The 115343-nt window shown below is 50.9% G+C and carries 91 protein-coding genes, 3 rRNA genes and 4 riboswitches (2 of these 98 running past the window's edge); of the genes, 82 read left to right on the top strand and 12 right to left on the bottom strand.

Annotation, left to right across the window (positions count from 1 at the left end):
- Together MKX63_RS01175 and guaA are read left to right on the top strand one after the other, a co-directional pair.
- On the top strand, positions 1-2240 hold the 3' portion of the coding sequence (locus MKX63_RS01175; RefSeq protein WP_341014713.1) for a transglutaminase-like domain-containing protein. It extends 247 nt beyond the left edge of the window; 2240 of the gene's 2487 nt are visible here — the last part of the coding sequence; the start codon falls outside the window, past its left edge; the stop codon is at positions 2238-2240.
- Between the two features lie 439 nt (positions 2241-2679).
- Positions 2680-4218 (top strand): glutamine-hydrolyzing GMP synthase, encoded by a 1539-nt coding sequence (gene guaA / locus MKX63_RS01170; protein WP_341014711.1) that lies wholly within the window; start codon positions 2680-2682, stop codon positions 4216-4218.
- 117 nt (positions 4219-4335) lie between these two features.
- Here guaA and MKX63_RS01165 read toward each other — a convergent pair whose 3' ends face one another.
- The 4 genes from MKX63_RS01165 to rsgA all read right to left on the bottom strand — a co-directional run bounded on the left by MKX63_RS01165 (position 4336) and on the right by rsgA (position 7267).
- A complete protein-coding gene (locus MKX63_RS01165; protein WP_341014710.1) occupies positions 4336-4845 on the bottom strand; it encodes a DUF3278 domain-containing protein in 510 nt (169 codons plus the stop codon).
- The gene (locus MKX63_RS01160; RefSeq protein ID WP_341014709.1) at positions 4835-5038 is read right to left on the bottom strand and encodes a helix-turn-helix transcriptional regulator; all 204 of its coding nucleotides are present in this window, start codon (positions 5036-5038) and stop codon (positions 4835-4837) included. The genes MKX63_RS01165 and MKX63_RS01160 overlap by 11 nt, the downstream gene beginning before the upstream one ends.
- Positions 5039-5189: 151 nt before the next feature.
- Positions 5190-6197 carry an aminoglycoside phosphotransferase family protein gene (locus MKX63_RS01155; RefSeq protein WP_341014708.1) on the bottom strand — a complete coding sequence of 336 codons (1008 nt, stop codon included), beginning with the start codon at positions 6195-6197 and terminating at the stop codon, positions 5190-5192.
- Entirely contained in the window at positions 6194-7267 is a 1074-nt protein-coding gene (rsgA, locus tag MKX63_RS01150) for a ribosome small subunit-dependent GTPase A (RefSeq protein WP_341014707.1), read from the bottom strand. The genes MKX63_RS01155 and rsgA overlap by 4 nt, the downstream gene beginning before the upstream one ends.
- A 539-nt stretch (positions 7268-7806) precedes the next feature.
- Positions 7807-7906, top strand: a riboswitch (purine riboswitch).
- 128 nt (positions 7907-8034) lie between these two features.
- Between rsgA and MKX63_RS01145 the strand changes: the two genes are divergently transcribed.
- The 14 genes from MKX63_RS01145 to MKX63_RS01080 all read left to right on the top strand — a co-directional run bounded on the left by MKX63_RS01145 (position 8035) and on the right by MKX63_RS01080 (position 29080).
- Positions 8035-9435, top strand: coding sequence for an NCS2 family permease (locus MKX63_RS01145; protein ID WP_341014706.1), 1401 nt, complete (start codon positions 8035-8037; stop codon positions 9433-9435).
- Between the two features lie 181 nt (positions 9436-9616).
- A complete protein-coding gene (locus tag MKX63_RS01140) occupies positions 9617-11593 on the top strand; it encodes a hypothetical protein (RefSeq protein ID WP_341014704.1) in 1977 nt (658 codons plus the stop codon).
- Entirely contained in the window at positions 11590-15426 is a 3837-nt protein-coding gene (locus tag MKX63_RS01135; protein WP_341014702.1) for a glycosyltransferase family 39 protein, read from the top strand. The genes MKX63_RS01140 and MKX63_RS01135 overlap by 4 nt, the downstream gene beginning before the upstream one ends.
- A gap of 97 nt (positions 15427-15523) precedes the next feature.
- Entirely contained in the window at positions 15524-16501 is a 978-nt protein-coding gene (locus MKX63_RS01130; protein ID WP_341014700.1) for a glycosyltransferase family 2 protein, read from the top strand.
- Complete coding sequence (locus MKX63_RS01125; protein WP_341014699.1) at positions 16491-16895, top strand: GtrA family protein; 405 nt, start codon at positions 16491-16493, stop codon at positions 16893-16895. The genes MKX63_RS01130 and MKX63_RS01125 overlap by 11 nt, the downstream gene beginning before the upstream one ends.
- Before the next feature lie 67 nt (positions 16896-16962).
- Complete coding sequence (locus MKX63_RS01120) at positions 16963-17616, top strand: class D sortase (RefSeq protein ID WP_341014697.1); 654 nt, start codon at positions 16963-16965, stop codon at positions 17614-17616.
- Between the two features lie 127 nt (positions 17617-17743).
- A riboswitch (cyclic di-GMP riboswitch) is annotated at positions 17744-17825 on the top strand.
- A 73-nt stretch (positions 17826-17898) separates the two neighbouring features.
- Positions 17899-17979: riboswitch (cyclic di-GMP riboswitch) on the top strand.
- Between the two features lie 13 nt (positions 17980-17992).
- Positions 17993-18802, top strand: a complete 810-nt coding sequence (locus MKX63_RS01115; RefSeq protein WP_341014694.1) for a transglutaminase-like domain-containing protein — start codon at positions 17993-17995, stop codon at positions 18800-18802.
- A 370-nt stretch (positions 18803-19172) separates the two neighbouring features.
- Positions 19173-20733 (top strand): 16S ribosomal RNA (locus MKX63_RS01110).
- A gap of 236 nt (positions 20734-20969) precedes the next feature.
- Positions 20970-23896 (top strand): 23S ribosomal RNA (locus MKX63_RS01105).
- Between the two features lie 77 nt (positions 23897-23973).
- A 5S ribosomal RNA gene (gene rrf, locus MKX63_RS01100) occupies positions 23974-24090 on the top strand.
- The 16S, 23S and 5S rRNA genes sit together here, the layout of an rRNA operon.
- 462 nt (positions 24091-24552) lie before the next feature.
- A complete protein-coding gene (locus MKX63_RS01095; protein WP_341014692.1) occupies positions 24553-25959 on the top strand; it encodes a transposase in 1407 nt (468 codons plus the stop codon).
- A 418-nt stretch (positions 25960-26377) separates the two neighbouring features.
- Positions 26378-27124, top strand: coding sequence for an acyl-[acyl-carrier-protein] thioesterase (locus tag MKX63_RS01090; RefSeq protein ID WP_341014691.1), 747 nt, complete (start codon positions 26378-26380; stop codon positions 27122-27124).
- 257 nt (positions 27125-27381) lie between these two features.
- Positions 27382-27969, top strand: a complete 588-nt coding sequence (locus tag MKX63_RS01085) for an RNA polymerase sigma factor (RefSeq protein ID WP_341014688.1) — start codon at positions 27382-27384, stop codon at positions 27967-27969.
- On the top strand, positions 27944-29080 hold the full coding sequence (locus MKX63_RS01080) for a DUF4179 domain-containing protein (RefSeq protein WP_341014686.1): 1137 nt from the start codon (positions 27944-27946) through the stop codon (positions 29078-29080). The genes MKX63_RS01085 and MKX63_RS01080 overlap by 26 nt, the downstream gene beginning before the upstream one ends.
- A gap of 75 nt (positions 29081-29155) precedes the next feature.
- Here MKX63_RS01080 and MKX63_RS01075 read toward each other — a convergent pair whose 3' ends face one another.
- Positions 29156-30061: a helix-turn-helix domain-containing protein gene (locus MKX63_RS01075; RefSeq protein ID WP_341014685.1), complete on the bottom strand. Its 906-nt coding sequence runs from the start codon at positions 30059-30061 to the stop codon at positions 29156-29158.
- 18 nt (positions 30062-30079) lie between these two features.
- Positions 30080-30523: a tRNA (N6-threonylcarbamoyladenosine(37)-N6)-methyltransferase TrmO gene (tsaA, locus tag MKX63_RS01070; RefSeq protein ID WP_341014683.1), complete on the bottom strand. Its 444-nt coding sequence runs from the start codon at positions 30521-30523 to the stop codon at positions 30080-30082.
- Between the two features lie 130 nt (positions 30524-30653).
- On the opposite strand from tsaA, the gene MKX63_RS01065 reads away from it, so the two are divergent.
- The 14 genes from MKX63_RS01065 to purN all read left to right on the top strand — a co-directional run bounded on the left by MKX63_RS01065 (position 30654) and on the right by purN (position 46998).
- The gene (locus MKX63_RS01065; RefSeq protein ID WP_341014681.1) at positions 30654-32792 is read left to right on the top strand and encodes a DNA topoisomerase III; all 2139 of its coding nucleotides are present in this window, start codon (positions 30654-30656) and stop codon (positions 32790-32792) included.
- 147 nt (positions 32793-32939) lie between these two features.
- Complete coding sequence (locus MKX63_RS01060; RefSeq protein ID WP_341014680.1) at positions 32940-34187, top strand: MFS transporter; 1248 nt, start codon at positions 32940-32942, stop codon at positions 34185-34187.
- Between the two features lie 79 nt (positions 34188-34266).
- A complete protein-coding gene (locus MKX63_RS01055) occupies positions 34267-34530 on the top strand; it encodes a DUF1294 domain-containing protein (protein WP_341014679.1) in 264 nt (87 codons plus the stop codon).
- A 50-nt stretch (positions 34531-34580) separates the two neighbouring features.
- Positions 34581-35015: a universal stress protein gene (locus MKX63_RS01050; RefSeq protein WP_341014678.1), complete on the top strand. Its 435-nt coding sequence runs from the start codon at positions 34581-34583 to the stop codon at positions 35013-35015.
- Between the two features lie 163 nt (positions 35016-35178).
- Positions 35179-35280, top strand: a riboswitch (purine riboswitch).
- A gap of 244 nt (positions 35281-35524) precedes the next feature.
- Entirely contained in the window at positions 35525-36010 is a 486-nt protein-coding gene (purE, locus tag MKX63_RS01045) for a 5-(carboxyamino)imidazole ribonucleotide mutase (protein ID WP_341014677.1), read from the top strand.
- A gap of 239 nt (positions 36011-36249) precedes the next feature.
- Positions 36250-37374 carry a 5-(carboxyamino)imidazole ribonucleotide synthase gene (gene purK, locus MKX63_RS01040; protein WP_445323512.1) on the top strand — a complete coding sequence of 375 codons (1125 nt, stop codon included), beginning with the start codon at positions 36250-36252 and terminating at the stop codon, positions 37372-37374.
- A gap of 6 nt (positions 37375-37380) precedes the next feature.
- Complete coding sequence (gene purB, locus MKX63_RS01035; protein WP_209992051.1) at positions 37381-38676, top strand: adenylosuccinate lyase; 1296 nt, start codon at positions 37381-37383, stop codon at positions 38674-38676.
- Positions 38677-39079: 403 nt separating this feature from the next.
- Positions 39080-39970 (top strand): phosphoribosylaminoimidazolesuccinocarboxamide synthase, encoded by an 891-nt coding sequence (locus MKX63_RS01030; protein WP_341014672.1) that lies wholly within the window; start codon positions 39080-39082, stop codon positions 39968-39970.
- Positions 39971-40041: 71 nt separating this feature from the next.
- Positions 40042-40287 (top strand): phosphoribosylformylglycinamidine synthase subunit PurS, encoded by a 246-nt coding sequence (gene purS / locus MKX63_RS01025; protein ID WP_019913657.1) that lies wholly within the window; start codon positions 40042-40044, stop codon positions 40285-40287.
- A gap of 5 nt (positions 40288-40292) precedes the next feature.
- Entirely contained in the window at positions 40293-40982 is a 690-nt protein-coding gene (gene purQ, locus MKX63_RS01020) for a phosphoribosylformylglycinamidine synthase subunit PurQ (RefSeq protein WP_341014670.1), read from the top strand.
- A complete protein-coding gene (gene purL, locus MKX63_RS01015; RefSeq protein ID WP_341014669.1) occupies positions 40960-43206 on the top strand; it encodes a phosphoribosylformylglycinamidine synthase subunit PurL in 2247 nt (748 codons plus the stop codon). Before purQ ends, purL begins: the two co-directional genes overlap by 23 nt.
- On the top strand, positions 43191-44687 hold the full coding sequence (gene purF, locus MKX63_RS01010; RefSeq protein WP_341014668.1) for an amidophosphoribosyltransferase: 1497 nt from the start codon (positions 43191-43193) through the stop codon (positions 44685-44687). Before purL ends, purF begins: the two co-directional genes overlap by 16 nt.
- Positions 44688-45343: 656 nt before the next feature.
- The gene (gene purM / locus MKX63_RS01005) at positions 45344-46384 is read left to right on the top strand and encodes a phosphoribosylformylglycinamidine cyclo-ligase (RefSeq protein ID WP_341014667.1); all 1041 of its coding nucleotides are present in this window, start codon (positions 45344-45346) and stop codon (positions 46382-46384) included.
- Positions 46384-46998 (top strand): phosphoribosylglycinamide formyltransferase, encoded by a 615-nt coding sequence (purN, locus tag MKX63_RS01000; RefSeq protein WP_341014666.1) that lies wholly within the window; start codon positions 46384-46386, stop codon positions 46996-46998. The genes purM and purN overlap by 1 nt, the downstream gene beginning before the upstream one ends.
- A gap of 109 nt (positions 46999-47107) precedes the next feature.
- On the opposite strand, the gene MKX63_RS00995 is transcribed toward purN, so the two are convergent.
- A complete protein-coding gene (locus MKX63_RS00995) occupies positions 47108-47257 on the bottom strand; it encodes a hypothetical protein (protein ID WP_341014665.1) in 150 nt (49 codons plus the stop codon).
- A gap of 388 nt (positions 47258-47645) precedes the next feature.
- Here MKX63_RS00995 and purH point away from each other — a divergent pair, with 388 nt between their 5' ends.
- The 3 genes from purH (at position 47646) to MKX63_RS00980 (ending at position 52033) form a co-directional block, all read left to right on the top strand.
- Positions 47646-49193: a bifunctional phosphoribosylaminoimidazolecarboxamide formyltransferase/IMP cyclohydrolase gene (purH, locus tag MKX63_RS00990; RefSeq protein WP_341014664.1), complete on the top strand. Its 1548-nt coding sequence runs from the start codon at positions 47646-47648 to the stop codon at positions 49191-49193.
- 23 nt (positions 49194-49216) lie between these two features.
- Entirely contained in the window at positions 49217-50482 is a 1266-nt protein-coding gene (gene purD, locus MKX63_RS00985; RefSeq protein ID WP_341014662.1) for a phosphoribosylamine--glycine ligase, read from the top strand.
- 228 nt (positions 50483-50710) lie between these two features.
- Complete coding sequence (locus MKX63_RS00980) at positions 50711-52033, top strand: SEC-C metal-binding domain-containing protein (protein ID WP_341014661.1); 1323 nt, start codon at positions 50711-50713, stop codon at positions 52031-52033.
- A 212-nt stretch (positions 52034-52245) separates the two neighbouring features.
- Here MKX63_RS00980 and MKX63_RS00975 read toward each other — a convergent pair whose 3' ends face one another.
- Positions 52246-53199, bottom strand: coding sequence for an IS3 family transposase (locus MKX63_RS00975; protein WP_445323511.1), 954 nt, complete (start codon positions 53197-53199; stop codon positions 52246-52248).
- Positions 53121-53423, bottom strand: a complete 303-nt coding sequence (locus tag MKX63_RS32520) for a transposase (RefSeq protein ID WP_445323470.1) — start codon at positions 53421-53423, stop codon at positions 53121-53123. Before MKX63_RS32520 ends, MKX63_RS00975 begins: the two co-directional genes overlap by 79 nt.
- A gap of 240 nt (positions 53424-53663) precedes the next feature.
- On the opposite strand from MKX63_RS32520, the gene MKX63_RS00970 reads away from it, so the two are divergent.
- From MKX63_RS00970 to ilvA, 4 genes are all read left to right on the top strand, one after another.
- Positions 53664-54506: an NmrA family NAD(P)-binding protein gene (locus MKX63_RS00970; protein WP_341014660.1), complete on the top strand. Its 843-nt coding sequence runs from the start codon at positions 53664-53666 to the stop codon at positions 54504-54506.
- A complete protein-coding gene (locus MKX63_RS00965; protein ID WP_341018468.1) occupies positions 54507-55043 on the top strand; it encodes a PadR family transcriptional regulator in 537 nt (178 codons plus the stop codon).
- 287 nt (positions 55044-55330) lie between these two features.
- On the top strand, positions 55331-57373 hold the full coding sequence (locus tag MKX63_RS00960; protein ID WP_341014659.1) for a methyl-accepting chemotaxis protein: 2043 nt from the start codon (positions 55331-55333) through the stop codon (positions 57371-57373).
- 202 nt (positions 57374-57575) lie between these two features.
- The gene (gene ilvA / locus MKX63_RS00955; RefSeq protein WP_341014658.1) at positions 57576-58838 is read left to right on the top strand and encodes a threonine ammonia-lyase IlvA; all 1263 of its coding nucleotides are present in this window, start codon (positions 57576-57578) and stop codon (positions 58836-58838) included.
- 461 nt (positions 58839-59299) lie between these two features.
- Here ilvA and MKX63_RS00950 read toward each other — a convergent pair whose 3' ends face one another.
- A complete protein-coding gene (locus tag MKX63_RS00950) occupies positions 59300-60238 on the bottom strand; it encodes a hypothetical protein (protein WP_341014657.1) in 939 nt (312 codons plus the stop codon).
- Positions 60239-60279: 41 nt separating this feature from the next.
- Positions 60280-60942 (bottom strand): DUF1129 family protein, encoded by a 663-nt coding sequence (locus MKX63_RS00945; protein WP_341014656.1) that lies wholly within the window; start codon positions 60940-60942, stop codon positions 60280-60282.
- 185 nt (positions 60943-61127) lie between these two features.
- Here MKX63_RS00945 and MKX63_RS00940 point away from each other — a divergent pair, with 185 nt between their 5' ends.
- The 13 genes from MKX63_RS00940 to corA all read left to right on the top strand — a co-directional run bounded on the left by MKX63_RS00940 (position 61128) and on the right by corA (position 73644).
- Positions 61128-61328, top strand: a complete 201-nt coding sequence (locus MKX63_RS00940) for a hypothetical protein (RefSeq protein WP_341014655.1) — start codon at positions 61128-61130, stop codon at positions 61326-61328.
- A 204-nt stretch (positions 61329-61532) separates the two neighbouring features.
- Positions 61533-62363 (top strand): alpha/beta hydrolase family protein, encoded by an 831-nt coding sequence (locus MKX63_RS00935; RefSeq protein ID WP_036693266.1) that lies wholly within the window; start codon positions 61533-61535, stop codon positions 62361-62363.
- Positions 62364-62446: 83 nt separating this feature from the next.
- A complete protein-coding gene (locus MKX63_RS00930; RefSeq protein ID WP_341014654.1) occupies positions 62447-63223 on the top strand; it encodes a DODA-type extradiol aromatic ring-opening family dioxygenase in 777 nt (258 codons plus the stop codon).
- Positions 63224-63798: 575 nt separating this feature from the next.
- Complete coding sequence (locus tag MKX63_RS00925; protein ID WP_341014653.1) at positions 63799-64908, top strand: DUF3048 domain-containing protein; 1110 nt, start codon at positions 63799-63801, stop codon at positions 64906-64908.
- 205 nt (positions 64909-65113) lie between these two features.
- A complete protein-coding gene (locus tag MKX63_RS00920; protein ID WP_341014651.1) occupies positions 65114-65731 on the top strand; it encodes a DUF47 domain-containing protein in 618 nt (205 codons plus the stop codon).
- A gap of 12 nt (positions 65732-65743) precedes the next feature.
- Positions 65744-66733, top strand: coding sequence for an inorganic phosphate transporter (locus tag MKX63_RS00915; protein WP_341014650.1), 990 nt, complete (start codon positions 65744-65746; stop codon positions 66731-66733).
- 332 nt (positions 66734-67065) lie between these two features.
- Complete coding sequence (locus MKX63_RS00910) at positions 67066-67794, top strand: amino acid ABC transporter ATP-binding protein (RefSeq protein WP_036693252.1); 729 nt, start codon at positions 67066-67068, stop codon at positions 67792-67794.
- A 33-nt stretch (positions 67795-67827) separates the two neighbouring features.
- A complete protein-coding gene (locus tag MKX63_RS00905; protein ID WP_341014649.1) occupies positions 67828-68682 on the top strand; it encodes a glutamate ABC transporter substrate-binding protein in 855 nt (284 codons plus the stop codon).
- A 185-nt stretch (positions 68683-68867) separates the two neighbouring features.
- Complete coding sequence (locus MKX63_RS00900; RefSeq protein WP_341014648.1) at positions 68868-69518, top strand: amino acid ABC transporter permease; 651 nt, start codon at positions 68868-68870, stop codon at positions 69516-69518.
- A gap of 29 nt (positions 69519-69547) precedes the next feature.
- Positions 69548-70198: an amino acid ABC transporter permease gene (locus tag MKX63_RS00895; RefSeq protein ID WP_341014647.1), complete on the top strand. Its 651-nt coding sequence runs from the start codon at positions 69548-69550 to the stop codon at positions 70196-70198.
- A gap of 87 nt (positions 70199-70285) precedes the next feature.
- A complete protein-coding gene (locus tag MKX63_RS00890) occupies positions 70286-71575 on the top strand; it encodes an ATP-binding protein (RefSeq protein WP_341014645.1) in 1290 nt (429 codons plus the stop codon).
- A 3-nt stretch (positions 71576-71578) separates the two neighbouring features.
- On the top strand, positions 71579-72481 hold the full coding sequence (locus MKX63_RS00885; RefSeq protein WP_341014644.1) for a response regulator: 903 nt from the start codon (positions 71579-71581) through the stop codon (positions 72479-72481).
- 203 nt (positions 72482-72684) lie between these two features.
- A complete protein-coding gene (gene corA, locus MKX63_RS00880) occupies positions 72685-73644 on the top strand; it encodes a magnesium/cobalt transporter CorA (RefSeq protein WP_341014643.1) in 960 nt (319 codons plus the stop codon).
- Positions 73645-73671: 27 nt separating this feature from the next.
- Here corA and MKX63_RS00875 read toward each other — a convergent pair whose 3' ends face one another.
- Positions 73672-74220: a tyrosine protein kinase gene (locus tag MKX63_RS00875; RefSeq protein ID WP_341014642.1), complete on the bottom strand. Its 549-nt coding sequence runs from the start codon at positions 74218-74220 to the stop codon at positions 73672-73674.
- 374 nt (positions 74221-74594) lie between these two features.
- Between MKX63_RS00875 and MKX63_RS00870 the strand changes: the two genes are divergently transcribed.
- From MKX63_RS00870 to MKX63_RS00715, 32 genes are all read left to right on the top strand, one after another.
- The gene (locus MKX63_RS00870; protein ID WP_019913624.1) at positions 74595-74885 is read left to right on the top strand and encodes a YerC/YecD family TrpR-related protein; all 291 of its coding nucleotides are present in this window, start codon (positions 74595-74597) and stop codon (positions 74883-74885) included.
- A gap of 3 nt (positions 74886-74888) precedes the next feature.
- A complete protein-coding gene (locus tag MKX63_RS00865) occupies positions 74889-75653 on the top strand; it encodes a sirohydrochlorin chelatase (protein ID WP_341014641.1) in 765 nt (254 codons plus the stop codon).
- 118 nt (positions 75654-75771) lie between these two features.
- Positions 75772-76665, top strand: coding sequence for a diacylglycerol kinase (locus MKX63_RS00860; RefSeq protein WP_341014640.1), 894 nt, complete (start codon positions 75772-75774; stop codon positions 76663-76665).
- A gap of 371 nt (positions 76666-77036) precedes the next feature.
- Complete coding sequence (rlmD, locus tag MKX63_RS00855; RefSeq protein ID WP_341014638.1) at positions 77037-78596, top strand: 23S rRNA (uracil(1939)-C(5))-methyltransferase RlmD; 1560 nt, start codon at positions 77037-77039, stop codon at positions 78594-78596.
- A 659-nt stretch (positions 78597-79255) separates the two neighbouring features.
- A complete protein-coding gene (locus MKX63_RS00850; RefSeq protein WP_341014637.1) occupies positions 79256-80773 on the top strand; it encodes a hypothetical protein in 1518 nt (505 codons plus the stop codon).
- A gap of 526 nt (positions 80774-81299) precedes the next feature.
- Entirely contained in the window at positions 81300-84101 is a 2802-nt protein-coding gene (locus tag MKX63_RS00845) for an AlbA family DNA-binding domain-containing protein (RefSeq protein ID WP_341014636.1), read from the top strand.
- A 132-nt stretch (positions 84102-84233) separates the two neighbouring features.
- Positions 84234-85061 (top strand): ParA family protein, encoded by an 828-nt coding sequence (locus tag MKX63_RS00840; protein ID WP_341014635.1) that lies wholly within the window; start codon positions 84234-84236, stop codon positions 85059-85061.
- Positions 85009-85947, top strand: coding sequence for a ParB/RepB/Spo0J family partition protein (locus MKX63_RS00835; protein WP_341014634.1), 939 nt, complete (start codon positions 85009-85011; stop codon positions 85945-85947). The genes MKX63_RS00840 and MKX63_RS00835 overlap by 53 nt, the downstream gene beginning before the upstream one ends.
- 97 nt (positions 85948-86044) lie before the next feature.
- Complete coding sequence (locus MKX63_RS00830) at positions 86045-86212, top strand: hypothetical protein (protein WP_158659092.1); 168 nt, start codon at positions 86045-86047, stop codon at positions 86210-86212.
- Complete coding sequence (locus tag MKX63_RS00825; protein ID WP_341014633.1) at positions 86212-86817, top strand: hypothetical protein; 606 nt, start codon at positions 86212-86214, stop codon at positions 86815-86817. Before MKX63_RS00830 ends, MKX63_RS00825 begins: the two co-directional genes overlap by 1 nt.
- A gap of 20 nt (positions 86818-86837) precedes the next feature.
- Positions 86838-87953: an SAF domain-containing protein gene (locus MKX63_RS00820; RefSeq protein ID WP_341014632.1), complete on the top strand. Its 1116-nt coding sequence runs from the start codon at positions 86838-86840 to the stop codon at positions 87951-87953.
- Positions 87954-87968: 15 nt separating this feature from the next.
- Positions 87969-88676: a hypothetical protein gene (locus tag MKX63_RS00815; protein WP_341014631.1), complete on the top strand. Its 708-nt coding sequence runs from the start codon at positions 87969-87971 to the stop codon at positions 88674-88676.
- Between the two features lie 43 nt (positions 88677-88719).
- Complete coding sequence (locus tag MKX63_RS00810; RefSeq protein ID WP_341014630.1) at positions 88720-89568, top strand: hypothetical protein; 849 nt, start codon at positions 88720-88722, stop codon at positions 89566-89568.
- Positions 89565-91427, top strand: coding sequence for a pilus assembly protein CpaF (locus tag MKX63_RS00805; RefSeq protein ID WP_341014628.1), 1863 nt, complete (start codon positions 89565-89567; stop codon positions 91425-91427). The genes MKX63_RS00810 and MKX63_RS00805 overlap by 4 nt, the downstream gene beginning before the upstream one ends.
- Complete coding sequence (locus MKX63_RS00800; protein ID WP_341014627.1) at positions 91417-93486, top strand: hypothetical protein; 2070 nt, start codon at positions 91417-91419, stop codon at positions 93484-93486. The genes MKX63_RS00805 and MKX63_RS00800 overlap by 11 nt, the downstream gene beginning before the upstream one ends.
- Positions 93487-93569: 83 nt before the next feature.
- Complete coding sequence (locus MKX63_RS00795; protein ID WP_071639604.1) at positions 93570-94049, top strand: ABC transporter permease; 480 nt, start codon at positions 93570-93572, stop codon at positions 94047-94049.
- Positions 94050-94113: 64 nt separating this feature from the next.
- Complete coding sequence (locus MKX63_RS00790) at positions 94114-94500, top strand: hypothetical protein (protein ID WP_341014625.1); 387 nt, start codon at positions 94114-94116, stop codon at positions 94498-94500.
- An 11-nt stretch (positions 94501-94511) separates the two neighbouring features.
- Positions 94512-95060 carry a hypothetical protein gene (locus MKX63_RS00785; protein ID WP_341014623.1) on the top strand — a complete coding sequence of 183 codons (549 nt, stop codon included), beginning with the start codon at positions 94512-94514 and terminating at the stop codon, positions 95058-95060.
- The gene (locus MKX63_RS00780; protein ID WP_341014622.1) at positions 95047-96009 is read left to right on the top strand and encodes a hypothetical protein; all 963 of its coding nucleotides are present in this window, start codon (positions 95047-95049) and stop codon (positions 96007-96009) included. The genes MKX63_RS00785 and MKX63_RS00780 overlap by 14 nt, the downstream gene beginning before the upstream one ends.
- Positions 96010-96114: 105 nt before the next feature.
- Positions 96115-97221, top strand: coding sequence for a copper amine oxidase N-terminal domain-containing protein (locus tag MKX63_RS00775; RefSeq protein ID WP_341014620.1), 1107 nt, complete (start codon positions 96115-96117; stop codon positions 97219-97221).
- A gap of 3 nt (positions 97222-97224) precedes the next feature.
- Complete coding sequence (locus MKX63_RS00770) at positions 97225-100734, top strand: DUF5704 domain-containing protein (protein WP_341014619.1); 3510 nt, start codon at positions 97225-97227, stop codon at positions 100732-100734.
- A 24-nt stretch (positions 100735-100758) separates the two neighbouring features.
- Positions 100759-101250, top strand: coding sequence for a hypothetical protein (locus tag MKX63_RS00765; protein WP_341014618.1), 492 nt, complete (start codon positions 100759-100761; stop codon positions 101248-101250).
- A gap of 17 nt (positions 101251-101267) precedes the next feature.
- Entirely contained in the window at positions 101268-108476 is a 7209-nt protein-coding gene (locus MKX63_RS00760; protein ID WP_341014617.1) for an N-6 DNA methylase, read from the top strand.
- A gap of 68 nt (positions 108477-108544) precedes the next feature.
- The gene (locus MKX63_RS00755; protein WP_341014616.1) at positions 108545-108856 is read left to right on the top strand and encodes a DUF6664 family protein; all 312 of its coding nucleotides are present in this window, start codon (positions 108545-108547) and stop codon (positions 108854-108856) included.
- Positions 108857-108938: 82 nt separating this feature from the next.
- Positions 108939-109760 (top strand): Rpn family recombination-promoting nuclease/putative transposase, encoded by an 822-nt coding sequence (locus MKX63_RS00750; protein ID WP_341014614.1) that lies wholly within the window; start codon positions 108939-108941, stop codon positions 109758-109760.
- A 32-nt stretch (positions 109761-109792) separates the two neighbouring features.
- A complete protein-coding gene (locus tag MKX63_RS00745) occupies positions 109793-110830 on the top strand; it encodes a DUF3991 and TOPRIM domain-containing protein (RefSeq protein WP_341014613.1) in 1038 nt (345 codons plus the stop codon).
- 181 nt (positions 110831-111011) lie between these two features.
- Positions 111012-111959, top strand: coding sequence for a hypothetical protein (locus tag MKX63_RS00740; RefSeq protein WP_341014612.1), 948 nt, complete (start codon positions 111012-111014; stop codon positions 111957-111959).
- Positions 111960-112067: 108 nt separating this feature from the next.
- A complete protein-coding gene (locus MKX63_RS00735; protein WP_341014610.1) occupies positions 112068-112631 on the top strand; it encodes a GNAT family N-acetyltransferase in 564 nt (187 codons plus the stop codon).
- Positions 112632-112662: 31 nt separating this feature from the next.
- Positions 112663-113358, top strand: a complete 696-nt coding sequence (locus MKX63_RS00730; RefSeq protein WP_341014609.1) for an RNA polymerase sigma factor — start codon at positions 112663-112665, stop codon at positions 113356-113358.
- The gene (locus MKX63_RS00725; RefSeq protein WP_341014608.1) at positions 113348-113968 is read left to right on the top strand and encodes a DUF4367 domain-containing protein; all 621 of its coding nucleotides are present in this window, start codon (positions 113348-113350) and stop codon (positions 113966-113968) included. Before MKX63_RS00730 ends, MKX63_RS00725 begins: the two co-directional genes overlap by 11 nt.
- A 295-nt stretch (positions 113969-114263) precedes the next feature.
- Positions 114264-114617: a plasmid mobilization protein gene (locus tag MKX63_RS00720; protein WP_341014606.1), complete on the top strand. Its 354-nt coding sequence runs from the start codon at positions 114264-114266 to the stop codon at positions 114615-114617.
- 16 nt (positions 114618-114633) lie between these two features.
- Positions 114634-115343: the 5' portion of a relaxase/mobilization nuclease domain-containing protein gene (locus MKX63_RS00715; protein WP_341014605.1), read on the top strand. Its footprint extends 706 nt past the window's final position; 710 of the gene's 1416 nt are visible here — the first part of the coding sequence; it begins with the start codon at positions 114634-114636; its stop codon lies off the right edge, out of view.

The following is a 115343-nucleotide window of genomic DNA, read 5'->3' as shown; positions in this document are numbered from 1 at the left end:
TGTCTGCGGCAGCGGACCATACACAGCTCCTGCGGCTCCTCATGCTCTCGGCAGCAGCGCTTCTCGCCTGGGGTTGTCTGCTGTTACCCCGTCTTGTACAGGTAAGCGGGCAGTTTCTTCTAATCTTCATGACCTGGATTGGCCTCTGTACTGCTGCGGGAGGCGGGGGCGGGTGGCTGAAGGTCTATGCCTTGGAGAAAAGCGGAGAGGATGCCCTGCTGCTGCTCTCCGGCCGGATCTCCGCCTTAAGCGAGGACAGCAGGCTCCTGATTCTGGTGCTGGGCTGGGGACTGCTGGTGTCCTCCGTCCAGCAGCTCGCGCTGTACAGGGGAAGTATTGCGCTGTTCACCGGTGTAACGCTGGTATATCTGCTGGTACTGGATATGGGCTATGCCGTTAATACTTCCGGGGATGTACTGGCCACGGCGGGGCTGATCCTGTGGCTGCGGTCCTTAAGCGGCCTGCTCCATCTGCAAGAACGGACAGGGAGGCAGGTGCTTCCTTACGCCCGCTGGGGAGCCAGGGCGTTATCGGCGGCTGTGCTGGTAACGCTGGCCGCCTGGTTAGCCGGGCAAGGGCTGGGTGCACGTCCGGCTGCCCCGGTTACACTGCAGCCGGTGCTGGACAAGCTGGAGCACTGGGCTGCAGCGCAAAAGCCCGATGAGACAGGAGTACCCAAAGCTGGCAGCACCGGCTACAGTATGGAGGACAGAGAGCTTGGGATGCCTCTGACTCCAAGCACAGAGGCGGCCTTCACGGTCACTGCCCCCCGTCCCTACTACTCGCGGGGGGAGAGCATGGCGTATTATGACGGCCGCCGCTGGATCAGGAGCGGAGCCGCGTATGCAGCGCTGAATCTGCCCCGCCTGTCCGGGGCGGTGCCTGCTCTGGCGGATGCTTCACCCTCCGGGGGGCAGACCCTCATCCAGCGGATTCAGCTCGCTTCGCCTTCCACTGGAGGTGTGCCGCTGTTCAGTGCAGGCGCTATAACAGACGTACAGAACATCCGGCTTGCGGATGGAAGCCAGCTGGGTTACGTGCTGGCCAGCCCGGACAGGCTCAGCTTCCGCCTGCCGGAAGTCTACGGCTCCGCAGGGGTTACGGAGTATACCGTCAAGTCTGTTCTGCCGCCAAGTGATCCGGCAGTGCTGCGGATGCTGAAGGGGAATGATCCCGACGGGGTCCGCAGCCAGTATTTGCAGCTCCCCGCTGCTCTGCCGCCCAGAGTACGTGCACTGGCCGGCGATCTTACCGGAGCTGCTGCGAGCCGTTACGATGCCGCCGTAGCCGTGGCCGGCTATCTTCAGGACGGCTACACCTATTCGCTGAAGACCCGTGTGCCGCCATCCGGTGCAGACTTCACCGATGATTTTCTGTTCGGGACCCGTCAGGGCTATTGTGTGCATTTTGCCACTGCGATGACGGTCCTGCTGCGCAGCAGCGGCATTCCTGCGCGGTACGTCCAGGGCTATGGCCCGGGAACCGCCGTGCCCGGCTCTGTGCCGCAGCGCTACAGTGTGACCGGCGGCGACGCCCACGCCTGGGTCGAGGTCTATTTTCCCGGCGCGGGTTGGGTCCCCTTCGACCCCACGCCCTCCGCCGCTGCCGACGCTGCCCCCGGCGCGGCGGCCACGGACCCGGCGGCTGCCGCCGCGCCGCCGGACACCCGCCGCTGCGCTGCGCTGCACGCGGACGCGCTCACTGCCGCCCTGCCGCAGGCGGGCGGCCCGGACCGTGCGCCGCTCGCGCTGGCGGCGCTGGTGCTGGCTGCGGCCCTCCGCTGGCGGCGCAGCCTGGCCCTGCTGCCGGCGGTGCGCCGCGCCGGCAGGCTTGGCCGTGAGCGGCAGCTGCGCGCCGCCGCTGCGGCCTGGCACGGGCTGGCGGCGCGGTATGGGCCGCCGCTGCCCGGGGTTACCGCCAGGGAGTACGCAGACTCCCTGGCTATCGAGGACGGGCGGCTGCGCGCCGCCGTCCGGGGGTTTGTACGCCAGTGGGAGACCCTGGCGTATGGCGGCGCCGGAGGCGGCGTGCCTTTAGCGGCGCCAGATACCGCTGGAGACGGCATGCCTTTTCCGTCCTCCGCACTCACGACGCCTTCCGCACCCACGACGTCCTTCGGACCCTCTGCACCCATGCCGCCTTCCGCGTCCCAACGCCGTGCCCCCGCCAGCGCTGCCGATGCCATGGACGCAGAGGCTTTCATAGCTCGGTGCCTGATGATCACATTCCATCTGACGTGATCCGGCAAAAGGCGTCCCTGCGTGTGCAGCGGACGTCTTTGTGACGGCTAAGCTAGCCGCTCCAAATGTAATCGAAAAACCGACTACATTTAGCGCTGCGTGGATACGAGGACCAAATGTATTCGAAAAACCGACTACATTCAAATTCACTTTCCCTAGTAACGCTGTACATACCGCCAGCCAGGGCAGTAATTCTTCACTGTATTTCCATAACATAGTTACCGGCTCCCGGCAGCAGTGAATCGTTAGACATTGCTCATCTGCTGGTATTACGTACTGTCATAGCCATGAGCTTGTTTCCGCTACCTTTGCACCATGCGGGTATTCCCTCCACCCCTACCACAGCCAGCCCAAAACCTTAAAACAGAGGGACCCCATTTCCTTGACGCTGAGAATTAACCATGAGTATAATGAATCCAATAATCAAGGGAGGCAAGTAATGAACAAGCCAAATGAAATAATTGTTGTTCTGGATTTCGGGGGACAGTATAACCAGCTTATCGCGCGCAGAATTCGTGACCTGGGGGTATACAGCGAGCTTCTGCCGTACAATACACCGATGGAGAAGATTAAGGCCTTATCGCCCAAAGGGATTGTATTCTCAGGCGGGCCAAGCAGTGTCTATGCGGAGAATGCACCACATGTAGACCCGGCGATTTACGAGCTCGGGCTGCCGATCTTCGGAATCTGCTATGGGATGCAACTGATGGCTCAGCAGCAGGGCGGCAAGGTGGAACGCTCCGCCAAGCGCGAGTACGGCAAAGCAGATGTGGAATTCGCACCCAGCTCTGTGCTGGCAGCGGGCCTTGAGAGCAAGCAGACCGTATGGATGAGCCACGGGGACCATGTAGTGGAGCTTCCGGAAGGCTTCAAGCTGGATGCCGGTACAGAGAGCGCGCCGATTGCAGCCATGAGTAATGATGCACGCAAATTCTTCGCCGTTCAGTTCCATCCTGAGGTGCGCCACTCCGTGAAGGGGAATGAGATGATCTCGAACTTCCTGTACGAGGTCTGCGGCTGCGAAGGCAAATGGACGATGGAGTCGTTCATCGAGGATGCTGTTAAGGACATCCGGGATAAAGTCGGCAACAAGAAAGTGCTCTGCGCACTCAGCGGCGGCGTAGATTCCTCTGTGGTGGCGATGCTGATTCACCGGGCGATCGGCGATCAGCTGACTTGTATGTTCATTGACCACGGCCTTCTGCGCAAAGGTGAAGCGGAGAGCGTCATGGAGACTTTTGTCGGCAAGTTCGATATCCATGTTGTCAAAATCGACGCCCGTGACCGCTTCCTCGGCAAGCTGGCCGGTGTCTCCGATCCTGAACAGAAACGTAAAATCATCGGCAATGAGTTCATCTACTGCTTCGACGAAGAATCGGCCAAGCTGGGTGACTTCGCGTTCCTGGCCCAAGGTACACTGTATACCGATATCGTAGAGAGCGGTACAGCAACGGCGCAGACGATCAAGTCGCACCACAATGTAGGCGGGCTGCCGGAAGATATGAAATTCAGTCTGATCGAGCCGCTGAACACCCTCTTCAAGGACGAAGTCCGTAAGCTGGGCGAAGAGCTGGGCATGCCGCATGCGATCGTATGGCGTCAGCCTTTCCCGGGTCCGGGTCTTGCGATTCGTGTGCTGGGTGAAGTGACCGAGGAGAAGCTGCAGATCGTCCGCGATTCCGACTATATCCTGCGTGAAGAGATTGCCAAGGCGGGTCTCGACCGTGAGATCTGGCAATATTTCACTGCTCTCCCTAATATGAAGAGTGTCGGCGTAATGGGGGACGAGCGTACTTATTCCTACACCGTAGGTATTCGTGCGGTAACCTCGATTGATGGCATGACCGCCGACTGGGCGCGTATCCCTTGGGATGTGCTGGAGCGTATCTCTGTGCGCATCGTCAACGAAGTGGACAACGTGAACCGCATCGTGTACGACATTACCTCCAAGCCGCCAGCGACAATTGAGTGGGAATAGACATAGGTTAAAATTAAAACTCTCTTCTACCGGCAGGCTTCTGCCAATAGAAGAGAGTTTTTTGTCGGATACGGTACCGTTCTTTAAAAGATCGTCAAAGCTGTTCCGCTTGTATTTCTAAACGATTTTTTTAATATTTCTCTTTTGAAGAAAATATGTAATGATGCCAAAGGCGGCGCCTGTGGTACACCAGAGCAGAATATTGAACAGGCCGATGTCAATCTTCTCGCCAGCTAACGCCGGGAACAGGAACTCCATCAGGATGAACATAGTGATGCCCCACTGGGCACCTGCCAAGAAATACTTTTTCTTCAACGCATTAATGATTTGTTCATAATCTGCATCTGATTCATATTCCGTATCGGCAACTCCGGTTTTTCGGAGCCGGATAAGGATGTAGTAGGCTAAGAACTGCTGCACAATGAACAGAGCCATCGTTCCGAAGGTGAATGTGTGGTGTATGGTATCCATAATTAAGCTGATAAGCATAAGACCGGACGTCAGATATAAGGCATGCATACAGGCACCGGCAAGAATTCTATGAATCTCTCCCTGCTGATACTCATCTCTTTCCTCGGAATATCCAATAAAGGGCTTCAGCATTCTCTTCTCTATTTTATTCAGCATGATTGTTTACCTCCCAGAAAAGTGTATTCAAATCAGAGTTCAGGGCCTTGGCCAGCTTAATGCACAAATCCAATGAAGGATTATACTTGTCATTCTCAATCAGATTGACCGTCTGCCGGGCAACTCCGACCTCCTTCGACAGGGCAAGCTGCGACAAGCCGGCGCGTTTTCTGTATTCGGCAACCCTGTTCATATCGATTCCTCCTTGATGAAAAGTCATATATATATGACTAACTCTATGTTCATGGTACTCTCCATAAGTTTATGTGTCAATTATATATGACAAAAAAAGAACTCCAAAACCCTATATTAAGGTTTGGAGTTCTTTCTGCTTAGGAGGACAGCTACAAGCTCTTCATCTCATAAATCTTCTCAAGCGTATCCAGACACTCTGTCTTCTTGTCATCACTATCCGTATGGAGATATCCCTCCACCATCCGGTATCCGAATACGAGCAGGATGAATTCGTAGACGCAGTGGCCGGCAAGAGGGGCAATCTCTCCCGCATATTCCGCGAAGCCCCGGTAATAAGCAGGGACGCAGCGCTGATAGTATTCAATCATGTGATCAAGATCCACCTCATCCGCAATCAGGCTGGCGATGTCCTCGCCGAGGTAACCCCAGCCCGAGGTATCCCAGTCGATCAGCGCGATGGTCCCGCCAGTATAGATGATGTTGGTTACCCAGAAGTCCCGGTGGCATAATACCAGAGGCAGGCGTTCAATCCGGGCAAAAATATCATCTGATTGCTCATCGATATCGATGAGCATTTGCCGGATATGCTGCGGGAATTCGCATTCCTCTAAGCGGATATAGTCGTAGACAACCGGCCATGACCGGTAGTGCAGATACGTATTTTTCATGAGGTCCGCATGGCTCAGGTTGGTCAGACTCTGCAGCACTTCAGGCTGCTCTGCGTACAATTTCCCTTGATAGCGTCCCAGCTCCAGCGCTGCCTGTTCATACATGTCACCGGTCAGCTCCAGGCCGGAGCTGCCATCCATATATTCCAGCCACAGCCTCATTTCATCCCCGGCTTCATTCATCTCGGCATGATAACACACCGGCCAGCGGAAAGATTCCGTGAAGGTTGCACCGAGCGGCGAAGCGTAGAGGTCATATTCCCGCCGCCAGGAATGCGGATCATCGTAACGCTCCCATTTCTTCTGGATTTTCAGCACGATCCGGTAAGGCAACTGCGCTCCTGCAGCCGTTCCGGCCGTTCCGGTAATCAGCTGCACATCTCCCAAGGTCCCGCCATGCAGCTGTAACGTCTGGTAATCAGCAGCTGTAATCGTTGTTTTAAAAAGCTGGGATAGAGCAATATATAAAGCTTCTTGGTTTATCTTCATTTGTATCGTCCTCCGTGTTTCTTCATTTGCTTGCGCTGCATTGCAGCTGACTGATTGCGGGCATCCTTGCCCCTGAGATAGTTAGTTCTGTCCTGGACGAACCGGTTCTCCTGCAGCTGTGAGTTGTAACGCTCCCAGCGTTCACGCGTCAGAGAGCCCTCCGCCAGGGCAGCGAGTACCGCACAGCCCGGCTCCGCCTCATGGCGGCAATCCTTGAACCGGCACGCAGAGAACCATTCCTCGACATCGCTGAAGCCGGCAGAGATGCCTTCCTCGGCGTCGAATAATCCAAGCTCCCGCATCCCGGGCGTATCAATCACCATGGCGCCTGAGGGGAGCTTGAACAACTGGCGGTGTGTGGTGGTATGGCGTCCCCGGCTGTCTTCCTCCCGGATGGCACTGACCTTCATAACATCCCGTTCCATCAGGGCGTTGAGCAGCGACGATTTGCCTACCCCGGACATGCCGAGGAAGACGACAGTCGAACCTGGATTAAGATAGGCATCAAGCTCATGCAGCCCGTGACCGGTACGACTGGATACTGCGTGCACCGGCACATCCGGCATGCTTTGCTGGACTTCTGCCAGAGGACGGCTCCAGTCTTCAGTAAGGTCTGCCTTGGTCAGAATGACCACCGGCCGGCCGCCGCTCTGTCTGGCCTGAGTCAGGTAGCGCATCATCCGGGTAACATTGAAATCCCAGTTCAGGGAGGACAGAATAAATACATAGTCAAAGTTGGTGGCCACGACCTGCTCCAGAATGGTTTTGGTATAGCCTGCGGCATGACCCGAATAATTCGCACGCGAGAACTTGGAGCGGCGGGGGAGAAGCGTAACGATAAGCGAATCACCGCTCCCATTCGGGCGCAGCAGGACGAAATCCCCCACGCAAGGGAAGTCTTCACGGGATTCCGCAATATGATAGAACGTGCCTTTGAGTACAGCGGTCAACTCGCCCCGCTCAGTGATTACCGTGAAGCGCTCCCGCCGGAGCTCTGTAATTCTGCCGGGTAGCAGCCCGGCGGGAACTTCCTCTATTTCGGTGTAGCCATAGGTTGTAAGATTAATCATGTTTTTGGGTGCAGCTCCTTTTAAAGTTGTTTTGTGGACGCAAAAATGCCGCGGAACAGCAGCCTCAAATAGAAGCTACTGTTCAACGGCATTAAGACGCAAAAAGATACGACCTTTATCGTATCCCCTAAACAGCAATATTCACGAAAGGTTACTTGGGATGGCATACCAAATAATACGGGCTTTTCCCCGTCTTTTTCAAAAGCATGCCTGCTATGCAGTTTTAAACTGAAACCACCATATAAGTAGTAGCCAATTAAAACATCCCCTTTCGGATAAGGAACTTGTTAGAAAAATGGATTGCTTATCGCTAAGCTAATTCAGGTTAACATATTTTGGCGCGCTAATCCATGTAGAGTTTAATTATAATTAATCTAGTGCGGAACGATCTGCATTTATGCTGCAGTGTTTGGCGGATTCTCCCTGAACCGAGCGGGATTTGTCATGAAAATGTTCAATTTACGAACATTTATGTAAACTTAACGGCCAATGTTCGTATTTGCCATTGACAAGGCATGTCATCTCCCCCTAAAATGATAAAGCGCTACAGCAAATATATTCGTATAATTCCGGGGATCGGCCCGGAAGTCTCTACGAGGTCACCGTAATGACCTGGCTACGATTAAGAAGAGCAGCTTGCTCAGGGATGACCGGCAATTGTCCGGGGTTCCGGGCAGTGATCTCTTTTTTCGGGCCGGTGTCTTCCCAGATGCCGGCTTCCTGTGTTGCTGTATTGGCACAACATACAACCTTAGGGGGAGAACCATTTGAACCGCTTTTTCAAACTGAAAGAGAACGGCACCACAGTACGTACAGAGATCATGGCCGGTATAACCACGTTTATGGCAATGGCTTATATTCTGTCGGTTAATCCAAGCACGCTGACTGCCTTCGGCCGCATTGATATGGGCTGGTATTCCGTATTCCTTGCGACAGCGCTGGCAGCCGGTATTTTCACCATTGCCATGGGGGTATTCATTAACTTCCCGGTCGCTCTGGCACCTGGTATGGGCCTTAACGCATATTTTGCATCCGTAGTCTTATCCTCTGCCACCACTGAACATGAGTTCACCTGGCAGATGGGTCTTACCGCCGTATTTATCTCCGGGATTATCTTCATCCTCCTGACCATTACCCGGGTCCGGCAAATTCTGCTTACTGCCATTCCTGACAGCCTGAAGCATGCAATCACTGTCGGTATCGGAATGTTCATTACCATTATTGGCCTGAAGAACAGCGGACTGATGACTATCGGCGTTGAAGCAGGAAGTGATATCGCCGCTAACAAATTTACAGATGTACTTTCTTTTGAAACTGTAATTCATATGGGCAGCCTGGAGAACACCAATGTTCAACTCGTCATTATCGGCCTGCTGCTGATCTCCATCTTAATGGTACTGCGTGTTCGCGGTGCTATCCTGTTCGGAATTCTCGGAACTACCGTCGCTGCAATCCTCATGGGTGCTGTAGATTTCAGCTCACTGAGCAACCCGCAGACGCCATGGATTCCTGATTTCACACAGCTTAACTTCTGGGAATTCGACTGGGAAGGCATTATGCACACCGGTATCGTATCGGCGATTGCCACCTTTACCTTCGTAGAACTGTTCGATACCTTCGGTACGCTGGTGGGTACTGCTGAACGTGCCGGAATCATGAAGAACCCTGAAGAGGGCAAAAAGCGTGTCGGCAATGCCATGTTCGTAGATGCGGTAGCTGTTGCGGGCGGTGCGATGCTGGGGACTTCCACTACTACCGCTTATGTTGAGAGTGCAGCCGGTGTTGCTGAAGGCGGACGTACGGGTCTGACTGCAGTAACTACAGGGATCTGCTTCCTGCTTGCTTTGTTCCTGGCTCCGGTAGTCGCATTGATCCCAGGTCCGGCCACAGCGGCAGCGCTGATTATTGTCGGTGTACTCATGGCTCAATCGATCCGTGACATTGACTTCCAGGACATGGTACTGGCAATTCCGGCCTTCCTGACCTTTGTAATCATGCCGTTTACGTATAACATTGCTAACGGGATCTCATTCGGGATTGTTACTTATGTTATTCTGGCTTGTGTTGCGAATATCGCCGGCAAGAAGAAATATGATATCCACTGGATGATGTGGGTGCTGGCGGTGCTGATCATTCTGCGTTATGTTCTGATCGGCAGCCAAGGCTAATAAGCTCCCCGGATTCTGGCTTCCATTCTGCGGTCTCTTCATTATATGAAGAGGCCGTTTTCTTTTTATTCTTGTAAGGGGGGAGCCGCCCGGGAGAAGCTGGGCTTTACCCTTTTCATTAACCAATATTTAGATTATATTGTTGAAGAGGTGATTAATGGTGTCCGGTGTATTCAATCGAGTGTACAAGTCCTTCCTTAGCCAGCCCTGGCCGGCGCTGCTGTTCCTGCTTGGGGCAATAGTCCGTATTCTATTCATAACTTCTATTCCACCGGGACTGAATCAAGACGAAGCCTCTATCGGCTATGATGCCTATGCCATTTTGCACTACGGAATGGACCGGAATGGTGTTCATCTGCCGATTCATTTAATCGCCTGGGGCAGCGGGCAGAATGCGTTATATGCCTACTTGTCTATGCCGTTCATTCTGTTGTTCGGACTAACACCGTTATCTGTAAGGGCGCTTAGCCTGATCATGGGACTACTGGGCATGCTTTTTTTCTATCTCATTATGAAAAGACTGTCGGCCTCGCCTGGAGCCGGGACCGCTGCTATGTTCTTTATCGCCATTAATCCGTGGCATATTATGATGTCCAGGTGGGCGCTGGAATCGAATCTGTTTCCTACGTTGATATTGATAGCCGTATACTTTCTGCTGCGCGCCTTTACGAATCCAAGGTGGTTGTATGCCTTTACCGGCATGCTGGCTCTCTCGCTGTATGCTTATGGAACAGCCTACTTTTTCGTCCCGTTATTTGCGCTTGGTACGGCAATTCTTCTATTATATAGCAAGGTCCTGCGGCCCCGTGCCTTGGCCTGGAATTTTGTATGGTTTGCGGCACTGGCGCTGCCTATATTGCTATTTATTATCATAAACCGTTACGCTATGCACGATATAGCTACTCCGCTGTTCACGATTCCGAAGCTTACGACGCCGCGCGTGGAGGAGATTTCATCCGTGTTTGGAGGCAGGCTGTGGCAGGCGGCTGCGGATAACTTTAGGGCCTTCAGCAGGCTGATGTGGAGCGGGAGCGACGGCTTGCCCTGGAACTCCATCTCTCCTTACGGGTATGCCTACCCGCTGGCGTTGCCTTTTGCGCTGCTCGGCCTGATCGTTCTCCTGCATTCCTGGTGGACAAGCCGTCGGGAGAGGGGGGGTGCCGGCAGGGGAGCCGTGCTGCTCTGGTTCCTGGTGGCGGTGCTTATGGCGCTGATTACAACTGTGAATATTAACCGGATTAATATTATTTTTTATCCGTTCATCATGCTGGTAAGCACCGGATTCGTCTGGCTGGCAGGCAAGACCAAAGGCATAGCCATCCTGGCCGCAGCCGGATTCGCCGTGATGTTTATTTCATTCTCCAATACGTATTTTCGCGATTTTCCTGAACAAATCGGTCCAGCCTTCTATGAATCCTTTGGGGAGGCTGCTCGGTATGCTTCGGAACATAGCACCGGTGAAGTCTATCTTACGAACCAGGTGAATATGCCTTATATTTATGTACTGTTCTATGAGCGGATCAATCCGCATGATTTCCTGAAGTCTGTTCAGTATGCCAATCCGGGAGAGGCCTTTCAGCGGGTTTCTTCCTTTGGAAGATACAAATTCGATGATTTGAACAGGGTGCCTGCGAATGCCGCATATATCTATGCGAATAGTGCTGCGCCGCCTGCGGCAAGCTCCGGTTCCAGAGTGAAGCGTTTCGCCAACTACAGCGTACTGCTCACCAGCGAACAGAATGGCGGGTCTCAAGACACATCCAAGACTGCTGCAGGTGAATTTGTGAATGGCGGATTTGAGGAAGGGACAACGGGCTGGTCCTTCTCTGCGGGAACGGGAGTGGCCGGCAACAACCCCTTTACCGGAAGTAAGCTGGCATATCTTGATGCCGGAGCGGAGAGAATTGTATCGCAGAGTTTTACCGCAACAGCCGGTGAGTACAGACTAACCGTTATGACCAGTAGCGGCGGCAGCGGCGGTAAGATCGGCATTCGGGCAGCCGGTAAAGTGCTTGCCGAGGCAGAACTGCCTGCGGGGGATGCTTATCAACAGGTCACACTTCCTGCGGTCACTCTGGAGCAGGGGATACAGGCAGAAGTATACATAACCGGCGGTAATGGCTGGATTAACATTGACGAGGTGAGGGTAGAACGATGACCAAGAATGTACGTGCAGCGGCAACCGTTATACTAATGCTCTTCTTATTTATTCTTCCTGTAACAAGCATTTATGCCGAAGGGAATCTATTGCAGAACCCGGGCTTTGAAGAAGGGGAAGAGGGGGCACCGGCAGGCTGGAGCAAGGACATGTGGATTGCCGGAGATGCGGCAGGCTCTATATCCGTTCAGTCCGAAGAGGTTCATTCCGGCAGCAAAGCGGCGGTTATCGAGAACCTGGAGCCCAATCACCTGAAGTGGGTGCAGACCGTTACCGTTGTGCCGGATAGCTACTATAGAATCTCTGGATATGTCAAAATAGCCAGCATCGCAGGCGGGGGGATCGGGGCCAACATCTTCCCGGTAGGCATCGGGGGCGGTTATCCCGCTACCAGTGATACCGGCGGTGAATGGCAGCGTCTGGAGTTCATCGGCCAGACCGGCAAGGAGCAGACCGAGATCGGAATCGGCGCTGCGCTCGGCGGCTACGCCAATCTGGTTCAGGGCAAGGCCTATTTCGATGATCTGTCCGTAGAAAAGCTGGATACAGTGCCGGAGGGATCGAATATCATCTCGCTGGACAGCGGAGCCCAGGCTCCCCCGGCAGATGCGGACGGAGGAAGCAAGCCGGAGGAAGTGCCGCATAAGGTATCGCCGGCCAAGCTGCTGCTGCTTTCCGGAGCATTCTGCCTGTTCTTTGCTTTTCTGTACACAAGAGCCTTCCGCAGTGAGCGTCTGCTGAGACAGGAGGATGTTATCTACACCCGCTGGCTGTACGTTTTGTTCGGCGCGGCATTCATCCTGCGGATCTGGATCGGCCTTACGGCACAGGGCTACAAGAATGATATGAATACCTTCATGGCCTGGGGCCAGCGCCTGACTGACCTTGGACCGGGGAAATTCTATGAGGAAGGTTATTTTGCTGATTACCCTCCGGGGTACTTATATGTGCTATATCTGCTGAGCCTGCTGCGCGGATTGTTTAATTTTGCGGGCGGATCAGGCGCCGAGACAGTTCTCTTCAAGCTGCCTGCAATTCTCTCTGATCTGGTGCTTGGCTGGATCATTTATAAGAGTGCGCGAATCAGGCTCGGCTCCGGGCTGGCTATGGGGCTGATGCTGCTGTTCCTGTTCAATCCGGCTGTGCTGATGGACTCGGCAGCCTGGGGGCAGGCGGATTCCTTTTTCCTCATCTTTCTACTGCTCAGTATAATGGGGGTTGTCGATAAGCGCTTTGTACGTGCAGCGATCTTCTTTGCCGTCGCTACATTGATTAAGCCGCAGGCACTGATTTTCACACCTGTGCTGCTGCTCGCCTTCTACCATCACCGGGCCTGGAAGCAGCTTGCGCTGGGAGCCCTGTACGGACTGGGGATTTTTCTTGTCCTCGCAGCTCCGTTTTTCTGGAACAATGGAGGGTTTGCAGGCTTAATTAACCTTTACAAAAGCACACTGTCCTCCTATCCGTATTCCACAGTGAATGCCTTCAATCTGTATGCCTTGACTGACCCGATGTGGTCGGCGCTGGATGTGACCTGGCTCGGCATCCCTTACCGTATATGGGGCTTTATTTTCATCCTGGTTGCAGTTGCACTTGCTGCGTATTATTCCTTCAATACCAAGGACCGCAAGGATCTCTCCAAGTCCTACTTCATCGCTATGGTGCTGATCACGGTTGTCTTCGTATTCGGTACCAAGATGCATGAGCGTTACTTGTATCCGGTACTGATCCTGTCCTTATTCGCCTTCATGGAGAGCCGGGACCGGCGGTTCCTGACCCTGTTCCTCGGTTTCTCCCTGACTCAGTACATCAATGTTGGTTACACACTGGCGTACCTGAATACCGGAGGAAATCCGCCGGCTGACGGCATTGTTCTGGTTACAGCTATTACCACTATCATTCTTGCGATATATCTGCTCTATATTGGATACGATGTATATATCCGCCGAACTGCGAAGCTTTTGCCTGAACCGGTTACTCCCAAGGAGGCGTACTCAGCAGATTTACTGCTTGCAGAAGGCATTAAGCCGCTTGCTCCTGCTGAGCGGCGTTCTCCGCTGAGGCTGAAGCGCAGAGACTGGATCTGGATGCTCGGTATCACCGCCTTGTACGGGGCGCTTGCCCTCTATCATCTGGGTGATAACAAGGCACCTGAGACTCTGTGGGAGCCGGCGGCCAGCGGCGAGAGCTTCTATGTGGATCTGGGGCAGGCCCGTCAGCTGGAGCGGGTTAATGTCTTCGGTGGTGTCGGAACCGGGAAGTTTCAGCTGGAATTCAGCCAGACCCCTGATAATTGGAGCAACCCGCTTGAGGTAAGCGAGGATGTCGGCAATGTCTTCATCTGGAAAAGCCAGCCGCTTAACGTATCCGCAAGATATGTCAAGCTCTCGGTTACATCTCCAGGCTTCACTCTTAATGAGATGGCCTTCTATGAGCAGGGGGCACCGAAGATTCCTCTGACCATAGCAAGCGTAACACCTGATTCGGGAGCAGCTAAAAGAGGAACGCCGGCCAATTTGTTCGACGAGCAGTCCGTCATTCCGGAGAACTCTAATTTCATGAACAGTACGTATTTTGATGAGATATATCATGCCCGTACAGCTTATGAGCATTATCATAATATTGTGCCTTATGAGAACACGCACCCGCCGCTTGGCAAGCTGCTGATCGGGGTAGGGATGGAGCTGTTCGGCGTCAATCCGTTCGGGTGGCGGATCATAGGTACCTTGTTCGGGATTGCAATGCTGCCGCTGATCTATATCATGGCTATACGGTTGTTCCGTAAGACTACCTATGCGGCGCTGGCAACAGGATTGTTCGCTCTGGACTTCATGCATTTCACCCAGACGCGGATATCAACCATCGATGTGTACGGTGTATTCTTCATTATGCTGATGTTCTATTTCATGCAGCGGTATTTCACGATGAACTTCTACCGGGTGCCGCTGCGGACAACGCTTGTTCCGCTGTTCTGGTCAGGACTGTTCTTCGGCATCGGGGTTGCTTCGAAGTGGATCGTGATTTACGGAGGCGCGGGACTTGCTATTATGCTTGCGCTGGTACTGTTTGAACGCTACAGGGAATACAAAGCTGCCGGACGTCTGCTGGCTGAAGGCAAGCTGGGAGGGCAGGAGCTCAAAGCCGCCTGCAGGACTGCAGATCAGTCCTTCTGGAAGAACACGATCATCACGCTGGCCAGTTGCATCGGATTCTTCGTCATCATTCCGGGAATCATATACAGCTTGTCCTTCATTCCTTCACTGTCTGCGTCGGCAGAGGGCTTCACCCTTAAGGGCCTGATTGATGCCCAGAAGAATATGTATAACTATCACAGCCAGCTTGTAGCAACACATCCGTTCGCCTCCTCCTGGTGGGAGTGGCCGTTCATGAAGCGTCCCGTGTGGTTCTTCAGCGGCGGCGAAGGCTTACCCGCAGGCAAGACGAGCAGCATAGTTACCATGGGCAATCCGCTGATCTGGTGGACAGGAATCTTCGCGATGCTGGCCGCCGTATGGTTCACTGTGAAGCGCCGGGACAAGAACCTGTACATGATCTGGATCGCCTTCTTCTCACAATATGTTCCCTGGATGCTTGTACCGCGTGAGACGTTCCTGTACCATTACTTTGCGATGGTGCCGTTTATGATTCTATCCATTGTGTACATTATGAAGCTGCTTGACAGCAGGTTCCAGGGTGCCCGATATCTGCGGTACGCCTATGTTGCGGCTGCTGCCATCCTGTTTGTGATGTTCTATCCGGTATTATCCGGCATGCAGGTGAACAGCAGTTATATCATTCAAGTACTTCGCTGGTTCCCTTCCTGGGTATTCTAGGAGGGGAGCTGTAACGAGCCGCATAGTTGTTGGAAGCTGATATTGATGAGGCACATCAAGGAAGCTGTGGCTTACAATAAATTTAGGAGGAACCCTTGTGAAGGCCAGATATAGTGTAATTGTCCCCATGTATAATGAGGAGGAAGTCATTCAGGTAACCTACGAGCGGCTCAAAAAAGTAATGGATGAGTGCGGAGATACCTATGAGCTCGTGTTCGTCAATGATGGCAGCCGGGACCGTACAGCTGAGATTATGCGCGGAATCAGTAATAGGGATGAGCATGTCAAGCTGATTGACTTCTCCCGTAACTTCGGCCACCAGGTGGCGATTACGGCGGGCATGGATTATGCTGAAGGTCAGGCTGTCGTGGTGATTGACGCAGATCTCCAGGACCCGCCGGAGGTTATCCTGCAGATGATCGCCAAGTGGAAGGAAGGCTATGAGGTAGTCTATGCCAAGCGGCTGAAGCGCCACGGAGAGACCTTTTTCAAGAAGGTGACGGCCAAAATCTTTTACCGTCTGCTCAGCAGCATGACCAGTGTGGAGATTCCCACAGATACAGGGGATTTCCGGCTGATCGACCGCAAGGTCTGCGATGTGCTGCGCGGTCTGAAGGAGAAGAACCGTTATGTACGGGGGCTGGTGAGCTGGGTCGGCTTCCGGCAGACCATGGTGGAATATGTGCGGGAAGAACGCTATGCCGGGGAGACGAAATATCCGCTCAAAAAAATGATCCGCTTTGCGCTCGACGGAATCACCTCCTTCTCGCATAAGCCGCTCAAAATCGCCTCCTATGTCGGCTTCTTCCTGTCCTTTTCCAGCTTCATCTACCTGTTCCTGGTCTTATTCCAGAAGGTCTTCACCTCCTGGACCGTGCCGGGCTGGGCGTCCATCGTCGGGGTGAACCTGTTGTTTAACGGCATTGTGCTGATGCTGCTGGGCGTCATTGGCGAATACATCGGACGGATCTATGACGAATCGAAGGATAGACCGCTCTATATCGTGCGCGAGACCAGAGGCTACCCGGATACAGAGGCTGAAGACACCCGGAAGGAAAGCGATTATGCAAGATAAGGCTTGGCGCGCAGGCATGATTCAGTTTCTGAAATTTAATGCGGTGGGCCTGCTTAACACATTCATAGATTTTGCGGTATTTACCCTGCTGCATTCCCTGGGGATGCTTAATACTCCTGCACAGATTATTTCCTACAGTGCCGGGACGGCCAACAGCTTTTTCTGGAATAAGAAGGTGACCTTTAAGGGAAGGGACAGAGGCGGGGATGGCGGCTTTGACCGGATGCAGCTGGTGAGATTTATTGTCCTGAATCTGCTGGTGCTGGGCATTTCGGTGCTGCTGATTCATCTTCTGACGGACCGGCTGGGGATACAGGTACTGCTGGCCAAGGTGCTGGTTACCTTCATTACAGTGATCATTAATTTCTTTGGAAGCCGGAAATGGGTATTCTAAAGAGACCGCATATCTTCCCGGTATTCTGAGGAGGTAGCACTTATTCTATATTGCGGAGGCGATTGTCATGCGGAAGTTATCCTATTTGATTATACTTGCCGGGGTCCTGATTATGCTCTACCCCAAAGGAAGCGAATGGTGCGAGGACGCTCAGCAGCAGAAGCTGCTGGAAGAGGCCGAACAGGCTTATAGTGAAATCGTTCCTTCGGCTACCGCTCCTGCCAGCCAGGATCTGAGCAAGCCTTATGCGGAAGTCACCCAGCTGCTGGCGGAAGAGTCTGGTGCAGAAGAGCCGGTACCCACTACAGCGCCCGAGATTGAAGTTGGAGGCAAGATCACCGCCATTATTGAAATCGACAAAATCGATCTGAAGCTTCCTGTACTGGAGGGCGCCACCAAGACCAATATGAAGCATGCTGCGGCGCATATGAAGGAGACGGCTCCGATTGGCGCGGTAGGCAATGCAGCGATTGCGGCACACCGGTCAAGAACGGCAGGGCGGCTGTTCAACAGACTGGATGAGGTCGGTAAAGGGGATACCATTACTGTTATTACAAGCGGCCAGGAATACAAGTATGTTGTATATAATGTATCTATTGTAGAGCCTACCGATATTTCGGTGCTGAAGGGAAAGGATGATGATAAGATTCTGACTCTTATTACCTGTGATCCGCTTGTCAACCCGACCCACAGACTTATCATTCATGCCAAGCTGACCTGAATCTATCAAGACAAGGCGATAAAGGTCGAAAAAAACATAAAATTTTAGTATATTTGTGGTGGAATCTAGCATTTTGGGTCTTGATAATAGATAGAGGTATGGTAAAATAGAACTATCAAAAGCTAATACACGATAACGGCAAACCTATCGAAAGGTAGGGACGCAAAGCTACAGGGCCTTCCCGTCATGGATGGCAGCCAGCTACCGAATGAAGAGGCTTTTTTTGTTTGTTTTAATTCAGAATCTGTCATTATGTGGTAGTAGATTGGACAGATAAAGCTTATACGATAACGGCAAACCTATCGAAAGGTAGGGACGCAAAGCTAAAGGGCCTTCCCGTAAGAATGGCAGCCAGCTACCGAAAGGAGTTTTATCCATGAAAAAGTTTTATTTAATGCTGATTACACTTTTTGTGATCGTCACTTCCGTGCAGACAGGCACTGCTCAAGCCGCTAATGCAGATTCAGGCTGGTTAAATGTTGGACAACTTGATCAAGGGGTCATCGGGGTTTCGTACGACGTTCCTAAGGACAAGAAGATGAAGCTCATGATTACCAAGGACAATAACAGCTATACTTACAACTTATACACCTCCAAGCCGAACGAGACGTTCCCGCTGCAACAAGGTAATGGCTCTTATAAGGTTTCCGTTCTCGAGAATACTACCGGCAACAAATATAAAGTGCTATCTTCCGAGACTGTATCTCTCTCCATGAGCAATGTGAATGCCGTATATTTGAGCTCCGTACAGAATGTAAAGTGGAGTTCTTCCGATAAATCCGTTCAAAAGGCAGCCCAGCTTACAAAGGGTCTGACTACAGATGCAGACAAAGTTAAGGCTATCTACAATTACATCGTAACTAATGTGAAATATGATTACTCTTTGGCTAACAGCGTAAGCACAGATTATATTCCGAACAACGATAACACGCTTGCTACCAACAAAGGGATCTGCTACGATTACGCATCCTTGTTCGCTACTATGCTCCGCAGTGAAGGGATTCCAACCAAATTGGTTATGGGGAATACAAGCTATGTAACTTCATACCATGCCTGGAACGAAGTGTTCCTGAACGGCAAATGGGTAACGATTGATACTACAGTTGATGCAGGTCTGGGCAAGAACACAGCATCAACAGAACTGGTCAAATCAGCAAGCAAATATACTGCAGCGAAATTCTACTAAAAATAGCTGTGAACTATAGCATTACCTGAGAATAACCCGCTTAATGATTAAGCGGGTTATTTTTATTTATATAAAGGTTGCTTTTTAATAGAAGGATAGGTTATTATAAATAAGCGTTGTTGGAGCGGCAAAGGAAATGAGAGATTACTTAAATAAGTGATTTCGAAAATAAAGCTTGCATTGCTCGGAAGAACGTGATATATTATAAGAGTTGCTGGTGACGCGGTAATCGCCGCTGACAACGAGCTTGATCTTTGAAAACTGAACAACGAGTGAGTATCTGGAGATCACTTCGGTGAGATCCAAAATTAGAGAATGTAACAATTCTCGTCAGATGTTTCAAAATGAGCAATCGCTCTTTCTAAATACCAATTTGGAGAGTTTGATCCTGGCTCAGGACGAACGCTGGCGGCGTGCCTAATACATGCAAGTCGAGCGGAGTCTGAGAGGAAGCTTGCTTCCTTTCAGACTTAGCGGCGGACGGGTGAGTAACACGTAGGCAACCTGCCCTCAAGGCTGGGATAACTACCGGAAACGGTAGCTAATACCGGATAATTTCTTTCTTCTCCTGAGGAGAGAATGAAAGGCGGAGCAATCTGCTGCTTGGGGATGGGCCTGCGGCGCATTAGCTAGTTGGTGGGGTAACGGCCCACCAAGGCGACGATGCGTAGCCGACCTGAGAGGGTGAACGGCCACACTGGGACTGAGACACGGCCCAGACTCCTACGGGAGGCAGCAGTAGGGAATCTTCCGCAATGGGCGCAAGCCTGACGGAGCAACGCCGCGTGAGTGATGAAGGTTTTCGGATCGTAAAGCTCTGTTGCCAGGGAAGAACGTCCGGTAGAGTAACTGCTGCCGGAGTGACGGTACCTGAGAAGAAAGCCCCGGCTAACTACGTGCCAGCAGCCGCGGTAATACGTAGGGGGCAAGCGTTGTCCGGAATTATTGGGCGTAAAGCGCGCGCAGGCGGTTATTTAAGTCTGGTGTTTAAACCTTGGGCTCAACCTGAGGTCGCACTGGAAACTGGGTGACTTGAGTACAGAAGAGGAAAGTGGAATTCCACGTGTAGCGGTGAAATGCGTAGATATGTGGAGGAACACCAGTGGCGAAGGCGACTTTCTGGGCTGTAACTGACGCTGAGGCGCGAAAGCGTGGGGAGCAAACAGGATTAGATACCCTGGTAGTCCACGCCGTAAACGATGAGTGCTAGGTGTTAGGGGTTTCGATACCCTTGGTGCCGAAGTTAACACAGTAAGCACTCCGCCTGGGGAGTACGGTCGCAAGACTGAAACTCAAAGGAATTGACGGGGACCCGCACAAGCAGTGGAGTATGTGGTTTAATTCGAAGCAACGCGAAGAACCTTACCAGGTCTTGACATCCAACTAACGAAGCAGAGATGCATCAGGTGCCCTTCGGGGAAAGTTGAGACAGGTGGTGCATGGTTGTCGTCAGCTCGTGTCGTGAGATGTTGGGTTAAGTCCCGCAACGAGCGCAACCCTTGACTTTAGTTGCCAGCAGGTTGAGCTGGGCACTCTAGAGTGACTGCCGGTGACAAACCGGAGGAAGGTGGGGATGACGTCAAATCATCATGCCCCTTATGACCTGGGCTACACACGTACTACAATGGCCGGTACAACGGGAAGCGAAGCCGCGAGGTGGAGCCAATCCCAGCAAAGCCGGTCTCAGTTCGGATTGCAGGCTGCAACTCGCCTGCATGAAGTCGGAATTGCTAGTAATCGCGGATCAGCATGCCGCGGTGAATACGTTCCCGGGTCTTGTACACACCGCCCGTCACACCACGAGAGTTTACAACACCCGAAGTCGGTGGGGTAACCCGCAAGGGAGCCAGCCGCCGAAGGTGGGGTAGATGATTGGGGTGAAGTCGTAACAAGGTAGCCGTATCGGAAGGTGCGGCTGGATCACCTCCTTTCTATGGAGAATCGTTTCCTGCAACGGAAACATTCAAATCTTAAATCTAGCCGGTCGGCTAGTTACTCACTCGTTGGTCAGTTTTGAGAGCTCAAACTCTCACGCAAGAAACTTGATCCTTGAAAACTGGATACCGAAACGAATTTGCGTTTTAGAACATTCCTTTAAGCTGAACTTGTGTAAACAAGTTTCAATATTTTAGTGATGCTAAGTGATTTTCCTAACGGAAAACACATTGGTTAAGCTACTAAGAGCACACGGAGGATGCCTAGGCGCCAGGAGCCGACGAAGGACGTGGCGAACAACGAAACTGCCTCGGGGAGCTGTAAGCAAGCTTTGATCCGGGGGTGTCCGAATGGGGAAACCCAGCTGTGGTAATTCGCAGTTACTCGTATCTGAATACATAGGATACGCAGAGGCAGACCAGGGGAACTGAAACATCTAAGTACCCTGAGGAAGAGAAAACAATAGTGATTCCGTCAGTAGCGGCGAGCGAACGCGGAACAGCCTAAACCAAGGGGCTTGCCTCTTGGGGTTGTGGGACGTCTCACATGGAGTTACAAAGGAATAGGGTAGGCGAAGAGGTCTGGAAAGGCCCGCGATAGAGGTAAAAGCCCTGTAGCCGAAATGGTATTCTCTCCGAGACGGATCCCGAGTAGTGCGGGGCACGTGAAACCCCGTATGAATCCAGCAGGACCATCTGCTAAGGCTAAATACTACCTGGCGACCGATAGTGAAACAGTACCGTGAGGGAAAGGTGAAAAGCACCCCGGAAGGGGAGTGAAATAGAACCTGAAACCGTGTGCTTACAAAAAGTCAGAGTCCTCTTTATGGATGATGGCGTGCCTTTTGTAGAATGAACCGGCGAGTTACGTTTAACATGCAAGGTTAAGGTGAGAAGCCGGAGCCGCAGCGAAAGCGAGTCTGAATAGGGCGACTAAGTATGTGGACGTAGACCCGAAACCGTGTGATCTACCCCTGTCCAGGGTGAAGGTGCGGTAACACGCACTGGAGGCCCGAACCCACGCATGTTGAAAAATGCGGGGATGAGGTGGGGGTAGCGGAGAAATTCCAATCGAACTCGGAGATAGCTGGTTCTCCCCGAAATAGCTTTAGGGCTAGCCTCGGTGAATGGAGTGGTGGAGGTAGAGCACTGATTGGGTGCGGGGCCCGCAAGGGTTACCAAGCTCAGTCAAACTCCGAATGCCATTTACTTCTTGCCGGGAGTCAGACAGTGAGTGCTAAGATCCATTGTCAAAAGGGAAACAGCCCAGACCATCAGCTAAGGTCCCCAAGTGTGTGTTAAGTGGGAAAGGATGTGGAGTTGCACAGACAACCAGGATGTTGGCTTAGAAGCAGCCACCATTGAAAGAGTGCGTAATAGCTCACTGGTCGAGTGACTCTGCGCCGAAAATGTAACGGGGCTAAACACACCACCGAAGCTATGGCTAGATGCTTTGTATCTGGGGTAGGGGAGCGTTGTGTAGGGGTTGAAGGTGTACCGTAAGGAGCGCTGGACACTACACAAGTGAGAATGCCGGTATGAGTAACGAAAAGATCAGTGAGAATCTGATCCGCCGAAAGCCCAAGGTTTCCTGAGGAAGGCTCGTCCGCTCAGGGTAAGTCGGGACCTAAGGCGAGGCCGACAGGCGTAGTCGAAGGACAACAGTTTGAAATTACTGTACCACCGTAATCCGCTATGAGCGATGGGGTGACGCAGGAGGGTAGTGACGCGGACTGATGGATGTCCGTCTAAGCAGTGAGGCTGGTGTGCAGGCAAATCCGCACACCGTGAAGGCTGGGCTGTGATGGGGAGCGAAAATTACAGTAGCGAAGGTCATGATCTCACACTGCCAAGAAAAGCCTCTAGTCAGGAGAAGGTGCCCGTACCGCAAACCGACACAGGTAGGCGAGAAGAGAATTCTAAGGCGCGCGGAAGAACTCTCGTTAAGGAACTCGGCAAAATGACCCCGTAACTTCGGGAGAAGGGGTGCCTCGGTAGGGTGAATAGCCCGAGGGGGCCGCAGTGAAAAGGCCCAAGCGACTGTTTAGCAAAAACACAGGTCTGTGCGAAGCCGTAAGGCGAAGTATACGGGCTGACGCCTGCCCGGTGCTGGAAGGTTAAGGGGAGCGGTTAGGAGCAATCCGAAGCTGTGAACCGAAGCCCCAGTAAACGGCGGCCGTAACTATAACGGTCCTAAGGTAGCGAAATTCCTTGTCAGGTAAATTCTGACCCGCACGAATGGCGTAACGACTTGGGCGCTGTCTCAACGAGAGATCCGGTGAAATTTTAATACCTGTGAAGATGCAGGTTACCCGCGACAAGACGGAAAGACCCCATGGAGCTTTACTGCAGCTTGATATTGAATTTGGGTACGATCTGTACAGGATAGGTGGGAGCCGTTGAAGCAGGAGCGCAAGCTTCTGTGGAGGCGCCGTTGGGATACCACCCTGATCGTATCTAGGTTCTAACCTAGTACCCTTAGCGGGTACGGGGACCGTGTCAGGCGGGCAGTTTGACTGGGGCGGTCGCCTCCTAAAGAGTAACGGAGGCGTTCAAAGGTTCCCTCAGAATGGTTGGAAATCATTCGCAGAGTGCAAAGGCATAAGGGAGCTTGACTGCGAGACCTACAAGTCGAGCAGGGACGAAAGTCGGACTTAGTGATCCGGTGGTACCGCATGGAAGGGCCATCGCTCAACGGATAAAAGCTACCCTGGGGATAACAGGCTTATCTCCCCCAAGAGTCCACATCGACGGGGAGGTTTGGCACCTCGATGTCGGCTCATCGCATCCTGGGGCTGAAGTAGGTCCCAAGGGTTGGGCTGTTCGCCCATTAAAGCGGTACGCGAGCTGGGTTCAGAACGTCGTGAGACAGTTCGGTCCCTATCTGTCGTGGGCGCAGGAAATTTGAGAGGAGCTGTCCTTAGTACGAGAGGACCGGGATGGACGTACCGCTGGTGCATCAGTTGTTCCGCCAGGAGCATGGCTGAGTAGCTACGTACGGACGGGATAAGCGCTGAAAGCATCTAAGCGTGAAGCCCCCCTCAAGATGAGATTTCCCAGTATGTAAGACCCCTTGAAGACGACGAGGTAGATAGGTTGGAGGTGGAAGTGCAGCAATGCATGGAGCTGACCAATACTAATCGGTCGAGGGCTTATCCAAATTTCGATCACGCATATTCGTTTCGGATTCAGTTTTCAGGAATCAAATTCCTGAAGCATTTACGTTGTAAATGCCCGTTTGGTGGCGATAGCGGAGGGGTTCCACACGTACCCATCCCGAACACGACCGTTAAGCCCTCCAGCGCCGATGGTACTTGGACCGAAGGGTCCTGGGAGAGTAGGACGTTGCCAAGCACTTAAGACCACTGTTGATTATTCAGCAGTGGTCTTTTTGTATGTATGGGGGATAGCTGAAGGCGGGCAGAACCAACCGGACGGGGATGAAGGATACGAAGAATGAAGGATACAGAGGGAGAAGCATACGCAGAAAGTAGGAGAAGGAATAGAAGACAGTTGGATTTTCTACACTTGCTGAGGAAGAAAAGGGTGATACTCGGACAGCAGTTGGATAAACCACACGTACTGAATACGAATTTAGCCCATGCCATCGTAATGCTCCTCAACAGATGCTATTTAGAGACAATTTCATAATTCAAAACCCTTGCTATACCTGGTTTTTTTGAGCATAGAAAAAGGAGTACCTCCCCAAATTCTCGAAGTTATAGGTGACGAAACCAACACCCGAGAAGAAAAGAGGTAATCCCTATCTATTCTATTCGACAAGAAGAACTGTTTTCCTTTGAGGAATTGCTCCAGATGGCTCCGGAAGATAAATATAGCCAAATCTTTGAACACTTACATTTAGCTCCAGTTCTGTTCGCACTGCGGAAAAAGAGCCACCGTGGACGGCCTGAAAAACTAAACGTACCTGCCATGATCTACTCGCTGCTGATTGCCAAAATGGAGAACATCGAGTTTGTCTCTGCCTTGGTCCGGCGATTGAATCATAGCCACGAATTTCGAGTCCAGTGCCGGTTTACGGGCTCGGACAATATTCCCAGTCAGGCCTCCTATTCTCGTTTGATTCATGCCCTAGCGCAAACGGGAATGCTGGAACAACTTCAGGATCGCCTAGTCACCTCTGCCCTAGAAGAAGGTTTTGTGAGCGGCACCCATCTGGCTGTGGATTCCTCGATGGTTGAGGCATGGGATTGCCAATTTAGCGAATCAGCCTCCAAGCGTCGTGCGGCTCGCCGGGAGCAAAAGAAAGGCGAAGCTCCGGGGGCCGAACAACTTCAGCTCGAACATCAAGAGCCTGAGCCGAAGGCGGTGAACGCGCCGCTGAAGAAACCCAGGTACAGCAAGCCAGGTCGTCCATCCCAGGCCGAAAAGGAACGTCGGCGCGAGGAAATGGAAGCCTATGAACAAAGTCTCGGACCGTTCCAGAAAACCATTGAAGCGATGTTGCCGTACACGTACGATGAACTGCTGACCGAGTTGCCCCGGCATGCTGCGCGTTGTGATAAGAAAAATACGAAGGGCCGAATGACCAGCTATTACGGGTTCAAGGCGAATCTGCTAGTCGACACGGACAGCCAGTATATCCTCAGTGGGCTCTTTAGTTCGGCCAATCCGAATGACCAGCGTATGGCGGTCGTCCTTCTCAAAGGCCTGCTCCTAAAGTTTCCGATGCTAAAGGTCAAGCATATCTTGGGCGACAAAGGCTACGACTGCGCGGCAATCTACCAGTTGATTCATACGCTCGGCGCCTATCCTGCGATTTCCCTGATTCACCATAAAGACCCGCCTGCAGGAATGAATCTGGATTACACGCCGGTGTGCGCTCAAGGACATACGTACCGTTACGACAGTTTTGATGCCAAGTATGAGACCCTGAAGTACACCCGGCCTAGCGAATGCAAAGGCTGTGAGCTTTCCGGTTCCGATTGCCAAAAAGTGTTTAAAATTCGCATGCAAACGGATTTGCGGTTGCACACTTATCCCGCCAGAGGTAGCGAAAGTTTTACCACCCTGTACAACAAGCGGACGGCCGTGGAGCGTGTGTTTGCCTATCTCAAAGAGTATTTCGGGATGAAACGCACACGTCACCGGGGTGTCCGGGCAAGTGTCGATTTCCAGCTCAGTACGCTCGCGTACAATTTGAGTAAGTTTGCATTAGACAAATTGAATCAGCAGTTGAGAGACTCCCAGCAAGTGGCCTGATTTTTTTAAAAATATGACCTTAGATTTTGGACCAATCTTGCTTTTCAGTAAACTGAATTATGAAATTGACTCATTTATCCAACTGTTTCAGCTGAACGCGCCGAAACCGGCGAAATAAGATGCGTTTATCCAATTGCTTCAGGCGAACCGATCGAAACTAATTAGAGCGGCAGGTCACTTCTACTGCTGCAGCCTTCCAACAGAAACCAGCAAAGCGAAAAATCCTTCTATGCTTGGTGAAATTGAAGACGAGCAAGTAAGCTCTAGATGTGGACAGCTTGTGTGCAGATCAAAGAAAAATTCAAGCGGAAGAATACTTATGCACATGTGGATAGATTTAGATTTTTTTATACTTCTCCCCAAATAATGTGGATAGATGCCGAAAATTGGGGATAGATATGCAAAGGAGTGTATGGTTATGGACAAGCATAGCAAGCTTTTGTGGACAGAGGCGTTCCAGGTTCATGCGAGTGATACTGACTTTCGCTCGAAGGGCAGATTGTCCTTCCTGCTTGATATCATGCAGCGTGCCGCAGATTTAGCGGTTAGCAATCTGGGGTTAAGTAACGATGAAATGCTAAAGTCGGGGATGGGCTGGATGGTCATTACGATGGAGCTGAATCTTCAGCGTGAACCGTTGCAGGGGGAGCTGCTTCGTGTACATACCTGGAGCAAAGGCAATAAAGGGGCGCTCTGGCAGCGGGATTACCGGATCTATGACAGCCAGGATATAGAGCTTGCCTCTGCACGCTCCATCTGGGCACTGGTGGATATTAAGAAGCGGAAGATCCTGCGTCCATCGGCTCTTCCGATAGCTGTGGAGCCTTATCTCGAGGATTCGGTAGGAGACCAGCCGGACAAAGTAGTTATTCCGCCGGAGCTTACTTTGCAGGAAGCCTACACTTATCAGGTTAGATACAGCGGGCTGGATAACAATAGACATCTCAACAATGCACGTTATGTTGACCTATGCTGTGATGCGCTGAACTTGGAGGAATGGGAAGCGCGGGAGCTTACCGGCCTGCATATTACTTATGCACAGGAAGCCCAGTATGGCGAGGAAATTACGATTCTGCGCACTCCGCTGACCGATGATGGAGTATATATCCGGGGGCAAGGCAGCGGCCGGATGTATTTTGAGGCTTGTCTTAAGCTTAAGAAATAGGTTACTATCCAATATATTTAATTCAATTGCATTCAATTAAGACAGTTGCCTGGATTCCAAGGGACTGTCTTTTTTTAAAATATAAAAATTTATTTCATCCACACTATAACTTATCCTTATATTTCTCGCTGAAACGATACAGCCCTTAAGAAGGACGGCAAAGCCGTTTCTACTTGTATTCGCTATTTCCTGATATGTCACAAATACACAGTTGGCAGACGTTATACAGGTGTACAAGGAAAATGGAGGTGATTCTTTTGGAGCAAGGCAACCCCGGGGGCCAAATGAATCCAAATGGGATGGAAGAAGCTATTCAGAGGGTACACGCAGGTGACAGACAAGCTTTCACTGTCATCATTACTGCTTATGAAAGGCAGATCTATACGTATTGCTATTATATCTTAAGGAGCCGTGAAGAAGCAGAGGATGCTGTGCAGGATATATTCGTTAAGGTGTATCAGCAGCTTAGGCGTTATGAGAAGCGGGTTTCTTTTTCGGCCTGGCTGTATAAGGTGGCTTATCATCATTGCCTGGACCAGCTCCGCAGACGTAAGCGCCGCAGCCGGTTGCTGTCCCTTTATAAACTGCAACTGATGACGAATCAACAAGCATTGCCGGAGGAGTCACCGGTAGACCGGATTTTTGAAAAGCTCACTTCAGAAGAGCGGGGATTACTAATCCTTCGTGTCATTGAACAATACAGCTTCGAAGAAATTGCGATGATTACCGGAAGCAGTTCGGCGGCGCTCCGCAAAAAGTATGAACGGCTCCGTAAAAAACTGATCCAGGAAAAAGCGGATGAAGGAGGAGGATGCGCTCATGGAGAAGTGGCAGAATCAAACTGAGCAGCAGATGCTGGAACACATCCGCAGCAACATGGGAAGAATCCAGCTTCCGGTAGATAGCTATAATGAGCAGATTATGAACCGCATTGAACTTTTGGAGACCAGAGGAGGAAATAAATTGTTTAAAAAGACGTTAGCAGCTGCAAGTATAGCCGCCCTGATAGGGGTCGGTACGGTAACTGCAGGATTCATCTCTCCGGCCTGGGCCGAAACCTTGAGTCAAATCCCTGTGTTCAGCAGTATATTCAAGCATACGGACAACCCGGGATTAAAATTGGCGGCGGAACAGGGCCTGACGACTTCACCTAACATGAGCGTAACCAAAGATGGAGTGACGTTAAGTGTTACGGAGGTATTTTATGACGGGATTCAACTGGCCCTTGGATTCAAAAGAGCTGGTGTAGCGGATGAGCGGATGCTGGCGGAGATTACTGATTATAAAACCAACGAATTCGATCAATCGACCAAAGGACTGTTGGGATTGCCTGAAGTTACCCTAGAATCTGGTGAGCGTATTGGCTTCGGCTCTTCTTCTACAGGAAACGTACAGGGTCAACCTAATACCCTTTTATTAGAAATGAGGGAATTGTGGAATACATCAGCTCTTGGAGATGAATTCAAGATAAATATCAGTGTGCCGGTTGCCCAGATCGGCGAGCCCTTTAAGTTCCAGGTAACGGTGAAAAAACTTGCGGAGGGCATCATCAATCTTACTCCGGGTCAGGGGGCAAGCATAGGCTCCTTCCATTATAAAGTGAAGAGTCTGGACATTACACCTGCTGCCATGAGATTAGTGATAACCAGTGACGGGGAAGTGCCTGCATCACCAGAGCAGACTGGGGAATATGGTCCAACAGAGGTATTCTATGAGCTTGTGGATGATGCCGGTAATGTTATGGGTCCAAAGGGTCTCGGGTATGCCATGATGAAGGCAGTTCAGCATCCTATCGTGGATAGCCTGTACAATAACTTCCCGCAAAAACCTAAGACGATTACGGTCAGACCGTATACAATGACTTTGGATAATGAGCCGAAACTCTTGTTGGATGCTGATGGGAAACCGGTGAAAACTTATATGAAGGAGCTTGAAACAACGATACAAATTCCTTGAATTTCAGAAAAGTTAGGTGTGAAATAAATTATAATCTAGTCCGCGTCTGCTGTGCAGATGCGGGCTTTTTGACGATTAAAGCAATGTTAACGGGATGTAGATTTCACTTACGGAGTCCGGATGGTGGGGGCCCAGATAATCTTGGCCGTAGTATTCAAATTCATAAGAGAGGTTCAGGCGGTAATCGGTTCTTGGCAGAAAAACGCCATAGATATATTTGTAGGTGGCAGAAACCTCTGCGGATGGCCCTGTATGCTTAAATCTGAGATAACGTGCTGGCGGCAGAGTATGAGTTGTTAATTTGGTGCCTGTGAGCTCGCAGCTGGACTGAACGGTAGTGCCGGTACGTACAGATGCTAGGCTGTTCAACTCACAGGCAATGTGGAAGGAGATTCCCTGATTCTCATAGTTATCCGGCCAATAGCCTACCTGGTAATATTGTTCTGGAAGCTTACGGTCCGGGATAGCAGAAAGGCTGTGGAACAGCTGCTCCCATGCTGATCCGATGACCGACTGATCTTGCGTAACGGTAATGAACGGCCCCTGAAGTCTGATTTTCCCAAGCTCAATCAGGTCAGGAGAGGCACCCTTCTGGTCTGACCAATGCGGTAAATCAGCCGGCTGCAAGGGATGGAGCAGCAGAGGGATGTCCGGGTTAGACTTGTGGCGGATCTGGGTGGGAGTAGTGTGCAGCAGTCTTTTGAAGGCCCGGGTGAAGGTCTCGTAATCATTATAAGCATAGTCCAGTGAGATCTCGTGACAAGTCCGCCCGGGACTGCTTAGAATATCCCTGGCCGCCTCGGAAATTCTCCGTCTTGCTATATAGTCCCCCGGTGTGAGTCCGGTAACCCCCTGAAACAGGCGGATGAAGTGGAACAGGGAATAACCGGTCTCTCTGGAGAGGTCCAGAACAGACAGCGGCTGCTTCAGCTTCGATTCAATATATTCTATCGCCTGTAGAATGAGCTGGCTGTTCTTCATGTAGTCCTCTCCTCTAGGTTACTCTACAGTCCACTCTCCCCATGAGGCAGCCCATGCAGGCACTCTAACCTGACAGACACGGTCGGTGGAAGGGAAATAAGCTTTGATATCAAGCACGGGCGTTCCCGGATAGGCATCCAGTCCGCTGACCTCCACAATTCCCTGATCTAGGTCAACGGATAGAATACGGGCAACCGTGAGTCCAAGCGGATTAGGGCGGACCGGAGACCGGGTCGCAAAAACACCGCTTACCGGAGCATCATAGGGAGGCTCGATCTGAGTAGTCCCCCGGAAGCTATCATCTGCAAACTCATGAATCCACCACAGGATCTGGCAGTGGCTGAAAGCATCTAACCCCTTTAAGGCAGGTCGGTATTCGGGTCTAATCTCAAGTTGCAGGTTCTGCTGTGTTCCGGTTACTACTCCTACTGGTATAATATTATACGATTCTAAGGCGGGCATTGGCTGTGACTCCTTTCGGCTGGGGGATGATTCTAGTCTACCGGAAGTGAAGGGAATTCGGCCTGATGATAATTGCGGACTTGTATGTCATGGTATAATAGGTTGTTGATGACAGGGAGGGGTTTGGACGATGAAGGTATTGGTATTGGCTGAAAAGCCGTCGGTGGCCCGTGAGATTGCGCGGGTGCTGGGCTGTGGAAATAAACAGAAGAGTTATATGGAAGGTCCGAAATATGTGGTGACCTGGGCGCTGGGGCATCTGGTTGGCCTGGCTGAGCCTGAGGACTATAACAATAAATATGCAACGTGGGCGCTGGAGGATCTGCCGATTCTGCCCGAGAAGGCCAAGCTTAAGGTGCTGCGTGAGACCAGCCAGCAATATAAGGCTGTGCAGCAGCTGATGAAGCGGCAGGATATTGAGGAGCTGATCGTAGCAACGGATGCGGCGCGTGAGGGTGAGCTGCTGGCCCGCTGGATTATGAATATGGCAGGCTGGAAAAAGCCGTTCCGGCGGCTGTGGATCTCTTCGCAGACGGATAAGGCCATTAAAGAAGGCTTCGCTTCGCTGCGGCCTGGACGGGATTTCGACCGGCTGTATGAGTCTGCACGCTGCCGTGCTGAGGCGGATTGGATGATCGGGCTGAATGTGACGCGGGCCTTAACCTGCAAGTTCGGCGCGCCGCTCTCTGCGGGGCGTGTGCAGACACCTACCCTGGGCATGATTATGGACCGGGAGAATGAGATTACCGGCTTCCGTTCCCAGGAATATGACCTGCTGACTGCGGATTTCGGGAGCTTCCAGGCGGGCTGGCGGGCGCAGGGCGGAGATGGGCGGATTTTTGACAGGGAAAAGACGGGGGTTCTCAAGGATAAGCTTACTGGCCGCAGCGGACGAATCACCAAGGTACAGAAGAGTGAGAAAAGCGAGCCGCATCCGCTGGCGTACGATCTGACAGAGCTGCAGCGTGATGCCAACCGCAAATTCGGCTTCTCGGCCAAGCAGACCTCAAGTGTGCTTCAGAAGCTGTATGAGCAGCATAAGCTGGTCACTTATCCGCGTACAGACAGCCGTTATCTGACCGCTGATATGACGGGTACATTAAAAGAAAGACTCGACAGCGTGGCTGTCGGGCCGTATGCAGCCCTTGCCAGACCGCTGCTGCGGAAGCCGCTGCCGATGACGAAGCGGATTGTCGATGACAGCAAGGTCAGCGATCACCATGCGATTATTCCGACAGAGCAGACAGTGCTGCTCAATCTGCTGAGTGCGGAAGAGCGGAAGCTCTACGATCTGATCGTCCGGCGGTTCATTAGCCTGTTCTATCCTCCGGCCCGTTATGACGCCGTAGCTGTGACGGTAACCGTGGACGGTGAAGGCTTCTATGTGAAGGGAACTACCATCAAGGATGCAGGCTGGCGTGAGGTATACGGCGGGGATATGAGCCTGGATGACGACGAGGAGAATGCGGGGGATGAGCCCGCAGCAGAAAGTGTGAAGCTGCCGGAGCTGCGGGAAGGCGATAGCGTGAAGCTTGCGCGCTGCATCATCAAGCCGGGACGGACACAGCCGCCGAAGCGTTATAACGAAGCCACGCTGCTGACGCAAATGGAGAAGCATGGGCTGGGGACACCAGCCACACGTGCGGATATCATTGAGAAGCTGGTAAGCTCGGATACGATTGAACGGCAGGGCAATCTGCTGCACCCAACCGGCAAGGGCAAGCAATTGATTGAGCTGGTCTCGGGGCAGCTGCGTACACCGGAGCTGACGGCACGCTGGGAAGCGGAGCTGGAGAGAATTGCGCGCGGGCAAGGGCGCCCGGAGCCTTTTTTGCAGGGTATCCGCAGTATGGCACAAGAGCTGGTGTCCGGGGTGAAGAACAGCGGGGCGGAATACAAGCCGCATAATGTCTCTAACAGTCATTGTCCGGAGTGTGGAACAAGGATGTTAGAAAAGAAGACCAAACGCGGCAAGCTGCTGGTCTGTCCGAAGGAGGACTGCGGCTATACCCGGGCGGGCGAGAAGCAGTTGTCGAACCGCCGCTGTCCGCAGTGCCATAAGAAGATGGAGATGAAGGAAGGCAAGGCCGGAAAGTATGTGCAGTGCCTCGGCTGCGGCATTACAGAGACGATGGATAAGGACCATAAGCATATCAATAAACGCGAGCAGCAGAAGCTGGTTCAGCAGTACAGCAAGACGGAAAGTGCCGGCAACAATCTTGGCGATCTGCTGAAGGCTGCGATGGAAGCGAAACAGAAGGGCGAATAGGCTTAAGGAATAAGACTGCCGGGATGTACCGGTGGTCTTGTTGCGGCTTCAGGGCTGTTCAAGGGACGGTAGATATGCTTTACTTACAAAGATTGAAAAGGGATCAGGCTTCAGGGTTTCGATAAATAGAGTGGGGCAGGTGGAGAAGTGGCAGCGGCTGAAGGTTTAGCGAATGTGGTGAAGGCGGCAGAGGCCCCGGGTAAGAAGGGGAGCAGCCGATTGTATTTTCTGATAATAGTCTTTATGTTCTGGTTCTCTTCGTATATCTATGTTCCGGTGCTCTCGCCGTATGTGGAGCATCTGGGGGCTTCTTATGTCATGGTGGGAGCGGTGCTGGGAATCTACGGCCTGATGCAGATTCTCTTCCGGCTGCCGATAGGAATGGGTTCAGATGTGCTTAACCGGCGGCGGCCGTTCATCTATCTGGGGCTGATCGCGAGCGGAGCGAGCTGTCTGCTGTTCCTGGCAGGGGCCCATCCGGGCTGGGCGCTGGCGGCGCGGGCGGTCTCGGGGATAGCGGCATCGGCGTGGGTGGTGTACTCGGTGATGTTCGCGGGGTATTTTCCGAAAGAGGAGGCGGGCAGGGCTATGGGGATGCTCCAGTTCACCACGGTGATTGCCCAATTGACCAGTATGATGATCAGCGGTTATATCGTTGATCACTTCGGCTGGAATACCCCGTTCATCATCGGAGGAATCGTGGCGGTGGCTGCGATGCTGCTGGTCGTCCGTCTGCCGGAGCAACAGCTGGAGAAGCGCACAGCGATTAAGCTCAAGGATCTGGCCGGTGTCGTGAAGGAACCGCTGCTGGTAAAAGTATCGCTGTTATCGGTGCTGGCCCATTGTGTGCTGTTCATTACGATGTTCGGCTACACGCCGAATCAGGCGCTCTATATTGGCGCGAGCAAGGGGAGCCTCGGCTGGCTGACGCTGGCTTTTATGCTGCCACATGCGATAGCGACCCTCTATGGTGCGCGGCTGTTCGGCCGGTGGCTGGGGGACCGGGGGACACTGATGCTGGGTTTTGCCGGAAGTGCGGTGTTCACGCTGCTCATTCCCTCGATGCCTACGCTCGCTGCGTTATGTGTAACACAGATTGGGAACGGGTTCATGCAAGGCCTGATCTTCCCGCTGCTGCTGGGGAAATCCGTCTCCGGGGTAGCTCCGTTTAAGCGGGCGACAGCGATGGGGTTCTATCAGGCGGTGTATGCGATCGGTATGTCGGGCGGTCCTTTTGTAGCGGGATGGATGAGTGCGGCGTACGGTCTGCGAGGAGGCTTCTGGCTGGGAGCCATTGCAGCGGTGCTGGCGGCAGTGCTGTCCTGGTTCTGGATCAGAGAGGCCGGAGCCGCAGGCGGGCGGAGCAAGAAAGAGCGGGAGCTGCAGGGCCGGTGATGTGAGGTTATTGGTTTTTTGCCGGAAAGGGTAATATAATAGAGAGCAAGGTAGGATGCCAGGAGGAGGGGCCGGAAGGATGGTCAAGGCGGTATTGCTGTGGTTCGCGCTGATCAACATTATCGGGTATGTAGTGATGTCGGAAGACAAGAACAAGGCCCGGAAAAGACGGGATCGGGTGCCGGAGAAAACATTGTTTCTGCTGGCGTTCATGGGCGGTGCGCTGGGTGTGCTGATTGCCATGTACCGCAAGCGCCACAAGACGAGGCATACTTCCTTCAGACTCGGAATTCCGCTACTGCTGCTGCTGAATATGCTGCTGTATGGGTATTTTTTGAGGTAAGCCGCTTGAGGGCTTGGTAATGATGTAAATAACAGAAAGAGGTGGCGTATATGTTATTCTCTAAAATTGTGCTTGCCTATGACGGTTCAAAGGCTTCGAATCAGGCTCTGGAACGGGCGATCGAGCTGGCTAAGGTAACTCCAGGGTCCTCCCTGTACGTCGTACACGCATTTGAATTCCCGCGGTTCTTCATCGGGGAAGCTCTCGCGCCTCTGCCGGCATCGGTGAACAAGGATTATTATGACCTCGCGGTCCAGACAACGGATGAAGTGAAAAGCCGCCTGGATGCCGAAGGTCTGAATGCTACGGTAGAATTGCTGCAGGGGTCGCCTGCAGAGGTGATTCTGAATTATGCCAAGGAGCAGGGTGCAGATGTGATCGTAATCGGCAGCCGGGGGCTGGGCGGTATCCGGGAATTCGTTCTGGGCAGCGTCAGCCATAATGTGGTGCAAAGCGCGCGCATTCCGGTGCTGGTTGTTAAATAATAGAAGCTCTAGTAGAGGAACGCTGTGGCGTTCCCCTTTTTTTAGTACGTAAATGGGCAGATTAGCGGAAATAAGATTTTCATTTATGCTCAAAAGCGAACAATTTGCAGGCATGATATGACAATGTTCGTGTTTAAGTTGACATGATGTGTAGGGCGTTGTTAAACTGAATCTATGAAGAGCTCGTATAAAACCGGGGATAGGGCCCGGAAGTTTCTACCCGGTAACCGTAAATTGCTGGACTACGAGGAAATAGGATAACTGGAACGACAGCAGGGTAGCCTCCCCGCAGCCCGGGGCGGTGTTCCTGTATTCTCCTGCCTGTTAGGACGGGGAGAGTGCGGCTGCCGGGCGGTTATCACCTGATTCCTTAGTAGTCCGGGTCCACCCGCAGCAGAATGCGTCTGGAGTCCGGGCTATTTTTCACGGTTCATGCGGGAATTGGCAGGAAACGGGACACACTGAAATCAGAGAAATCTCTATAACGGAAATGGAAGGCTGGGTGAACGATGTCTGTGCAAGTAGGTGTCATTATGGGCAGCAAATCGGACTATGAAACGATGCAGCATACCTGTGAAGTGCTGGAGGAGCTGGATATAGCTTATGAGAAAAAGGTTGTCTCTGCACACCGCACACCGGATCTGATGTTCCGTTATGCCGAGGAGGCGGCGGAGCGCGGCCTGCGGGTCATCATCGCTGGAGCGGGCGGTGCGGCGCATCTGCCGGGTATGGTGGCTGCGAAGACCACGCTGCCGGTCATCGGTGTACCTGTGCAGTCGAAGGCCTTGAACGGCATGGACTCGCTGCTGTCGATTGTGCAGATGCCTGCGGGCATTCCTGTAGCGACAGTAGCCATCGGCCGCGCCGGAGCTATCAATGCGGCGCTGCTGGCGGCGCAGATCATCGGCGCCTTCGAGCCGGAGGTGGCGCAGCGTGTGCAGCTGCGGCGCGAGGCGACTCAGCAAGAGGTGCTGGAAAGCAGCGAGAGTCTATGAGCCTGGAGGAGCTGAGGGCCGGACGGCTGGAGGGTGGCGCGGAGCAGGCTAAGGCGGAGCGGGGGATGAAGGCTCAAGGCGGAGCGGAAGGCTTCGGGGCAGAGCGTGCGGTAAAGGCTGAAGGCAGAGCAATAGCTGCCGGAGCCGAGCCGGAGCGGGAAGAGACCGGGGTGCAGCCGCCACTGACGCTGCTGCCCGGTGCTACGATCGGCGTGCTCGGCGGCGGGCAGCTGGGGCGCATGATGGCGCTGTCCGGGAGCGCCATGGGCTACCGCTTCGTGGCGCTGGACCCAGCGCCGGATGCGCCCTGCGGGCAGATTACGCCGCAGATCACAGCGGCGTATAACGACCGGGACGCCGCGCGCGAGCTGGCGCGGCGCTCCGACGTCATCACGTACGAATTCGAGAACGTGGACGCTGGCGTAGCCGCGCTGCTGACGGAGGAATCGTACGTGCCGCAGGGCAGCGCGCTGCTGTATACGACGCAGCACCGGCTGCGCGAGAAGGCGGCGGTCGAGGCGGCGGGCGTACCCGTTGCCCCGTACCGCAAGGTGGGCAGCCTGGCGGAGCTGGAAGCCGCGGCTAAAGACCTGGGCTTGCCCTGTGTGCTGAAGACCGCCACAGGGGGGTACGACGGCAAGGGACAAGCCGTCATCCGCAGACCGGAAGAGCTGGCGGCAGCGTTTCGGCAGGTCGCGCCGGGGGCATCGGCTCAGGCTGACGGGGCCGCACAGGTGGACGCGCCGGAGCTGGTGCTGGAGAAATTCATCACTTTCAAATGTGAGATTTCGGTCATCGCCGCCCGGAGCGCCTCGGGGGAGGTCAAGAGCTTCCCGCCTGCCGAGAACATTCATGTGGATAATATCCTGCATCTCTCGATTGTGCCTGCACGGGTGCCGGAGGAGATTCAACAGCGGGCCTGTGAGCTGGCCGAGCGGATTGTCTCCGGCATGGAGGCGGTCGGGCTGCTGGCGGTAGAGATGTTCGTGACAGAGGATGGAGAGCTGTTCGTCAACGAGCTGGCGCCGCGTCCGCATAACTCCGGTCATTACACGATGGATGCCTGCGTGACCTCGCAGTTCGAGCAGCATGTGCGGGCCATCTGCAATCTGCCGCTGGGCGCTACCTCGCTGCTTACTCCTGTGGTGATGGTGAATGTACTCGGCCAGCATCTGGAGGGAGCCGTTCAGGCAGCCTGCCGTGCGAATGAGGAAGCGGACAGGCTTGGAGTATCACCCAAGCTTCATATATATGGTAAGACCGAGAGCAAAACCGGCCGCAAAATGGGCCATATCAACCTGCTCTGCAAGGATACCGGCGACGGCTTGTCCTGGGTAGAGCAAACTAACCTTTGGAGGAACTGACAAGCTATGATTGAACGTTACAGCAGACCTGAGATGCGGGCCATTTGGACCGAAGAGAATAAATTCAACGCGTGGCTGGAAGTTGAGATTTGCGCCTGTGAGGCATGGGCCGAGCTGGGAGTCATCCCGCATGAAGATGCCGCGAAGCTGCGCAAGGATGCCAAATTCGATATCGCGCGGATCGATGAGATTGAGCTGGAAACACGCCATGATGTGATTGCTTTTACCCGTGCGGTATCTGAGAGCCTTGGCGCAGAGCGCAAATGGGTGCATTACGGACTAACCTCGACAGATGTGGTCGACACGGCGCTCGGTTACCTGCTGCGTCAGGCCAACGAGATTCTGGAGCAGGATATCATCCGGTTCATTGAGATTCTAAAAGACAAAGCTATCGCCTACAAGGATACCCCGATGATGGGCCGTACCCATGGCGTACATGCAGAGCCTACGACATTCGGGCTGAAGATGGCACTGTGGTATGAGGAAATGAAGCGGAACCTGGAGCGCTTCCGTCATGCCGCGAACGGCGTACAATTCGGCAAAATCTCCGGGGCCGTCGGCACCTATGCCAACATCGACCCGTTCGTGGAAGAATTCGTCTGCCGCAAGCTGGGCACCAGCCCCGCACCAATCTCCACGCAGACCCTGCAGCGTGACCGTCACGCAGAGTACATGGCGGCGCTGGCACTGGTTGCTACTTCCCTCGACAAGTTCGCTACCGAGATCCGCGCTTTGCAGAAGAGTGAGATCCGCGAGGTCGAGGAGGCTTTTGCCAAGGGTCAAAAGGGCTCGTCCGCTATGCCGCACAAGCGCAACCCGATCGGCTGCGAGAACATCTCCGGTCTGTCACGTGTAATCCGTGGCCATATGATGACAGCTTACGAGAACGTGCCGTTGTGGCATGAACGCGATATCTCGCATTCCTCCGTAGAGCGGATCATCCTGCCGGATGCGACCATGCTGCTGAACTATATGCTGAACCGCTTCGGCAACATCGTGAAGAACCTGACTGTATTCCCTGAGAATATGAAGCGCAACATGAACCGCACCTTCGGCGTTCCGTTCTCCGGCCGCATCCTGACCAAGCTGATCGACAAGGGCTTCAGCCGCGAGCAGGCGTACGACACCGTGCAGCCGCGCGCGATGCAGGCTTGGGAGGAGCAGACCCAGTTCCGTGACATCGTGGAAGCCACCCCGGAAATCACTGCCGTGCTTAGCGCGGAGGAGATCGAGGATGCGTTCAATCCTACCTGGCATCTCAAGCATGTGGACACCATCTTCCGCAAGCTGGAGCTGATTTAAAATTTTAAAAAACAGTAAGTCAGTGGTGAAGGGATGAGCTGGAGAAGAATTGGGCGGAGCGACGGGGTAGCTGTTCTGGAGCGTAAGCGACAGAATTGAATTGTATTGGCAAGTTAATAAGGAACGGAGAGGAATTTTGGAACTGGAAGAAGCGTTAGCGTTCGCCTGAAAGCTTTCTGAAGGAAAGCTCGCTACGGAAGCATATGCTATCCTCGGATTTCTACCGCTCAGCGGTTCAAATCAGGAAATTCAAACATAACAGCGATCGGAAGTCCAAAATTTTTTGGAGTGTTACCAGTTAACAGGCCGTTTTTTCAGTTCTCCAGCGAAGCGGAGTATGACGGCGCCCCAGGCGCTTTTAGCCAAATATACGTAAGATCATTTGTTCAAGGGAGGAAAGGTCATGACACACCTAGCCGTATCCACTGCCGTGGAACTAGTAAATGCGCCGCTGCTCTACAAAGGCAAGGTTCGTGAGCTGTACGATTTAGGGGATGAGATACTGATCGTGGTAACAGACCGGATCTCTGCCTTCGACTATGTGCTGGACCCGGCGGTGCCGGACAAGGGCAATGTGCTGAACCGGCTCAGCGCCTTCTGGTTCGGCCAGACCCGGGAGCTGATCGAGAACCATGTGGTGCATATCGAGGTGGACAAGCTCGGGGACATTGTGAAGGACCGGGAAGCGCTCAAGAACCGGATCATGGTTGTCCGCAAAGCCGAGCGGATTGATATCGAATGTGTCGTGCGCGGCTGCATTACCGGCGGCGGCTGGCGGCAGTATCAGGAGACCGGTCAAGTCAACGGTATTGAGCTGCCCAAGGGATTGCGGAAGAATGCGGTGCTGGCGGAGCCGATTTTCACACCTGCGGCTAAGAATGATGTCGGTCATGACGAAGACATTCCGTTCGGGCAGATGCAGGAGCAGATCGGCGCAGAGCTTGCGCTTACGCTTAAGGAGAAGAGCCTGAAGCTGTTCGCTTTTGCCAGAGCCTATTGTGAAGAACGCGGCATCATCCTCGCCGATTGCAAATTCGAGTTCGGTCTGTTGGACGGTAAGGTGATTCTGATCGATGAGATCTTCACACCGGATGCTTCCCGCTTCTGGGCCAAGGACAAGTACGCACTGGATATCGAGATTGACAGCATGGATAAGGAGCCGGTTCGCACGTACCTGTCAGCCTCCTCCTGGGACAAAAACAGTACGCCGGACCCGTTGCCGGCTGAGGTGGTCGAAGAAACGTCGCGCCGGTACCTGGATATCTATCACCGCCTTACTGGAAAGTCGTTGTAGATTCATTTTAGTTGTATTCTCTACATTAAGCCTAATTCAGTTCATTAAATTCTAGGAGGAACTACAAGCGTATGTTAAAAGCGACAGTCTACGTCACCATTAAGAAAAGCGTGCTCGACCCTCAGGGAGTTGCCGTGCAGGGTGCCCTGCATTCCGTTGGATTCCAGGAAGTTGAAAGTCTGCGGATCGGCAAGTATATGGAGCTGACCCTCGATACCGATAACCGCGCAGAAGCGGAAGGACGCCTGAAGGAAATGTGCGAGAAGCTGCTGGCCAACACGGTGATCGAGGATTACCGCTACGAATTGGAGGACTAAACGTCATGAAATTTGCAGTACTTGTCTTTCCAGGCTCCAATTGTGACATTGACTGCTACAAGGCAGTAGAAGACAGCCTCGGCGAACCAGTGGATTATGTATGGCATACAGCGACAGACCTGTCGGCGTATGACTGCATTCTCGTGCCGGGCGGCTTCTCTTATGGTGACTACCTGCGCTGCGGCGCAATCTCCCGGTTCGCTCCGGTAATGGCTGAAGTGGCTAAGGCGGCAGAGCAGGGCAAATTCGTGCTCGGCATCTGCAACGGGTTCCAGATTCTGACCGAAGCAGGTCTTCTGCCGGGCGCGCTGCGCCGCAACATGTCGATGAAGTTCCGTTGCCATGACTCGGTGCTTAAGGTCGTTAATAACACAACCCCGTTTACTATTGACTATGCGAAGAATGAAGAGATCGTTATTCCTATCGCGCATGGGGAAGGCAATTACTATTGTGATGAAGAGACGCTTGCAGAGCTTCAAGCGAATAATCAGATCGTATTCACCTATGGTTACAACCCGAACGGTTCGGTGGCCGATATTGCCGGAATCAGTAATGTGGCGGGCAATGTAGTCGGCATGATGCCTCACCCGGAGCGTGCAGCGAATAGCCTGCTGGGCTCGGAAGACGGCAAACGGATGTTCACATCCATTCTCAAGACATGGAGGGATCGTTATGACGCAGCAAGTATCCGCTAAGGAGCCGAACGCAGAGCAGATCGCGGAGCAGAAAATCTACAGTCAGTTCGGTGTATCAGACAGCGAATATGAGCTCATTACCTCCTTCATGGGACGTAAGCCCAATTATACTGAAATCGGTGTGTTCAGCGTCATGTGGTCTGAGCACTGTGCATATAAGAACTCTAAGCCGCTGCTGAGCCGCTTCCCTACAAGCGGACCGAAGGTACTGATGGGACCGGGTGAAGGCGCGGGCATCGTAGATATCGGGGATAACCAGGCCGTTGTCTTCAAAATCGAAAGCCACAACCATCCGTCGGCAGTAGAGCCTTATCAGGGCGCGGCAACCGGGGTGGGCGGGATTATCCGCGATATTTTCTCCATGGGAGCAAGACCGGTGGCCTTGCTGAATTCCCTGCGCTTCGGGAAGCTGGAAAGTGACCGGGTTAAATACCTGTTCGAGCATGTCGTGTCCGGGATTGCAGGCTACGGCAACTGTATCGGGATTCCGACGGTCGGCGGCGAGATTATGTTCGACAACAGCTATGACGGCAATCCGCTGGTGAATGCGATGTGTGTCGGGCTAATAGATCATGACAAAATCCAGCGCGGTGTCGCCAAAGGGGTAGGTAACCCCGTATTCTACGTAGGTCCGCCTACTGGCCGTGACGGCATTCATGGTGCGACCTTCGCATCGGTGGAGCTGAGTGAGGAATCGGAAGCTAAGAAGACCGCCGTACAGGTCGGCGATCCGTTCATGGAGAAGCTGGTGATGGAATCCTGTCTGGAGCTGATCGACAGCGGCATCGTCCTCGGCATTCAGGATATGGGCGCAGCCGGACTGACCTGCTCCAGCGCAGAAATGGCGAGTAAGGCAGGCAACGGTCTGGAGCTGTATCTGGATCAGGTGCCGCAGCGTGAAGACGGGATGACCCCATATGAGATGATGCTCTCGGAATCTCAGGAGCGGATGCTGTTCGTGGTGGAGCCTAAGGATGAGGCGCAGGCGCAGGAGATTTTTGACCGCTGGGGCGTGATTTGCCGCAAGGTAGGTAAGGTGACCGATGACGGCCGCCTGAAGCTGTTCCATCACGGCGAAGTGGTCGGCGATATGCCGGTGAAGGCGCTGGTGGATGAATGTCCGATCTATAACAAACCGTCTGCAATTCCTGCATACTACGAGGACAATGCAGCGATTGATACGCTGCGGTATGAGGAAGTGACTGATCTGGGCGGTGCGCTGCGCACTGTACTGGGATCGCCTACCGTAGCAAGCAAAGCATGGGTATACAATCAATACGATTATATGGTCCGCACCAGCACGGCGGTTCGCCCGGGTTCCGATGCGGCAGTGGTCACCATTCATGGTACGCGCAAAGGTCTGGCCATGACGACGGACTGTAACGGCCGTTATGTCTATCTGGACCCTGAAGTGGGCGGACGCATTGCTGTCAGCGAAGCGGCGCGAAATATCGTCTGCTCCGGTGCCCAGCCGCTGGCGATTACAGACAACCTGAACTTCGGCAGCCCGGAGAAGCCGGAGATCTTCTGGCAGATGGAACGCGCGGTAGACGGTATGGCAGAAGCTTGCCGGGTGCTGGATACGCCGGTTATTGGCGGGAATGTCAGCCTGTATAACGAGAATGCCTCCGGGGCCATCTACCCGACACCGGTTGTCGGCATGGTGGGACTGGTTGAAGATACGGATCACATTACAACCCAGGCCTTCAAGCAGGAAGGCGATGCTGTACTGCTGCTAGGCGTGACGAAGGCAGAGCTGGGCGGCAGTGAATTTCAGTATGCTGTGCATGGCTTGACGGAAGGCCGTCCGCCGGAGCTGGACCTGGCGACTGAGCGCAAGCTGTTGGATGCCGTCCTCGCTGCCATCCGCAGCGGTCTGGTGCGCTCGGCGCATGACCTGTCTGAAGGCGGCTTGGCCGGAGCGCTGGCAGAGAGCTGCATCAGCGGCAGTATCGGCGCGAATATTGAGCTGTCCGCAGGCGGGCTGCGCCCGGATGTGGCGCTGTTCAGCGAGAGCCAGTCCCGTATTATCCTGACTTCGGCGCCTGACCATGCAGAGGAGCTGAAGGCGGCAGTTGCCGCATACGGCGTGCCTGTAGAGATCATTGGAACCGTTGGCGGAGAGCGCCTGCGCGTTACACTGGACGGCTCGTCTGCACTGGATGAAGCTGTTACCGGACTGAAGACCATTTGGGAGGATGCTATTCCATGTCTTATGAAATAAAGACCGGGAACAAGCAGGAAGCCCCTATCCTGTGGACCGGCGACTTTTACAATGAAGGAACGGGCTCGGGAGATATTTTTGACACGTTAAAAGAGGAATGCGGCGTCTTCGGGGTCTTCGGACACCCGGAGGCTGCCTCCATGTCCTATTACGGACTGCATGCCCTGCAGCACCGGGGCGAAGAGAGCGCGGGCATCTGCGTGGCGGATGGACGCGACTTCAACTATCACCGCGGCATGGGCCTGGTGAAGGAAGTCTTCGACAAAGACAAGATTGCTTCGCTGGTCGGAGACATGTCAATTGGCCATGTGCGGTACTCCACCAGCGGAGACAGCCGGCTGACCAATGCGCAGCCGCTGGTCTTCAAATACCGTGACGGCGATCTGGCGATTGCCACGAACGGCAACATCGTCAACGAGCCGCTGATCCGCAAGCAGCTCGAACAGGGCGGCTCGATCTTCCAGACGACCAGTGATACCGAGGTGCTGGCGCATCTGATTGCGCGGTCACAGAAGGATTTTGTCGAAGCTACGAAGGATGCCTTGTCGCAGCTGGTCGGCGGCTTCGCCTTCCTCTTGATGACCAATGACAAGCTGATTGTCGCCTCAGATACCCACGGACTCCGTCCGCTCGTGATGGGCCGTCTGGGCGAAGCCTATGTCTTCGCTTCCGAGTCGTGTGCGCTTGAAGTCATCGGCGCTGAGCTGGTGCGTGATATTGAACCGGGTGAGCTGTTGGTGCTGGATCAGAACGGCTTCCGTGAAGAACGCTTCGCAGAGCCTAAGCGCAAAGCACTGTGTGCGATGGAGTACATCTACTTCGCCCGCCCGGACAGCGACCTGAACGGCTCCAACCTGCACTCCGCCCGCAAGCGGATGGGCAGCCGTATGGCGCTCGAAGCCTTCGTGGATGCGGATATTGTCACCGGCGTGCCGGATTCCAGTATCTCCGCCGCCATCGGCTATGCCGAGCAGACGGGCATCCCGTATGAGTTGGGGCTGATCAAGAACAAATATACCGGCCGTACGTTCATCCAGCCCAGTCAGGAGCTGCGTGAGCAGGGCGTCAAGATGAAGCTCAGCGCGGTACGCCGCGTCGTGGAGGGCCAGCGCGTAGTGATGATCGACGATTCGATCGTGCGGGGTACCACCTCGCGCCGGATCGTCAACCTGCTGCGCGAAGCCGGAGCCTTAGAGGTCCACGTGCGGATTACCTCGCCGCCGTTCAAGAATCCGTGCTTCTATGGCATCGATACTCCCGACCGCCGGGAGCTGATTGCCTCTTACAAGACCATCGCCGAGATGTGCGAGGAGATCAACGCCGATTCCCTGGCGTTCCTCTCTCCCGAAGGGCTGATCCAGTCCATCGGCGGCTATAATAGTGACGATTACAAAGGCGGCCTATGCCTGTCCTGCTTCGACAATGATTACCCGACGCAGGTGGATTTCGGCGGGGAAGAGAAGGACGGATGCAGCTGTTAACATCCCCCTAAGTCCCCCTTGCGAAGGGGGATTCCGGAGGGCGCTGCCCTCCGGCCACCCGAAAGTTTGGTGGAAGGAGCTTGCTCTAAACTTGCTAAGTAGGCTTGGGTGCGCGTCCCCGCTTTGTCCCTGTGTGCTGCGCACGGACGGGACACGCTTAGCGGCGCTGCCCCCCGGCGGCCTGCGGTCCGCCGGCCCCTCCGGCTCCAGAATCTGTCCTGTTTGCTGCGCAAATCCGGAGATTCTGTCGCCTTAAGGCCCGCACGGCTTCGCCCCGTGCGGAGAAGAGCTCCCGCCCCCGTCCCGTTTGCTGCCGCAAAGTCGGGGTGACGGTCGCCTAAGGAGGCGCTGTGCGAAGCCCAGCGCCGACCCCTTGCCGCTGTGCAAGGCGCGAAGCTTCGGCTTGCGGCAGGGATTTAAACCCGGTGGTTGGAGTCATGGAGAGGAAATTTGGAACTGTAGGAGCGGTAGCGTCCGCCTTTATGGCCCGATTTCTACCGCAAGTAGCGGTATCAATCAGGAAATCGGGCCATAACAGCGGCCGGAAGTCCAAATGTTCCTCGGAATGACGACTATAACCACCCCAGAAGTGAAGGGTTCAAATCCCTGCCGCCCCGAACCCGCGCTCTAAACTAATCTAAATGAGGTGTCCAAACGTGTCAGAAGCGTACAAGAAAGCCGGAGTGGATATTGCGGCTGGCAATGAAGCAGTAGAACGCATGAAGAAGCATGTGAAGCGCACATACCGCCCAGAGGTAATGACGGAGCTGGGCGGCTTCGGCGCCCTGTTCGGCCTGAATAAGGACAAGTACGAAGAGCCGGTTCTCGTATCGGGAACAGATGGTGTGGGCACGAAGCTGAAGATCGCGTTCGCGGCTGACCGCCACGACACGATTGGCATCGATGCGGTCGCCATGTGCGTGAATGACATCGTGGTACAGGGCGCTGAGCCGCTGTTCTTCCTCGATTATCTGGCCTGCGATAAGGTTGTGCCGGAAAAGATTGAAGCCATCGTATCCGGGATCGCGGAAGGCTGCCATCAGGCGGGCTGCGCGCTGATCGGCGGCGAGACTGCGGAGATGCCCGGCATGTATGCGGCGGGCGAATATGATATCGCCGGATTCACTGTCGGCGTGGCCGATAAGGCGAAGCTGGTCACCGGAGCAGACATTGCTCCAGGAGACACAGTTATTGGACTGGCTTCGAGCGGGATTCACAGCAATGGCTTCTCGCTGGTGCGCAAGCTGCTGCTGGAGGAAGACGGTTACGGCCTGGATGAGGTTGTACCGGAGCTGGGAGCGCCGTTGGCAGACGTTCTGCTGGCCCCGACCCGGATCTACGTGAAGCCGCTGCTTGCACTGCTGGAACAGCTTCCGGTCAAGGGCATGGCCCATATTACCGGCGGCGGATTCATCGAGAATATTCCGCGCGTATTGCCGGAGAATGTGAATGTAGAGATCAACTACGGCTCCTGGCCGATTCAGCCGGTCTTCACTCTGATGCAGAGCAAGGGGCAGGTCAGCAACCGTGACATGTTCACCACGTTCAATATGGGCGTAGGGCTGGTGCTGGTAGTGGCAGAAGCGGACGCAGAGCGTGCGCTTGCGCTGCTTAAGGCCAGCGGGGAAGAGGCTTACCGGATCGGCACAGTTACTGAAGGAGAGCGCGTCGTTACCTTCACGGGAGCTGAAGTCTGATGGAGTGGGGCCGAATCGCTGTCTTTGCCTCCGGAACAGGCAGCAATTTCGCTGCACTGGTCCAGGCACAGCGGGAGGGCAGGCTGGGCGGAGGCAGCATAGAGCTGCTGGTCTCGGATAAACCGGAAGCGCCTGTAGCACAGCGGGCAGAGGAGGCAGGAATTCCTGCTCTGCTGCTGCGGCCGAAGGACTTCGCGGGCCGGGAGCAGTACGAGGCCGCGATTGTTGCTGAATTGCAGCGGCGGAACATCGGACTGGTGGTGCTGGCCGGCTATATGCGTCTGGTCTCCCCGGTTCTGCTCGCACCGTATACCGGACGGATCATCAACATTCATCCTTCGCTGCTGCCGGCGTTTGCCGGGAAGGACGCCATCGGGCAGGCGCTGGAGTATGGCGTGAAGCTGACGGGCGTGACCGTGCATTTTGTAGATGGAGGCATGGATACGGGACCGGTGATTGCCCAGCGCAGCGTGGAGGTCCAATCTGGAGATACCGCCGAATCGCTGGCTGCACGCATCCATCAGGTTGAATACGCGCTGTATCCTGAGGTAGTGAGTGCTTTTGCCGCCGGAAAAGTAGAATTGAACGGAAGAATGACGACTATTGCCGATTAAGCGAAGCTGTTGTATAGCTACCTGTGTTGACTGTTGAACCGGACTGATTTCGACATTTCAGGCAAACCCCGGCCGATTCTGATATTTCTCGGGAAATACTGCTGGAGCGTCAGAAATTGACGTAAGCTCTGGCGGCTTGGCCTGAAATTGCGAAAATACAGGTTTGCTGGCGTAAAGACAGAAGCACAAATAGCAGGACAGAAACACCAGGAAATTCTAAAATAATAGTTTGTTCTGCAGGATTCATCGCTGCAATCATCCGGAGTTCATCCGACAATCATCCACAGGTACAAGGTAATACTAATTTAAAGGTTTAGTATTCCCAACTCAATAAGCTAAGCTGCTGGAACAGGTGGATTTTCTCCATCTAATCTGGCTGATATATGCGGTTAGCGGAGCACAAGTGGAAAAAGTACAACTAATCCGGCCTCAATCGAATGATTGACCTTATCTGGCGTCATTTAAGTGTACATTTTCCAACTACTGCCCCGCTACGTGCTTCCCCGCCGAAATTAGATGACAAAAATCCAACTAAATCAGCTGCACCAATGAGTGGGGGCAAGCCGTCTTCAAGAGCAGCTGATCCATCAAGTAACTCTTACAACACCCCAATAATCTAGCGTCAATCCAGAGGAGGACTATTCAAAGTGAGTATCAAGAGAGCGCTGGTCAGCGTATCGGACAAACAGGGCATCGTGGATTTTTGCCGCGAGTTGTCTGCATTAGGCGTAGAAATTATCTCCACAGGCGGCACCAGCACACTTCTCGCGAAGGAAGGCGTTCCGGTCATTGGCATCTCTGATGTTACCGGCTTCCCTGAGATCATGGATGGACGCGTCAAAACCTTACATCCAGCCGTACACAGCGGCCTCCTGGCCGTTCGTGACAACGAAGAGCATACCCGTCAGATGAATGAGCTCGGCCTTGATTACATCGACCTTGTCGTGGTGAATCTGTATCCGTTCGCGGAGACGATTGCCAAGCCGGATGTGTCTTATGAAGAGGCGATCGAGAACATTGATATCGGCGGACCGACGATGCTGCGTTCTGCGGCGAAGAACCATGCGTTTGTCAGTGTGGTGGTCGATGCGGCCGACTATGCGAATGTGCTTGAAGAAGTACGCGCCGGTGGGGATACAACCCTTGCAACCCGCAAACGTCTTGCGGCCAAAGTCTTCCGCCATACGGCGGCTTACGACGCCCTGATTGCCGATTATCTGGCGAATGTCACCGGTGAACCGCTGCCGGAGCGCTATACGGTCACTTATGAGAAAATCCAGGATCTGCGTTACGGGGAGAACCCGCATCAGAAGGCTGCGTTCTACCGCAAGCCGCTGGCGGCGCAGGATACCCTGACGGCTGCCGAGCAGCTGCACGGCAAAGAGCTGTCCTACAACAATATCAATGACGCGAACGCGGCGCTCCAGATTGTCAAAGAGTTCGAGGAGCCTGCCGTTGTAGCCGTGAAGCATATGAATCCTTGCGGAGTCGGCGTGGGCACTAGTGTCTATGAAGCGTATCAAAAAGCGTACAATGCGGACCCTACCTCCATCTTCGGCGGAATTGTGGCTGCCAACCGGATTATTGATGCGGACACGGCTAATCTGCTGAAGGATATTTTCCTCGAAATCGTGCTTGCACCGGGCTTCACCGAGGAAGCACTGGACATTTTGACCAAGAAAAAGAACATCCGCCTGCTTAAGCTTGGCCACCTCAGCACTGCCGCATCCCGAAAGAGCAGCTTTGTGGTCACCTCTGTTGAAGGAGGTATGGTAGTGCAGGAGAGTGATGTACATTCTGTGAATCCTGAGGAATTGCAAGTGGTAACCGACCGTAAGCCTACCGAAGAAGAGCTGAAGCAGCTGTTGTTCGGCTGGAAGGTCGTGAAGCATGTGAAGTCCAACGCCATCGTGCTGGCGGCTGACGATATGACGGTCGGTGTAGGTGCAGGACAGATGAACCGTGTCGGTGCGGCCAAGATTGCCATTGAGCAAGCAGGCGGGAAAGCGAAGGGGGCTGTGCTGGCATCAGACGCTTTCTTCCCGATGGGCGATACTCTGGAAATGGCTGCGAAGGCGGGCATTACGGCAGTGATTCAGCCGGGAGGCTCGATCAAGGACGAAGAGTCGGTTAAGGTTGCCAATGAATACGGCATTGCCATGGTCTTCACCGGCGTACGCCACTTCAAACACTAGCACGCTGGGAGGATCAGAGTCTTATGGATATTTTAGTAGTCGGCGGCGGCGGACGCGAGCATGCGATCATCTGGAGCTTGTCCCGCAGTCCCCGTGCCGGTAAAATCTACTGCGCTCCCGGCAATGCCGGGATTGCGCAGCTTGCGGAATGTGTGCCGATCGGCGTCTTCGAGTTCGATAAGCTGACCGCTTTTGCCAAGGAAAAAGAGGTAGGTCTGGTGGTGATCGGACCGGATGATCCGCTCGCTGCAGGCATTGTCGATGCCTTCGAAGCCCAGGATATCCGTGTATTCGGCCCGCGTAAGAATGCCGCAGAGATTGAGGGCAGCAAGACCTTCATGAAGGATCTGCTGCATAAATACAGCATTCCGACAGCCGCGTACGAGAAATTCAGCGATTATGAGACCGCCCTGTTTTATCTGCGGAGCCAAGCGCTGCCGATTGTCATCAAGGCGGACGGCCTGGCCGCAGGCAAAGGGGTAACCGTGGCGTATTCCCGGGAGGAAGCGGAGCAGGCCCTTCAGGAGATCATGGTCGACAAGGTTTTCGGGGAAGCAGGTGCGCAGGTAGTCATTGAAGAGTTCCTTGCCGGGCAGGAAATGTCGATTCTGGCGTTCGTGGATGGCGAAACGGTGCGGCCAATGGCTGCGGCCCAGGACCATAAGCCTGTATTCGACGGCGATAAAGGACCTAATACGGGGGGCATGGGTACCTATTCCCCGCTGCCTCATATCGATGAAGCGATCATCCGTGAAGCGGTAGAGACGATTATTGAACCGACAGCCAGAGCGATGGTAGCAGAGGGGCGGCCCTTCAGCGGAGTGCTGTTCGCCGGGCTGATGATCTCGCCGGACGGCAGACCGAAGACGATTGAGTTCAATGCCCGTTTCGGGGACCCGGAGACCCAGGTGGTTCTTCCCCGGCTGCGGAGCGATCTGCTGGAGATCTTCCTGGCTGTGACCGAAGGCAGACTCGCCGATATTCCGATCGAGTGGAGCGATGAGGCGGCAGTCTGCGTGGTCCTGGCCTCGGAGGGATATCCCGGGCCTTATCCGAAGGGAGTGCCGATCAGCGGGCTGGAAGACAGCGGCTCGGCACTGGTCTTCCATGCTGGAACTGCACGCAGCGAGGACGGCGGCTGGGTGACTACCGGCGGCCGCGTGCTTGGAGTGGTAGGCCTGGGGGCAACCATTGCCGAAGCACGTACATCAGCTTATGCCAGTGCGGAGACTATTACGTTTGCGGGTAAACAGAACCGCAGTGATATCGCAATGAAGGCACTGGTCTGAGGAGAAAGTCCCAAAAAAAGGACTGACAAGTTGTAGGAGAAGTGCTATAATACAACTCGTACGGGGGAAAATGTGCGGATATATACAGATAAAGGGTCTTTCCTTTCTAAGGAAAGGCCTTTTTTAAAATTGAAGCATTCATATGTTTCGCGCTACGAATGCTATTATAGTACAATAACAGCGATGCTTATGCGGATGTACAGTTACTGATTTAAGGGGGAATTAGTTTTGAGTAAGGTAGGAAGAAACGACTTATGCCCGTGTGGAAGCGGGAACAAATATAAGAAATGCTGCATGGAGAAAGACAGAGCCGCAGCCCAGTCGATGCTGCGGCTGGTTAACGCAGGAGATGCAGCTGCGCAAGCACCTGTAACCATTCCCGGCGTAATCGTGCAAGAGGAACAGCCGGCTACGGTAAGTGCTGCTCCTGCTGCGGGCAAGCTAACGCTGCCCAAGCTCAAGAAGATGGTGACGAAGGAGCTGAGCTGGGAGCATCCGGCCCATGAACAGCTGGCGATGGAGCTGATCGAGCGTATGAGAGACCAGTATGACCGGGAGCTGATTCTGGAGGCACTGCTGCTGTGGAACGGTTTCTCCCGCCAGACCAAGCCGGCCGTGAAGAAGACAGGCTCCTTCTGTGCGGCAATCGAATACCTGCTGTCCGAGGAATACGGCTTCATGCTGTCGCAGGCGGAGCTGGCAGACAAATACGCGATTACCACGGCCACGATCTCCCGCAAGGTTAAAGAGATCTATAACTATGTCGAGGAATACGGCATGACCGGGGAAGCAGACGATTTGATGGCGCTGAACGGAGACGAAACTCCGCAGGAGAAGGCGCAGACCCTTCTGGCCCAAGCTATGGAGGCAACCTCTGCGAAGCGGCGGGTCCAATTGGCGGAGAAGGCGCTGGAGCTCTATCCGGACTGCCCGGAAGCCTACCTTATTCTCGCCGAGGAGACGGAGAATGAGGAGGACGCCCGGGAGCTGCTGAAGGCGGGAATCGCCGCAGGCAGACGGGAGCTGGGCGAGTCTTATTTTACGAAGCATAAAGGGTTCTTCTGGGGGCTCTATGAGACCCGTCCTTATATCCGGATCTGCCAGAGCTACGCGGAATCCTGCTGGTTCGGCGGTAAGGCGGAGGAAGCAACAGAGATGCTGGAGCATATTCTGGAGCTTAATAAGGATGATAATACCGGTGCCCGCTATCTGCTGACTGCTGTATATCTGTATAGCAACCAGCTTGAAGCAGCAGAGCGGATCATTAAGAACTACGGTGAAGAGGATGCGGCTGCGGCTTTTGCCTATGACCGGATTGTGCTGGAGTTCAAGAAGAACGGGATTACCTCGCAGCTCAAAATGCTCTACCGCATAGCCCGCGGAGTGAACAAGCATGTGCCGGATTACCTGCTGGGCTTGAAGCGGCTGCCGAATAATCTTCCGGATTTTGTCGGTATGGGTGATCCCAATGAAGCGATTGAATATGTAATTATGCACTCGCGCTTGTGGGCGAGCCTGCCGGACCTGCTTAAGTGGATGCTGAAGCAATAGACGCTATAGGTGAATACCAGACACAGTCCTTCGGGGCTGTGTTTTTTTATGGAAATTAGGAGCGACCTCCGTGATTTCATCGCACACCGCCCATGTAATCGAACAACCGACTACAATGGCGATGGCGGGGGTAGATGAGCGCAATGTAATCGAAAAACCGACTACAATGGCGGTGGTGGTCATACCCCTGTCAAGTAGACAGATAAAAAAAGCTAAGCAGCCAGCGCGTGTCGATACTCAATCGGCGCGCGCTGTTTAAGTTTGGCCTGAAAACGTTGGTAATTGTAAAAGTAGATATACTCCTCAACGGCTTGATGAATCTCTGCTTCTGACTTACACTGGTGAAGGTACAACTTTTCTGTCTTCAGATGCGAAAAGAAGGATTCGATGCAGGCGTTATCCAGGCAGGTTGCTTTGCGAGAGTGGCTGCCCTTGACGCTGAATGCCTCTAATCGTGTGTTGTACGCCTGAGACGTGTACTGAAAGCCTTGGTCCGAATGGAGCACGGCCTCAGACACGTCTCTTTTCCGTGTCCACTGTTCAACGGTATCTAAGACGAGGTTTACGTCGTTTCGCTCCGAGATCTGCCAAGCTACAATTTCATTGTTGAAGAGGTCCTGAATCGCAGACAGATAATAAAAGCGGGTGCCGTCTGAGATATACGTGATATCCGTTACTAGCTTCTGCTGAGGTGCTGTTGCATGAAACTTACGCTTTAACCGGTTCGGGTAGACCACGGAAGGCGCAGAGCCCGCACGACTCCTTTTCTTGCGAATGACGGACTGGATCGATAGCTCTTTCATGAGCCGCCATACCTTCTTGTGGTTGACGAGGTAGCCTGCCTCCCGCAGGGCTGCCTGCATTCGGGGGTACCCGAAATAGGGATGAGCCAGGTGAATAGCCACCATATGCTCTTTCATGGCGTGCTCTTGCTCATGGGCATCCTTTCGTCGAGCTTGTGCACCTCGCCACTTGTAGTAATTTGCCCGCGGCACCTCTGCAATGGTTAATAGGCGGGTGACGCCATGCTGGTCACGTAGTTCTTCGATGACGGCGTATTTGTCGTGTAGTCCAAGCTTCCCTCCCTTTACAGATTTGGATACCGCTTTTTTAAGTAGTCCACCTGTGCCTTTAAGTAATCTCGTTCTTCTTCTATACTGGCAAATGTAGAACGTGGACGTCCTTTTAAAGGGCTTGTTGCCCCTTTTTGTGTATCGAGTGGCTCCCCATTGCGATATTTCTTTACCCATACTTTAAGCTGGGTACAGTTCACAATCCCCAACCTGTCGGAGACAACCTTATAGCTCTCACCTCCTGTAAGATAGGCTTGAATAGCCTCTTTCTTGAATTCCTCTGTGTACGATTGAAATACTTGTCCCTTTTTGGCCATACCAACATCCCCCTCCAGTTCCTCACTTCCTCATGTTAACACATGAGGTTTTTTACGAGTGTCTACTTGAAGGGGATAATACCAGTGGCGGGGGTAGATGAGCGCAATGTAATCGGAAAACCGACTACAATGGCGGTGGGATTGGGCAACATATAAAACCCCTTGCCAACTTAGTCTAATTAGACTATATTATGAATTATAGACTAATTAGACTAAACTATCTGAAAAGAGGTCCTCCTAATGTTATTTATTACTGGAGCAACTGGAACTGTCGGAAATCGGGTTGTACATCACCTCAATTCTAAGGCTGTCCATTTCAAGGCCCTCACCCGGACACCGGAGAAGCTGATAAGCGATCAGAGCGATCATATGAGTGTCGTCACCGGCGATATCAAGGAGTGCAGCGTCTGGTCAGACAGCCTAAGCGGTGTGGAGACCTTATTCCTGATTCTGCTGGATGATGCCGAAGAGATTCTCCAGGCTGCCCGGGACAAGGGTGTACGGAACATCGTGTTTTTATCCTCAGCCTCCATCAACCGCTCGGATGCCGGTTACAATGAGAACGCCATGAAGCATAAGAAGGTCGAGGAGCAGATACAGGCGTATGGCTTTCGGTATGTGTTCATCCGGGCGGAGGCCTTCATGCACAATACCGTTTACTGGAAGGACCTTTTTAGATACAATAAGGGGACGATCCGGTTACCGGCCCTGGAGGCTAAGCTGGCCAGTGTGCATGAAGCTGATATTGCCGAAGTGATCAGTGAGGTAGTAGCGGATTTTGACAGATTCTCCGGGCAGGTCTTGACGCTCACAGGAGCAAATATTCTTAGCCAGCGGAACATATTGACGGAAATCTCCAAGCAGCTTGGACAATCGATTCAACTGGAAGAGCAGACGATCGGGGACTTCCGTTCCTATATGAGTAAGTACATCGCTGAAGAGTATATCACCCTTAGAGTCCGGGACTGGGAGTATAGCCTGAAGCACAAGCTCGCCGTGACAGATACGGTGCTGACGATTCTTGGCCGGGAGCCTTATACGTTCAGAGAATGGATTGCGGAGCATCTCGGTGATTTTCAATAAATACAGAAAGAGGAATTCACTATTATACCCTTACTTATACTGGGTCTGCTGAAGGATTGCGGACAATCCAGCGCTTATGAATTGCTCAGTGTCTTCAAGGAACGGGATTACCGCTACCTTATCCATATGACAAAGGGATCGCTGTATTACAACCTCCAGAAGCTGGCGGGTGAAGGCTTGGTCCGGCTGGTGGAGGTCGTTAGCGTGAACAACTATCCCGAGCAATACATCTACGAGATTACCCCGCAGGGTGACGAGCATTTCAAAGGACTGATGGCCAAATACTCGGTGCAGACGGACGATATTACGTTAGCCTTTTATATGACTACGCTGTTCGCCCACCAATATGATCCTGAGCAATTCAAGGCGGCTGTAGCGGTGCAGATGGAACAGACACGGCGCAAAATTGCTGAAATTGACCATGCGCTGGATGCCAAGCAAGATAAGATCTACGATACGGCCAAATCGATGATGAATAATGTCAGAGCACACCATGAACTCAACCTGAAGTGGTTTCAGGAGCTGCTGGAACAGTAGGACGGTGTACTCCCCATACTCCCTTTTATTTGCTGAATACAGCAGAGACAAGGGAGTATTTTTTTTGTGCAAAAAACCTGACATGAATAAGCGTAAATGCGGAAGAAGCGGGTGTTTAACAGGGTAATCATGAGAAAATACCTGACATGGACACAGTTCTTTCACAGCTTGCGGAGAAACGGTAAAGGGATAAAGGGATTTTTTGCAGAAATAAGTCGAAAAGACAGAGAATAGCCGCAGGTAGAGCTTAAGGCCTGAGTCTATTGACATGGGGATGGGGGAGTTGTATGAAAGCATTAAGGAATATGGGGATTCGTAGCAAGCTGTTTTTGTCGGTGATTCTGTCTGTGGTGGTTATTTTCATAGCGGTGTCTATAGTGATCTACAGCAATGCCAAGCAGCTTATCGTGGACGGGCTGAAGAGCTCACTGACGTACGAGAAAGGGGAGATCGGGGTGCAGGTCAGTGACCTGCTGCAGCCTGCTATTGACAGTGTGGCGCTGCTCAATGCCAATGCCTATCTCCGCGATTTCATCCCGAGGGTGAAGGATGCGCAGACGCTGAAGACTACGGACGGGTACGCGCAGCTGATCCAGACGCTGAACCTGATCAAGAACAACAATAAGAATCTGCTCAATGTATACATAGGTCTGGATGCGGTGAACAAGGTGATTACCCAGGATGAATTCGAGCCTCCGGCAGACTATGTGCTGAAGGAGCGAAGCTGGTATTCCGCTACGGCTGCGAACAAGCGTGTTACCATTACCAATCCTTATATTGATGCCGGGTCAGGCAAACTGGTCGTCAGTGTCAGCACACCGCTGCTTGATGATTCAGGCAAGCTGCTCGGTGTGGCGAGTGCAGATATTTCAATTGAGCAGATTACAGCGGCGCTGGGCGCTTTTAATTATAAGGGCAGCGGCTATGCCGTGCTGATTGATGAGACAGGGACGTTCATCTACCATCCCAATCCGGATCATATCCTGCTGAAGAAGATGGCTGACCTGGGCGGATCGTGGAAGGCTGTTGGCGATAAAATGCTGCAGTGGGGCTCGAATGTCTTCCAGACAGAAATAGATGGCGAGCCCAGCTATGTATCCTATTCACCGGCTGTGGCTAACCAGTGGTCAGTCGCACTGATCGTACCGCAGAAGCATGCGGAGCTTGCGCTGAAGCGCTTTGAGCTGATTTTCTTCCTCTCGATCATTGCTTCAATTGCGGTGCTGTCTGTCCTGCTGTATCTGGTCTCGGGCAGTATCCTGAAGCAGATTCCGCTGCTCACAGCTGCGTTCGGGCAGGCGAAGGACGGAGACCTGTCGGTAAGGGCAAGAGTGACCGCGGGAGGCGAGATCGGGGTGCTGGCCGAGAGCTTCAACGATATGATTGAGTCGCAGCAGCCGCTGATTCAGGAGATTATGCACAGCTCGCAGAGTATCTCGGGAGCGGTAGGGAATACAGAGCAGAACGTATTCGTGCTGGACGGCAGCATCACCGATATCTCAGGAGTTACGGAGGAGCTGTCGGCAGGTCTGCAGCAGACCGCCGCCTCGATGGAGGAGATGAATGCCAGCACAATCCAGGTCGAGGCTGCGATCCATGGGATTGCCCGCAAAGCCCAGGAGGGGGCGGAAGCCGCCGGAGAAATTAACGTACGGGCGGGGCGGCTGAAGGAGAGAGCCTGGGAATCCCGCACACAGGCGGATAGCGTGTATGGGCTTAGTGAAGAGAAGCTGCGCACGGCCATCGAACAGTCGGGGTCGATCTCGCAGATCAGCGCGCTTACGGGCGCCATTCTGGAGATTGCCGCCCAGACCAACCTGTTATCGTTGAATGCTTCAATTGAAGCGGCACGGGCCGGAGAAGCGGGCCGGGGGTTCGCTGTAGTGGCGGAGGAGATCCGTAAGCTAGCCGATAATTCGCGTGAGACGGTGACTGAGATCCAGGGAGTGACTGGAGCGGTAGTGCAGGCGGTGTCCAATCTGGTGGAGGCTGCGGAGAGTATGCTTGGCTTCATGGACAGCCAGGTGAAGAAGGACTACGATGCCATGCAGGAGACCGGAGAGCGGTACAGTGAGGATGCCAGGTATATTGAGGAGCTGGTGACGGATTTCAGCGCCACCTCGGAAGAGCTGCTCGCTTCCATTCAGAGCATGCTTACAGCGATCAGCGAGACAAGCAGTGCGACGAATGAGGGGGCGGAAGGAGCGGGGGCCATTGCTGCCGGAGCGGAGCAGATCATCGGGCGTTCCGGCAGCATCGTAGCGGAGATGGAGGAGATTAAGCTCAGCTCGGCGCAGCTGCTGAGTGCAGTGTCGAGGTTTAAGGTATAGGGGGCTGCGTTGAGCGGGCGGTCCGGCTGGTAGAAGCCGGACCGCCCGCTTGACTTGCTTATCGGCAGGGTGCTCCTGCGCTCCATTCCACTCTCAGTGGATGTTATAGTGTATGGAGAGGACAAGGGTTGAAAAAAAGTCCTTGGAAGAGTATGTTACAAGAAGCGAAACGATAAGAAAGAGACAGTGAGGCGGGGAAAACATGAGAGAAGGCGAAAACCGGATCGTAGGAATGGAAGATATTGTACGCGCACACCATGTGCTGCGGGAGGTTATCGTCCGTACGCCGCTCCAGCTGGATGCGGTATTGTCGGCCAAATACGGCTGTAATGTATATTTGAAACGTGAGGATCTGCAGATTGTACGCTCCTTCAAAATCCGGGGAGCCTATAATATGATCCGCAGTCTGTCTGACGAAGACAGAGCCAAGGGCATCGTCTGCGCCAGCGCGGGCAATCATGCCCAGGGGGTGGCTTATTCCTGCAAGGCACTAGGCATCAAAGGCAAGATATTCATGCCTAGCACTACTCCTAATCAGAAGATTAAGCAGGTCCGGCGCTTCGGCGGCGAATTCGTCGAGGTAATTCTGAAGGGTGATACCTTCGATGATGCTTACGATGAAGCGCTGCAGGCTTGCATTGACCATAGCATGACCCTGATTCATCCGTTCGATGAGCCGCGTATTATTGCCGGCAACGGTACCATTGCCATGGAGGTGATGGAGAATCTGGACAAGCCTGCGGACTTCGTGTTCGTCACCATCGGCGGCGGTGGGCTGGCAGCCGGTGTAGCTACCTATATCAAGACGGTGAGCCCGGCAACTAAGGTTATTGGTGTGGAGCCTAGCGGCGCAGCCTCGATGATTGAGGCTATGGAGAGCGGCGAGGTGGTCACCCTGAAGGAGATTAACAAGTTCGTAGACGGCGCGGCGGTGAAGCGTGTGGGCGGCCTGACCTTCGATATCTGCTCGAAGCTGCTGGATGATGTGGTGAAGGTGCCGGAGGGCAAGGCGTGTACCACTATTCTGGAGCTGTATAACGAGAACGCCATTGTGGTGGAGCCTGCCGGTTCCCTCCCGATTGCTGCGCTGGACATGTACCGTGATCAGATCCGCGGCAAAAGCGTGGTCTGCATCGTCAGCGGCGGCAACAACGATATTGACCGGATGCAGGAGATCAAGGAGCGTTCCCTGATCTATGAAGGGCTCAAGCATTACTTCATGGTCAACTTCCCGCAGCGTGCGGGTGCCCTGCGCGAGTTCCTGACCGAGGTAGTCGGACCTGACGATGATATCACCCGGTTCGAGTACACGAAGAAGAATGAGAAGGAGAACGGCCCGGCCCTGGTCGGCATTGAGCTGATGTCCACCGATGCCTACGCCCCGCTGATTGAGCGGATGAAGCAGAAGGGCGTCGATTACGTGGAGATCAACAAGGATGTCAATCTGTTCAGTATGCTGATCTAATCTTATAGAAAACAGCCCCGTCCGGCGTGATTGCGGACGGGGCTGTTTCCCGTTTTAGGGGAATGTTGCAAGAAGTGCAGCAATACTGCCCCATAGAAGCGACTTATGCTGGAATCCTGCATGAAATGCAACAAAGCCAGCCCTAACTTGCACTAAACACCAGAATTTCTGCAAATGATGCAACAATGTAGCTTATCCAGTAACATTTTTAGAGAAATCCTGCAAAATGTGCAACAATCCGGCTCCATCAAGCGCTCGGTGAGAGAAAACGCTTAGAAAGGGCAAGAGATAGGCGGAGCACCTCCAAGAAAGGAAGAAGCCCTTCAGATCGTATGCGAAAACCGGCTGCAAGGTGGCCAAAAGGCATATGGGCTGGATGAATATCATCAGAAGGCGATGAGGCATCAGCATCCTTCACCCGTTAGGATAATTGTGTCTTGTATGGGATTCAATTGAACCGCCTACAGCTGAGGCACCTCAGTCTCCAAATACTGCTTCGCCTCGTCGTCCAGCAGGTAGCCGTTACTCTTCATCAGCTTCATGAAGCCCTCAAGCTTCTGCAGGAAGGCGCTTGTGCCGCTGTTCTTGGCCAGGATTCCGGTGTAGGCCTTCTGCGCCTCCAGATCCATCTCCAGATTATCGTAATGGAAGAGCGGGGTGTTGTTCTGGCCGTAGAAGGTGTTCACAGCATACTGGTCATACAGCTTCTTGACGGCCTGCGCCCGGTTGGATTTGGGATAGGTCTGGATGAATTGCTCCTGGGTCAGCGCACGGTCGGCCACCTCGCCCCAGGCAATGATCAGCCCGTTATCCTTGGAAGGAGGCAGATCGGATTCAGCCGCCATAATGGAAATATAGCTGCTGATATCCTCCGTTACATAAGGCTTATATTTGCGGTAAGCCGCATAATCAATCACCGGGTAAAAGCTTCCCTCGGCGGTATCCAGCTTGTACCCGCTCTCTCCCGCACTTTGCAGCAGGGCGCGCAGGGCGGCGTTATCCGTACTCTCAGCCAGCTTCTCCATGCTGACTCCTCCTCTGTAGACGGTGAGGAGCTTCCGCTGGACCTCGCTGCTGCTGAATTTCTTCTCCCAGGAGGGGAGCAGCGCCTTATGCAGGTTCTCCAGCTTCAGCGTCAGTACAGTCGCCTGATACGGAGTGACTGCATATAGCTTCGTCTTCATATAGGCAATGGCTCCCGGCAGGTTACCGCTGGACAGCAGCGGCAGCGCGGCCGTATAGACCGCTTCTGCATGGCTGGCAGTCTTAGCGCTTGCAGCTGTACCGGAGGTGCCTGTCCGGCTGCTTCCGCTGCCTTCGGCACCGGCCTGTCCGGCTGCGCCTGCCTGAAGCCCTATGAGCAGGGCGATAGCGGCGGGTAGAACGGTATGCTTTTTCATTCAAGTCTCCTCCTGTGTGGAATGGATGTGGGATACAGCCTCTAAGATGGGAAGAATATGAATTTCAGCCCTAGACCTCCGGCGGCGGCCAGAGCCAGACTGACCCAGGGCGAGACCGGAATGACCGGGAACAGATTATCGAGGAATATGCCGGCGAATACCGCAATCACGGCAATTCCGATGTAGATGCCCAGGGCCTTAATGTCGAAGGTCTTAGGCTTCGGACTGTCGTCCTCCGAGAGGGAGGCCATCCATTTCATAATAAGCTCAACCAACACGATGGAGCCTGCGCCGACAACGACCAGAGTGAACAGGCTAAGCTGGCCGAAGAGTTCGTGCGGACCGCCGCTCCACTGCGTAATCAGGCCGGCAATGCCCATCGTCCCGAACAGCAGGGTCAGAGCGGACCAGGAGATCATCAGGGAGTTCTTCAGCCGGCTGCGCGGTGTGCGCGGCGGGGCACTGTCCATCACGTCCTTGAAATAATCGCCGGGCTTCTCGCCAAAAACCTGCTTGGCGTTCTTCCCCTTGGCTTGTCCCTTCAGCAGCAGCGCGGCCGCCTCCAGCAGCAGCTCCTCTGCACGTACAGCATCTACTGAACTGGCGCGCATCGCCAGAATCATATCTTCGAAATAAGAGCGGTTAGACGGCGTCATCTGCTCCCGCAGCAGGTTGTTCTGCTTAATCATAGCTTTGACTTTCATAGTGTGGACCTATACCTCCAGCATTGAGTGATCAGGATACCTTCAACCTAGAGTATACGTTTGTGAACCAGCCGTGTGCAAGGACAACGTTCGTTCACGAAGGTCTGAATAATCCTTTTGGAAGAGTAAACACTGAAGAGGTGGTGGCTTCACCAACTATAGCTAGAGGGAAGGCAGGGAGCGTTATGGAACAGGAGAACAAGCAGGATCCGGGCAAGGCTGTGAACGGCGGTACCACGCCTGCACCGACTAATGATGTGGGGGACTGGGGCAATTCTGACGGCTTCAGCCTATGGGATGCTGCGGGTCAGGGCCAGGAGGACGGGCTCGGGGATTGGGAAGGCCGGCAGGAGACACACGACATGTTTCACGACAGCTATGACTGAGTGATGCCTAAGCGGATATGGGCCTCTTTCGCTCCAGAGGGAGTGGAAGGGGCCTTTTCTCCTGTAGAGCTGATGTAAGCTGCTGGCTTCATGCGTATTGACAACAAATTAGTACAGATAATATAATAGAAGTATTAATCATACTAAATTAATCGGAATTATTATAATTTAAAATAAATTAGTGAATCAGGGGAGGACGCCGCAATGGAACGGAATATCATCATCCGGCATAACGGAGAGGAATTGACAGCGAGCATACATTATCCGGCCGCAGACCGGGCAGGGACAGGACGGTGCAAGAACCGGGTGCCGCTTGCAGTGATCTGCCACGGCTTCGTGGGCAGCCGGATCGGTGTCGACCGGATCTTCGTCAAGGCCGCCCGGGAGCTGGCGCAGGATGGCTATATGGTAATCCGTTTCGATTATGCAGGCTGCGGGGAGAGCAGCGGCGATTACGGCAGTGAGGATATGGAGTCGATGATCGGGCAGACCCGGGCGGTGCTGGATTACGGCATCAGCTCGGCCGATGTGGACCCGCAGCGTGTGACGCTGATCGGACACAGTCTGGGCGGCGCGGTGGCGCTGCTGACCGGTGTCCGTGACCGGCGGGTGAAGAATCTTGTACTGTGGTCAGCCGTCGGCTATCCCTTCAATGACATCGTCAAGATTGTCGGCAGGGAAGCCTTCGACCGGTCGGTGAAGAGCGGTTCGGCCGATTACGCCGGCTATTCGTTCACTCCGGTATACTTCAATTCCCTGGCCGCTTTCCAGCCGTTCCAAGAGGCAGGGAAGTTCAGCGGCGATGTGCTGGTTATCCACGGGACTTCCGACGATGTGATTCCTGTAGATTATGCGTTCCTCTACCAGAAGCTGTTCTGGACCCGGCCGGAAGGACGGTGCGACAAGGAGATTATTTTCCAGGGCGATCATACCTTCTCTTCGGGTCCGGCGCAGGAGCAGGTGCTGAAGCGTACCCGGGATTGGATGAACCAGCAGGAGCATCTGCAGGAGGAATGGCAGAACTGGATGATATAGGAGCGGTAACGGCACTCGCAATGGCAGGGAATTAGCTGTAAAATAAAGGGGAAGACCATACCGGAAATGGAGGCTCTTACCCTATGAAATTACCGGCCTTTTTCATTGCGCACGGCTCTCCGCTGCTGGTACTTGAGGATAACGACTATACGCGTTTCCTGCAGCGGCTGGGTTCGGATCTGGGGAAGCCCCGCGGCATTGTGATCTTCTCAGCTCATTGGGACAGTCCCGATCAGCTGATCACAGTGGACGCACAGCATGAAACGCAGCATGATTTCTACGGATTCCCGGAAGAGATGTATCAGCTGAGTTATCCTGCTCCAGGTGATCCTGCACTCAGCAACCGTATTTCGGAGCTGTTCAAGAATAGTAATCTGCCCCATCAGCCCGTGCTGGGCCGGGGTCTGGATCATGGCGCATGGGTTATCCTGAGCACCATGTTCCCGCAGGCGGATATTCCGGTCGTGGCCTTATCTGTGGATTCGCTCCGCTCGCCTGAGGAGCAGTACAACATCGGCCGGATGCTTGCACCGCTGCGCGAGGAAGGTGTCCTCCTGATTGGCAGCGGCGGTCTGGTGCATAATCTCAGACTGCTGAAGCAGAAGGATCAGCCGGAGCAATGGGCGCTTGACTTCGACGGATGGATTGCAGGGCGGCTTAAGGCCTGGGATCTTCGCTCCCTGTATGCGTATGAGAAGCAAGCGCCGCATGTGAGGGAGGCTGTACCTGCCTACGGCAAGGAGCATTTTATCCCGCTCTTCTATGTAATGGGGGCAGCCGATGAAGGCAGACGGGCACAGCTAATGATTCAGGCCTACCAATACGGTACACTCAGCCTGAACTGCTGGATGCTTGACTGACTACTATATGAATGTCAAACGAATGGGTACAGGATACAGCCGTTAATCAGGCTGTGTCCTTTTTTCGTTACCGGGGATAGTATATATTTCAAAAATGGGCGGATATCCAAACCGGCGCATAAGGAAGCGCGGAACAGCAGGTGGATTTTCTCCACTTGTTCAGGAACGGTACATCACCTTTCCGGCAACAGTTGGAAAATCAACACTTAATAATCGACGAAAAATCAAATTGGACAAAACTCACGAAATTAAATGACGTTTATCCAATTAATTCCCCTGAATGAGTAAAATCCTCCAAATTAAGATACGTTTATCCATTTATTGCATAGAGCGAATGAGTGACGTAGAGCGGTTGATTGACGTAGAGCGGATAATTGGTGTAGAGCCGATGGAATCATGAGCAGCAACAGCAATAGGCATTGGGTCTGATCCAGCCGTAAGGAGGCGTAGATGTACCACCAGGAAATGTGTGAGATAGTGCGTTCTGTGAAGATTTTTGCTGCACTCAAGACAAACTCTGCCAGCTATGATTAAATGAAGGAAGCAAGCTGTAACTTACGATTAGGAGGAACAACGTGTCTATATCGATGAACCGTTATGTATCCCGTCCTGTATATGCTCTAGTCCTTGCCGCCGTGCTGCTCTCTGCCTGCGGGGAAGAGCAGGCAACGCCTGTGCCTGTGCGGGTGGTAGCGCCTACAGCCCAGGCGCAGCCGACCGAAGTTACGCAGCCGTCGCCGACAGCAACGCCGGCCCCGCCAATAGCGGTCTCCGTCTTAACAGGTCTGCCTGCTGAGGAGGAGAGCCTGCCACGTCCGCTCGCGGTTATGATCAATAATGCTCCGGCGGCCCGTCCGCAATCCGGGATCAGCGAGGCGGATATTCTGTACGAGGTGCTGGCCGAGGGCGGTATTACCCGGCTGATCGGTATCTTTCAGAGTCATGCCGGGGTGGTGAAGATCGGACCGATCCGCAGTATCCGCCCGTATCTGATCGATATCGGCGAGAGCTACGGCGGCATAACGGTGCATGCCGGAGGCAGTCCGGACGCTTATGCCATTCTGCAACGGCAGAAGAAGGCGGATATGGACGAAATCGGCCGCGCGGGTGCCTACTTCTGGCGGGACAAGGAACGCAAGGCTCCCCATAACCTGTACAGTAATGCCGCTAAGCTTAGAGAAGGGGCAACGAAGCTGGGGTATGAGGAGAACGTGAAGGTCCCCGGGTTTCTTTTCAATGATCCGGATTACATACCTGTGGAGGGCACCCCGGCGCTTGCGCTGAGTGTGAACTTCCTGCTGAAGAGCTACAATGTCGGGTACCAATACAACGCAGAGCAGCGCACGTATGCCCGCCTGGTGAACGGCAAGCCGCATCTGGATCTGAATAATAACCGTCCGGTGGAAGCGGCGAACATCATCGTGATGGGTTCGGATCATAAGGTGCTGGACGATGTAGGCCGGTTGCAGGTGGATACGGAGCTGGGAGGAGAAGCGGTGTTGTTACAGCGCGGCGTAGCGATTAACGGCAAATGGTCGCGCAGCCCCGGAGACGTCATCCGGTTTGTGAAGAAGGACGGCAAGGAGGCGCTGATGTTCCCGGGAATCACCCATATTCTGATTGTCCCGAACAGCCCCTCGTTCAGCAGTCATGTCGAATATGAGCTGGCGCCTGCATCCCGCTAAGGCCGGCTGGAGAATTGAATGTTCGGATGATTATTTTCGCGATTACAGGGAATTGTTATTATAGTGTAAAAAAGTTCGGTTTTTTGTCTTCTATCCCTTCTGTCGATATGATAAGATAACAAGGGTTGTCATTCATTTTCATGCGGTTTACATGGAATGACTTCATTTTTTTCACGGCAATATTATGTAAAGGGGTCTTAGACTAATGAAGCTCAGAAAAAAGGATATATTCTTTGAGACGCTGGAAAACATGGCTGACACCATTGTTCAGGCTGCGGATTATTTCGCTCAGAATATCTCGAGTCTCCAGGGCAATGTGGAGAACTTCGCCGGGGAGATGAAGAAATACGAATCCCAGTGCGATACTTACACCCATACTGTCATCAAGGAATTGAACAAGACGTTCATTACGCCGCTGGAGCGGGACGACATCATGGATCTGATCACAAGCATGGACGATGTCATTGATGGTCTGGAGGCCTCTGCCTCGCGTTTCTATATGTATAACCTGCTGGATGCGGATGAATATATTGTTCAGTTCGCAGAGATTCTCCGCCAGAGTGCATACGAGATCCAGAAGGCGGTTCATTTGCTCTCCCAGAAGAAGCTGCTGGCGATCCGCGAATACACCATCCGTCTGAATGATCTGGAGAACCAGGGCGACGAAGTCCTGCGTATCTGCACCAAGGCCCTGTTCGAGACTGTGAAGGACCCGATTGAGCTGATTAAGCGCAAAGAATTGTATGAGCGGCTCGAGACCACCACGGATAAATGTGAAGACGTAGCCAACATGCTGGAATCGATCATCATGCGTAACTCATAAGGGGCCTTAAATATGGATACATCTATATATGTATTAGCTTTTGTTATCTTTCTTGCGCTGGCGTTCGACTTCATCAACGGGTTCCATGATACCGCTAATGCAATTGCTACCTCTGTCTCGACCCGTGCGCTGAAGCCGCGTACAGCCATCATGCTGGCCGCCTCTATGAACTTTATCGGCGCATTGATGTTCACCGGCGTAGCGAAGAAGATCGGGGGCAGCATTACCGATCCGACCCTGCTGGATAACGGGATAGACATTGTCACAGCGACGCTCATTGCGGCAATTATCTGGAATCTGGTCACCTGGTGGCTGGGTATTCCTTCGTCCTCCTCCCATGCGCTTATCGGTGCGTTAGCCGGTGCGGTGTATGTCGGGGCAGGTACAGAGCATATCAAATGGAGCGGGTTCATTGAGATCGTAGAGGGGCTGATTTTCTCCCCGCTGATCGCTTTTGTAATCGGATATATTGTGATGACGATCTTGAAGTGGATCTTCGCGAAGCGCAGTCCGCATACGGTCAACAAGGGCTTCCGTTCGATGCAGATCGTGACGGCCGCGCTGCAATCCTTCACCCATGGTACGAATGATGCGCAGAAGGCGATGGGGATCATTACCTTTGCCCTCGTCACCTCGGGACGGCTCGATACGATGGAGGTTCCGCTTTGGGTTAAGATTGCAGCGGCTACATCCATGGCACTCGGAACGTCTATCGGCGGCTGGAAGATTATTAAGACGATGGGCACGAAGATTTTTAAAATCGAGCCGATCAACGGCTTCGCGGCGGATATTTCGGCGGCCTCTGTTATTTTCACGGCTACGCTGCTGCATCTTCCGGTAAGTACAACCCACGCGATTACCTCATCGATTCTGGGTGTAGGTTCAGCCAAGCGCTTCTCCGCTGTCAAATGGGGAGTGGCCGGACGGATCGTGGTTACCTGGTTCATTACCATTCCGATCAGCGCCTTGCTGTCGGGAGTGATCTTCAAGCTCTTCTTCTAAGACTGAACAGAATAGATTGCCTGGACAAGATGTCGCAGAAGCCATGGATGGCTTTAGGACATCTTTTTTTGCGTTCAGCGGTAAGCCCCGGCCCAAGCGGAGGTTATTTGATTTTTCAAGAGAGGAATGTCACAAAAGGCTACACGAATCTGATAAAAAATGTTAATAGGCATAAAAAGAAAATGAAATACATCACATATTTAAAAGAAAATAACATATGAGAAATGAATTTTGCGTAGTATTATGTAGGATTTGGTAGTCTCTGAAGTAAGGTTTGTTTTAAGTGTTACCATTGCTGACAAACACCCGAATAGACAAAGGAGGCCTGGCCATTGATCGACTTTCATCAGGTAGACAAACATTACGGACAATTCCATGTACTGAAGGGCATTGACCTGCATGTTCAGGAAGGGGAAGTAGTTGTTGTAGTCGGTCCTTCCGGCTCCGGCAAGAGCACGATGCTGCGCTGCATTAACCGTCTGGAGACGATCACGAGCGGCGGATTAACTGTGGACGGTATAACTGTAAACGAACGCAAGACAGATATCAATACCCTGCGCAAAGAGATCGGAATGGTCTTCCAGCACTTCAACCTGTACCCGCACAAAAAGGTCATTGATAACATCACGCTGGCCCCGGTGAAGGTACTGGGCTTAAGCAAAGCGGAAGCGGAGAAGACCGCAATGTATTATTTGGAGAAGGTCGGCATTGCCGACAAGGCAGAGTCCTATCCTTCCCAGCTGTCCGGCGGACAGCAGCAGCGGGTGGCGATTGCCCGGGGTCTGGCGATGAAGCCGAAGATTATGCTGTTCGACGAGCCGACCTCGGCGCTGGACCCGGAGATGGTCGGGGAGGTGCTTGATGTTATGCGCGCCCTGGCCCGCGAAGGCATGACGATGGTCGTTGTGACCCATGAGATGGGCTTTGCCCGCGAGGTGGCGGACCGGGTTATCTTCATGGATCAAGGGCAGATCGTGGAAGAGGCGGAGCCGGAAGCCTTCTTCGCCAGCCCGAAGGAAGAGCGGACGCGTACTTTTCTCAGCCGTGTATTAAGCCATTAAATTAAATAAATAGGAATCCGGGGAGGAACCGAAATGAAAATGTCCAAGAGCTTCAAGGTGTTAAGTGTGCTGATGATTGCGGCCATGCTGGTCATTGCCGGATGCGGCAACAACAAGGGCAAGAACGAACCTGCGGCAGGCGGCAATGCAGCCGGAGGGGCAGCAGCAGACTCTGCGGCCATTGCCAAGATCAAGGAGCGCGGTAAGCTGCTCGTCGGCGTGAAGTTCGATACCCGCCTGTTCGGTCTGAAGGACCCGGCCTCCGGCAACGTGGAAGGCTTCGACATCGACATCTCCAAGGCCATCGCTAAGAAAATTCTCGGTGACGAGAATGCCATTGAACTGAAGGAGGTCACCTCCAAGACGCGTATCCCGATGCTGAATAACGGCGAGATTGATATGGTTGTGGCGACCATGACTATTACGGAGGACCGCAAGAAGGAAGTAGATTTCTCTGACGTCTATTTCCAGGCCGGGCAGTCGCTGCTTGTGAAGAAGGGCAGCCCGATTACAGGCCTTGCGAGCGTTACGAAGGATACGAAGATCCTCGGCTCCAAGGGGGCAACCTCGATCAAGAATATCAAAGAGAAGGTGCCGGGCGTAACCGTGCTTGAATTCGATAACTATCAGGATGCGTTCAGTGCGCTCAAGGCGGGCCAAGGGGATGCGCTGACTACGGATGATGCGATTCTGTACGGAATGGCTTCACAGGACCCGGGCTTCGAGGTGGTGGGGAAGCCGTTCACGGATGAGCCTTACGGCATTGCGGTTCAGAAAAGCAACGCAGATGTAGTTAAGGCGATTAATGATACACTGGCTGAACTGAAGGCGAATGGGGAGTATGATGCCATCTATACGAAGTGGATTGGTAAAGCTCCGGCTAAATAAGCCTGTTCCAAGCAAGGGCTAGCTTCATCCAAGGGAAGAATAAATATATAGGTTACACACTAATTTCTTGTAGAAACGGTACCGCCTTTTCCAAGGACGGCAACGCCGTTTCTACTTGTTTGTAGGAACGGCAGTCGAGCCGGGCAGGAACGAACTCATCCACAGGTAAAGGCAGGTGAACATTAATGGATTTCTCAATATTAACGAACTACTTTGGACTCTATATGGAAGGCTTCTACGGTACGCTGCTGTCCAGTGTGCTGGCCCTGATCGGCAGCTTCCTGATCGGTGCGGTCATTGCCGTCTTCCGTATTACTTCAGTGAAGGGTCTGCGCTGGTTCGGCGCGGTGTATGTGGAATTCATCCGCAATATCCCGCTGCTGCTGGTCGTGTATATTTTCTATTACGGGCCTTCCGCTCTGGGCTTCACACTGGACGGCTTCAAGGCAGGAACCATCGGACTCGCCGTATATACCTCGGCCTTCATCGCCGAAGCGATCCGTGCCGGAATTATGGCCGTGCCCAAGGGACAGATGGAGGCGGCCCGTTCCTCCGGTCTCAGCTACATACAGACGATGCTGCATATCATTCTGCCGCAGGCGATCAAGCTGGTCATTCCACCGCTCGGCAACCAGTTCATTAACCTGATTAAGAACTCCTCGGTACTGACTCTGGTGGCCGGTCTTGATCTGATGTACTTCGCCGACGGGATCTCTACAGAGACTTACCGTACCTTCGACACCTACATTTTCGTAGCGGTATTCTATCTGGTGCTTACGCTTCCGCTCAGCTACGGCGTGCGGGTCTGGGAGCGTAGACTGCAGCGCAAATATTAAGAGAACGCTTGAGCTAAAGGAGGGATATTATGGATTTCACAGGTGCATACTCTGCCGAGAATCTGAAGTTTCTGCTGGACGGATTGTATGTAACGCTGATTGTTGCTTTTGTATCGATCTTCCTGAGCTTTATCATCGGCTGTATCATTGGCGTCATCCGCTACTCGGAGGTGCCGGTGCTGTCTCCGGTCATGTTCTACCTGGTGGAGCTGATCCGTAATCTGCCGCTGCTGCTGATCATCTTCTTCATCCGCTTCGCCTTGCCGGAGGTCGGGATCAAGCTCGGACTGATTACTGCGGCCATTGCGGCATTAACCATCTTCGAGGCGGCGATGATTGCCGAGATTGTCCGCGGCGGCTTAATGTCGATCGACAAGGGGCAGATTGAGGCGGCGCGTTCCTCCGGTCTCAGCAATGTACAGACCTTATGGCATATCGTGCTTCCCCAGGGGCTGCGGCGGATGGTTCCGCCACTGGTCAGCCAGTTCATCTCCCTGCTGAAGGATACCTCGCTTGCTGTTGTGATTTCACTGCCGGAGCTGATGCATAACGCCAACATTGTCATCGGCCACAGCTACAGCTATGCGATCCCTACGCTGGCGCTGGTTGCCCTGATTTATTTTGTCGTCAATTACCTGCTGTCGCTGCTGTCCAGAAGGCTTGAGCACAGAGCGGTATAACCTTAGCCGAATGAGGATTAAGCCATATTCAATCCAGTGCGGCTATGATACTATAGTTGTCAACCTCTCTAGGCAGGAGCAGTGGCGATGGGACAATCGATTCTGAGAATGAAGGCGGTACAGATTCTGCTGGTGGCCGCTGTTACTGCGGTAGCCGGAGAATTCAAGATCAACCCGTTTGACGGAGATGTCTTCCGCATTGCCATGGGCAGCAGCGCCTTTCTCCTCTTCCTGTTGTTGATGAGGCAGCTGCCGTATATCCGCACAGGCTGTGCCACCGGGGTGGTCGTGCTGTTGTTCCGGACTGCCATGGATATGGTGGAGGGAAGCGGACTGACGGTAGAGCAGAGCCTTAGCAGCCACTTCTCGGCAATGATCTATTACATGGTGTTCGGCGCACTGATGCATATCATCAAGAGCCGGATCGATACCTTCCATCCGCTGGTGCTGGGCGCCGTTGCTGCGGTGATCGATCTCCTGTCCAATGAAATGGAGCTGCTGACCCGGCTGATTGTGCTGGATTCGGCTACCTTCCGGCTGAACGAGTGGACGTACCTGATGGCAATTGCGGTCTTGCGAACGTATTTCACCACTGGCGTATACAGCAGCATCTCTGTCAGCCAGCTGCGTATCCGGGAGCGGGAGCAGCATGAACGGACCCAACAGATGCTTGGATTCGGCTCCGGCTTGTACGGGGAAGTGTTCTATCTGAAGAAGTCTATAGGCACCCTGGAGCAGGTAACGCTGAACAGCTTCGAGCTGTACAGTAAGCTGAAGGACGGGGAAGGTACGAGGCGTTACAGCCGGCAGGTACTCGACATCACCCAGCAGCTCCATGAGGTGAAGAAGGATTCGCAGCGGATTCTGGCAGGACTGGTGAAGCTGGTGGAGCGTGAGGTGAACGGGGACATGCCGTTATCGGGCATTCTGCAGTTCGCGGTCAAGAGCAATGCCAAATATGCGGAAATGCTGGGCAAAGAGATTAAGTTCCATATTCGCATCACCTCCGATTACACAACCGACAGCTACATTCCTCTATTGACCCTGCTTAACAATCTCACCGCCAATGCGGTGGAAGTCATCCAAGGAACAGGCAGCATCCATCTGAACGCTTTTGAGCAGGACGGTATGACGATTCTGACAGTGACTGATAGCGGGACGGGCATCGGGGAGCATGATCTCCACCTGCTGTTCGAGCCGGGCTTCACCACGAAATTCGATGAAGAGGGCATCGCTGCCACAGGGATCGGGCTCTCTCATGTACGGGATATAGTGAATATGTTCGAGGGAAGCATTACGGTTCAGCCGGTATCGCATACCGGAGGAGCGATGTTCCAGATTACAGTGCCGAGCATGAAGCTGCGGAAGGAGGAATAGAGGATGCCGCTATCATTCTGTATTGTAGATGACGACGCGTCGGCGAGAAGAATGCTGCAGCATATTATTGAGGACAGCGGGCTTGGTGAGGTGACGGGTACTGCAGCGAGCGGACAGGAAGGGGTTGCTCTGATCCTGAGCGAGACCCCGGACATTGTGCTGATGGATCTGCTGATGCCGGACCAGGACGGGATTGAGACTATCCTCTCTCTTCAGGCACAGGGCTGCCGCTCCAAATTCGTCATGATCTCGCAGATTGAGAACGGGGATATGGTCAGCCGCGCCTACAGGAGCGGAATTGAATTCTTCATCCGCAAGCCGATCAATAAGATTGAAGTCGAATCTGTTCTATATAAAGTGAATGAACGTTACGCCATGGGCCGTTATCTGGATGAGATCAAGCTGACGCTGGGCAAGCTGGAGGGCCTGCAGTTCGGACTGCCGCAGCTGCCGCCGGGCAAGCGGACCGTTAAGGAAATTGTCCAGCCGATTCTGATGAATATGGGCATGATTTCGGAGAATGGCAGCCGTGATATTATCACGATCATGGAACTGGCGGTAGCGGAAGGGAAGAGCGGAAGTCTTCCATCCCTGAAGGAACTGTATGAGCTGACTGCTGCCAAGTACAGACCGGTGCCTGCGGAGGCAGCCAAAGAGGTCAAGGCTATCGAACAGCGTCTGCGCCGCGCCTTGGCGGCGGGTCTGACAAGTCTCGCGTCCATCGGTCTGACGGATTACGGGAATCCGAAGTTCGAGCATTATGCGCCGCTGTATTTCGACTTTGAAGAGGTGCGCCTGAAGATGAAGGAGATTGAACAGGGCCGGGATAGCGGCAAGGTGAAGGTGAACATTAAGAAATTCCTGCAGGTGCTGCATCTGGAGGTGCTGGAAGGCTTGGGCCGCTAAGCCGGATACGGGACTATGGGTCCGGGCCCTTCAGAGCAAATGGCATCGTCAACTATAGAGGCAAGACCCAAGAAACCTCCGGAGCCGCTGTTCAGCGGGCTGGCGGTTATTTTTTTGCGGGGACATGCGGTACAATGGGAGAAAGCAACTAGAATAGCGCGGCTCTGCTGCGGATTGCCTACATAGGGCGGAGGAATTATATTATGATACGAACACTTGCCGTAACGCATACAGGTGAAGTACTGACCGATCTGCAGCTTCAGGATATCATCCTGGATGATTATTCCTGGATCTGGGCGGATTTCGCTATGCCGACGGAGGAAGAAACCTTGAGGCTGGACACCTATTTTCATTTTCACCCGCTGGCGATTGAAGATTGTATGCATGTCTTGCAGCGGCCGAAGCTGGATTATTACGAGGATGTGCAGTTCTTCGTGCTGCATTCGCTGAATGAGCGGACGCTGGAGGCTGAAGAGATCGACCTGTTCCTCAGCCCGAAGTTCCTCGTCTCCTACCATCATCAGGACAAGCCGGAGATGGAGGAAGCGTGGCAGATGGTCAAAGCTGAGATTCATAGCCGCAAGGGCTGGTCGGGCGGGCCGATGGCCGCTGCTTATACCGTGATGGACAAGCTGGTCGACAGGTATTTCCCGTCCCTGTATACGCTGGAGGATGAACTCGCGGATCTGGAGAGCCAGGGCGGTAACGAATCGGTGGAAGAGCTGATGAGCCAAGTCTTCAATGTGCGCGGAAGGCTGCTGAAGCTGCGGCGGACAATTGTGCCAATGCGTGATCTGATGTACCGGATTGTCAATTCGCAGCATGTACAGAGTAACGGGGAGGAACGGGTCTACTTCGGCGATATCTACGATCATCTGCTGAAGCTGACCGACATGATTGAAGTTGACCGGGAAATGACCGCCGACCTGCGTGACAGCTATATCTCGCTCAACTCCAACCGGATGAATTCCATCATGAAGACACTCACGGTGATTACCACGGTATTCATGCCGCTGACGCTGATCGCCGGAATCTATGGAATGAACTTCAGGGTGATGCCGGAGCTGGAATGGAAATACAGCTATTTCGCAGTGCTGCTGCTTATGCTGGTGCTGGGAATCGGAATGTTCGGCTGGTTCCGGCGGAGCGGCTGGTTTAAGTAACGGGAAAAGCGCGTTAAACGCCGCCGCTTAGGAACGGCGGCGCTTAACGGAGGAAGGCCCGCCGGATTTACGCTTTTTGGAGGTGGTATGGCGGCGCTTCGGGGCGGGGCGTCTTTTTTTGCGCCGTTTGGGGCTATAGAGGGCTGCATCCTCCTCGGCGGCGAGCTCTCCCGCTCCGCTTCCCTTGCCTTTGCCGAAGCCGCCCATCACTAGCTTCACCATCGGAGCCATCTGTGAGAAGCCCTGCATCACCTTCTGCACCTTGCCCATGGTGTTGACGATTCCGTCAATACCGCCCATCCGGTCAACGATTCCCTTGAGCTGTTCCATATTCGCCAGACTTCCAAGATTGCCGAGTCCGCCCAGGAGGCCTCCGGCCTTCGCGGTAGAAGCTTCTGCAGCAGGGAGCGCGAGTGCCGTCTCGGTGACTTCAGCACCATAAGCAGGCAGCAGCTCAGGTTCTCCGGGAAGCGGGGCAGGTGTATAAGCAGATAGTCCCGGGTAAGGCGACGGATTGTAGGGTTCAGCCAGGGAACGGCCTTGCTGGCGGGAATGATTATAGTAATGCTGAGGCATAGGATCACATTCCTTCGTTAGTGGTTTGCTATACTGTATGTCATGGGCGAACAGACGGTATAGACGAATGCCCGGGTAACCGGGATACCAGCGGAAAAGGGCGGATGCCTATAGAGCGGAAGAAGGAAGTGAAGAAACCGTGTCCATGCTTGATTTTGCACGGTTTTGTAGTACTATGAGTAAGGCGGTCTAACCTGGAAGCCGGAAATAGATTAGAATTAACCCCGGCTACGGTGTGCGCCTGGGGTGGACGTTTGTCCGTCGGTTTCACTCTTTACAGCGTGAAACCGTTAATGCTTGAAAAATGTGCTCCAGTACAATATAGTAGAGGCAAGATAGTCATATTAAGTTAATGCTTAGGGGATGATAGGGCGATGCAGCTAAAGAAGCTAAACGATAAAAGTATCGATCAATTATTTGAGGCTATTTTAACATTGAAAAATATGGAAGAATGCTATGTATTCTTTGATGATTTGTGCACCGTGAACGAAATTCAATCGCTCTCACAGCGCCTTGAGGTTGCGCGGATGCTGGGCAAGGGGTCTACATATAATCAGATTGAAGCCGAGACGGGGGCAAGTACAGCAACAATCTCCCGTGTGAAGCGCTGCCTGAACTATGGCAATGACGGTTATAAGCTTACGCTGGAACGTCTGGGCCGGTAATCCATGGTTCCGGGTGTATTGTTAATCAGTCACGGCTCCCGGGATCAGGCCTGGGTGTCGATGGTGGATGAGGCAGTGAGCCATCTCATGCTCCGGGAGGAGCTGCCGGTGGCAGTGGCTTTCCTTGAGCTGGTAGAAGGACGATTGATACAGGATGGAATTGATAAGCTGGAACATGCAGGGGTCACAGATATTATTGTGATCCCCTTGTTTGTTTCTTCCGGCAGTACGCATGTCGATGAGATAGAGTATGCACTGGGCGCTAAGCCGGTTCCTGAGCGGGAGACCGACCTTGCGCCGTTCAGGGTTGCCGCGAAGGTTCATTATGGCTATCCTGTCGATGATGATCCCGATATTGCGCAGATGCTGTGGGATAAGCTTCGGGAACTGTCGCAGCATCCCGGACGGGAGATGGTACTGCTGGTCGGACACGGCAGCAGGCATAACGGCTTCCGGCAGCGCTGGGAGCAGGGCATCTCTTCGCTTGCTGCGCGGGTACGGGAGGTTAGCGGGCTGGCTGCAGCTGATTACGGGCTGTTGAACCCGGACAGCCTGAGAAGCCGGGTGGAGCATTGGCAGGAGCAGGGCTATGATGTGCTGGTGGCTCCGCTTTTTTTGAGTGAGGGGTACTTCACTAAGGTGGTTATTCCGCAGCGGCTTGAGGGGCTTGAGTATGCCTATTCCGGCCAGACACTGCTGCCGCATCCGCTGCTGCCGCGCTGGATTCAGCGGCAGGTGGAAGCAGCGCTCCAGCGCCTGGAGACTTGAGAGCCAACGTTAATTCGTACGCGGGTAATGGAGCTGACCCCCTGACATTGCTTGTGGGGTACAGAATTGGGTATAATCAGTAAAGTTATCCATTATATAAACAGGTGGCGTTCCGGTAATGAAAACTGCGAGATTGATTTATAATCCCACTTCTGGTCGGGAAGAAATGAAAAGACGACTCGCCGATATTCTTGACCGGCTGGATATGGGCGGTATCGAAGCTACCTGCCATGCAACAACGGGAGAGGGCGATGCTACTGCGGCTGCAGCCCAGGCTGTGGAACGCGGTACTTATGATCTGATCATAGCTGCCGGAGGCGACGGTACGCTCAATGAAGTGATTAACGGGATGGCGGAGAAGCCGAACCTTCCGCCGCTAGGCATATTACCGCTGGGAACAACGAATGATTTCGCGCGGGCCATGGGCATTCCGAAGAATTGGGAGGAAGCCTGCGACCTGATTCTGCGTCAGGAAGCGCGCTTGATTGATCTCGGCAAAGCCAATGACCGTTACTTCATTAATATAGCAGGCGGCGGACAGCTGACGGAGCTGACCTATGAGGTCCCCAGCAAGCTGAAGACCATGATGGGTCAGCTTGCCTATTACCTGAAGGGGATCGAGAAGATGGCCAGCCTTGCTCCACAAGAGCTGTATATCCGCGCGAACGGCCAGGAGATGATCCATGACGAGTTCATGCTCTTCCTGATCGCCAACACGAATTCGGTCGGCGGCTTCGAGAAGCTGGCTCCGGGGGCGCGTATCGATGACGGCTTGCTCGATGTTATTGCCGTTAAGAAATGCAACCTGGCCGAGTTCATCCGGCTGGTGCGTCTGACCATTCGCGGAGAGCACCTGAGCGACAAGAAGGTTGTCCATTTCCGCACCGATGCCATGGAGGTAACCTCTCCCGGCCACGTGCAGCTGAACCTGGACGGTGAGCTGGGCGGTACCCTGCCGGGCAATTTCAGTATCCTGCCGCAGCATCTGCGGATTTTCGCGCAGAATAGTTAGTTGACTGGCTGGTGGCAATGGGGAGAGGTATGCTGAGGCCAAGCGTCAGCGGTGATGCGGCGGGCGGCGGATTGAGGCAAGGCGTGTGATGGAAGGGTCTGAGCGGCCAGTGTGCTGTGGCGAATTGCTGGGTTTGCGGACTCAGCGGCGCTTATTTGTGCCAACAGCTGTTTTGCGGCAGCTAAGTGGACTCCAGTGACCTTATCGGAATTGTCTGCTGGAGACGAAATAAGCGCACTACGGTCCGCATCGACGCCGGATTCACAGCTTTTTGAGAAAATAGCGGCTTTACAGTCCTGCTTGCTTCGTATGATGGTACTGTAATTAACGTGATAAATAGTGAAGAACATGAAAGAAGTGAACCTATATCTATGAGTAAACACCGCAGCGGGCGCAGTGGAAGCCGCCGGAAACAAGCACCGGCCGCTGTTGTCGGACTGCCTGTAAATAAGAATGACGAGGTCCTGCTCGATATTATCGGCATGACCCATGAAGGTGAAGGGGTAGGCCGTGTAGAGGGCTTTACCCTATTTGTGCAGGGAGCTCTTCCCGGTGAGAGAGTCCGGGCCAGAGTGCTGAAGACCAAGAAGCAGTACGGCTATGCCAAGCTGCTGGAACTGGTGCAGGCCAGCAGCGACCGCATCGCGCCGCCCTGCCCGATCTATGATCAGTGCGGCGGCTGCCAGCTGCAGCATATGGAATACACCGCGCAGCTCGCGTGGAAGCGGCAGCTGGTAGTGGACAACCTGCAGCGGATCGGGAAGCTGGAGGTGGCTGGTGCCGGTGCGACAAGTAGAGATACAGTGGGCGGTAGCGCTGATACGAATGGTGCAAATGCAGGTGCAGAGCTTGCTGCGGTTGAAGGTGGCAATGCGGCCGATGCAAGTTACCGGGCTGAAGGCATCCGCGTGCTGCCTACGCTCGGCATGGACGAGCCCTGGCGTTACCGCAACAAGGCCCAAGTACCTATCGGGGTGGCCGAAGGCGGTCTGGTCGGCGGCTTCTATGCACGGGGCAGTCACCGGATCATCGACATGGAGACCTGTCTGATCCAGCATGAGGATAACGACAAGGTCATCGCCACCGTCAAGAGCCTCGGCCGTGAGCTGGGCATCACCGCCTACGACGAAGAGACCGGCCGTGGCCTGCTCCGCCACGTTGTGGTGAAGAAGGCATTCCGCACCGGCCAGATGATGCTGGTGCTGGTCACGAACGGCCGGGATATCCCGCATCTGGACGCCTGGCTCGGCAGTATCCGTGAGCAGCTTCCAGCAGTGGTCAGCATCTGCCAGAATATCAACACCCAGCGGACCAATGTCATCTTCGGTAACGATACCCGTGTCCTCTGGGGCAGCGAGGTCATCTACGACTACATCGGTGAGGTCCAGTTCGCCATCTCGGCGCGATCCTTCTACCAGGTGAACCCGGCGCAGACCGAGGTGCTCTATGGCAGAACGCTGGAGTACGCTGCACTTACCGGCAAGGAGACCGTGATTGATGCCTACTGCGGTATCGGAACTATCTCCTTGTTCCTGGCGCAACATGCGGATCAGGTGTACGGGGTTGAGATCGTGCCCGAAGCCATTGAGGACGCCCGCGCCAATGCGAAGCTGAACGGAATGAACAACGTGAAGTTCGAAGTCGGCGCTTCGGAGGATGTCATCCCGGCCTGGAAAGAGCAGGGCATCACCCCGGACGTCATCGTCGTCGATCCCCCGCGCAAGGGCTGCGACCCGCGCCTGCTGGAGACCATCCTGCTGATGCAGCCGGAGCGTGTCGTGTACGTGTCTTGCAACCCGTCGACACTGGCCCGCGATTTGCGGGTGCTGGAGGATGGGGGATACCGGGCGGTGGAGGTCACGCCGGTGGATATGTTCCCGCATACGACACATGTGGAGGTCGTAATAGGAATGCAACGCAAAGATACCTAGAAATCCTTTGTTTTCAACACTTTGCGCCGTTTACGACTTTTACGAAGGAAGGCCCCGATTTCAAAAATAAGGTTTTAAAGGAAACAATTGAGGTTTCGGTCGTGCTGGACCTTGGTTTTGAGGTCGAGTGTGTAGACATGTCAGGGGCTAGTGAAAATAGTCTAAAATAGTATTGATTTTAAGAGGGCGTCCTTAGGGCGTTCTTTTTCATATCCAGATCACTTAGTTAGATGTTTTAATTCTAAAGCCAATGTCGTATTATGTAAAAAAAGGATGTTTATCTCGAAGGTATAATACCATGGGCTTACAGATAAGGAGTATTGCTTAGCCATACAATTGCAGGAAGAGCTTGAACAGATAGAGAAAAGGGAATTTTACATGCAGGTAACTACAGCTAGTTCTACTTACAAAAAAATAAGTGCGCTACACTCATCTGAACGAAGCTAAGTAAATCAGCATAGCCCAGTTATTTCGGGGGCTAGCGCCCACTATATTTGAAAACTTACTATAGAAGGAGTATCAAACACCTTTTATGGTGAAGTGTTCTTGAGAATTTTGTTGATAATATGTATGCTTAATAAATTATCTGGGGTAATGACATATGCCGTCAAAGTAAAGCAAGTAATGAGGATTTACCACTGCGCGAAATGAGGTAGCCTATGAGCAAATACAGTTTTTACTATGATGAATCTGAGCATAGCCGGAAAATCAACCACAAAACCATTACTGCGGAGAATTACTTCGACAGCTTTATTGCGGTTGTTGTTGGCTGGCACTCCAACAAACAGGCTGGCTTGTATGAAAGATATGCAACATTTGAGTCTAAGTATCAGCACAGGCAGTCAAACGGCGAACTAAAAAGCAATACTATTAAGCAAAGCCAACTAAAAAGTGGCTTTGCCTCCTTGAACGCTGATAACCTCTCCTTGTTAGAGGACTTCATGACGCTGTTCGATGAAAGAATCCTTGTCTACTATGCTGTCACAAGCAAAATCGAATACATAATTCATCAGCTATTTGAGGACTATGAAAACAGCCTTTTCGTGGATATGGATGCGATGAAATATTCCATCACGAAGGCAGTAGTCTTGTATCAGCCAAGCGAAATTATGGCGGGGATGTATAATAATACAGGTGAACTTATTGGCTTATTGAAAGACTTCTTTACAGCCCAAATCGAAAAAGATAAGGCAAACGAAACTTTGAAGCAAAAGGAAATCGAGCAATTCAGCCAAATTCTCTTGCTCTTGGACGACGTGTCCACGATTAAAACGATTGACTGGAATTATGAGATTGCTTTCGTGGGATTTAGAAAATTTCTGGATGAAAAAGTAATTTATGATTATTCAATTACTATAGATAGGGAAGGCGAAAATAGTAACACTGTAAAAGCTGCTGAACGAGTGGGCTTGTGCTCAGTTTCCGAGGCAGACTCATTGACTTCCTGCGGAATTCGTATGGCTGATATGTTGGCAGGCATCATTTCAAAGTTGCTTAAAGCACTAAATAAATCACTGGAATATGCTTCGCCTCAAGAAATGATAAACAAGAAGATCCTCGAAAAGAGCTGGTTCGTCCTCAATGAGCGACAGCTTGCCCTTTACAAGAAATTGCACCAAGTAGCGATTGAATTAAACAACGCATGGTATAAGGCTTTTGCCGGAGTATACTCCGATGATTTAATTGAGTTTATTGCTCTCTTAAGTTTCATGAATCGCTTTAAATCGGTAGAAGATATAAAAAAAGATATTGATATGCAAGGTGAATATTTCAATGCTTATTGTTGTGAACATCTTGCTGATTATTTTGAACAGATGAGAAACGATAGACAAATACCGGCGTTGCCGATTGATGCTGTTACAGATAATGACTTATCTAATGGTTTTGTAATAAATCGTCGAGGTGCAAAGGTTTATTTTGACATTGATAGGCAACCTTTGCTTGTAATAAAAAACGGACACCAAACTTTCGATGTATTATCAGTAGGCTTAAGTAAAGAGATGATTCCAGTAGTTACGATTGTAGAAGAGGACGAAGTAAAATGCTATCGAATTCCAAGAGAACTGTCTGAATGGGCGATGACTATTGTTGGCTTAGCAAATACGGGCGAGAAAATGTTACCATCTAAAGTTGTATTTTTAAAGACCAAAGACGGATATGTTGCAGATATTTTATAACGATGAAACCTTGTGGATTAGCTTAATGACAAGACCCTCAAATATATTGGATGATTTTTTTTAGCTATTTTTTGTAAAACTTTATAAAAGGTAAACACCACTACATCAATTTGTCCGCGACTGCTACTCAAGCCATGCGGAGGTCTTAATAGGAATGCGAAGTAAAGATAGCTAGAAATCCTTTGTTTTCACCACTTTGAGCCGATTACGACTTTTATGCAGGATGGCAAAGTCTTTGAAAATAAGGTTCTAAAGGAAACAACTGAGGTTTTGGCCGATTTGGACCTTGGTTTTGACGTCCAGTGTGTAGACATGTCAGGAGATAGTGGGGAATAGCTTAAAATCGTTAAATTGTAATCTCAAGAGAGCGTCCTTTTCAGGACGTTTTTTTAGTAAGAGGTTTTAGAAGCAGATTCTACAATGTTTGATTAATTTTATGCGTCAAAGGAGTAATATTTTCAAATTATGGTATAGTGATTTGTGAGGGAAAAGGAAAAATATTACTAAATGGAGGAATCGAGCTTTTATGAGTGATCTAAATCAACGAGATATCGAGTACATAAGAAGTTTAATAAGGGCAGGTAGGGAAAATACTATAGTAGATTTTAAAGAAAAATGGTATGAACTCAAATATAGCTATCAGAAATTTGAGTTTATTAAGGATTGTATTTCCTTCTTAAATGTCGGTATTGAAGTAGATAAATATATAATTATAGGCTACAGACAAAACACTGAAGAGGATACACTTTCTGAAATTCATATTACTGAAAGATATGAAGAAAATAATATTCAAGAAATAATTACTGAGAACATTGAACCAATTCCACAAATTGATATAATCATGAACTTTGATTTAGATGGACATCAGATAGACTTGATTAAGATTAGAAAAGAAAATAAAGATCAGCCCTACTTATTTCGAAAAGACTTTGACGGTGGAAAAAAAGAAGGACAACAAAAAGACACATTCAAAAACAAGTGTAAAGGTTTAGGCTATATACGACATGGAAGTTCAAGCCATCTAATTTCACGTAACGAACTAACAAATATGTTTTTTAAAAAGCAAGGAAATATATACGGGTACTTCAATCTCGCAACTGAGGTTAAAGGATCATTTTTTAATGACATGCTAATTTTTTTGGATAGCATGGACATATTAATTAACCGCGAGGCTCTTGACATAGTCACGAATAGCAGTTCTATTTTTAAGTACAAGATAACAAGAGTTTTTCAGGAGATGATATTGCAGGGAGAAATTTTTCTTGACGATTCAATACGAGAAGTAGAGGAATTCAGTTATATAATCACTATGATAAAAAATTATAAGCATGATTGTAGGAAAATTGATATCTCTTTAGATGGAGGAGAAAATTCGCTAATAATTTTACTGTTTTGTGCATGTTATAATTTGTATAGAATAATAAGTCATAATTCTGCTGTATATGAAGTAATAAATGATGCTATTATCATTAACTTTGTAGATAATAATTTTAATGGAGAGCATTATAGAGCCATTGATAAATATGTTGGTAATTTGAATGAACTGATAAAAATTCTAAGAGCATTTCCTTTGTATCATTTAAACTTTAATACAATCGTCAAAATTAGAGAAGTGAACTATGACAGTAGTATTTCAAAACAATTTGTGAAATCAAATGTGAAATTTAGGGTTTCCGAAGAGATAATACCACTACTAATTGAACCGTTATATAAGAGTGGTAATAAAATTGAAATTGCACTTCGTGAATTACTACAAAATTCAATAGATGCCTGTAAGCTAAGGCAGAACGAGGGATACAGAGGTAAAATTGAAATATCAATAAGAACTGTTGAAGAAAAATTAATTCTTTCCTTTGAGGATAATGGTATTGGAATGAGTTTAGCGGATGTTATAGAATACTATTTGACTGTTGGTAAATCAAAAAAGAAAAATTCTGGTCTCCCCATTGTAGGGCAGTTTGGAATCGGTGCTTTATCTATGTTTTTAATTGGAAAAAAGGCTAAGGTACTAACTAAGAAAAGTAATGATAATGAATTTAGATTTGAACTGTTTGAGGATAAAAATCGTGTTTCCGATTTAATTCAAAAATCTTATGAAAATAATGATTCATATACTAGGATAGAAATAGAAATTGATCCTAATTTAATTAATAACAAAAATATTAAAGAAGTGATTAAGCAATTAGGAATAGACAAATGGGCAATAAATAATCAAAATATAGATATCTATTTTCATTATAATTCGGATAGTTATTTAATTCCCAATATAAGCGAGAAGAAAGATATGTTTTCACCTATTATTGATACAAGTTCAATAAAAGCCCTTTTATATGACATCGAGTTAGAAGGGAAAAATGAAAAGAAAGATTCTAAACATGAGAATTTAGATAGAACAATCAAGACAAAAAATCTTTTGCTTTATAATGATGTTTTGATAAAGGGAGACTATGATTTCAATCAATATAGTAATTTAAACAAAGCCAATATTCCATTTCTAGTAGTCGACGGTAAGACGTCAGAGGATGAAATAGCTGTTGAACTCTCCAGAAGTAGTGCAAAAATAGGTGGAATTATTACTAAAGCTATTGCTGAGAAAATATATAGAAATGAAATAATAAAGATTATTGAGTATTTAAAGGAGCATCAAGGAAAAACAAATTCAATAAAAATAAAAAACGAAATTATTCAACTATCTAATGAGAATTTGAAGTTACCCAAGCTTTTATTATCGAGCAATCACGTAGAAATTGCCAATAGTAAAATGAATTTATCCAACAATTCAAAAATTATAATAGTACACTCAAATTCTTTAAATGAGGACTGTGTTAACTTTAATGAAGATAATTTATTCCTTACAGAACAGCTATATAGTGGAAAAGCCAATCTTGCAGATATGATCGTATCTAGTAATAAGTTGTTTATTTCGGTTAGGTTTTTAAATAAGTATATATTGGCTGCTTCGGGGAGCAGTAATGGTTTTAGAATGGAGGCTTTAAAACACTTATTGAGAGATATGCTCCCTGTGAATGATTGGAACTTAGGAAATTTAGAACTTTGGAATAAGGTACGAGATTATAAAACTGAAATTGAAAAAGCTATAGAAGAAAAGTCTATTTATGGGATTTACTCTTATGGAAATATTAGCACGGATCAAATTTCAAAAATATTTAATAGTTCAATTGAAGGAAGAGATTTAATAGTTTCTTTTGGTAACATTCAAGATAATACTATCTCTAAATCTTATGATGTAACATTCGATGAAATACTGCATCAAGAAATTGATAATGCTAATAAAAATCTTGACAGGGTCGTGATTGGTGAGTATTAAATTTTATAGACTAAGCTTGTTCAAGAGAGCATCCTTTACCAGATGCTCTCTTTTTATATAAATATCTTTTAGAAGCCGATTGCCCTGAATTCCAGCGCAGTCGGCTTTTTTACGTTGAAGGGAGGAAAGAAAATGACGAAGGTAATAGCCCTAGCTAATCAAAAAGGCGGTGTTGGCAAGACGACAACGGCTGTGAATTTGGGAATTGGCTTGGTTAAGGAAGGCAAAAAAGTATTGCTAGTGGATGCAGATGCCCAAGGGAATTTGACAGATTCCTTGGGCTATCGGGAGCCGGATAGTATTCCTGTTTCTTTGGCTACTCTGCTTGTCAAAACGATGATGGAGGAGGATTACGATCCAAATGAAGGAATTTTGCAGCATCAGGAAGGTGTAGCACTCATGCCAGGCAATATTGAGTTGTCGGCGGCTGAGGTGTCACTTGTAAATACAATGAGCCGCGAAACGATTTTGCGCTCATATATCGACAGTGTAAAGCCGGATTATGATTACGTCCTTATTGATTGCATGCCAAGCCTGGGGATGCTGACGATTAATGCCTTGGCAGCAGCAGATAGTGTCATTATTCCGGTACAGGCGCACTATTTGCCAGCTAAGGGAATGACTCAGCTTTTGCAAACCATTGCCCGTGTACGTCGTCAAATTAATCCGAAGCTAGCGCTGGATGGCGTGTTGCTTACGATGGTTGATAGCCGCACGAATTTCGCCAAGGATATTGCTCATGTACTTCGCCATGAGTATGGGGGCAAGCTGCGCGTCTTTCAGGATGAAATTCCCTTGTCCATCCGCGCGGCAGAAACGAGTGCCAAGGGTAAAAGCATCTATGCGCATGATCCAAATGGTCAGGCTGCGAAGGCGTATATGGCTTTTACGAAGGAGGTGCAGCGTATTGGCAGCCAAAGACGACAGACGCGCCAGCATCAAGCTGAGCACGGTAGATGATTTATTCTCGACAGATGAAAGCCGTGCTGATGCGCAACGGGAAAAGGTAATGGAGATTCCACTTGCTGAAATCAGTGAGTTTCCCGGTCATCCCTTCAAGGTCAAGGCAGATGAAGCCATGCTGGAAATGGCAGATAGTGTGAAGCAATATGGTGTTCTTGTTCCCGGTCTAGTGCGTCCAAAGCCAGATGGAAGCTATGAACTGGTTGCTGGGCATCGGCGGAAAAAGGCTAGTGAGCTTGCTGGTGCAGAAACAATGCCGTGTATTGTAAGAGAACTGGATGACGACCAGGCAACAATCATTATGGTGGATAGCAATTTGCAAAGGGAGAACATTTCAGCAAGTGAGAAGGCCTTTGCTTATAAGATGAAGCTGGAAGCGATGAAAAGACAGGCTGGAAGGCCAAGTAAGGAAAATGTGTCCCAACTTGGGACACAAAAACGTTCTGACCAGCTTTTGGCTGAGCAAGTAGGCGATAGCCGAAATCAAATCCAACGTTATATTCGCCTAACCGAACTCACTCCAACCATTCTTGAAATGGTGGATGAGAAGCAAATTGCCTTTAACCCAGCAGTAGAGCTATCTTACTTGTCCGAAAAAGAGCAGCAGGACCTCTACGAAACAATGCAATCCGAGGATTGTACGCCATCATTGGCGCAGGCGCAGCGTATGAAGAAGCTAAGCCAGGATGGGCGACTGAATATGGATGTTATTTTCTCTATTCTTACGGAGGAGAAGCCAAATCAAAAGGAAAAGCTGCATATCCAGCGTGAACGAATTGACCGTTTCTTTCCAAGGGAGTTCACTGAAAAGCAAAAGGAAGACCTCATTGTGCAGCTGCTGGAGGGCTGGTATCGAAAACGGCAACGAGAGCATGAGCGCTAATGCTCAAATATACAATCAAACCGAATAGAATAACCGGCTCTCCTGCAAATGGAGAGTTTTTAAATACCCTTTTTCAGAGAGAGGGGGTGAGTACAAAATGGATTTTACCAAGGGGAAGCGACGTGCCTATGAACGCTTGATGAAGGAAAAGCCTGGCTTTGGTCGCCATAAGCAAGAGGATGAAGAGGAAAGTCAGCGTCCTTGCATCTCAGACCGTAAGCAACGGACAGGGGAACAAGAAAAGCAGGGAAAAGAGGATGCTTAATGGAGCAGGAAAAACGGTTGGTAAAGGGATATGAGGTCGTCCAAGCCATAGAAATTGGCAAGGTAGAGGTGATTCTCGCTGTAGCCGAGCAGCAGGACAAGCCTTATTTGGTCTGTTATTGCACGCGGCAAAATCCGCTGAGCATGGAGCAATATTATGGTGCGGAGTCAGGAAGCGATTATTTAAAGGCTATGCAGGATTTTACGGGGCGTATTCAGGATGAGATAGCTTCCTTGCAGCAGGAGCGGGCCGAACTTCCGCTGGATATGCCTGTGTTAACGGAGAATGAATGTCATGCACTTACCAGCGAGGTCAATATTGAAAATGAGCTGTTGGCTATTCGTCCTGAACGACTGCGCCCTGAATATCGGGCCGCCCATTACCAGCTTGTTGTGGCTATAGACGGCTTTGGGATGTCCCCTCACTCCAGAGGTAGGGCTGTATATGTCAGAAATGTGTATTCGGGTAAGGAGCAGCGGTGGAATCGGGAAGATATGCTGGGAAGTGTGAAGCCAGAGCATATTCCACCTTGGGCGCAGCAGCGACTAGAGCAGCAGCAAGCATCGGAGAAGAAAAGGCCGATCCAGCATAAGGATGCACGTTAAATAGAAAGGAGATGGAAGCAATGTCATGGTCGTATCATCGTCGCAAGCTATTCATTATCGCCAGCATTATTTTAGGCGTGCTGCTCCTTATCGCAGCGGTTGTTTTTACCGTGAGGAGTCAGTCAGAGCAACAGCAGCAGAAGCAGAAGCAGGTCATGATTTCACAATATGAACAGCAAATTCAGCAATTGAAGATAGTGGAGCAGCAGGCACAGGGTGAAGCCTGGACGCCAACTCGCACCCTGCCTGCTGGGAGTTTAATTACAGCGGATGATTTAAAATCCGTATCTATGCCTGCTGTCATGCTACAGACCCATGTAATGACAGATAAAAATGCGATTATTGGCAGGTACACCAAGGTTGAGCTGCAGACCGATGCCCCTATTTATCCAGCTATGCTGTATGAGGGTAAGCCGATTGCAACCGATGTGCGGGTTCAGGAGCTTCAAATTATACAGCTTCCCATCTTGCTGAAAAAGGAGCAATACGTGGATGTGCGGATTCAGTTCCCCACAGGTGAGGATTTTGTAGTGCTCTCCAAAAAGCAGGTGCTACAGCGGGAAGGGACTGTCCTTTGGCTGGAGCTGAATGAATCGGATCGGATGCTGTTCTCTAGTGCTACCATAGATGCCTACTTGCAGGGAGCGAGACTATACGCGTTGACCTATGTAGAGGCTGGTCTACAGGCAGCAGCCATTGTAAATTATCCAGCAAGCAGCGTAGTGCTGGACCTGCTGGAGCAGAACCCTAATCTAGTTGAAAAGGCAACGACAGAGCTGGCGCGTAGACTTCGTAAAACACTGGAAAGTAATCTGAGTGACATGAGCGAGGCAGATAAGCTACGGGTGATGTCTGGCAATATTGCGGTGCAGCAGCAGCTTATGAATGAGCGTGCGGCTACGCTGCAAAGCAATTTGGCACAGCAATCGACCTTGCCGCAGCCTGAGCTTGCCGAGCCAGCAGCGCAGGAGCAGATTTCAGTGGAGCCAGGAATGGAGCAAGCACCAACGACTCCAGTAACAAAGGAGACAACGAGTGAGCCTACCCCACAATCCCCACAGATCACTCAACCTGCTTCGTCGGAGCCGCGGCCCTCTAGTGATACGGACAAGCTACAGGAAATTTTTAATCAGTGAGGAGGGAGTGCAGCGATGAAAAAAATTGTGTTTTTAGGCGCGCCGGATAAAAGCCATTTGCTGCTCATCTTAGGCAAGCTGCTTGCTGTGACGGGGAAGAAGGTCATTGTGGTCGATTCCACGCTTAGGCAAGGTGTGCAAGGATATATTTCGGACAGTGAGGCTCATCTGCCTATTCGCGAATTTGAGGGCGTGGATGTTGCACTTGGCTTTGTTACACTCGCTCAACTGGAGCGTCACTTGCAGGGGAGTTATGATGTGCTGCTGCTGGATACGGATCATACCGAATTTGTGAAGGGACGGGACTTGTCAGCCTATGACAAGCGTGTATGGTGCAGCAGCTATGGACGGCTTCATTTGCAGAGAAATGCAGAACTGATGCAGCGGCTGTGTCTGCATGAAGCAGAGGGAAGACCATTGTCCTTTTATAAAATGCTCACCCAGCTTGTTCCTGTAAGCATCACAGAGGCTTATCTGGATGAACTGCTGGACACGCAGCATATCCAGTGGGAGGATGCTGCTTTTCGTTTTGCACTGGACAAGCGTAATACATCGGTGGAGCTGGACAACCAGCACCACAGCCGATTAGACGTTAGACGGTTAACAGGCAGCTATCGCCGCACTGTGCTGGATATGGTCAAGCATTTGCTGGAATGGGATGAACGAACGGTGCAGCAGGCATGGAAGCAACTGTGCAAGGCGCGAATCAGGGGAAGAGACTGAACATGAAAAATTAGGAATTGGAGAACAAGGAGGGAGTTTACCTGTGGGACATACGATTGTGTTCTGGAGTCCGGTATCCGGTCAAGCGGGAACAACAAGCAACTTGACGGCGGTGGCCGCCTTGCTGGGACTGGAGTATACAGCACGCTCCGTGCTATTTGGTCACATGGCTAGTAGCTTTACAGCACTGGAGCAGGGCTTTACACGCACCTCATGGCAGCAGGGGGATCTGCTCAGTGGCACGGATATGGGGGTGGATGCGCTGCTGCGGCTGGTGCAAAATCAAAAGCTTCAGCCTTCCATGATTTATAACTACACGCTGCCACTGCTCAAGGACAGGCTGGATATGCTGCCAGGCTCGCAGCGAACAGATGAAAGCTTTATCATTACAGCAATGCCTTGGTTAACAGCCATGCTGGATATGGCGAAACGTGCTTATGATTTGGTGCTTGTAGACGGTGGCTGCGGTTCAAGGAGTGCGTGGACGATGAAGCTACTACAGGAGGCGGATGTGCTGGTGATTTGTCTGCCACAAAATAAACTGGTGCTCCAGCAGTTTTTTCAGCATTCAAGCATGCAGGAGCTACTGCAAAGTAAAAAGCATCTGCTCGTTTTTGGTCAGTATGATCGCCATTCGACCTGGACTGTGAAAAATTTGTTGCGACAGTTTGGGAAGCAGCGTAAAGCAGCTTATCCGATGAGCTACAACACAGGCTGGCTGGATGCTCGTCAGCATGGCGATGGTCTCCGCTATTTTTTCCGAAATCAGCAGGTAGGTAAGGTGCATGATAATTTTAATTATGTCCAGGAGGTAAGAAAGGTGACGCAGGCGCTTATCAAGCAATGCGGACTCCAGCCCTTCTTTGGTGGAAGGGAGGAGCCGGATCAATGATGGCAGCTTGGCATGGCATGCTCATTTTAGGCTTACTGTTAGTAGGAGGCAGCCTTCTTTTTCTTCGTATGAACCGCATCATGCCCGACCAGCCGAAGGAAGCTCCCATTTATACGCTGGAGGGCATGACAGACTACATCAAGCATACGCTGCATGAGCTGACAAGCACGAATCTAAGCGACTATGGCTTGTCAGAAGAAGAGTATCGTCGACGTAAAAGCAAGCGGGCAGAGCTGAAACGCGCGCTGCGTGGTGCAACCTCTGGCGATTTGCGGGACAAGCAATATGTAAAACAGGTGATTGCTGATTTGCTTACCCATCATTTTACACTGGATGAAGTCAGCCTAAATCGGCTAATTCCCTTTGACAATCCTGAACAGCTTACATCTCAGGATCACTTTGATATTTTGCTGCACAAATATAAGCAGCAGCATGGCTATGAGGCGCTTAGTCAGTTGATTCAACGCTATGCGCTGGATGAGGCAAAGCTTCTGGAGGACGAGGGCAATGAGGAGGCTTATCGCATCACAGCCGAGGAGATTGCTGAGATTTATGAGCAAGAGCAGCCGCCACTTGAGATGCAGGACAAGCTGGAGCTTGTTGTTCAACGGATCTATCAGCTATATAAGGGCTTTAGTGTGGTGGACGAGCTGCGGGATATGCGCGTAGATGGTATATCTGGCGGGGTATCGGGCATTCCTCCTTCCGTATGGGAGGGTGAGGGTACAGCGCAGGCAAGGCTACGAGAGGTTCCACGTTCCTATGATAGTGTCTGGCTGTTTTATCAGGGAAAATCTATTCATTTGAGCTTTTTGTCCTTTGGTTCAGAGCAGGAGCTGCGTCGTGTGTGCCAAAACATCTACAAGCATAATTTCCCTGGTCAACTGTCTGAGGCAAACGGCTATAAGGTCAATGAAATGGCGGATGGCTCCCGCGTAGTTGTGCTGCGCCCCCGATTAACCGAATCGTGGGCTTTTTTTGTGCGCAAATTTGATGTGCAAAGTGCCGCACTGGAGCAGCTTTTGCAGGACGAGCACGCGGAGCTGCCGATTGGACTCATTCGTTTTTTGGTCATGGGTGAGCGGATTACAGCCATTACCGGCGCACAGGGTAGCGGTAAAACGACCCTGCTTATGGCAATGGTAAGGCATATTTCGGCGCTGCTTCCCATTCGGGTACAGGAAATGAGCTTTGAGCTACAGCTCCGCAAAATCTATCCGAACCGTAACATTCTCAGTCTGCGTGAAACAGATACCATATCTGGTCAGGCAGGATTGGATATTCAGAAGAAAACGGATGGCTCGGTCAATATTTTGGGAGAGGTAGCCACCGATCCGGTCGCAGCCTGGATGGTTCAAATGGCGCAGGTGGCTTCCTTGTTTACACTGTTTACTCATCATGCCAAGACCTTTCGGGATTTGGTTTATGCGCTTCGTAATTCCCTACTAAAGACAGGTGTGTTTACGAATGAACGAATAGCTGAGCAGCAGGTCGTCAGCGTCATTAATTTTGATATTCATCTGCGCCGCGATTTGGATGGAAGACGTTATATTGAACGCATCACAGAGTGTGTGCCTTTGGAGCAGGAAACAGACTACCCTACATCGTTTCGGGAGCAGTCCACGCTGGAGGGGAAAATGAGCGCCTTTATGGATACGATGACCACGTATTTTCAACGCTCCACGGATCGCCCGTTATACGAGGCGCGCAATGTGGTGGAGTTTCAGAATGGACAGTATGTTGCGGTGCATCCGTTGTCAGCCCCTTGCCGCAGCGCCATTCTGGAGCGGCTTTCTGGTCCTGACCAAGCGGCTTTTTTGGCATTTCTGAGCCATTGGGGGGATGAGCATGAGGCTTGATGGACTTTCATTGCTGCTGGGAACAGCAACGGTGCTGTTTCTTGGTGTCGCGGTTGCCTTTCTCTGGTTATCTCGCTACAGCTCTGAGGTGGGCGCGGCACGACAATATGAGGCCTTGCGAAAGCCTGCCAAGACCAGTAAAAAGCAAGCACTGCATCAGATCATGCAGCGGCTATATCTCCTATGCAGCAGGCTTCCTTTACTTCGTGCCTATCTAAGCTCTATACGTAAACGGTTGACCATACTGCATATGGGGGACGAGTGGAAACTGCGGCTGGAAACCATGCGCGTGACCTTGTGGGCATGGAGTGTGCTTGGTTTGGCAAGCCTCCCCCTGCTCCTGTGGGTGCGTGATCCCATGAGCCTGCTCATGCTGCTCATTGGCTGCTGGGTCGTGCATGGGATGATAGCTGATGTTGCGGTGCAGCGCTTGGAGGTTCGCCTGCTGCGCCAGCTTCGCACCTTTTTAGGTGATCTGCGGCATCATTATCATCGGCATGGCATGGTGGAGGAGGCGCTTTATGAGGCGGCAGACTCCGCTGCTTATGAGATGGCGCTGCATGGTCAGGAGCTGGTGGAGGTGCTGTCGGACAGTCATACGGAGGAACGGCTGGAGCTGTATTTGGAAACGGCACCTAATCGCTATTTAAAGGGCTTGGCGGGACTTTCCCACTTGACGAAGGAATATGGGGACAAGCAGACCGAGGAGGGCTCTCTGTATTTAAAGTCATTAGGCAAGCTGACTAATGAGCTGAATTTGGAGCTGCTTAGACGAGAGCGACTTGGCTTTCTACTGCAAGGCTTATCCGTGATTGCACTATTTCCGCTGTTATTCACACAGCCATTAGAGGCATGGGGGAGTCGTTATTTTCCGGCAATGGCAGCCTTCTATACGAGTACCTCTGGCTGGGTAACTAAGCTGGGTGTGCTGCTAGTGGTATGGCTCTCCTATATTTTGCTACGGCACATTCAGGAGCTGGAGGCAACGCCCAAGGCTATGGATCGAGCGATTTGGGAAAAGCACTTGTATCAGTGGGGCTGGGTTCGCAGGCTTGTCCATCGCTTGGGGCCAGCTCCTGGCTCTGATGAAGCGATCAGGCTGATTCGGCTGCTCAAGGAGAGTGGATCTCCGCTGCGACTGGAATGGTTTACACTGCGGCGAATAACGGCAGGGACTACCGCCCTGCTCATGGCAATCGGCATAGGTGCTGCACTGCACATCGCAGACCTCCATCAGCTCCTATACACGCCAGTGCGCTCTGGCATCCTATTGGGTCAGCCTACACCGGAGGAGCAGGCAAGTGCAGAGGCGGCTTTAGCCTTAGATCGACAGATTATGGAGCAATTAAAGGGGATAAAGCAGCGTTCAATGGAAACCATTTTATCACTTTTAGGAGGTGAGGCCGACAAAGGAAAAAGCGAGACGCAGCTTGAGGCAGATGCGCGGCGAATTTTAGGGAAGCTGGCGCAGCTTGACCACCAATATGTGAAGTGGTGGGATGTGCTGCTTATCCTGCTAGCTGGCTGGGCGGGTTACTACCTCCCCGTAGGCATTCGTTTATTTCAACGAAAAATGCGGCAGATGGAAATGAAGCATGAGGTGGATCAATTGCATACGGTCATTGCCATGCTAGCCCATATGGAACGCATGTCGGTAGAGGATTTACTGATTTGGCTGGAGCAGTTTGCAAGGCTATTTAAGGAGCCGCTTCAGTCCTGTCTGCTTCATTTCGACCAAGGGGCTGAGCAGGCGCTGGTACAGCTCAAGGAGGATGTACCCTTTCTTCCCTTTGTGCGCACAGTCGAAAAGCTGGAGCTGGCTGCGCAGAGTCTGCCGCTGCGTGATGTCTTTGACGATTTGGAGTCCGAGTATGCCTTTGCTCAGGAGCAACGCAAGCAGGAGTATGAGCAATTAATTGAACACAAGGCAGGCTGGGGCAGATGGATTGGCTTCGCTCCGATGATGACGCTTATTTTTGGCTATCTGGTGCTGCCCCTCATTTGGGTCAGTCTGAATCAAATGTCGGTTTATTATGAACAGCTTCAACGTATCCAATAACTCGTAAGGCTTTACAGGCTCTTTCCATCAGGGAGGGGCTTTTTGCTGTACCACTTTATATCTTCAAAGGAGATAGATAAGACATGTCAAATGCACAAAAAGCATTGGTGATGGCCGCAGGGATTTTCCTTGCCATCGCCCTGATTACACTGGCGGTCGTTTTGTTTACGTCAGCACAGGATTCCACAAAGGCGGCGCAGAGCAACTTCAGTAATATTCAAACGGAGCTATCCCAAACGGCATTTACCGTCTATGACAATACGACGCTGTCTGGCAGCCAAGTCGTCAATGCACTGCGTAAGTTCAGCGATCAGGAGCAATTCGGGATTCAAATTGTGACAGGTAAAAATCCGACAGGACAATGGTATGGCAAGGTGATTAATGCTGGAGTGCCGCTGGATAGCATCACCTATGGAACGGTCGTTGGCGAAGCGCCAGGGAAGCTCAGTCATACGGTGGATGAGGCAAATGTGAACTATGTCAATCCGAGCGGAAAGTTTAAAGCACAACTGGTGCTGGATCGCAGTAACGTCATTCGGGGTATTATTTTCCGTCAGCAATAAGAAATAGCAGGGCTAGCGGGCAGACCTAGGTCTGCTCGCTGCTTTTAAGAAAGGAGGCAGCGACATGGGACATGCAACCAGAAGCATGCTGGAGATGAGCGTAGCTTGCCTGCTATTTCTGCTAGCGATAACCAGCGGGCTAGGGCTATTCACAACAGGGAATGCCATGACGAGGACTGCTCACTTGGCAGGAACAGGGCTGGATCGCAGCATTCAGCAATCCCTTAGCCCCCTTGCGGGAGATGGTCGCTTGTCAGGCAATGAGGTTTTGCATCTGCTTGCCCGTTTGGAGGAGGGAGCTGTTGAAATTATGGTAGATGGTGTGCGGTATTCCGCCCCCATCGAGCGTGAGAATGGACTACCCTCCAGCCTTGGGATGAATGTACGCTATCAGGTGCATTATGAGCGTGATTCCAATGGAGAAGTGCTACGTGTCCGCTTGTCCTCATAAAGGAGAATGCGATGAACAGCTATATGAAGGTTTTTTCCATCCTGTTAGCTGTGCTGCTGTTGTACCTGTATCCTATTTATAGCGCTTTTCAGCAGCAGGATGATCTATCGGAGCTAGTGGCAATGAAGGCGACAACCACGTTTGTAGACAGTGTGCGAGATAAGGGGTATATTTCGCCAACGATGTACAATGATTTTGTTCAAGCGCTGTCTGTGACGGGCTTGGTGTTTGATGTACAGATGCAGCATGAGAGCAAAAAATATGTGCCTGTATACACGGATGTGACACGGTCTGAAACCTTTCAAAATCGTTATGAGCTGCATACAGATAATTTTTATCAGGCACAAATTATGACGATACTTTTTCCCCAACAGTCTATGCCTAAGGATGACCCGCTTCGACGTTACAAGCTACGCATAGGGGATACCTTTGCTGTAACGGTCGCCAATAAAAGTCGCACACCAGGCACAGTGATGTTTGATTTTATAAACAATGCCGTTAGCGCAAGCGAAAAAATAGTCATTCCTTACGGCGGGGTGGTGCGTAATGAAGTGGATTGAGTGGGCAATTGTTGGTGTACTAATCTTATTTCCATTCGCGCAGATCAGTCAGCTTGAAGCAGAACTGCTGCGAAAAACGCTGCTGCTGGAGCTACGCTACGATGCAGCCCTGGATGCCGCTGTAGATGCAGCGGCGCAAGCGCTACTCCTGAATGCAGATGAGCAAAAGGAGCCCCGCTACGAATCGGTCAAGCGCATAGCAATGAACAAGGAGGCTGCAATAGAAGCCTTTTATCACACGCTGTATCTAAATTTTGGGATTGCAGATGATCCGATAGCGCAGGGTGTGCTGAGGCGATATATTCCAGCAGTCGCCATTGTCAGCTATGACGGATTTTATGTGTATACAGAGGATGAATGGATAGATAGTGGGAATCAGACCAATATGGGAGCAGCCTGGGGCTTGAAGAAGCCCTATGTCTATTCCGATACGGCAGGCAATAGTTTTTCGTTTACACTGGATGAGCAGGTATTGGCATACTCTGCTGGCACGCATAGCTGGCAGGAGGGCTTACGCTCGGAGCTATCAGCAACAGCTAGTCCGCTTCTGAACGATGGGAGTCTATTTAATCAGGTTCGGCAAAGCACCATTGTTCAAGCTCTTCAGGACGAGCTGGCTTATCGGATCAACCAACATAATGAGGTTGCCCTGCGTAGCGGCGTGTCCTATACGTTTACACTGCCCTCTATTCCACTAGAGGATTGGCACAATTCCATTCAAGATGTAGGTGTCATTGCCTTCCTACAAGGAATTCCGATGGGCAGCAAGGTGTACAACAGCTATGCCTTCGGCGGTAGTCGAGTGACCAAGCTCCTTGAAATTGTGGGTGCACGCAAAGGTGAAATGAAGGTGTACTACCGTCGTTCCAGTAAATACAGCTATCCTATCGAAGAAACCTTCACCAGTGAGCAGGCTGCTGCACAAAAAGGCTACATGCCCATGCCTTAAAGCTTTGCTGGAGGGTAGACATGCTATAACGTAGCCGTTATGCTTACTGTATTAGGGTTATATTTCCAATATTGTCATTGAAAATAATTGAAGAGGTGAAGCAGGATGAGGAAGTGGACACTGGCTGTACTTATAGCCATTTTGCTTGTTAGTGTGCCTGTTGCAAGTGCAAATACCTCCAGTTTACCGCCTACCTTTGTGAGTGTTGTGCTGGATGGCAAAAAGATTTGGTTTCCAGATGCACAGGCCTATATTGATGCTAATCAGCGTACGCTAGTACCCGTAAGATTTGTAGCGGAATCACTTGGAGCCAAGGTAGGCTGGGAGGGGAAAAGTCGAACAGTTCCCATTTCTCGTGATGGGCAGGATATTAGCCTAGCCATCGACTCCGCAACGGCTATTGTGAATGGGAAGCAAATCGAATTGGATACACAGGCTGTCATTACTGGTGGTAGAACGTTTGTGCCGCTGCGCTTTGTCAGTGAGGTGCTGGGCGCTGAGGTAAAATGGGAGGGCAAGACAGCAACGGTGCTGATTCAAACCAAGGAGCTATCTGAAGCAGATACCGATGAGTGGGGGCGGCTCATCCGAAAGACCAATCTTCCTAAAAACGCAGCTGACTACCCGTACATTTTGGCAGATATACCGAATGAAATGTATGAGTTGGCGTATCCGTATTCACTTCCAGCAAACAGTAAGGTATCTGCCAAGCTGTATGGGGTTGTTCCTGAATATAACAAGAAGAATATCGACATATGGTTGGGAAGATTAAAGACCTTTGGTGGGCTGTGGCTCAATGTGGATTACCAGACAATAGATGATGCATGGGCACAGGCTGTGTTTGCCACAAAAATGCAAAATTCCAATTCAGAACTGAAGTATATTCGCCAGTATGTGGAATGGGTGAAAACAAATAAGATTCAAGTGACGGGTTATTTGGAGCCGGAGCCGTCCATGATTTATTATGATGGTTTGGGTAGTAATCACATTCGAGTGAAGTTCAGAATTAAATTTATTTCCTTTGATAAGCCACAGCAGCTTATTTATGATGAATGGTTTCCTAAAAATGCGGGCTTTGAAAAAAATGTATGGTATGAGGGATATTCCGATATTAAGATGGTGACAAATGTAGGCGGCGACTGGGGAAGTACATTGAAAATTTCGCCATCTACAAGCCTATTTTTTAACCACACTATTTCTAAGGTGGAATAGTCTATGAAGCATATTAAACTGTATAAGCGTCTTCTGTGCATGCTGCTGGCATGCACTTTTTTATTGCCTTTTTTTTCATTGGGGCAGGCACAGGCTGCTTCACCTCAGATAAGAGTTTTTAACGGTGCTATTCAATTTGAAATTACAAGCACTGCTGCTACAACCTCAATACGCTATCGGACGGTGGGCTGGGTCGTGACAAGAGAGCAGGTCTGCTCCACCACCTCCCCTAAGCAATGTAGTGATCCAAGAAGCAAGCCACACGCCTTGTTCCTTGATCAAGAGGTGAAGCAAATCGGACAATATCCTGATCCAGCAGTACCAGGACAGCCCCTAACCTCGTTTTATGAGGTTCCCGAAGATGTCGTAACAAAGCGACTTTGGGCGGCAGGTATGGAAGGCATTAAGGATAATGATGACCTGTTCTTTTATGCGGTTATGGTATCTATCAATGGCGATGGCTCGGTTCGGAAAGGACCATTTTATACACTTTCTGGCATAAAAGGAGCCGAAGGGTGGCGGCATGCAGATGATTTGGACGATTACTTTGGTTTGCATATTCCGTATCGCAGCGCTGACTTTCCAGTGGATGTCATTGCTAAAACGGTGGACGGCAAAATCATTAAGCAGCCCCAGGTTACCTTTCTAAAGGGCAAGTATAAAATTGGGGAGGAAATCAATCATGAATTCCCTGCTGTTATTGAAGACGGCGGTAAAACCTACACGATTGTCCGTTCCTATTTATCACCCAAGCAGGATAAGACGCAAAAAAAGTGGCTACAGGAAAATCCAGAAACCAATGACAAGGTGCGTATTCGCAGCTTTACCGTTGCCTTGGGCGGTTCAGACCTTATTGCAGAATATTCCGAAAAGAATGAGGTTAAGGCGATTTATTTAACCAGCAGTGGCACAAAAATTAAGGAGGTAGACAAGGGAGAGCACGCCACTGGCTCAGAGGTGCAGCATACCTTTGAAGCTACGCTTACACATGAAGGAGAGGCCTACGAGCTGATCCGTTCCTATATTACCAACAATAATAAGCCCCAGGAGCAGCTATTCGTTCAGGAGAAGGGTGACAGCAAGCTGCGGGAACGGTCTATTCTGGTGGGTTCAGGCGGCTCAAACATGATCGGTATCTACAAGTCTGCCAATGGTGGGACGGACGAGGAGCAGCCTGGGGCAACCAAGGCAGCGGAAATGATGAATCCTTCCGCCACGGCGGTCATTCGGGCAGACACACGCGGAGCCGAGAAGTTTGATGTGCTACAGGGGATTCCGACATCGGAGAGTCTTTACGTACAGGCCGAGGCCAAATCCTATTTATATCGTAATAAGTTTTTAGAGGTAAAGGGGACGAAATCATACCCGATTACGGTTAGTCGTATGTATACACTACGCTGGACAGAAACCAAGCCAGGTCCCCCAGATAGTAAGGGGAATCCAACCACGGTATCAGTCAGTCGCTCAGATACACAGACGGTAACCAATAGTTATACAGTCGAACGCAAATATAGCTTTTGGTTGATTAATCGCTTAGAAGTGTATGGCCTTGAAAAAGCAACCGTTTCAAATTATGCACTGCCTGCTGGTCAGGTCGTACTCCAGCCGAAGGGCTATACGTTACCTACTGTAGCTGTCACGCATACAACGGATACGGCTGCTCATCTGACTGATCCCGTCTATCAGAATGTAACGCTGCCCGGACAAACCTTACAGGGAGGTAGTAGTCGTCCAAGTGTCCCTAGTGAAAACTGGAAGCCACAGGCGGAGGCAGCCATTGGGAAAATCAAGGTAAGAAACGATTCACTGGTGTTCAGCGGTCAAACGGTGATGGATAGCCGTCAGGCAGAGGAGGCCGCACCAGCACCGGGAAGTATTCCTGCGCCGTCCATGATTGGACAGAATGTGTTGTATGGGCAGGGCTATGTGATTGATGCAAGCAAGAGCAACAAGGTTAGTCAGCCAAGCTCAGGCAAGCTGGATTATAAGCTGGTCAAGGGGATTGGTGGCGGACAAGCACAAAGCTTCCCGATTCAAGGCATCAATCCTGTAACCGTTCATACTCCCGTAGTTAACCTGGCATCCGTATCTGACGACAAGGCGCATAACCAGAAAACACAGCCCACTGCTGGACGTTCAGCGCTCATTTTAAATCGTCCCTTTACTGTAGCTATTCCAACCAGCGGACAGCATCGGAGCATCACAGGCTACGGCAGTCGCGATTATGCCAAATATATGCGGGACAAGCAGGTTTGGTTTCCATTTGATGTGTATCGGGCAGATCGGACAACACTGATTCCCAAGGAAACCTGGATCTCCATTCCTGTCGGGGAGCTACAGACTGCCTTTTATCTGCCGACTTGGGTGGATGAAGGCCATTATACCATGTTGTTCCAAACGCTTGCTGAAAACAGTCCCGCAGCCTTCACCTCACAAATGCATGCCAATCTGGACAATGCGCATCATGTTGCGACACAAACCGTTGATGTGGAGGTAATTGGGCGTATATTCGATTTTCGGATTACGGATATTGCCGATTATCAGTGGGAAACGGTGTTCCGTACAGCTAAAGGCAGTGCCACACCGACCGGAAATAGCTACTGGGTTGGAAAAAACGGCATTGATGGTGCAGCAAGAGGAAATACCTCTCCATTTGTGCTGCCGATTCGTCCTGGTAGTCACCCGGAAATAGGCAAGAAAAATATTGCGGTAAAAACAGGCTATCAGTTCAAGTTTGAGGTGAAAACACTCGGTAACATGTTCGGTTCAGGCGATGGCATTAAAATTACGCCTACCTTTTATTTTGTAGACAGTACGGGGAAAAATCGACAGGAGGTAGACCTGTACTATCACTCGGGAAATACACGCTTCATCCGAATTGGCTCTAGTGCAGATACAGAGCGAAGACAGGTCATACTGGACACGCGCTTACGAAATGTTTCCCAGCAGGAGTTGACGCAAACGGCTATCTCTCTATGGGCCTTAAACGGTTCAACTGGAGATCAGCAGACGTATGTTCGTCAATTTCTGAAAAATGCACAACAGAACACCTACGTGGGCGGGTACGATGTCATGCTGCTGCCGCCACAATTGCGAACCCTGATTGGCAGCAAGAAGGCTCCATCAGGTGTGAATGCTGCTCGCGTCCAAGCCTCGGTACAATGCTGGTTTGGGGAGTACAGTCTGCCCGCCGCACCTTATGTCGTACCTAAGGGCTTTAATGTAGCTGAGTACGGGCGCACCCATCGGCTGGACGACAAGTCTTCTATTTTTCTTCGGAATGGTTATATTATCGTAAATTTCAAGCTGGAAACGATTCGCAACCAAAAGCTGAACGAGCCGCATTTGCAGTATAAGGATGCGCCGCTCAGCAATCAATGGCAACTGGAGGGCTTTCAGCGTAGCTTTGTTGATCCTTACGGGGCAACCTTCTCCCTGCTGGATGGAGATGTTGTCTTTTATCATGCCAACTTATCCAGCTATAACGACTTTGGAACAGGGGGCACCCATTAACTAAACCAGCCGGGAGGAAAAGCTATGGATGAAAAGCTGCAAGCCACCGCACCAGAGGATGCGGCTTATTTTTATTCCGCATCTGCTGAGGAGGAAATTAGTCGAGCCTGTATCGGGCATTTGCGTGGTGATTTTGGGCGTTCAGGGGAGGAGTTTTGGGTCAATTGGTTCACGAGAAGCTCCCCTTATGAAACGCCTGCGTTTAAAGATGAATTGGGCAAGGTATTCCAAGCGATGGGTGAACAGGAGGTATTGAAAAGTCGCCGTCACATGCTTCGCTTTTGCAGCCAGCATCCGGAGGCGCGTATTGGTGGTGCATGGAGTACAGATGTATACGGGTTTTCCATGCAAACCCAGGAGCATCGTTATTATTTACGCTGCTTTCCCTTTGCGGGCGATTACAATTTCTATGTGTATTGCTACCGTAAGGAGCATTTTCTGGAAAAGCCGCTGGCGAAAGGGTCAGAAGCGCCAGTAGCATCACATAAAAAACTGCCGCGCGGAGCGGAGCGTTAAAAGGGGAGGGGCGAGCATTGACTGCAAAAATGCAGCAAATGGTGGAGCTTTCTGCACAAACGGCTCGTAGCGTCACGGATGATCCTGAACAGTGGGGCGCTTTTTTGCGAACAGCAGCATGGAATTATAAGTATCCCTTTCATGACCAGCTGCTCCTGTTTGCACAGCGTCCCGATGCAACGGCCTGCGCAACTATAGAGGTGTGGAATAAGCGCTTGGATCGCTGGGTAAAGCGTGGAGCCAAAGGCATAGCATTAATTGAGGATCGGGGTAGCACGCTTGGTCTTCGCCATGTGTTTGATATTTCAGATACGCAAAGCCGCAAGGCACAGGAGATAACACTTTGGCATCTCAGGCCAGAGGACAACACTGCGATTGCCGAAACACTAAGCAATAGGCTAGACCAAGAAGGCGAATATGCCACCTTACCTGAATTACTAATCGCCACCGCAAAACAGGCGGTAGAGGACAATAGTACAGATTATGTTCAGGCGATAATGAAGGAGCTAGAGTTCAGCTTATTGGAAGAGCTGGAGCCATCGCATGTAGAGCTGTTGTTTCGCCTGAACGCACAGTATGCGGTAGGCTATATGCTACTGACACGATGTGGCTTTTCTGCCGCGGACTATATTGGCGAAGAAGAGCTAGCAGGTATTGGCTATTTTAATACCTTGCCTACCCTATCTCAATTGGGGGCTGCCATCAGCGATGTGTCAGAAATGCTGCTGCGCGAGTTGGAATCAACCATTCGAGAGCAGCGACGAGTTGAACGTGCCCCCGTACAGCAATATAAGAGCCGCAGCCTTGCAAAACTAACACCGCTCCAGCACAATAAAGCTAACAAGACAGAAGGGAAGGATGAGCATGGAACTGAGCTACACCCGTCAAGGGGACTACCAGCTTCCAAATCTGGTATTGTCGGAGGAGGTAATGGCGATTGGCAAGTATGGGATGCTGCGCAAAAGCTACCTCCAGACGCAGCAGAAGGGCTTGTACGCCAGTCTAATGTTATCGGGCAAGCTACAGGCCCATCTGACAGAGATCGAACAGACCCTGCGACAGCAGCTCGAAATCGTTATGAGCCAGCTCCTGCTGATGCAGCCAGCACCAGACAAGGCGAGCGAGCCGATGGCATGGACGGCTCACATGAACAGCCTCAAGCAACAGGCGGAGGAGCTTCTACTGCCGGAGCTGATTTACAGCTAAAATGGCATGATCGGAGTGCGGAGGACAATCGTCTTCCGTTTTTTCATGACTATAAGGCGATTAATGAGCTGCTGCGCATAGCGCCCTTGCGCGAGAGCAAGGCAGCTATTGAACTGTTTTTTGCTCAAAATGATGAGCCGCAAGCACGGCAACTGTATGTACGAAGTCTGTTTGAGCCTGAACCGTCGGAGCTTATACTAGCAAGCGGACTGCGTATCGGCTATGAGCCTTATGCGAATGTCCTGCATCTATGGACAGGATTAGCAGAAGCACGAGAAGCACAAGGCTTCTATGATTGGGGCGTCATTGCCGGACATATTCAAAGCATGCTGCTTCTACAGGAGTTTCAAGAGCAAGCGACATTACCCACCGTTGAACAACAGCTATTATGGATGGAGGAAGCAGAGGCGGAAAAGGCCTCTGCTTTTGCTTTGCCTCAAGCGGTCATAGATGCCATATTACAGCAGGGAAGCGGATTTGAGAATAGCAAGTATCGGATTGCTGCTCATTTTCAACAGCATTTATCTCCCAAGGAGCATGCCGATTTTCTAAAGCAGGAGTACGGTGAGGGTGGTCGTGCCCCTATTCTTACGGGTACGGAAATAAGGGAATGGCATAACAGGAAGGGGATTACACTTGAGCGTGGCTTCAGCGGAAAGCCTGACGACAAAATCACCTTGTCCTGGATGAAGGTACAAAAGCGTATCCGTGAATTAATTGCGTCTGGACGTTATTTGACCCAACCAGAGAAGGAACAATTCGCTCTCTATCTGCAAAGAGAACAAGGAGAAGCAGAGCTTGTTCATAATGAGGCTGTGACTAATGAAGCTGTTCAAACGAATCAAGATACAGCCAAATATGAGCGATATATATATTCTCAAGGGGATACAGTATTTGAAGATGAAACGGAGTATGAGATTGCCTTCTTCACCAAGGAATTTGTTCGACTTCGGGATGCAAATAGCCCCTATTATACAATGGATGTTTCTCATGAGCAGCTCAAGCATCTTTTGCGAATCAATCCGCTAAATTCAGATTTTTGGCGGCTTCTTGACAGAGAAGAACAAGCTCAGACCATTATCAATAAAAATAACCAAGATGATCCTTTACAGAGCATGAATAATCAAGAGAAGGACATCAGGCAAACACAAGTCCAAGCTATAAGCAACACTTCATTAGGAGACCAGGATACAAAAGGTTCTAATGCAAACCATCCCGCTCCAGGTAATTTTCGTATTCAGGATATTGAGCTTGGACATGGTAGTGCCAAAGTAAAGTTTACCTACAATATAGAAGCCATTCAGCTTTTAAAGCAGGTGGAGGAGGAAAATCGTCAGGCCACCACTGAGGAGCAAAAAATTCTTGCCCAGTATGTGGGGTGGGGAGGATTAGCGCAAGCCTTTGATGAGGGAAATACCCAGTGGAGTAGCGAGTACAATCAGTTAAAGAGCATACTGGAGCCGGAGGAATATGAGCTTGCACGTTCCTCCACACTAAATGCCTATTACACTCCCCCAACCGTTATTCAAGCGATATACAAGTGCCTGGAGAGAATGGGCTTTCGTAGCGGAAATATATTAGAGCCAGCCTGTGGAACAGGCAACTTTTTGGGTCTTGTGCCGGATTCCTTTCAGGATTCACGGCTTTTTGGCGTGGAGCTGGATAGCCTTACAGGCAGGCTAGCTAAGCAGCTTTATCCCGATGCATCCATTACCGTAAGTGGCTTTGAGCAAACGACACTGCCTGACAGCTTTTTTGACCTTGCCATTGGCAATATACCCTTTGGTGGCTATGGCGTTTCCGACAAAAAGTATGACAAGCACAAATTCTTAATCCATGATTACTTTTTTGCCAAAACGTTGGATAAGGTACGACCTGGTGGAATCATTGCCTTTGTCACCTCAAAGGGGACAATGGACAAGCAAAATCCTTCGGTTCGTAAATACATCGCAGAAAGAGCAGAGATGCTTGGTGCCGTAAGACTGCCCAATAATGCCTTCTCTAATGCAGGAACGGAAGTAACAGCAGACATCTTGTTTTTACAAAAGCGCGACCGCATGGTTACTGTCAGTGAACAAGGCGTGGAATGGCTTAGCCTTGCTGAAACGGGTGATGGTTTGCCAATCAATGCGTATTTTGCAGCGCATCCTGAAATGGTGCTTGGCACAATGGTCTTTGATGACCGGATGTATGGCAATAAGCGAGAAACAGCCTGTCTGCCCCATCCCAACATAAGCCTAAGCGAGCTTTTAGAGGAAGCCATGCTGGGCATTCATGCAGAGTGGCAGGAATTAGAGCGCGAAGAACTTCCGGATGAACAAGACTTCTCTTTACCTGCTGCTCCAAATGTTCGCAACTTTAGCTACACACTGGTGGATGGGTGCGTTTATTATCGGGAAAACAGCCGTATGCACCGAGTGGATACCTCAATTACCGCTACCGGACGTATTAAGGGGCTACTGGCTTTACGGGAAACGGTGCGCACACTGATGGACTATCAGATAGAGGATTACAGTGAGTCGGCCATCCGTGAGCAGCAGCAAAGGCTGGGGAAGCAGTACGACCAGTTCACCAAGCAATATGGCTTGATTAATAGTCGAGCCAACAGCCTTGCTTTCTCCGATGATAGCGCCTATTTTTTGCTTTGCTCACTGGAGATATTGGATGAGGAGGGACGACTGCTTCGCAAGGCGGACATGTTCAACAAGCGAACGATTAAGCAACAGTCTGTCGTAGAGCGTGTAGATACAGCGGCAGAAGCACTTTCCATATCTATTGGGGAAAAGGCATGTGTTGATTTGCTCTTTATGGAGAATTTAACAGGCTTCACAAGAGAACGGCTGATACAGGAGCTGCAGGGCATCATATTTGCAAATCCAGAACGAACGGATGTCGAAGGAAATCCGATATATGAAACGGCTGATGCTTATCTTTCCGGTCATGTGAGGGGTAAGCTGCGAATTGCCAAGCAGTTTGCCACGTATGATGAGGCAAGGTATGGCGAAAATGTCAGGGCGCTTGAAGCGGTGCAGCCGAAGGACTTGGATGCCTCTGAAATTGATGTGCGGTTGGGTGCAACCTGGCTGCCAGCGGAGGATATCCGCAGCTTTATGTTTGAGCTGCTGGATACGCCCTATATGTTCCAGCAGTCCATTCAGGTGCTTTATTCTGAGTATACAGCTGCATGGAATATACGCGGCAAGAATGAGGATCGCAGCAATAATATTAAGGCCAATATGACGTATGGTACAAGCCGATTGAGTGCGTACAAAATAATGGAGGATACATTAAACCTGCGGGATGTACGTATCTTTGATACGGTGGTTGAGGACGGGGTAGAAAAGCGAGTGCTAAACAGGCAGGAAACGGCAATCGCTCAGCAAAAGCAAGAGCAAATAAAGGAGACCTTTCAGGAGTGGATATGGAAGGAGCCTGAGCGAAGGGAACGATTAACACAGCTTTACAATGAGCGATTTAATGCGATTAGGCCGCGCGAATATGATGGCAGTCATATTCGCTTTAAGGGTATGAATCCGGAAATTGGACTGAGACAGCACCAAATTAATGCAGTTGCTCGTGCCTTATATGGGGGAAATGCGTTGTTTGCACATTGTGTGGGCGCGGGGAAGACCTTTGCAATGACTGCTGCGGCAATGGAAAGTAAGCATTTGGGATTATGTAACAAAAGTATGTTTGTTGTCCCCAATCACTTAATCGAGCAGTGGGCAGCAGAGTTTTTGCAGCTCTATCCCTCAGCTAATGTTTTAGTAACGACGAGAAAGGATTTTGAAACTAAAAATCGCAAGCGTTTTTGCGCTCGAATTGCTACAGGAGATTATGATGCCATTATTATAGGCCACTCACAGTTTGAAAAGATTCCGATTTCAACAGAACGTCAGCGTCAGCAATTGCATGATCAAATTGTTGAAATTACGAGTGGTATTCGGGAGTTGAAGGAAGCTAAAAGTGAGCGCTATGCGATTAAGCAGCTAGAGAAGACCAAAAAAACACTTCAGGTCAAGCTGGAGAAGCTGAATGATACGAGCCGAAAAGATGATGTTGTTACCTTTGAGGAGCTTGGCGTGGATCGGCTGTTCGTGGATGAGGCTGATTCCTACAAGAACCTGTTTTTGTATACCAAAATGCGTAATGTAGCGGGTTTATCCCAAACAGAGGCTCAGAAGTCCTCCGATATGTTTGCGAAGTGCCGTTATTTGAATGAGCTGACAGAGGGGCGCGGGGTTGTTTTTGCAACAGGCACCCCCATCTCCAACTCCATTACTGAAATGTATACGATGCAGCGCTACCTCCAATATGAACGGCTACAAAAGCAGGGATTGCAGCATTTTGATTCCTGGGCGTCCACATTTGGTGAGACAGTTACCGCTATTGAGCTTGCGCCGGAAGGAACAGGGTATAGAGCGAAAACAAGGTTTGCTCGCTTTTACAATTTGCCCGAGCTAATGAATATGTTTAAGGAAGTTGCGGACATTCAAACAGCAGACATGCTCCAGCTTCCTGTGCCAAAGGCATATTTTCATAATGTTGCTGTACCACCGAGTGAATTTCAAAAGAACATGGTAGCAGAGCTATCAGAGCGTGCAGAAAAGGTTCGTGCTAAGGTGATCGAGCCTCACGAAGACAACATGCTCAAGATTACAAATGATGGACGCAAGCTGGCTTTAGACCAGCGATTGGCTAATCCAATACTTCCTGATGATGAGAGCAGCAAGGTGAGCGCTTGTGCAAGCAATGTCTATCAGCATTGGTTAGACGGATCGAAGGAACAACTCACACAGCTTGTATTTTGCGACCTGTCTACCCCCAAAACGGATGGTACATTCAATGTGTATGATGAGTTAAAGCGAAAGCTAATAGAAAAAGGTGTGCCGGCAGAGGAAATTGCCTATATTCATCAAGCCAATACAGATGTACAAAAGAAGGAGTTATTTGCTAAAGTGCGGGTCGGGCAGGTGCGGATTTTGCTTGGTTCAACCGCCAAGCTTGGCGCGGGTACCAATGTGCAGACAAAATTGATTGCACTTCATGACCTGGATTGTCCGTGGCGTCCAAGAGATCTGGAGCAGCGTAGTGGACGAATTATTCGGCAAGGTAATCAGAACGACGAGGTTCATATTTTTCGCTACGTCACCGAGAATACGTTTGATGCTTATATGTATCAGACGCTAGAGAACAAGCAGCGCTTTATCTCCCAAATTATGACCAGTAAGTCCCCTGTACGCTCTGCGGAGGATATTGATGAAACAGCGTTGTCCTATGCTGAGGTAAAGGCGCTGGCGACAGGCAACCCGTACATTAAGGAAAAGATGGATTTAGATATTCAGGTATCCAAGCTAAAGCTGCTAAAGGCCAATCATTTAAGCCAGCGATATGCACTGGAGGATAGGCTTCTCAAAATACTGCCTGTGCAAATTAAGTCCACAGAAGAGAGAATTGCGGGCTTGGAGAAGGACGTAGCCTTGTTCAAACTGGCTATTCAAAAATATGGGGATGACTCAGTCTTTCCTGGTATAGTTATTGAAGGAATTAGCTATATGGAAAGGGTGAAAGCAGGCGTAGCCTTGCTAGAGGCATGCAAGAAAATGACATCGCCAGATCCACAGGAGATTGGCAATTATTTGGACTTCAGCTTATGGCTGTCCTTTGACAGCTTTCAAAAGGAATATAAGGCAACGCTTCGCGGCACGCTTGGTCATACTGTTTCATTGGGATCAGACGGTGGGGGCAACATGACACGCTTAAACAATGTGTTGTCCGACCTGCCAAGCAAGCTGCAATATGCTAGACAACAACTAACAACACTGTACCAGCAGGTGGATACCGCCAAGGAGCAGGTGGTTATGCCATTTGAAAAAGAGCAGGAGCTACAGGAGAAAGCTAAGCGACTTGCCGAGTTAAACATCTTATTGAATATGGACAAACGAGAAAATGAAGGAGTAGATACTGTTCCCGATGAGCAGCAGGAGTCAACTCGCAGGCCCCCTCATAGGGAGAGATAATTCGTTTGACACATTCGATCTCCTAGCCTGGCTTTTGTATAGTGGAGACAGGGAGGGGTGTGTATGCATTGGAGCTATGGACAGAGCTATTAAAAATGGGCTTTAGTGAAATAGAAAATGAAGTGGTCAGTCGGCTGCGTGCAAGTGAATTGGCATACCGACAGCTAGGGGAGCAGCGTTCGCTTCTGTTACAGCAGCATCCGTTGATCCAAAACGTATCGGAGGGCAATCGGACCTTGTTTCCAAATCAAGAGGACTTTGAAGCTTGGTTATTAAGTAAAGCGCTTGGGGATGAGCTTGATCAGATGGAGCGAGCAGCCATTTACATGCAGGGTCATGCCGACTGTTATTCCTACTTTAAAAAAATAGGTGTGCTCTAATCGAACCAGCCAAGGTGAGTATATTCAACTATAAAGGATACAATGGTATAATGAAGATAGTTAGGAATGGAGTGAGAGGCCCATGCTGGAATTGCTTGATCCGCGTGTAGATGTTATTTTTAAACGAATCTTCGGCAGCGAGCATAACAAGGATGTGCTGCTGGCCTTTTTGAACAGCACCTTCCGCGAGGCGGGTGAACCACCACTGACTGAAATTGTGCTGCTTAATCCGTACACCGAGCCAGACAGTCCAAATGACAAGCAGTCCATTATGGACATTAAGGCAAAGACAGCCAAGGGTGAGCTTTTGAATATCGAAATGCAATTATTTAACCCGTATCATATGGAAAAACGAACGCTGTTTTATTGGTCAGAAATGTACTATCATCAGATACCTAAGGGTGGAAATTACAATACATTAAAGAAATGTGTAACCATAAATATACTGAATTACTCCTGTCTGCCTAACGACCGTTATCATAACGTATTTCATTTGCGAGAGGATCGCACCGGAATTCAATTGGTGGATGACATTGAAATTCACATCATGGAGTTGACCAAGCTGAGCGAGCATTCGGCAGAGCTTGGAGAAGGCGGACTGGTGAACTGGCTGTTGTTTTTAAAGGGAGTCGATAAATCCAATTGGGAGGTGCTAACGATGAAGGAGCCAATGCTGAAAAAAGCAATGGATACACTGGAGTTTCTGAGCCAGGATACCGCCGCACGCCTGGCTTATGATGCCCGAATGAAGGCACTAAGCGATGAGCATTCCCGAATCGAAGGGGCCAAGACTGAAACCAGCAAAGAAATTGCGATTCGACTTTTGGACAGAGGTGTGGATTTGCAAACCATTTCGGAGGCAACTGGCTTAACGGTTGAAGAGATAAAGGAATTGAGGCAGTAACTCAAAGCGTAGTGCTTACCATACAATTTATAATGCAAATTCATGGCAGCCGCAGGGCTGTCTTTCTTTTTTCCAAAATTACGTTTAAGGGATTGGGGGGAGCTGCCTTGAGCTACGTAAGTAAAGAGCAAATTGAACAGGCGAAGCAGCTTGATTTGCTGACATATTTACAAGTGTACGAGCCTTACGAACTGGTTCGATGCTCTCGCAACGTGTACTGCACTCGAACCCACGACAGTCTAAAAATCTCCAATGGGAAATGGTTCTGGTGGTCTCGGGGAATCGGAGGTCGTTCTGCATTAGACTACCTCATTAAAGTCAAGGGATTAACCTTTCTAGAAGCTGTGCTTGAACTAACAGGGCAGGCTTCAATAGAAAGACCGCATAGGGATGTTCAGCATGATATCTTAACTTCTTCTAGTAAGGAATTTAAGCTTCCGGAGCGAAGTGGCAGCAATCAGCGTGTCATTACTTATTTAAAAAAACGAGGGATTGAACAAAGTATCATTGAATTTTGTATTGTATCCGGGCGACTGTATGAAAGCCATCCTTACCATAATGCTGTTTTTGTTGGCTTTGATCTGCAAGATGTTCCCCGCTATGCGGCTATCCGTGGCACAAGTAAAACAAAATATATGGGCGAGGTAGGGGGTAGCGATAAGCGCTACTCCTTTTCTATTGCGGCAAAAGATGACGGGGAAAATCTTCATTTGTTTGAGAGTGCAATTGATTTGCTATCGTACTGCACGCTAGCAAAGCTGAAAGGCTCGGATTGGAGGCAGATGCATTTGCTTTCATTGGGTGGTATCTACAAGCCATCAGTGGGCAAGGAACAGGTGGATGCTCCAGCAGCCTTAACCCAGTATTTAAATGCTCGCCCTGAAATTAGACGACTGGTGCTGCATTTAGATAATGATGAGGCAGGGAGAATGGCAACGGCAACTATTCAAGTGTTGTTATCCTCTCAGCTTATTGTTATGGATGAATCACCTACAACTGGAAAGGATGTAAATGAGGAATTACTCTGTTTTCGTAGTCAACAGCTAAGGAAGGTTCATAATCAGCGATAACTACAAAACAACAACTTAATAGTGGATTAAGTTAATGGAAAAGTGAAGCAAGGATACTCAGAAAAACTGAATTAAATAATTTTCACTCCATTGCAACATAATCCCCTTTTCATTTGTGTATATGGCAGAACCACAAAAAAATGTGGAAAAATAAAACCAAACACGAGAGGGAGTTATAGAAATGAAAAAAATGGTAGCTATTGCACTTAGCGGTATGATGTTGATGTCCTTCACAGCCTGCTCCAATATGGAGCCAGCAAAAAACAAATCTCAAGCTCAAGAAAGCAAGCAAGTGATTGGTGGAGATGTCGAAATTCCAAGTCCTTTTCATGAGTTTAAAACTTTAACAGAAGCTGAGACATTTGCTGGTCTTACTATCACATTGCCTACCAGTTTACCTGCCGGTTATACACAAAAGCTGATAGAGGCTGTTGAAAAAAATATGATTCAGATTATTTATCAATCTGACAATGGCGACATGACGATTCGTAAGGCAAAAGGCAGTGAGGATATTAGTGGCGATTACAACAAATATACAGAAGCAAAAGAAATCACCATTGGGAAACTAAAGGTGAAAACAAAAGGTGAGAACGGTAAAATACACAATGCAACCTGGACTGAAGGGAATTATACGTATGCTATTACTGATAGCACCGGACTTGACAGTGCGACGTTAAGCGATATGATTAACAGCATGAATAGTACAGGAGGCATTGGTGGAGATGTCGAAATTCCAAGTCCTTTTCATAAATTCAATACTCTTGCAAAGGCAGAAGCATTCGCTGATCTAACCCTGACACTGCCTGATAAAATGCCTGCAGGCTATACGCAGGAACTGATAGAGGCTGTTGAAAAGGACATGATTCAGGTTATTTATCAAACTGCTAATGAACAACTAACGATTCGCAAAGCAAAAGGCAACGAAGATATTAGTGGTGACTATAATGAATACAGCGAAAGCAAATCGCTGACGGTTGGTGATAAGAAGGTAGCAACCAAGGGGAATAACGGAAATATTCAAGTGGCGACATGGACAGAAGGGGAGTACAGCTATTCCATTACAGCTAGTAGTGGTGGAGTTGCCCTCGATGCTGCTGCTATCAGTACGATGATTGAAGCGATTCGTTAATTAAACAAAAGATATAAGAGGATGGCGGCGCTGTTTACTACAGAACCGTCATCCTCAATATAGAAGTATATTTGTAGGAAATAGCAAGAAAGAGAAAGGATTCCATTCATGGTGGCATTAAGCACGTTACTCCCAGAAGATAACCAGCTTTCTATATTTTTAGTTAACAAACTGTATATAAACAGCTTTCCTAAGAAGGAACGAATCCCGTTTAAACTACTGCTAAAGCTTTGTGATGAGAATAAGATGGAGCTGCTGCTCGTCACGGATCGTGATTTGTTTGTAGGGTTTCTCTTTGTTGTTCACTATAAAGAACTGGTTTTTATTCTTTATTTTGCAATTGATGAAATTTTCCGTGGAAATGGCTATGGGAGTAAAGTGCTTCAATTAATGAATGAACGATATTCAGATAAGCGTATCATATTAAACGTTGAATCTACACAAGTAATGGCTGCAAATCAAGCTGAGAGAGAAAGAAGGAAAAAATTTTACGTGCGACATGGTTACAAGGAAGCTTCGCTTTCAAGTATTGAAAGAGGAGATACCTATGAGATGTTGATTTTTGGCGGTGAAATAGAAAAAGAAGAATATATTGAATTACTGAAATACACTATGGGGAAATTGCTTTTTTGGTTACTGGCTCCTAAGGTTATTGATGAGGTAAGACAGTGAGGCTAATGAAAATCGAATCTCTCTATGAGAGTTGTACTATAAAATGGGGATGAAGAAACTGTCAATTACAACAGAAATTGAGGAAGGTGATGAAATGATTGATGTGTACAGGGGCTACAGTCTGCTTCGGGAAATGTTGATGCTTTTAAAAAGAGGTATCGACTCTCTATTCTACTATTTGCTTTCTACGATATCCATGAGTAGTGATAGCAAGATAATCCCTATGCAGGGGGAATTACAGTCTGTACAGGTAAATGAGCAAGCGAAGCAACTCATGTCCCTCTACGGGAGTAGTGTACTTCGTATAGCATACTCCTATTTGCATAATATGAGCGATGCAGAGGACGTTTTGCAGGATACATTGATTCAATATATTAGAACACAGCCTCACCTTAAATCCACGGAGCATGAAAAGGCATGGTTTTTGCGGGTTGCCATGAACATTAGCAAAAATAAGATTAAATACAATAAAATCCGAAGGACGGACGATTTGAATGAAGGTTTAGTAGCAAGTGAAGCAGAGGATCTTGCTTTTGTGTGGGAGGCAGTAAAGCAGCTCCCCACTACTTATCGTGAAGTGGTGCATCTCTATTATCACGAGGGTTATTCTACAGCTCAAATTGCTTCGGTATTATCCAAAAGAGAGGCAACGGTGCGCTCCTTGCTGCTACGTGCTAGATCCAAACTAAAGCTTGTACTGAAGGAGGTGTATGATTTTGGAGAATAAGTACAATGAAGTGATGGAAAAGATTGAAGTTACTGCAGAAATGCAGACACGCATTCTGAACCATCTTCAGCAGCTTGATTGGGAACAGAAGCCAAAGAAGGTCATACACTTTCCGAATTACAAAAGGTATATGACTATAGCTGCTTGCTTTCTGTTTTTGCTCGTAGGTTCAGTGGTGATTCACAACGTAATGCAAACAACCAATGAACCACCAGTTTTGGTGACACCCGATATTGTTGAAGTTCAATCGATCGAGCAGCTATCCAAGGGTGTCGGTTTTACCATGAAGGAAATCACCGATCCTTTATTTAGTGTTAAGCAAGTCAAATATACATCCTATTGGAATGATCTTGGGGAAATTATCTATAGTGGTGAACAACAACAACTTGTGTTCAGGATGTCCTCACGTAATGAGGATGTGAGTGGAGATTACGCAGAGAATACTAGCAAGAAGGACATCACTATTAATAGAAGCCATGTAACGCTGAAAGGAAACGATAATCATTATGTACTTGCGATCTGGCAAAGTGACGGCTTCTCCTATTCTGTTCAATTTACCGAACCTGTATCTGAACAGGAAATGATAAGAACTGTTGAGAGTGTAAGGTGAAAATATTATGCAGGTGATTAGGGATTTGTAAAGAGACTTAAAAATATGGAAGGCGCCGGTACTGATTGAATCGGCGTCTTTTTGCTGTAGATGATTTTTTTCGGCAGGTATGTTTTAGGACAACACGAGACAACTGTCTCGTGTTGTAGCAAGCACTGAATTTGGTTGCCCAAATTCGCTTGTTAGGGGCATAGCCCCTAATACCCCTACAGAATGACAATGTTTTTTGCATATTTGCTTTCATTATAGAAGCATTGGTTTTAAGACATATTATTAAAAAAAGGAGGGCGCATTGTTGAGAAAACGAGACATCCGAGTTGTAATTCGGCTCAATGAAAAGGAGAATAAACGTTTGCTTTCGCAGGTTCAAAGCTCTGGTCTTTCCAGAGAAGCATTTATTCGTTTATTGATTCAAGGATATTCTCCTAAAGAGTTGCCTCCTCCAGACTACTATGCCATGACAAGAGAGCTTCATGCTATTGGGAACAACTTAAACCAGCTTGCAGCCAAGGCTAATGCAACTGGACATTTGGATACATTTGTTTTTCAACAGGAGGCCGACCGACTTCGGAAATCAGTCCAGCATATTCAACAGGCAGTAACCGCTCCAGAAAAACGGGCAAGCTTAAACTCAACACCTTCACCATAAGTAAGGAGGTGTGTCATTGGCTACAACAGCCATTTGGGATGTGACAGATCGGCTAAAGCGAGTCATTGACTACGTTGCTAATCCTGAAAAAACATATTTATCTCAAGCAATAGAAAGCGGCCTAGAGCAAGCCTTGAATTACGTACAAGACAGCAGCAAAACGGAAAAGCAGCTATATGTGAGTGGCATCAATTGTGATCCGCTTACTGCATATGAGCAGATGCAACGAACAAAAAGACAATTCCAAAAGACGGAGGGCATTCTGGCCTTTCACGGCTATCAATCCTTTGCACCCGGTGAAGCAACACCGGAAATTGCCCATGCTATCGGAATGAAGCTGGCGCAGGAGCTATGGGGAGAGCGCTTTGAGGTGGTGGTATCGACCCATCTGGACAAGCAGCATTTACACAATCACTTTGTGCTAAATGCTGTTTCTTTTTTTGATGGCAAGCGCTACTACGATAACAAGGCCTCCTATGCACTGCTCCGTCAAACCTCGGATCGGCTTTGCAGAGAGCATGCATTGTCAGTTATTACACAGCCCGAACACGGAAGGGCTACACATTATGGAGAATGGAGAGCAGAGCGTGAAAAGCGTCCAACCTGGCGAGGACTCATTCGTGAGGATGTGGATCAGGCGCTGACTGCCGCGATGACTATGACACAGTTTTTTTCGCAATTACAAAAGAAGGGATACGAGGTAAAGACAACGGCAAAGCTTTGGGC

The organism is Paenibacillus sp. FSL R7-0179, assembly GCF_038002265.1.
Taxonomy (GTDB): domain Bacteria; phylum Bacillota; class Bacilli; order Paenibacillales; family Paenibacillaceae; genus Paenibacillus_AQ.
Note: the sequence above shows the minus strand (reverse complement) of the source record. Positions and strands in the feature narration are given on the sequence as shown.

Bases quoted from the DNA above. Each gene is read 5' to 3' on its own strand.
- rsgA (WP_341014707.1), bottom strand. From the start codon at position 7,267: ATGATTAATCTTACAACCTATGGCTACACCGAAATAGAGGAAGTTCCC.
- purN (WP_341014666.1), top strand. From the start codon at position 46,384: ATGGAGTGGGGCCGAATCGCTGTCTTTGCCTCCGGAACAGGCAGCAAT.
- MKX63_RS00770 (WP_341014619.1), top strand. From the start codon at position 97,225: ATGAAGCATATTAAACTGTATAAGCGTCTTCTGTGCATGCTGCTGGCA.
- MKX63_RS00750 (WP_341014614.1), top strand. From the start codon at position 108,939: ATGCTGGAATTGCTTGATCCGCGTGTAGATGTTATTTTTAAACGAATC.
- MKX63_RS00790 (WP_341014625.1), top strand. From the start codon at position 94,114: ATGGGACATGCAACCAGAAGCATGCTGGAGATGAGCGTAGCTTGCCTG.
- MKX63_RS00890 (WP_341014645.1), top strand. From the start codon at position 70,286: ATGGGACAATCGATTCTGAGAATGAAGGCGGTACAGATTCTGCTGGTG.
- MKX63_RS00930 (WP_341014654.1), top strand. From the start codon at position 62,447: ATGAAATTACCGGCCTTTTTCATTGCGCACGGCTCTCCGCTGCTGGTA.
- MKX63_RS01165 (WP_341014710.1), bottom strand. From the start codon at position 4,845: ATGCTGAATAAAATAGAGAAGAGAATGCTGAAGCCCTTTATTGGATAT.
- MKX63_RS00840 (WP_341014635.1), top strand. From the start codon at position 84,234: ATGACGAAGGTAATAGCCCTAGCTAATCAAAAAGGCGGTGTTGGCAAG.
- corA (WP_341014643.1), top strand. From the start codon at position 72,685: ATGATACGAACACTTGCCGTAACGCATACAGGTGAAGTACTGACCGAT.
- MKX63_RS00825 (WP_341014633.1), top strand. From the start codon at position 86,212: ATGGAGCAGGAAAAACGGTTGGTAAAGGGATATGAGGTCGTCCAAGCC.
- MKX63_RS01030 (WP_341014672.1), top strand. From the start codon at position 39,080: ATGACACACCTAGCCGTATCCACTGCCGTGGAACTAGTAAATGCGCCG.
- MKX63_RS00940 (WP_341014655.1), top strand. From the start codon at position 61,128: ATGGAACAGGAGAACAAGCAGGATCCGGGCAAGGCTGTGAACGGCGGT.
- MKX63_RS01050 (WP_341014678.1), top strand. From the start codon at position 34,581: ATGTTATTCTCTAAAATTGTGCTTGCCTATGACGGTTCAAAGGCTTCG.
- MKX63_RS01080 (WP_341014686.1), top strand. From the start codon at position 27,944: ATGGAGAAGTGGCAGAATCAAACTGAGCAGCAGATGCTGGAACACATC.
- MKX63_RS00945 (WP_341014656.1), bottom strand. From the start codon at position 60,942: ATGAAAGTCAAAGCTATGATTAAGCAGAACAACCTGCTGCGGGAGCAG.
- purB (WP_209992051.1), top strand. From the start codon at position 37,381: ATGATTGAACGTTACAGCAGACCTGAGATGCGGGCCATTTGGACCGAA.
- rlmD (WP_341014638.1), top strand. From the start codon at position 77,037: ATGAGTAAACACCGCAGCGGGCGCAGTGGAAGCCGCCGGAAACAAGCA.
- MKX63_RS00950 (WP_341014657.1), bottom strand. From the start codon at position 60,238: ATGAAAAAGCATACCGTTCTACCCGCCGCTATCGCCCTGCTCATAGGG.
- MKX63_RS00735 (WP_341014610.1), top strand. From the start codon at position 112,068: ATGGTGGCATTAAGCACGTTACTCCCAGAAGATAACCAGCTTTCTATA.
- MKX63_RS00765 (WP_341014618.1), top strand. From the start codon at position 100,759: ATGGATGAAAAGCTGCAAGCCACCGCACCAGAGGATGCGGCTTATTTT.
- MKX63_RS32520 (WP_445323470.1), bottom strand. From the start codon at position 53,423: ATGGCCAAAAAGGGACAAGTATTTCAATCGTACACAGAGGAATTCAAG.
- MKX63_RS00915 (WP_341014650.1), top strand. From the start codon at position 65,744: ATGGATACATCTATATATGTATTAGCTTTTGTTATCTTTCTTGCGCTG.
- MKX63_RS00875 (WP_341014642.1), bottom strand. From the start codon at position 74,220: ATGCCTCAGCATTACTATAATCATTCCCGCCAGCAAGGCCGTTCCCTG.
- purK (WP_445323512.1), top strand. From the start codon at position 36,250: ATGATGGCGCTGTCCGGGAGCGCCATGGGCTACCGCTTCGTGGCGCTG.
- MKX63_RS00785 (WP_341014623.1), top strand. From the start codon at position 94,512: ATGAACAGCTATATGAAGGTTTTTTCCATCCTGTTAGCTGTGCTGCTG.
- MKX63_RS00845 (WP_341014636.1), top strand. From the start codon at position 81,300: ATGAGTGATCTAAATCAACGAGATATCGAGTACATAAGAAGTTTAATA.
- MKX63_RS00775 (WP_341014620.1), top strand. From the start codon at position 96,115: ATGAGGAAGTGGACACTGGCTGTACTTATAGCCATTTTGCTTGTTAGT.
- MKX63_RS01125 (WP_341014699.1), top strand. From the start codon at position 16,491: ATGCAAGATAAGGCTTGGCGCGCAGGCATGATTCAGTTTCTGAAATTT.
- MKX63_RS00860 (WP_341014640.1), top strand. From the start codon at position 75,772: ATGAAAACTGCGAGATTGATTTATAATCCCACTTCTGGTCGGGAAGAA.
- MKX63_RS01055 (WP_341014679.1), top strand. From the start codon at position 34,267: ATGGTCAAGGCGGTATTGCTGTGGTTCGCGCTGATCAACATTATCGGG.
- MKX63_RS01120 (WP_341014697.1), top strand. From the start codon at position 16,963: ATGCGGAAGTTATCCTATTTGATTATACTTGCCGGGGTCCTGATTATG.
- MKX63_RS00895 (WP_341014647.1), top strand. From the start codon at position 69,548: ATGGATTTCACAGGTGCATACTCTGCCGAGAATCTGAAGTTTCTGCTG.
- MKX63_RS00740 (WP_341014612.1), top strand. From the start codon at position 111,012: ATGAAAAAAATGGTAGCTATTGCACTTAGCGGTATGATGTTGATGTCC.
- MKX63_RS00935 (WP_036693266.1), top strand. From the start codon at position 61,533: ATGGAACGGAATATCATCATCCGGCATAACGGAGAGGAATTGACAGCG.
- MKX63_RS00905 (WP_341014649.1), top strand. From the start codon at position 67,828: ATGAAAATGTCCAAGAGCTTCAAGGTGTTAAGTGTGCTGATGATTGCG.
- MKX63_RS00865 (WP_341014641.1), top strand. From the start codon at position 74,889: ATGGTTCCGGGTGTATTGTTAATCAGTCACGGCTCCCGGGATCAGGCC.
- MKX63_RS00805 (WP_341014628.1), top strand. From the start codon at position 89,565: ATGATGGCAGCTTGGCATGGCATGCTCATTTTAGGCTTACTGTTAGTA.
- MKX63_RS00995 (WP_341014665.1), bottom strand. From the start codon at position 47,257: ATGATTGCAGCGATGAATCCTGCAGAACAAACTATTATTTTAGAATTT.
- MKX63_RS00745 (WP_341014613.1), top strand. From the start codon at position 109,793: ATGCAAATTCATGGCAGCCGCAGGGCTGTCTTTCTTTTTTCCAAAATT.
- purS (WP_019913657.1), top strand. From the start codon at position 40,042: ATGTTAAAAGCGACAGTCTACGTCACCATTAAGAAAAGCGTGCTCGAC.
- MKX63_RS00800 (WP_341014627.1), top strand. From the start codon at position 91,417: ATGAGGCTTGATGGACTTTCATTGCTGCTGGGAACAGCAACGGTGCTG.
- MKX63_RS00920 (WP_341014651.1), top strand. From the start codon at position 65,114: ATGAAGCTCAGAAAAAAGGATATATTCTTTGAGACGCTGGAAAACATG.
- MKX63_RS00885 (WP_341014644.1), top strand. From the start codon at position 71,579: ATGCCGCTATCATTCTGTATTGTAGATGACGACGCGTCGGCGAGAAGA.
- MKX63_RS00780 (WP_341014622.1), top strand. From the start codon at position 95,047: ATGAAGTGGATTGAGTGGGCAATTGTTGGTGTACTAATCTTATTTCCA.
- MKX63_RS01115 (WP_341014694.1), top strand. From the start codon at position 17,993: ATGAAAAAGTTTTATTTAATGCTGATTACACTTTTTGTGATCGTCACT.
- MKX63_RS00795 (WP_071639604.1), top strand. From the start codon at position 93,570: ATGTCAAATGCACAAAAAGCATTGGTGATGGCCGCAGGGATTTTCCTT.
- purF (WP_341014668.1), top strand. From the start codon at position 43,191: ATGTCTTATGAAATAAAGACCGGGAACAAGCAGGAAGCCCCTATCCTG.
- MKX63_RS01095 (WP_341014692.1), top strand. From the start codon at position 24,553: ATGGCTCCGGAAGATAAATATAGCCAAATCTTTGAACACTTACATTTA.
- MKX63_RS00900 (WP_341014648.1), top strand. From the start codon at position 68,868: ATGGATTTCTCAATATTAACGAACTACTTTGGACTCTATATGGAAGGC.
- MKX63_RS01160 (WP_341014709.1), bottom strand. From the start codon at position 5,038: ATGAACAGGGTTGCCGAATACAGAAAACGCGCCGGCTTGTCGCAGCTT.
- MKX63_RS01155 (WP_341014708.1), bottom strand. From the start codon at position 6,197: ATGAAGATAAACCAAGAAGCTTTATATATTGCTCTATCCCAGCTTTTT.
- MKX63_RS01065 (WP_341014681.1), top strand. From the start codon at position 30,654: ATGAAGGTATTGGTATTGGCTGAAAAGCCGTCGGTGGCCCGTGAGATT.
- guaA (WP_341014711.1), top strand. From the start codon at position 2,680: ATGAACAAGCCAAATGAAATAATTGTTGTTCTGGATTTCGGGGGACAG.
- MKX63_RS00960 (WP_341014659.1), top strand. From the start codon at position 55,331: ATGAAAGCATTAAGGAATATGGGGATTCGTAGCAAGCTGTTTTTGTCG.
- purE (WP_341014677.1), top strand. From the start codon at position 35,525: ATGTCTGTGCAAGTAGGTGTCATTATGGGCAGCAAATCGGACTATGAA.
- purD (WP_341014662.1), top strand. From the start codon at position 49,217: ATGGATATTTTAGTAGTCGGCGGCGGCGGACGCGAGCATGCGATCATC.
- MKX63_RS00820 (WP_341014632.1), top strand. From the start codon at position 86,838: ATGTCATGGTCGTATCATCGTCGCAAGCTATTCATTATCGCCAGCATT.
- purL (WP_341014669.1), top strand. From the start codon at position 40,960: ATGACGCAGCAAGTATCCGCTAAGGAGCCGAACGCAGAGCAGATCGCG.
- MKX63_RS00830 (WP_158659092.1), top strand. From the start codon at position 86,045: ATGGATTTTACCAAGGGGAAGCGACGTGCCTATGAACGCTTGATGAAG.
- MKX63_RS00815 (WP_341014631.1), top strand. From the start codon at position 87,969: ATGAAAAAAATTGTGTTTTTAGGCGCGCCGGATAAAAGCCATTTGCTG.
- ilvA (WP_341014658.1), top strand. From the start codon at position 57,576: ATGAGAGAAGGCGAAAACCGGATCGTAGGAATGGAAGATATTGTACGC.
- MKX63_RS01135 (WP_341014702.1), top strand. From the start codon at position 11,590: ATGACCAAGAATGTACGTGCAGCGGCAACCGTTATACTAATGCTCTTC.
- purQ (WP_341014670.1), top strand. From the start codon at position 40,293: ATGAAATTTGCAGTACTTGTCTTTCCAGGCTCCAATTGTGACATTGAC.
- MKX63_RS00850 (WP_341014637.1), top strand. From the start codon at position 79,256: ATGAGCAAATACAGTTTTTACTATGATGAATCTGAGCATAGCCGGAAA.
- tsaA (WP_341014683.1), bottom strand. From the start codon at position 30,523: ATGCCCGCCTTAGAATCGTATAATATTATACCAGTAGGAGTAGTAACC.
- MKX63_RS00870 (WP_019913624.1), top strand. From the start codon at position 74,595: ATGCAGCTAAAGAAGCTAAACGATAAAAGTATCGATCAATTATTTGAG.
- MKX63_RS00970 (WP_341014660.1), top strand. From the start codon at position 53,664: ATGTTATTTATTACTGGAGCAACTGGAACTGTCGGAAATCGGGTTGTA.
- MKX63_RS01090 (WP_341014691.1), top strand. From the start codon at position 26,378: ATGGACAAGCATAGCAAGCTTTTGTGGACAGAGGCGTTCCAGGTTCAT.
- MKX63_RS01075 (WP_341014685.1), bottom strand. From the start codon at position 30,061: ATGAAGAACAGCCAGCTCATTCTACAGGCGATAGAATATATTGAATCG.